The organism is Chryseobacterium sp. L12, assembly GCF_056133985.1.
This window is the reverse complement of the sequence record NZ_JBVYOF010000013.1, coordinates 1-115343: the sequence shown is the minus strand read 5'-3', so window position 1 is coordinate 115343 and position 115343 is coordinate 1. Positions and strand designations below refer to the sequence as shown.

The window sequence follows — 115343 nt, the reverse complement described above, 5'->3', positions numbered from 1 at the left end:
TACCACTTTCCATTGTAAACCTAAAGATTACAATTACACAAATCACAACTAGTGCACCAAAAACCAAAAACCACGGATGATAGAAAGACAACAGTAAAATTCCAAAGAAAATCTGGATTAGTGCTGTCGGAATTTCAAGTAAGATTTTAGAGATTCCTTTCTGGAGGTTTTGTGTATCAAAAAAACGGTTAACCAATTCGGGAAGATAATATTTTCTTGTGGCTGAAAGATTGACCTTAGGGAGCTTTTCTGCAAATGCAATGGAAAATTCAACAAAAATCTTTTGCTGAATTTTTTCTATAATCTGCATTACTTTCAGCCTGAAATGTCCTACAAGCCACGTTCCCAAAACTACAAATCCTATCAGAATATAAATGGATGTTGCCATTGTGGCTCCCATTACAAAACTCACAATTGATTGAATCCCAAGCGGAACACTAAGTTGTACCAAACCGTTCAGAATGGCATAAAAATATATATTGGTAACATCTTTCTTCTCTTTAGTAACGTATTTAAAAAGATTGTAACCGTGCTGTTTAGGAGAAGTTTCCATCGTTCAGTATTATTTTATCAAATTAAAGGTGATGAATCTCAAGTAGTTTAGAACATATTGCTTATGATCTATTCTATCAATATGATTATCGGTAAGTTTAGGAAGATGTTCGCTGAAAAACTGCTGATCATGGGCTGTTTCCAGAAGTGTGCTTGCAAAAGATTTCGGAAACTGAAAATCAGGTTTTGCCTGAATAATCACTTCAGCTAAAAAATTGCAAAGGCTTTTTAGCGGGCTGAAAACCATTTCCTGATTAATCTCATCTACTTCTTTTACAAGATAAGATTTGCTGCTTTCTGCAATCACAATGCTGTGAAGCTTATTAAGGTCATAATCTTCAATCTTATCATCGGTTTCATTATTATGAGTGATGATCTCAAGCATTTTTTCAATTCTTTGGTAAGGATCTTTTATTTCCTGCAGTTTAATATTAGAAATAAATTCTATATAAGACCAATACCAGTTGAGGATATAGGTGAGAAGTTTATGCTTAGAAGAGAAGTATCTGTAAACAGTAGCTTCTGTCGAGCTGATCTTTTGAGCCAGTTTTTTGAAGGTAAAGCTTTCAAAACCGGTTTCATAAATCAATTCGATAGAATTTTTCACAATAGCTTTCCCGATCTCACTGTTTTCGGGATCTTTTAAATATAGTTTTTCGTTGACCTTAAATTTAACCTTAAATTCCATTTTTCAATATATATTGCAAATTTATAACTATTATCAGGTGTAGCAAAACTTATACCAAAAAATATTTTATAATTACATTAAATAGTAATACTATCAATTGGCATAGTATTTGATTTTGTTTTTAAAATCTTACTATCATAAAAAAAGCAAGAGACTTAGATAAAGCACAATAAAAAATCGAAAAACATATACTAACAATTTAAATACTTACAATTATGAAAAAAGCAAAATTATTTTTAGGAAGTTTAATGGTGGCAGCTGCGGTGTATTCCTGTAATAAAGTAACGGAAAAAGCTCCAAGTCAGCCTGTCCAGACAAATGAAAAAGTGCAGAAAGTGATAGATGAACTGGGATTGGTATATGTGGAAGAAGGAGCGCAGGATATTATTACCTATGATGAGGTAAATGCGGCTCAGCAGGCTTGGTGTGATGCACTTGTGAAGATTGGTCAGATAAAAGAAGAAGGGGGCGATTATAAAAAATTTGCAGAACAGGTATTGTCTGATGCTTACAACTATGATCAGGGTAAAGTTTTCTTTAAACCTACTTTGGCGTACGGAGATCAAACTTTCAGAAACGACAAAAAAGGAGCTTTGGCTTATTTTGTAGGAGGAGATCCGGATTATCCTAATGATAAAGGTTTTGCTTTAAAACCATGGGTGAAAGCGAGATACGACAATGCCGGAAATAATAATGAGGGAATCCAGATTTACGGTTCGGTAGCAATTACCATGGGAAATGTCTGGGTAACCGATAAAGAAGGTGATGAGGTAATGGTAGACAAAACATGGGTTTTCAGAAAAGGTGAAGACGGAAAGTTGAGAATTATTGTTCACAAGTCTTCTCTTCCTTACAAACCGGAAACAAAGTAAACTTGAACTTAAAATCCGGCTGAGAAAAAAATCTCTGCCGGATTAATACACTTACAATTGTCAGTAAAATAAGAAATAAAGGCTGGTTAATTTAACAACAAAAATATCCGAAATGAAAACATCTACACTATTATTGATGTTTTTGTGTTTAAGCTTTTTCAATGTAAGCTTTTCACAAAACACGGACTTTTCTCAGGAAACAAAGACCTATACTTCAATAGAAGAAGCATTAAGAAATCCTGAAACAGTAAGAAAACTTGATCTGAGCAATCAGAAGATTGATTTTCCTGAAGGCTTTTGGTCACAATTTAAAAATTTAGAATATTTGAGCCTGAAAAACGACGGTCTCACTTTTTTACCGGAAGGAATTTCGCAGCTTCAGAATCTCAAAATATTAGATATCAGCGGAAATAATTTTAAGAATCTTCCCAAATCTTTCCGCAGTCTGCAAAATCTGGAAGAGCTGTATCTGAATGAAGAAAAAAATATGAATCTGGAACAAACAGTAGAGACACTTTCACTATTACCCAAATTAAAAATTTTACATCTTGAAAATGATCATCTGACGAAACTTCCTAAAAATTTTTCAAAAATTAAAAATTTAGAATCCTTGTATCTGAACAATAATGATTTTAAAAATGTACCAAAAGAAATCATCAATTTGAAAGATCTTAAATATATGGACTTTCAGAATAACCAGATTCGGGATCCGTTGAAAATCAATCAGATTATGAATGACTATGGTGTTGTCATTACATTTTAATACAGAATGCAGATTATAAGATTAAAAGAAAGATTTCCAGTTACAGATGAAAATTTTGGATGCTAAAATTTATATTTGTATCAAATTATAAATGATGTATAGATTTCTGCTCTTTTTTTTAGTTTCATTATTTTCTGCATTTCAGGCACAAATTCCGAAAGTTGCAAGCGGAAAAATTGAAAGGATACCCAACTTTAATTCCCGGTATGTTACCCCAAGAAATATTGATGTGTGGCTGCCGGAAAATTATTCCACGTCAAAAAAATACGCTGTGCTATATATGCACGACGGACAAATGCTTTATGATTCTGATCTTACGTGGAATAAGCAGTCTTGGAATGTAGATGATGTGATTTCTGATCTCATTAAAAGTAATAAGATACAAAATACGATTGTCGTCGGAATATGGAATGATCCGAAGCTGAGACATTCAGACTATTTTCCACAAAAACCTTTTGAAAATCTTACACCAACAGAAAAGATACTATCTGCTCACAGCTAAGAAAATCAGGACGGTCTGACCAGTCATTTCTCCAAATTCTGATCATTCTCTGCGGTTTCTGATAAAAGAATTGAAACTGATGGTTGATAAAAAATATTCAACTTATAAAGAGCAAAAGGCTTCATATTCCTGTAGAATTTTTATTTAATAAATAAAGTACTAATAAGAATTGTCCTCTTTCAAGCCTTAAAACTCTAATAAAGTTATAAATTTGCCGGACTTAATATCATTATCAATCAAGAATGGAATTATTAGTAGCTACACACAATATTCACAAGAAAGAAGAAATTCAGCAGATTCTGGGAGACAGATTTTTGGTTAAGAGCCTTAGAGATTACAATATTCATGAAGAAATTGTAGAAGACGGTGATTCTTTCCATGCCAATGCTTTAATAAAAGCAAAGTACTGCTTTGAAAAAACAGGAATTCCAAGTTTGGGAGATGATAGCGGTTTGGCTGTGGAGGCTTTAGACGGTAGACCGGGAATTTTTTCTGCCCGCTATGCAGGAGATCATGATTTTGCTAAAAATATTGAAAAAGTTTTGGGTGAAATGGAGGATATTGACAACAGGAAAGCTTTTTTCATTACCGTTCTGTGCTATTATGATGAAAATGGGGCTCAATATTTTGAAGGAAGAGTTTATGGTAATCTTTTGAATGAAAACAAAGGTTTTAAAGGATTCGGATATGATCCTATTTTTGTTCCGGAAGGATATGAAAAGACTTTTGCAGAGATGAATCCCGAAGATAAAAACAAAATTAGTCACAGAAAAAAAGCACTGGATTTGTTTCTGGAATTTTTGAATAAATAAATTTTTGTCGGACAAAGACATTTATCTGGTTGAAAAGCTGTCAGATTTTTTTCTGAAAAATTATTGATTTGAAACAGTCTTAATTTCAGGTCGATTTTCAACCTCAACCTTTTATCGTACATTTGCGTCCTATAATTTTTTGATTTGAGTACTTATTTAACGATATTGGGTTTTAATTCTGCTATTCCGACGGTGAATACATCACCGACGTCACAACTTCTGGAAATGGAAGAACGATGCTTCCTGATTGATTGTGGAGAAGGAACGCAGGTGCAGCTTAGAAAAGCCAAAGCAAGATTTTCAAAGATTAATCATATTTTTATTTCGCATCTTCATGGTGATCATTGTTTTGGTTTGCCGGGACTCATTGCGTCTTTCAGGCTTTTGGGAAGAGAAAATCCGCTTCATGTATACGGTCCGAAAGGAATAAAAAAAATGCTTGAAACAATTTTTACCATCACTGAAACCCACCGAGGCTTTGAGGTCATCTATCATGAGCTGGATAAGGATTATTCAGAAAAAATTTATGAAGATAACCGGGTAGAAGTGTACACCATACCGCTGGATCACAGGATTTACTGCAACGGATATTTATTTAGAGAAAAACCTAAAGAAAGACACATCAATATAGAAGAAGTCTCTAAATACAGTGAAATTGAAACTTGTGATTATCATCATCTGAAGGCAGGAAAAGATTTTGTATTAAGCGACGGATATGTTTTGAAAAATGAAATTCTGACAACAGATCCTGCACCGCCGGTTTCTTATGCATTTTGCAGTGATACAAGATATTTAGAGTCTGTTGTTTCTATTATTAAAAATGTAAGTGTTCTATATCATGAGTCTACTTTTCTTCATGATTTGAAAGAAATGGCAGATTATACCGGTCACGCTACGGCTTTGGAAGCGGCTACAATTGCTAAAAAAGCTGAGGTCGGAAAATTGATTTTAGGTCATTTTTCCAATCGTTATGGTGACTTAACGGTCTTTACTGATGAAGCAAGAAATATTTTCCCCAATACATATCTTCCTAAAGCGTTGGAATGTGTGAAAATTTGATATGGAAATGAATTTTTCAGAATTAAAAGATTTTCTGAACGAGAAGGCAGATTTTTATAACAATCTGGATTTTATTCAGGATGATCCTGTACAGATTCCGCATCGTTTCAGCTTGAAACAGGATATTGAAATTGCAGGTTTTCTGGCGGCAACTATAGCCTGGGGTAATAGAAAATCTATCATAAGGTCTGCGGATAAAATGCTGGACATAATGGGAAATTCGCCTTATGACTTTGTGATGAACCATACCGAAAGTGATTTGACCTCTTTACAGGATAAAAATATCCACAGAACCTTCAATGGTGAAGATTTTATTTATTTCATCAGGCAGTTTCAAAAAATTTACAGTGAAAATGAAAGTCTGGAAGATTTGTTTTTGATTAATAACGAAGAAACCAATTTCCAGCATTCTATAGAAAGGTTCAGGCAGAAGTTTTTGGGAACAGAAAAACACAGAACGCATAAACATGTAAGTTCGCCCTATAAAAATTCTTCTTCCAAACGGATCATGATGTTTCTTAGATGGATGATAAGAAAAGATAACCGGGGTGTAGATTTCGGAATCTGGCAGAAAATAGATCAACGGTTTTTATCCATTCCTTTAGATGTTCATACAGGGAATATCTCCAGGAAACTTGGTTTGATTTCCAGAACTCAAAATGACTGGAAAACGGTAGAAGAACTTGATATTATTGTGAGAAAGCTGGATGATAAAGATCCTTCAAAATATGATTTTGCACTTTTTGGATTAGGAGTAACCAAAGATTTACTGTAAACAAAAACGAACTGAACTGATGAAAAAGTCACACGAAAAAATAGAATTGCTAGAAAAAATAGCCAACGGAATTACCTGGTGGATAGGCTCAATACCTTCTTTAATTGCTCATACTCTGTTTTTTTTAATCTCATTTTTACTTCCCATTCTCAATATAGTTGAGTTTGACAAAATGCTTTTGATACTTACTACAGTAGTTTCTTTAGAAGCTATTTATCTTGCCATTTTTATCCAGATGTCGGTAAATAAAAGCCATGAAAAAATTGAAGATATCCAGGAAGATATTGAAGACATTCAGGAAGATATTGAGGAAATCAGCGAAGACATCGAAGAAATTAGTGAAGATATTGAAGAGATTAACGAGGATATTGAGGATATTCAGGAAGATATTGAAGAGATCAATGAAGAAGAAGATGAGGACGACCATAATGAACGTGCAAAAAACGTAATCCTGAAAAGCAATGTCAGCAGTAATAAAAACGAAATAAAATTTCTGAAAGATAAAATTACAGAGCTTCAGAATAAAATTGACGAGATGAAAAAAGACTAATCATCTCTGTTTCTAATATCAATTCCTTATTTAGAGATTAAAAAGAGATTAAATTTTTAAGTTAAAATTTAATTAAATTACTATCTGATTATCAATAATTAGCATATAAGAGTATTTTAAGTCATAAAAAATTGGTATTTTTGGACAAACAATTCCAAAATGTTAAATTATAGATTAAATAATTACTCTAAATTAAGTTTTTTTCTACTTTTTCTTATTGGGTTTACTTCTTATGCCCAGAAAAGGTCAGTTAATGATAAGAAAGCAAAGCCTTCTGCTGCAAAAGCAGGCGATTTAATTGATGTAAATGTTGCTTCTTATCCTCAAAGTGCTTTTACTCCTACTCAATTGGTTACCAATGTGCTTGTAGGTTCTGGTTCCACTTGTGCTGCTCCCAATATTTCAAACGTAACAGTTTCTCCTAATCAAGCTGTAACTATGAATGACAGATTTTGGGGATATTTTAATAAAACTACGTCTAATTTTCCCTTTCAGGAAGGTATTGTTCTTACAACAGGTTTTGCCAGAAAAGCGGGGAATAATCCTGAGGCAAATGTTTTGAGTGACGGGAATGGTGGAGGAAGTGATCCCGATCTGATTGCAGCTATTGGAGCTACTACCACCATTAATAATGCAGCCATTTTAGAATTTGATTTTGTTCCTTCCAGTACGCAGATGAAGTTTAATTATATTTTTGCTTCTGAGGAATATACCGGTTCATTTCCATGTCCGCCTACGCAGTATGATGATGCTTTTGCATTACTGCTGAAGCCTAATACACCAGGTTCAACCTATACCAATCTGGCTGTTTTGCCAGGAGGAGCAGGACCTGTTTCTGTAACGAATATTTTACCATCAAGTTTTTCTTGCGGACCCATTAATGGAAATTATTTCGGATCTCTTTCTCCTAATGCAACCAATTACAATGGTATTACTGCACCACTTACGGCAGAAGCAACAGTGATACCGGGTCAGTCATACCATATCAAAATGGTTGTGGCAGATGCAAGAGATTCAATATACGGTTCTGCTGTATTTCTACAAGCAGGATCTTTTGATATAGGACTAAGTATTGTAGACGGGGCAGGAAATCCTTTGCCTGAAACAATTAATGTCTGCGATAATACTCCACAGGTTTTAACGGCTCTCACCTCTGCTGTTCCTGGAACTACATATCAATGGCTGAGAAATGATGTTCCTATTCCGGGCGCAACAAATGTATCTTATACAGCGACATTACCGGGAGTCTATAAAGTTCAGGTAACACTTCCGGGATCTACATGTCCTGTAGAAGCAACGATTACCATTATCGGGGGTACTTCACCGGCTGCACAAAACGCAACATTGAAGCTTTGTGCTACTCCTGCTGTAAGCAGTTTTAATCTGAATGATGCAAAGCCGCTAATCAGTACAGCGACGGGTGCGGTATTCCGTTTTTATACCAATCAGGCAGATGCACAGCTTCAGAACAATAATTTTATTCCGGAAGCTGCTTTGTTATTATATAATGCAAACGATGGTCAGGTTCTGCATGTTGTTGTTTCTGATGGAGGTTTTTGCAGCAGGCTGGTTACTTTAACATTAAGAAAAGAAGATACTCCTGTTGCTCAGCTTGTGAGTACAAAACTCAGCATCTGTGTAGGAGAATCTGCAACACTTACTGCATCTGGGGGCGTTACTTATCAATGGGAAGGATTCTCCGGAACGGGAGCTGTAAGAAATGTTTCTCCAACGCAAACGACAACATATACTGTTTATGCAATCGGAGCTCAGGGTTGCAAATCTTTACAGCCTGCAATAGTTACAGTGGAAGTAGTCCCTGCAATTAAATCAAATTTAACAGGAGGCTACATCTGTGCAGGTGACAGGATTACTTTAGATGCAGGTGCAGGACCAGGTTATTCTTATACATGGAGTAACGGAGTAACAGGTCAGACTCTTGTTGCTGACAGTCCGGGACTGTATTTTGTAGATATCACCAACGGAGTTTGTACCAAGAGATTTACTACAGAAGTAAAATTAGCTACAATTCCGGAAATTGTAAACGTAGATTACAATCAAAACGGGACTTTAATTGTAACTGCTTCAAGTCTAGGCGGCGGAGTTTTAGAATATTCTGCAGATAATGGGGTAACATGGCAGAATTCAAATTTATTCAATAATATTCCAAGCAACACGATTGTTTATATAAGAGTTAGAGTAAAAAATACAAGCTGTGTAGGTTATCTTGAATACTTTACTTTTATGATGCAGAATGTGATTACACCTAACGGAGATAATGTGAATGATAAAATTGACTTCAGAGGAATAAGTGATTACAATAAATTTCAGGTAGTTATTTCAGACCGTTACGGAAGAGAAGTTTATAAATCTGATAAAACAAGACCTTTCTGGGACGGATATTTTCAGGGAAAAAAATTGCCAACCGCATCTTATTGGTATCAGATTACATTTGAAGATCCTGCCAGTAAACAGCTTACAGTAAAAACAGGCTGGATTTTACTTAAAAATATAGAATAGCATTTATAAAAGATTATTAAAAAGACCGAGAATATCGGTCTTTTTTGATATTATAATTTCAGATAATTTATATTGAAGCTTATAATTGCGATAATGTAATTGATTTTCAACTAAATTTTAATTAAAAAAATAGTATTTTTGTTCAAAATAGCTAAAATGTTGAATAACATATTTAAAAATATACTCTATATTTTCGTTTTTTTGCTAATTGGTAATCAGGCTTTTCTTTCACAACAGCGTTCAGTTAAGCAGTTAAGCAAAGCTTCCAGTCAAACAATGAAAGCAGGAGCATTTATTGATGTTAATACTCCTGCTTATGTGGAGTCTTCATACAGTATTACTCAGCTTGTAACAGATGTTTTAATTGCAGGTGGCTCCAATTGCTCTACAGCAAATGTTTCCAATGTTGTTGTTTCTCCCAATCTTCAGGCAAGCAGTCAAAACAGAAGTTGGGGATTTTTTAATAAAGGAACGACCAATTTTCCTTTTGCTAAAGGAATTGTTCTTACCACTGGGCATGCAAGAAAAGCAGGAAATACATTTCAGGCAGCACAGTTGGGTGACGCATTAGGAACACAGGGAGATATAGACCTTGCTACAGCATTAAATATTCCTAATAATATGCTCGAAGATGCAACTTATATAGAATTTGACTTTGTACCTACTTCCACAGAGGTAAGTTTCAGATATTTGTTTGCTTCTGAAGAGTATGACAGCAACTTTCCGTGTCAGTTTGTTGATGGTTTTGCGCTTTTATTAAAGAGAGTCGGCGATCCTACTTATACCAATCTGGCAGTTTTGCCGGGCGGTGCGGGTCCTGTGAGTGTTAGAAATATTCGTCCTGCAACACAGTTTAGTGGTGCACCTCTTTCCTGCGGAGCTTTAAATGCTGCATATTTTGGAGGGTATAATAATGCCGCCATTGAAACGAACTTCAATGGTCGTACAGTTCCATTAACTGCTACAGCAACGGTAATTCCGGGTCAGACTTATCATTTTAAAATGGTCCTTGCAGATTATGATGATTCCACTTATGACTCCGGTGTTTTCTTAGAAGCCGGATCTTTTGATATTGGTGTGAAAATTTTAGATCCTGCAGGGGTGCAGCTTCCTGATTCAATCAATGTCTGCGATAATACACCAACAACATTTACTGCTTCAACGCAGATTGCGGGAGCAACTTATCAGTGGTTTTTGGGTCCTAATCCAATTCCAGGAGCAACGAATGCTTCTTATACCGCCACTCAACCGGGAGTTTATAAAGTTGAGGTTACTATTCCTGGAAATTCGTGTCCCGGAACAGCTACTATAACAGTCATTGGAGGCACATCTCCTACAGTTCAGAACGCTACACTTACAAGCTGTTACGCAGCAGGAAATGTAAACTTTAATCTTACCGCTGCTCAGACAGCTATAAGCACAACTCCGGGAGCAACATTTTCATATTATCTGAATCAAGCTGATGCAAACCTGGGAAATACAAATACCATCAATTCTCCAACGACTTTTTCAAGCGCAGGCGGTCAGACTATTTATGTTTTGGTGAAAAGTGGATTTTGTTCACGTGTTGCTCAGCTTCAGCTGGTTAAAGCTCCTGAAATTGCGGTAAATATTGCAAATCCGGCAGTTTTAACATGTACTACTAATCAGGTTACGCTCAATGCTTCAGGATCTGTTTTTCCTGCAGGTTCTACATTTTCATGGACTGCAGCAGGGGGAGGTAATATTGTTTCCGGAGCTAATACACTAAATCCTGTAGTAAATTCTGCGGGAACTTATACATTAACAATTTCCAATACTTATCAGCCTGGAAATGTAAGCTGTACAGCTACAGGTACGGTAAATGTGGTTGGAAACAGTACTCCGCCGACTACAGGTCTTACAGCGAGTAAAATATTGATCTGTCAGGGAGAATCTGTAACACTTACTGCAACCGGAGGAGCTACCTATAATTGGGCAACACTTCCTGGAACAGGAAATATACAAACAGTAACACCTGCTACAACTACTACCTACAGTGTAACGGCCGTGGGAGCAAATGGTTGTGTTTCTACTGCACCTGCAACTATTACCATTGAAGTATCACAGCCAATTACTGTACAAAACGCAACAATTTTAAAATGTTATCAGCAGGGAAGTATTACTTATGACTTAACATCAGCACAGAGTAATATCACAACTTCTGCAACGGCAACTTTTGCATATTACATAAATCAGTCAGATGCTAATGCAGGTAATACGAATACAATCGGAAATGTGACTAATTTCCAAAGTGCAGGAAATCAAACGATCTATGTAGTGGTAAAAAATGGTGGTTGCAGTTATGTTGTAACTTTACAGCTATTAACGACAGCGCCTACCAATTTATCTATTGCAGCTCCGCAAACCATTACATGTACTCTTCCTCAGGTTACACTCAATGCATCTGGATCTACTATACCAACAGGATCTACAATTCAGTGGACTACTACAGGCGGAAATATAGTTTCCGGTGGAAATTCTCTTAATCCCGTAGTGAATGCGGGAGGTACTTATACATTAACGGTGTCTAATGTTACAGCACCTTCTGGATTAAATTGTACATTTACTGCATCAGTTACTGTGACTGAAAATAAAACCCTTCCGGTTGCAAATGTTGGTGCATCTGTTCCGCAAATCTGTCCGGGCGAATCAGTGACACTCACTGCGACTGGTGGAGTTTCTTACATTTGGTCAAATTTAACAGGAACAGGGAATACTCAGGTTGTATCACCTGCAACAACTACAACTTATACAGTTACAGCAATCGGTGCTAATGGATGTGTATCTGCAAATCCCGCTTCTGTTACAGTGATCGTAGGACCTCCTACTGCAATTGTTGCAGCATCCAAATCAAAAATATGTGCAGGTGAATCTGTTACATTAACGGCAAGCGGTGGCTTTACTTATAATTGGGTAGGACTTACGGGAACCGGTAACACACAGATTGTTTCACCAACAGTAACTACAACGTATCAGGTTTTTGCTTTGGGAGGGAATGGCTGTGTTTCCAATACTCCGGCAACAATAACTATTGAAGTTGTTCCGGCAATTGTCTCAACATTAAAAGATGTATACGTTTGTCAGGGTGACGCAGGAACTTTAGATGCAGGACCAGGACCAGGATATACTTATGTATGGAGTACAGGACAGACTACTCAGACTATTACAACCAATGTGCCTGGTTCATATTCTGTAACCATCAGCAACGGAACCTGTTCCAGACTTTTTACGGCACAGATTATTAATCCGGACTTACCTCAATTCAGCAATATCGTATATAATGATGGGGTATTGACGCTTACTACAACAAATCCTACCGGTGGAATTTTAGAATACTCAATTGACGGAGGAGTTACATGGCAGCAGTCTAATATTTTTTATAATGTAATGAAGAATATCAGTTATAATATTCAGGTAAGGGTTCAGGGGGCGCAATGTAGTACTTCAATAGAGTTTTTCACGTTTGTTATCAGCAATGCAATTACTCCGAATAGCGACGGAATAAATGATTATATTGATTTCAGCGGAATAAGTGGATACAAAAACTTTGCAGCATCTATTTTTGACAGATATGGAGCAGAATTATTTAAAGCGGATAAATCAAACACAAGATGGAATGGTTCTCTGAAAGGAATAAATCTTCCAACAGCTACCTATTGGTATCGGGTACAATGGGAAAATCCTGCAAGCAAAAAGCTTGAGCTAAAATCAGGATGGATTTTGTTAAAAAACAGAAATTAATTATAATAAAAGAGTTGTTCACTATGAATAACTCTTTTTTTTTATAAAAAATACAGTTATTAATGATGTTTTATCAAAAAATAATTAAATTTGATGAAACAATATTATTATGAGGAGAATTTTACTAATTTTTTCATTATTGCTAATAACAACGAACCATTACTATTCTCAAACTCCTGAGTCTAGAAAACCGCAGAAAAAAACGCTCTCTGCAATGTCAAAAAAAGCAGGGGCTTTTATTGATGTAAATGCACCAGGCTATCCGGAAACAGATTTTTCTCCGTTGCAGCTTGTGAAAGATGTATTAATATCATCAGGGACAAATACATGTTTAGTTCCCAATGTTTCTAATGTAACAGTAACTCCTAATTTACCTGTTACCAACAATAACCGATCTTGGGGCTATTTTCACAGAGGAACTACCAACTTTCCTTTCAAAGACGGGATCATCCTATCCACAGGCTTTGCTAGAAATGCAGGAAATACAGGCGCAACCGGAACATTAAGTGATAATAATACAGGGGGAAGCGATCCTGATCTTGCCGCAGCAATAGGAGTTTCTGGTACTCTTACGAATGCTGCTGTACTTGAATTTGATTTTGTACCTACAACTTCTCAGATTAAATTTAATTATTTACTGGCATCTGAAGAGTACACAGGTTCTTTTCCGTGTAGTTATGCAGATGCTTTTGCATTATTATTGAGACCGGTAGCCGGAGGACCGTATGTTAACATGGCTGTTCTTCCGGGTGGAGCAGGTCCGGTGAGTGTAACAAATATTCGTCCTGAAATTCCGGGATCTTGCGGAGCAGCAAACCCAGCTTATTTTGGAGGTTTTAACACAGCCAATATTGAAACTAATTTTTACGGAAGAACGATTCCGCTTACTGCAACTGCAACGGTAGTACCGGGACAGGCTTATCATTTTAAAATGGTTGTTGCTGATTTCGGACCTTTTGGTGCGGATTCCTCTTATGATACAGCAGTATTTTTAGAGGGCGGCTCATTTAATATCGGGGTAGAATTATTAGATAATACAGGGGCAACTTTACCTAATGAAATTAATGTATGTGATAAAGTTCCTACTGTCTTAACGGCTTCTGTTAATGACCCTATTATGACTTTTCAGTGGTTCTACGGAACGACTCCTATTCCTGGAGCTACTACCAATACGATTACAGCAATAGAACCGGGAGTATATACTGTTGAAGTAAGTGTTCCGGGGAATCCGTGTCCAGGAAAAGCATCTATTACGATTAACGGAGGAACTACACCTCTCGGGCAGAATGCAACGTACCTGCTTTGTAGTACACCGGATATTACCACCTTTGATTTGAACGGAGCAAAACCGCTCATGAGTCCGACGCCCAATGCTACGTTTCATTTTTACGAGAATTTAGCTGATGCTCAGGTAAAAAATAATGCTTTTATTACTAATGTAGCCAACTATAACGGAGCTGACGGACAGATTTTATATGTCGTTATTTCCGATGGAGGATTCTGTAGTGTTTTGGTTGAACTTACGCTACACCGTGAAGTTACCCCTGTTGCAGGATTATTGCCAGACAGAATAAGGGTTTGTGCAGGAGAAACAGTTACGCTTACAGCATCAGGCGGTGTTACTTATGAATGGGTAAATTTTACTGGAAGCGGAAATACACAAACCGTTCCTGTTTATCAGACCACTACATTTGAAGTTTATGCAATCGGAACAAAAGGTTGTAAATCATTACAGCCTGCCAGATTTACGGTAGAAGTAATTCCTGCAGTAAGCACTACTTTGCAGGATGTTGAGATGTGTATTGGCGACAGTTTAGTCTTAGACGCGGGTGCGGGAGATAATTATTCTTATTTATGGAGCACGGGTGCCACTACACAGACGATTACGGTTACAGAATTAGGTATCTATAAAGTTATTATAAAAAATGGAATCTGCGAAAACGAATTTACTGTTAAAGTTCACGGAGCAGCATCTCCTTATATTACCAGCCTGAATTACGAAAACAATATCCTTACTGTAACTGCAGCAAACCCTACCATAAACAATATTTCTGTAAATCTGGAATATTCTTTAGATGGAGTTTTGTGGCAGGATTCTAATGTCTTTACGGGTCTTTTAGATAATACAAACTACACAGTAAGAGTTCGTTCCAAAGGCACAAGCTGTGCCGGAAGTATTGAATTCTTCACTTTACAGATCAACAATATCATTACCCCTAATCAGGATGGTGTGAATGATGTTTTAGATTTAACGTCTTTAACGGGCTTCAAAAATTTCAATGGTTCTATTTATGACAGATATGGAGTTGAGGTTTTCAGATTTACAAAAGAAACGCCAATCTGGAACGGAACTGTTGGAGGTAAAAAATTACCTACTGCAACCTACTGGTATAAATTCAACTTTGAGTACAGCAAGTCTAAAACTCAAATGAACAGGTCAGGATGGATTATGCTGAAAAACAGAGAATAAAAATAAATTTTAACAAACAAAAAATGCCTTTCAAATCTGAGAGGCATTTTTTTGTTTTTAGATGTTGTCTTTCCAGAGTCTTGTAAACAAAATAAAGTCTGAAACACTAAGTTCTTCAGCTCTTTTATCTAAAAATTCATGAGTTTTTAAAGCATCAGGAATAGTAAGAATTTTCAGGGCATTGGAAAGTTTTTTTCTTCTTTGGTTAAAACCTGCTTTTACAATTTGTTTAAAAAGAATTTCGTTTCCGGTAAGTCCTTCTTTGGGATTTCTTGTCAGTTTAATCACCCCCGACTTTACTTTAGGAGGAGGATTGAATACATTTTCATGTACTGTAAAAAGATATTTCACATCATAATAAGCCTGAATCAAAACTGACAGAATGCCATAATCTTTCGTTCGCGGCACCGCTGCCGTTCTTTCAGCCACTTCTTTCTGAAACATCCCTACCATTTCGGGAATCAGCTCATAATGATCTATAATTTTGAATAAAATCTGAGAAGAAATATTGTATGGAAAGTTGCCGATAATTGCAGTTTGTTCCTGAGGAGAATCCAAAAAATCATACTTCAGAAAGTCACCTACAAAACTTTTTTCGGTGATTTTTGAATAATTGTTTTTAAGATATTCAATAGATTCATGATCAATCTCTGCAAGATAAAGGTGCTGTTCTTTTTCAATGAGATATTTGGTAAGAACTCCCATTCCCGGACCCACTTCAAGGATGTTGCTGTAATTATCAAAACTCAGTCCCTCAACAATTTTCCTTGCGATATTTTCGTCAGTCAAAAAGTGTTGACCGAGATGTTTTTTTGCTTTTACACTCAAAGTTTTTTATGATTTCGTTAACAATGATTTTCTTTAATTCGTCCCAAATTTCGGAAGTTTTTTTCTAATTTAGCCAAAAATTTTAATATTAATGGCTAAATCGGTAGATGACTTTAATAAGAGAAGGCTTAGATCCAGCAATATTACCGTAGTAGTAAGTATTGCTCTGGTATTGTTTTTACTGGGATTAATGGGACTTATTCTGATCAATGCACAGAAATATTCGGATTACCTTAAAGAACAGCTTGTAGTAAACGCATACTTTGATGAAAACTATGATATTAAAGATTCTGCTAAAATAGCTAAGCTGGAAGCTGATGCAGTACAGCAAATTCAGAAAATGGAATCTGTAAAGCGTACCAAGTATATTTCAAAAGCAATGGCAACCGCTGAAGCCAAAAAAAGTCTGGGAATTGATACAGAAGCATTGTTTGAAGACGATATTTACCCTGCTTCCGTAGAAATTGCACTGAAACCGGAATATAATGATTCTATTAAAATTACAGGTGTTCTCCAGCAGATAAAGGCGGTTCCGGGAATCACCGATGTAAAAAACGATTCAGATTCACAACAGATTTATGATAAGCTTAATAAAATTTTAAAGTGGATTTTAGCTTTTTGCGTACTGTTTTTAGTATTGGCAATTGTTCTGATTAATAATTCTATCCGTCTTAAAGTTTTCTCAAAAAGATTTATTATCAAAACAATGCAGCTTGTAGGAGCTAAACGCAGGTTTATTTTAACACCATTCATTAAAGAAGCTATTATTTTAGGATTATTGGGAGCTGTGATTGGATTAATGGCACTGTCAGGAATCTGGTATTACTTTACTACAACCATCAAGACGCCTTTTGTACAGGATACCAATCAGTATATCTGGCTCGTTTCGGGAGTATTTGGAGTAGGAATATTCATTACGGTTTTAAGTACAATCATTGCAACATGGAGGTTTTTGAGATCTAATGTTGATGACTTATATTATTCATAAAAAATGAGCAAAAAAACAAATAAATTCTCTGCTACAGACTTTGGAAGCGAGACGGAAGCACCGAAGGAAAATAACTTTTATTTCGGAAAAGATAATTTCAAGTGGATGCTGATCGGCATTGCATGTATTGTAGCCGGTTTTCTGCTGATGATGGGACCAGATGCCAATACTGTGGACGGTAAGTTCAATCCTGATGTCTGGAATGATGATATTTTTTCCATCAGAAGAATAAGAATAGCACCGCTGCTTATCGTCATAGGATTTGGAATAGAAGTCTACGCGATTTTGAAAAGAAAATAGAAATATAATTTTTTTATAGAGATTAAGAAGTTCAGAATTTAAGGCAAGTGTCTTAATACCTAAATTTCTTAATCTTTTAATTTAATCACCAAAAATGGATTTAGTAAAAGCAATCATTATTGCCATCATAGAAGGACTTACAGAATATTTACCAATTTCATCTACTGCTCACATGGGATTTACAGCCAGCTTATTGGGGCTGAAAGAAGATGAGTTTCTCAAAATGTTTCAGGTTTCTATACAGTTTGGTGCCATTCTGTCTGTGGTAGTAGCTTATTGGAAAAAGTTTTTTGATCTGAAAAATCTGCAGTTTTATTACAAACTTGGCTTTGCCGTAATTCCGGCTTTGGTTTTGGGATATATTTTTGATGATATGATAGAGTCTGTTCTTGGCAACCAGATTGCAATTTCTACAGTTTTGGTATTAGGAGGGGTGATCCTGTTATTTGCAGATCAATGGTTCAAAAATCCAGTTGTTCATGACGAAAAAGGAATTTCTATTAAAAAAGCAGTGACAATTGGCTTTTGGCAATGCCTTGCAATGATGCCGGGAACCAGCAGAAGTGCAGCTTCTATTATTGGTGGAATGACGCAGGGATTATCAAGAAAAGCAGCCGCCGAATTTTCTTTCTTTCTGGCAGTTCCTACCATGTTAGCGGTAACAGTTTATTCGGTTTTTGTGAAAACCTGGGGCAAAGAAACAGGAAACCCGATGAAAGGTTACGAAATGATTTTAGAATCTCAGGAACACATCACCATCTTTATTGTAGGTAATATCGTAGCATTTGTGGTGGCATTAATTGCCATCAAAGCGTTCATCGGAGTTTTAAACAAATACGGTTTCAAACCTTGGGGATGGTATCGTATTTTTGTAGGAATTGCTTTGCTGATTTATTTTTACTGGTTCAAATAATACTTCCGGAATAAATTATTAATAATGATTTGGGCAGCAATTTCCGTCTTCCACTCCCGCTTTTTTGCCTTCGTTTCTCTTCGGCAAAAAGAGCTCCGTTCAAGCCGGGCTGCAAAGTAGTGCTTATCAATATATGAACTTCAATAATAGTACAGATCTAAAGATATTAACATAGAAATGACAGCCGAAGAATTACAGTCAGGACACATATTTTTATTAGACAAGCCTTTAGATTGGACTTCTTTTCAGGCGGTCAATAAAATGAAATATAAGCTCAAAAGAGAATTTAATCTGCCGAAAAAATTCAAAATAGGTCATGCAGGGACTTTAGATCCGAGAGCAACGGGCCTTCTCATTGTATGCACAGGTAAATTCACCAAAAAAATTCCTGAAATTCAGGACGCACCTAAAGAATACTGGACAGAAATTAAAATCGGTGTACAGACTGAATCTTACGACACCGAAAAACCTGAAATTCTTCATCAGGATATTTCAAATATTACAGAAGATAATGTAAAAAGTGTTTTAGATCAGTTTTTGGGTGAAATAGACCAAAAGCCACCCATTTTTTCTGCCATTAGAATTGATGGCGCAAGAGCGTATAATCTGGCAAGAGCAGGAGAGGAAGTAGAGATGAAATCCAGGAAAACAACCATTCATTATATAAAAGATGTTGAAATCAATTTTCCTCTGGTGAGTTTTACGGTAGGCTGTTCAAAAGGTACTTATATCAGAAGTTTAGCCCACGATATTGGTCAGAAACTGGATGTTGGAGCTTACCTTACTCAATTGAGAAGGACAAAAATCGGGGATTATACCGTTGAGGATGCCACAGATCAGTTTTTAAGTAATGATTACAGATTTAGTCATGAATAAATTTTGATAAGTTTTAAATAATTATTCTACGAAACAATTTTTCTAATGGAAAAAACACGTATCAACAAATATCTTTCAGAAGTAGGTTATTGCTCAAGAAGAGCTGCGGATAAACTTTTAGAAGAAGGCAGAATAAAGATTAATGGTAAAATTCCTGAACTCGGAACAAAAATTTCAGACGAAGATCTTGTAGAAGTTGACGGGAAACCTATCCGTGAACCTCAGGAAAAGCATGTGTATATTGCATTCAACAAACCTGTGGGAATAGTTTGTACTACAGACACCAAAAGAGAAAAAAACAATATTGTAGATTATATCAATCATCCGAAAAGAATTTTCCCGATCGGAAGGTTAGATAAACCAAGTGAAGGTCTTATTCTTCTTACTTCGGATGGAGATATCGTTAATAAAATCCTTCGGGCAAGAAATAATCACGAAAAAGAATATCTTGTAAGAGTTGATAAGCCCATCAATCCTAAATTTCTGGAGAAAATGAGGAACGGAGTTCCTATTTTAGACACTGTTACCAAAAAGTGTGAAGTAGAAAAAATTGATGATATGACCTTCCGTATTGTATTGACACAGGGCTTAAACCGTCAGATCAGAAGAATGTGTGAATATCTGGGATTTGAAGTAAAAAAACTGAAGCGTATCAGAATTATGAATATCAAATTAGATTTACCTGTTGGAAAATGGAGAGATCTTTCAGATGAGGAAATGAATACGCTTAATCATCTTTTACAGGATTCCAGCAAAACTTTTAATTAAACTAAAAACGAATACGACGATTGTTCATCAATCTTCTTTCACAACTGCTTCACGTTCCCCGTCTTCTTTTTTTCCTTCTTCAATCATTTCTTCTGCTTCCTTTTTTTCTTCAGGATCGGCTGTTTCAACCTTTTCTTTCTGTTCAGTGTTTTTATAATCAATAAAGAATTCACAATAAACCGGAAGATGATCTGAACCAAAATTTTCTAAGGTTTTTAGTTCTTCAATAAAAATATCTTCGCTGTGAAACATCAGATCAATGGGAAATCTGAATAATTTATATTTTGCATGAAATGTTGATACAAAAGCACGACCAATTCTGGGATCAATCAGTTCGCTCGTTTTTCTGAATAAAATGGAAGATTTAGACCACGCTACATTATTAAAATCTCCTACAACAATTACTGGCTTGTTAATTTCTATAACTCTTTTTGCGGTACATAAAAGATCGCCGTCTCTTTCCTTAGATGTTTCTTCCTCAGTGGGACTCGGTGGTGGCGGATGAATTCCGAAAAATACGAATCTAAAACCGTCATCAGTTTTCAAGTGTGCTTCAATGCTCGGAATGTCATCTGCAACGAAAAAGTGGGTTGTAGATTCTTCAATTTTAATTCTGGAATAAAAATGCATTCCGTAGGTGTTTTCCAGCGTTACTTTATGGTGATATGGATAATCTTTTTCCAAAACCCGTAAAGCGTTTTCCCAATCGCTGTTACTTTCCATTGTTAAAAACATCTCAGGTTTACAGTTGTTGATAAGATCAATAAATCTTTGATAATCTGTATTGAACTGATAAATATTGGCAGATATAAAATGAACTTTTTTAGATGAATTTTTTCCACGCTCATGTTTTCTTACCCGGTAAAGTGGTGTGTATTTGACGAGAATCAGACCGTGATATACAATAAGCAACAGAAGAAACCCCTGAAAATACCAAAAATATGAGATTGAACTTTTGATCGCAAAGCCCATCAGAAAAACCAAAAATGTAATAATGGTTACCTGAATTTTCCCAAAATCAGGAACTCTGAAAACCCAATGCTGACTTGGGATTCTGGGAAATGCAGAAAAAAGAAACAACAGTATAACAAGAATATAATAAACAGTCGGCATGTAATTTAATAAAGAGATAAATTTAAGCTATTTTTGGCTGATTTTATAATAATCAGATTTAAACTTTATTCATTAAAACAAAAACTGTTCTCAAATTTTTTTAATTTTAGACTTTTAATGATTATTTCAAAAAATTGCTTTATTTTGAATAGTAACCTAAAAAATATCCTTGATATGAGAAAAAAAATGCTATATATATTTATTCTGATAAGCAGTTTCTGCTTTGGACAGACTTCTGATGAGCATTCTGTGAAGGAAGTCATCAATTCGTTGTTTACAGGAATGAAAAATACAGATGCTGAAACAGTAAAAGCTTTGTTTACAGATCAAGCGATACTGCAGACAATTACCAAAGATGGGAATGTAAAAACAGATGATGTGAGAGAATTTCTTTCTTCATTTTCTAAATTTTCTAAAAATGATCTGGACGAAAGAATAGTTTTTAAAAATATCAGCATTGATGGTGATTTGGCAAGTGTTTTCACGCCATATTCGTTTTACTTTAAAGGCAATTTTTCACATTGCGGAGCCAACAGCTTTCAGTTGATAAAACAAAACGGAACATGGAAAATCCATTATTTGATTGATACCAGAAGAAAAGAGAACTGCAAAGAAATTTTAAAATGAAAATCCATCATATCGCTGTTATCTGCTCAGATTACGAAGTTTCTAAAAGGTTTTATACTGAAACTTTGGGCCTAAATATTCTTCAGGAAGTTTACCGCAAAGAGAGACAGTCTTATAAATTAGATTTGGGAATAGGAGAGGAATATGTCATCGAACTTTTTTCATTTCCTAATCCTCCAGATCGACCTTCAAGACCGGAAGCCTGCGGATTGAGACATTTGGCATTTTCTGTAGAAAACATTCACAATAAAAGGGAAGAATTGATTGGTAAAGGCTTAAAATGCGATGAAATTCGTATTGATGAATTCACCGGAAAAGAATTTTTCTTTACGCAGGACCCTGATGAATTGCCACTGGAATTTTATGAATCATAGACCTGAACATACAGCGCTCAGAGATCAATCTAAGATTATTTAATATCGAATATTAAAACTTCAAAATCAAATTCTAACTTGCGTATCCTGCAAAAAAACTAATTGCCATAATTGCCAAAACAATCATGGAAATTACAACATATACATAATCTTTTTCTTTCAAATATCCAATCAGGGCAAAAATAATCCTCATTAACGGGGTAAAGATCAGCATCAGAATTCCAAGCTGAATAATTGCCATTCCCTCACCTTTCATCAAGGTTTCCCAAAAATGGCTCCAGACTTTTTCTGAAGAATTTCCCATTTCAAGCATGGTGTACTTTCTCGGCATCTTAAAGCCTTCCATAAAAAGCTTTACAAAACCGATCAAAGAAGTGGTAACCGACAAAATAACTCCTAAACGAAGAAGATTTCCTACGGAACGGTTGAGGTCTATATCTGTAAAATCTTTTCTCATGAGAAATTGCTTCTGATCCCGTTATACATCATATATACCGATAGAATCGTAATTACTATAGCGAAAAATGTTTTCAGTTTTTTTGTTTTGGAAACCATTAATGTTTTAGATCCTATAAAACTTCCTACCACTACACCCACCAAAACCGGAGCTACAATGACAGGGATGATTTCGCCTCGTTGAAAATAGATCAGTGAGCTTGCAACCGCAGTTACTCCGATCATAAAATTACTTGTTGTCGTAGAAACTTTGAAAGGAAGTCTCATCATATTGTCCATTGCCAAAACCTTCAACGCCCCGGAACCGATTCCTAGAAGTCCGGACATAGCTCCTGCAAACATCATCATAAAAAAACCGGGAATTGTATTTCTTGCAGCATAGCTTTTTATAACTCCTTTATCGGGAAAAGTTCCGTATAATTTAAGTCGGTCTTCAAGACTTCCTTTGATTAAAGGTTCCTGATGATCCGGCTTTCCTTTTAGATTCAATATCACGGTCAGCAAAAGAATGCTGGCAAAAATAATTCCGATGGTATTGGGATTCAGCATTCCGGAAACCAAAGCTCCTACGATAGCTCCTGCTGTAGTGGCTATTTCCAGAAACATTCCGATCCGCATATTGGTAAATCCTTCTTTTACAAAAGCCACCGCAGCTCCGGAAGAGGTTCCGATTACCGAAATAAGAGATGCGCCAATTGCATAATGCATCGGAACTCCGAAACCCAGTGTCAATAAAGGGATGATGATAACCCCGCCTCCTAAACCTGTAAGTGAACCTAAAAGACCTGCTGAAATAGCGCCAAGAAAAAGTATGATAATCTCCGACATGTTACAAATATAAAACTATTGAGGTTTTCAGACAAACAAACTTCAAAGTTTATTTTTTGCCGTATTTTTGCACCATGAATACTTCATTAAAACTCTTCTACGTGATTTTGGGAGCAACTCCCCAAGGCAGAAATATTGAGCAGCACGATGTTTTTTTTGGCATTGCAGAAAGCCTTAGAGAACTTGTTCCGGACATGAAAGAATTCTGGAAGGAAGCGAAAGGGAATATTCATATCGACGGTTATCAGGAAGTGCGGTTTGCGGATGGATTTGAGATTAATATTATTGAAAAGACTGATCAGGTGTCAGAAAACCAACTGTATTTTATCAATCTGGGTGGTTATAAAGCAGGCTTTTTTCAGGAGTTTCACGAGCAGCATTTAATGGTAGGAAATTCTATGGCTGAAATTGTAAAAAAAGCAAAAAAGACCCAGTTCTATAAAACGATGGGCTTTGAAGGTGCAGTAAGTCATATTGACGACAAACACGGAGTTGATATTGATGATATCTTTAAAGTAAACGATATTCTTCCTCAAAAAATGAAAGAAAAATATTCAATTGTTTTGACAAAACCTGAGGCAGAAAACCAGGAGAATATAACAAAGATCGGATATTTTAAAATTGACAAAGTATAGTTTCTTTGATCATTAAATAAACTTAATAATAAATCATAATAAAAATGAAAATAGGAATCTTAGGAGGCGGTCAGCTGGGACGAATGCTGATTCAGGAAGCGTTGAAATACGACGATGAATTTTATACATTAGATCCGGCTTATGATGCGCCTTGTCATAATATTTCATATTTTACTCAAGGAAACTTCAATGATTACGAAACTGTTCTTGAATTTGGAAAAGATAAAGATGTAGTTACCATCGAGATAGAACATGTTAACGCTGATGCTTTGGCTGAACTTGAGAATCAAGGAATAAAAGTAGTTCCCAATTCCAAAATTATTAAAACAATTCAACAGAAAATACTTCAGAAAAAATTCTATCAGGAGCATAATATTCCAAGCCCTGAATTTGAAGTGATGGATGGAAGTTCTGACGAGATAAAAATGCCGCTCCCTTTCGTACAGAAAATGAATACAGGCGGTTATGACGGAAAAGGAGTTCAGGTAATCCGTACCAATGAAGATATGAAAAACCTTTGGACTCAGGATTCCGTTCTTGAAAAACTGGTGGATATTGATAAAGAACTTTCGGTAATTGTTGCCAGAAACGAAAACGGAGAAACCCAGACTTTCCCGGTAACGGAAATGGTGGCAGATCCGAAATTAAATTTGCTTGATTTTAATATTTGTCCGGTATTGTTGAGTAAAGATGTTGAGAATCAGATTAATTCTATAACTGAGAAATTTCTTAATGCAGTCAATTCTCCGGGACTTTTTGCCATTGAATTGTTTTTGGATAAAGAAGGAAAAGTCTGGGTAAATGAAACTGCTCCGAGGCTTCATAATTCGGGACATCAAAGTCAGGAAGGAAATGCCAATTCACAGTTTGAGCAGATGTATCGTGTTGTGAAAAATTTACCTTTAGCAGATACCGATACTCTTACATTCAGCGGAATGCTTAATCTTGTAGGAGCAGAAGGATATTCCGGAAAAGTAATTTATGAAGGAATGGAAGAAGTGTTGCAATTACCCAAAACCTACGTTCATCTGTATGGAAAAACAGAAACCAAACCGGGACGAAAAATGGGACACATTAATGTTTTGGCAGATTCCAGAGAAGAACTGATGGAAAAATTGATTAAAGTAAAAGCAATGGTAAGAGTCATTGCTTAGAGAATTATAATATATTGATAGAGACTGTTTTTTGAACAGTCTTTTTTATTTATCAACTATTTTAGGATAATCTACCGACCATTTTTTTTCCTGCGAAATATAAATCAGATAAGGACCTTCGAAGCCATTGGGATAATAGAGTTCGTAATTTCCCATGTTGTCTTTCCTGTAAATTGGTCTTCCGGTCTCATCTTTCTGTAATCCTATTTTTTCTAAAGTCTGCCAGTCGTTTATTTCAGGGAGTTTACTGCTGGTTTTTTTATAGTTTTCTATATTCTGAATAATGATATTTCCATTTTCAATATCAGATTTTCTGGTGATTTCTATCGGAAGATTCCAGTAAATAGTCAAGGAAATGATAATTAAAACTATAACGGAAAGGGTGAAAATCAATGTTTTTTTCATTGCAATTGAGTTTTTATAAAGCTATTCAATTTTTTTCTTTTTAAACATTTCACGATTATAATTGATCACAAAAACTCCCAAAATAATAAAAAATGCGGCAATAATAAATTTAGCTGAAATTTGTTCACCTAAAAGAAGCCAGCTCAAAAATATGGAAATAATAGTATTCACATATGCTAAAATAGAAACCTGTACTGCAGAAACTCTCGTTAATGCATAGTGAAATGCAAAAAAAGCAGCTACTGATCCAAATATCGCCAGATAAATCATAGCCGAAATACTTTTTGCACTCCATTGGTCAAACTGATAATCATCTGTTAGCGAGAAAGCAAAGCAGAGCTGTATAATTCCTGCAAATATGAACTGGTAAAACAGATTTAGTGTAATATTTTTGCTCTGAATATTAAGTTTTTTGGTAAAAATGGTTCCGGAAGCCCATCCTCCGATGGCAATAATAAGATAAAAAATTCCCATTCTGTAGGCAGGATTTGCCATATCTGAAATTCCGTCCCAAAAGATAAACAGAATTCCAAAAAAACTTAATGCAACTCCTATTAAAGCCCGAATGCTGAATTTTTGCAATCCGAAAGCGACACTGCCGAGGAAGACAACAATTGGCGAACAGGCACTTATCAAAGATGTGAGGCTGCTGGTAACTTCTTCTTCAGCTACCGTAGTCATACCGTTGGCTACGATCAGCATTAATGTTGAAAAAATGATTTGATAGCCAAAGTTTTTCCACCCGATCCATTCTAGTTTTTTCTGATACAGTAAAATGATAAGCATGATAATTCCTGCCAAAAACTGTCTTATTCCTGCAACAAACCATGCCGGGATCGTTTCCACCGCCACTCTGATGCCCAAAAAAGTAGTTCCCCAGACAATGGCAACGGTGAAAATCGCTAAAGTGAGTTTGTAATTTTTCAAAGTAAAGCGAATCAAAGTGAAGCTGCAAAGGTATTTATTTTAAAATGAATAAAATATGATTGGCAGTTTTGTATTGGTTACCTGTATGTTAATATTGCCTAATTTTAGTTAAAATTTAGGGTAATTTATAAATCAGTCCATTTTCTTATCTTTGAACATCTAATAAATTTAAAAAAATGATAGGAATCATCATGGGAAGTCAGAGCGACTTACCGGTAATGGAACAGGCAGCAAATTTTCTGAAATCTTTAGACATTCCGTACGAACTGACCGTAGTTTCTGCACACAGAACTCCTGAAAGAATGTTTGATTATGCGAAATCAGCCAAAGAAAGAGGTCTTAAAGCAATCATCGCAGGAGCAGGCGGTGCGGCGCATCTTCCGGGAATGGTGGCAAGTTGTACTACTTTGCCTGTAATTGGGGTTCCTATTTTATCCAGCAATTCTATTGATGGATGGGACTCTGTTTTATCTATTTTACAAATGCCTGGTGGAATTCCGGTAGCAACAGTCGCTTTAAACGGAGCTTTGAATGCCGGTATTTTAGCCGCTAAAATTTTAGGAAGCGGAGATGAAAATGTAGCCGAAAAACTTCGGGTTTACCAGGATTCTTTGAAAGATAAGGTTTTAGGAACTGTGGATGACATTAAAACGAAACATCCGAATTTGTATGATCTTTAACTTCGGACTATTTTTATAATTAAGATTATTTTTTACCACAACGAACACAATATTTATTCATAAACTTATAAGTATTGTGTTTTTGGTGAAATCTTTCTTGCGGCTGGTTAATCCATAGTGTGATAAATAACGAATATTCAAAATTTTTGAAGTTAATACACAAGAAAAAAACACCGCATTTAAAATGTAGAAAGGTTTAGCTCATATTTTTCTTTAAATTCGTAATATAATAAGAAGGAGTTACGCCCGTTAATTTTTTGAAAGCAGTTACAAAAACTTTAGGCGAAGAAAAACCGCTTTCTTCTGCCAGATAATTAATTTTAAACTCCCTGTATTGCTTATTTTCATATAGCTTGTGGATAATATAATTGATTCTTAAATCATTAATGTAATTGTTGAAATTTTTATTAGTGCTTGATTTTATGACAGCTGAAAGAGATTTTGGGTTGGTCTTGAACTGACTGGAAAGATAACTTAGTGTGATGTCATTTTTAAGAAATCCAAGATTTTTTTCAAATCTATCCATTTTTTTTATTATTTTATGATAGGTTTCTTCAGGAATATTGAATGTATTTACTTTTTCGTCAGAAGCCAATTCAGTGTCTAAACTCTTAATCTCTTTTTCATTTTTAATACTTTCTATAATTGCTAAGTAATTTGAATGAATTTTTTTGTTTCTGTGTTTCCAGAGGAATAAAAAACATAAAGCAATAATAAGTATTGTTGCTCCGCTAACGTAAAGCACCAAATTATGTTTTTTGGCATTATCATCCTCTTTCTTTTTAAGAACTTTTTCAAGCGACACAGTTTTTTTATTTCTTTCAGAGATTTCTATACTATCATTTAAAGCAATATATTTATTTATATATTTTTCGTATTCTTCTTGTTTTCCTAGCTCTGAATATGATTTTGCAATGTGTTCAAAAGCAATTCGCCTAGAAAAAGGATCATTTTTTTTCTTTTGTATTTCTAACGATTTTAATCCGAAACGTATGGATTCTTTGTAGTTTTTATCATTATAATAGAATAAGCATAAATATGAAAGAATTTGTATTTCATTTCCAGGTAATAATTTGGTTTTAGAAGTTTCATATAGATTTCTGGCTTTTTCATAATAAACTCTTGATGAATTTATGTCAGAAGGTTTAGAGGTTAAGTAAGATTGACCTAAATTAAAATTTAAGCTTATAAGCCAATCATTTTTTATTCCAGTTTTTGATAATCTACTTTTATCTGATATTTTTTCTGCCTCCTGCAATGCTTTTTTAGTGTAATGAATGACAGAGTCTTCATTGGCTGTAACGCTATTGGTATGATAATTAGCAATGTAAAGATACATTGTAGATTTTTTATAATACTTTTCATCACTTTCTGGGAATTTTTCAATAGCGTTATTTGCTTTCAGATACTCATTATACCCTTCTTTTGGCAAACCTATATCTACAAGACACTGTCCTTTGGATCTATGGAATAGATAGACATCTTGATCATTTCCATATTCTAGAACATAAGATTCTATTTCATTTGCAAGTTTAATTGCGTTATCGTAATCAAATTTTCCTATGTAGGAAATTATCAGACAGCTTCCACTTCTTATTATCCCTTTATTGTATTTAATTTTTTTAGAATCTTTATAACACTCCAAAGCTATTTTGATAGATTTATCAATGGAAAGAGTTCTTCTGTGCTCTGAACTTTTTATTCTTCTGTCAATATCATCAATCGTTGGGACTTTATTAAATGAAAAAAGCATAAAAAAGAGAGCCGTTAATAAAATAATTTCAAGACATTTTTTTATAGGGAAGCGTGTAGAATTTACTTTCATATATTTAAAATTTTATCATCGTTAAAAATCTGTTTTCAGTTTTGTAAAAGTAATTATTAATCGTTATTTATCATTCTTCATTTCGCACATTCTGAAACTTGATGAAATATTACATAATACTAGTGTAAAATTCGTTAATTAGATATTAAACAAAAGTGATTTAAGGTGTTGACTATCAGTTGTGCTTAATTGTAAAATGTGATTTTTTTATTGTTGTTTTTTTAAGTAAATATAGCATACCTAAATACGGAATTATTCTCTACAACCTCTATTTTATGGCATAGGCAAATTATATATTTGTGCAATAAAACATGACTTAGTTATGATTAATTGATTTAAATTATTTTTTTTAAATGAATATGATAATTTTTAGTTAGGTCTAAATTTTAATGATAAATAAAATTACAAATGCTGTAAAAAGAACATATGAATAATTAAAAAGTGTGTGAGAACACTATAGTTTTTATTGTTCAAATTAACAGATTAAACACAATTCTATAATATAAATTCTTTTATTAACATTATTTAATTTAGGATGCTAAATCTTCATTATTTAAAAAAAAACATAATGAAGATTAGCTTTTTAAAAGAAAATATTCGATACAGTTTAACGCTATAGCATCTTATTTATAAAAAAATCAAAATGTCGAATCTTACCAATAACAGACTTAACACTACTTTAACCTCACAGCAGGTTGATGAAGTAAAAACAGCAATCCAAATCATATATTCTAATATGCCCTTTCTTTTGGGGTTAACAGTAGAAGAAAGAATAGCACTTCCAAAAATCAATGTTGCCAATAAGGCATTTGCAGAAGATGCCATTAATGCCATTACGAACAATACAGAGATGTTACCAGGCTATCTGAAGGTAGCCGATATGCAAACAGATTTACAGCTCTTTACTCAACTGGATGAGATATCCAGCTTAGTACGTCAGCTTTTAGAAAAAATAGAAGATACTCAGATTCTTGCAGGAAGCGAAGCTTATGTATCTGCACTGGTAGGTTACAAACTTTTTGGTGCTGCAGCCAGTGCGGGTATTGCAGGTTCAGATGCAGTTTATGATAGTTTAAAAGCCAGATTTGCTTCGGCATCTGTTCCCAAGAAAGAAGCAGCTTCTGAGTCTGATGATTCTGATAATTAAATATTGATAATAAGTAGTCAGGGGTACTATATAGGGTACCCCTATCTACCAAAAACCGAAAAGTGGTTACCCATATACTATATAAAAGAGGCATTAAATCGGTTCGTCTTGCTTTTTGGGTAAGTTATCCCGCCCGATAGCTTCTTGTATCTTGCTTTAGATCAAGCTTGGCGAGCTAAAAACAGATATTCCCCGGTTATTTGGGTAGACAGAATACACTCAAAGCTTCTCAACAGAAGGTTTTAACTTGATGAAACTAATTTTATAAAGAAATGAGATACTGGATATTACTATTTATAGGTGTACATTTTTTCAATGCTAACGCACAAGGTAAAAAAAGTAATGGCAAAAAAAACGCTGAAATATTGAGCGTTACAAAGCCATTAAATGATAGCCAGATACGTTGGTATGATTGGATGGAAATTCAGGCACTTCAGGAAAAAAATCCTAAACCATTCTTTGTCTGGATATATGCAGACTGGTGCAGCCACTGTAAAGATTTTAAAGACTCAACTCTGCAAGATACTGCAATCATCAAAAAACTAAACAGTGGAGATTTTTATCCTGTAAAATTAAATTTTGAAGATAAAAGAACCTTCATATTCAAAAACAAATCTTATCAATGGATTGCAGCAACCGATGAAAAAATGGCACACAACGAATTGGCTTTGGCAATGATGAATAATGTTTTTGGGCTTCCAAGCTTTGTATTCTTCGATAAAGATTCTCATGTACTTCAGGATGTAAAAGGATATAAAAACTCAACAGATTTCAAAATTATTTCAGATTACTTTTTATATGAAAAGTACAAAACGCAGGACTGGAATAATTATGTGAAAAATATTAAACAGAATAACAATATCAGTAAAGAAAGTGATGAAACAGTTTGTAAATAATTTAATTTTTTAGTAAAAATGCAATGAAAAAATTTATTCTAAATCTCAGTAGCTTATGCACACTATTGGTGTGTTTTATAAGCTTCGCGCAATCTACCCTCAAGAAAAATGCTGTGGATGCATCGGGAAATCCTATTACCACAGTACAGCAGGGAGACAACATCAAGTATGTTGTCGAAGTAACCAATACAGCCGCAGCCAGCCCGGCTTCTACCGTCAATTTAAGAGATACAGCAGATCCATTTCAGAGTTATATCACTGGGTCTGTAAAAGTTCCTAATGGCTGGACGTCAGCTAATCCGAGTGCGGGACAGCTATCAAACAAACTAATGGCAACTTGGAACCCGTCTACATTGCCGGGTTCTTATGGGGCCAATATGGCTCCTTTATATGGAGCCAATACATTTGGAGGTCAGGTTCCTGTAAGTGCAAATTCAACAATTAATGTTTCAGGATCTGGTGATGGTTTTGATCCTGTTACTTTCAGATTTCCCAATGGTAATCTAGCCGTTGCTACAATCAATCACCATGTTGGAGGTGCAAATATATTATGTGCTGAGTTCGCAACCGGAGGAAGTAACTGTCTGGGAAATTATCTGAATGATGCTGCTGTAGGCTCTTTGAATATAGGGGGAAGAGCTACAGGATTTTCATGGAGATGGGCAGTATCGGGTAACCGTATATTTTATCCTGCAACAGCTACTTCTGATGCTACTTTTAACACTCCGGGTATTGGCTGTTTAGATTTTTCTAATAACAAATTAGAAAAATGTTATACAGGTACATCTCCAAGGGTTCTAAAGGACGCTGCTTTTTTTCAGGCAACTGCTGCAGGTGGTGCAGATTATACTCAGTTTGTAGGGGTGGTAAGCAAAGCAGGGAAAGTATGTACAGTGTGGGCTAATGCCAATAATACCAATGCTTCAGCCAGACGAAATGAACTTCGCATTGGTTGTGTAGATCCCTTAACGATGGATATTGTGAGTGATGAAACCTTCGTGGTTTCTCCTGCTTCTGCATTACTTGCCAATAGTACAGTAGGGATAAGTGTTAATAATAGTTCTTTTGGTGCCGGTGAGAGTCATAATAATGTGGTAGAGCAATTACCGGGAGATAACTGGGCAGTTTCTTTCAGACAGAATTACAGGTTAGCCACAGCACCGGGAATCAACATTACTGAAAATGCTTTTATTTGTTTAAAGAGTAATCCCGGCAATGCAGCTACAACAGATTGTAATGGTAATCCCATAACACATACTGGTTCGGTAAATGTGGCCAAGAACACCAACGGAACCAATGCTACTACCAATGTACCGGGTAATTATACAGGTCAGGGTATGGGGATTTTGCCAAGTCTGGATGCTACAGGTACTGTAAACGGAGTATGTTTAGAGTTTGGTAACAGGCAATGTTATGATACCAATGGTAACATCATACCAGGTAAACTGGCTGCCACTTCGTTGGTTTTCCCGGGAAATTCATCTTCTTATGATGTGGTAGGCTTAGGAAAACCATATTTATTAACATATACCTGGAGCTGGCCAGATACTTCTTATTGTTTTGACTGGAGTACCAATGCGCCATGCGCAAATGCAACAGCCTTTAATGCAAATACGGCCTATGGAAGTAAAGCCTTTGTAGAGCAGGGGAATATGTGTCTGGTAACCTACGGGCATAATGCTGTCTGGAATTTGTTTTCGATAGACAAAACTGCTACAGGAGGGCAGTTTACCTCAGGCGGATGTATCTTAAATTACACTCCTACACAGAGATTTAAGATCACCGATCCTTCAGCCAATTTCTGTAATCCGCAAACTAATGTAACACAATGGACAACAGTAGATCTTAGAAGATTACCAATACAAAGCGGATCTGTTCTTAATTTCTATTCATCAGCAGGAACACTTATCGCAACTGCACCTGTACCAGCAACTACAACTGCGAATTCGGCTACTACCGTAACCATTCCGGCGACTGTAGATTATGCGCTATATCCTACATTAGATATAGAACTTGATTTGAATGGAGTGAATACGACCTCAGCGAGTAACGCAGAACTGTATACTAATTATATTACCAATGACGGATCTAAACCGCAGATCTGTTATGATGTAAAAATATCTAACTGTCCTACAAATAAGCAAAGTACTAATTCTGCTACTGTAAGCGGAGGCTCTACAGGAACGACTACTATAACAAATACCAATCAGTATTTGGTTTGTAATGTAATAGACTCTGACGGGGACGGGATAGGCGATGATGTTGATATTGACGATGACAATGATGGTATTTTAGATACGAATGAAAATGCAAATTGTTCTACCAATGTTGCTACTACAACTAATCCCAATCCGACAGCAAATACCACTGCTTCTGGAGTAACGATACAGTATACAGAGACTGGAACAGTGAATACAATAACAGATCCAAGTGTTGGATTTGCAGGTCTGAATCCTTCACAAGGTGCTACAATCACCTATGATTTCTCTAATCCTGTTAACAATTTAAAAATGTGGTATGCAGATTTGGATAATAGAGAATATCTAAAAATTAATTATTATGATGAGAATAATAACAGAATCAGCAATCTTGTAAGTTATATTTCTAATGATGTAGGAACAACAAAAAACATATCTTCAGATGCAAACTTTGGGTTGCTTATAGATCCCACAAACAATGCTGGTGGCGGAAGTAATGCAGCTCAGCAATATGTTGAAGTAACAACCGCTTTTAAAGTAAAGAAAGTGGAAGTTACCTTTAATGCTACAAGAGCAGATGGAACTGCTTATAATAGTACTGCACAAACTCCAGATATTTACATTAAAGGACTATGTTTTTATGGAGACACAGATGGCGATGGTATTCCAGATTATTTGGATTTAGATTCCGATGCAGACGGTTGTTCTGATGCGATAGAAGGAGGAGCTGCAATTACACCATCACAGTTGGTTACAGCCGCTGGTACAGTAAATGGAGGAAGCACGAATGTTGATCAAAACCTTTGCGCACTTACAACGTGTGTAAATGCATCTGGATTACCTCAGTTTACAATACTTCCTACAGGTTATAGTAATACAACAGGACAGACTGTTGGTAACTCAATAGATAGTTATAAAAATGATTGTATTGATAATGATTCAGATAATATCCCGGATTGGCAGGATTTGGATGATGATAATGATGGAATTTTAGATACTTCTGAATGTAATTCTCCATCTTTGAGTTTAAATGATCTAAATCTTTTGCCTGGCTCACCTGGTACAAGTACTGCCTTTGTTCCTGGAACTATGTTAATTAAGACTAATGCTCTTAATTATTTGGGTAATCAATATGATGCGATTGTAAAAGTTATATCAAAAAACACAGGAACTGGTGAGTTTGCACTTTCAACTTCGGGATCAACTTTGGCAATTTTAAATTCAAATCCAAGTACAAATCCTTACGGTGAGTTCAGTATTGAATTTGTGCCAACAGGCACTGTTTCTACCACATCAACAGTCTATACACCAGCCACCATTCCATTAGTCACAATAGAACTTGCAGATATTGATGGGAGCAGTACAGCAACACTTTCTGAAGTTATCGGTTACAAAACAGCTATTAATCCATCACTTGTAGTAGGATCTTCTCTTGAAAATTTAGGATTCTTATCCGGTGGAGGACCTTCTCCTGCATCTGCCTACAGCTATTACAGAGATAAGAATGTTTCGCTTGGTACCGCTTCGGGCAATGCTGCTACAGGTAGTGAAGCTGCAAAAGTTTATTTGAAATTTTCTTCTTATACAACCGGTACTTTTGTTTTTGGAATTACAGGAAGTGTAACAGTAGCTACTCCTGAAAGAGGTGCATCTATTTTACAAAGATCTGAATATGCTTGTGATACCGATGGTGATGGAATTACTGACTCCTTGGATTTGGACAGCGATAATGACGGTTGTCTTGATGCAATAGAAGGTGATGAGAATGTTACTACAGCACAATTGGTAACTGCCAGCGGAACAGTGACGGTTGGTACTGGTTCTACAGCAAGCAATCAAAATCTGGGAAATACAGTAAATACAAACGGTGTTCCTACCATCGTAAACTCTGGAGGAGCTGCAGATATTGGCTCAGATGAGGGACAAGGAGTGGGAAGTTCAGCAGATGCAACTGTAAACGCTTGTTTCTGCTATAAACCGGGAATTGCAGATGCAGGAAATACCTATCCTACCAAACACGGTATTACAGCTTTAGGAAGAGCAGGAGCTGACAATGGTAACTGGCCAATGGAAAGACAAAGTGCATGGACGGTTTTAGAATCCAAAGAAAAAGGATTTGTTGTTAATAGGGTGTCAACTACAGCGGGATTGGCAAATATTACCAACCCTGTAGAAGGAATGATGGTGTATGATGAAGAAGCAGACTGCCTGAAAATCTATACCCTGAAGCAAGGAGATTCTGCAATGGCATGGCATTGCTTTACAACACCTGCTTGTCCGGATTAATAATTCGGAATAAATATGAGACGGAAGCCTTTTGAGAAATTCCGTCTCATTATTAAAATTAACTTATTAAAAAACAACCAAATGAAAAAAACAGTTTTTCTAGCAATAACAATTTTTAGTTCTGCAACGGCAATGGCACAAATTGCTATTGGTAAAAGCGAAGTAAGCAAAATACAACCAGCCAATACACTAGCCAACCCAAGCATATCACTAGAATTTTATGATAATGCTGATAATACAAAAGGAATGGTTTTACCCTGGACATCAACCGTTAATAATCAGCCCGTAGCTTATAATGCAACTACAGGTGCCGGTTATAGAGGAATGCAGGGAACAATAGCAGACGGTACGCTTATCTTGGATCTTTCTGATAGAAAAATAAAATACAGAAGAAACGGAGCATGGTCAAATCTAACAGGAGATCTACCTCTTGTTGCAGGCTCAACAACATATACCACTTTCAATGCTATCGACAGTTCTTTACAGAACAATAGAAAAGAAGGAGACAATGCGAAAGCTGCTATTGGAGTCAATGCTGCAAGTGACACGACAGCAGGGATTTTAGTATTAACGGATACTGATAAGGCAATGGTGCTTCCTAAAGTGGCAAGTCCTCATCTGAACATAAAAAACCCGGCTCCGGGAATGATGGCGTATGACACGACAAAAAAACAGCTTGCTGTTTATAATGGTACCGTGTGGAGCTTTTGGAAACCATAAGATTTCTCTATTATAGATGTGCAGATATTAGATGTTTAAATATATTGTAACAGAGAATTAAAAGAAATTAATAGGAAAATTATTATAAAATTAGATGTATGAAAAAGGAATTATTTTTTTTAAACAGTAAATAATTCTATTCCGTGAATTGATTCATAAAAATTGTAAAACAAGAATGATCAAAAAAATCGTACTACTTTTTCTGTTAATTTCTTTAATTGGACTATTTTCATTTAGGAAAAAAGCTGAAACTTCTTATGAAATTCTTTATAACACAAATATCAGTCATCTTGTAGAAGAGCAAGAGAAATTAGTTCAGCTAATCAAATCAAAAAATTCAATCGATTCATTCTCCTCGGAAGATATTAATGACGAAATAAAACAATGCCGAAAAAGAATGAAAACTGTGGATTTTTGGATTCGTTATTTCGATCCTGTTAATTATAAAATGATCAATGGTCCTTTACCTGTAGAATGGGAAACGGAAGTTTTTGAAAAATTTGAAAAGCCCTACAGAAGAGATGGAGCAGGTTTTACTTTAGCTCAATTGTATTTGGAAGAAGAAAACATCAATAAAGATTCTTTGGAGTTACTTATTCAAAAATCTTTAACAGCAACAAAAATGTATCAATTTGCTGAAATTAAGGATAATTTAAAAAATCCTGAAACATTTTATTTTTGCAATCGTTTGTTTCTGTTGAATCTTGCGACCATTTATACTACAGGATTTGAATGTCCTGAAACCGAGAATGTTATTACAGAAATGCATGATATGCTGTCTCAAGTAAAAACTATTTATGAAGCATACAATGAAAGTTTTCCCAAAACATCAATTTCTGAATCATACCTGGAGTTGTACAAAAAGACAATAAAATTTGTAGAAAATCAACATAAAGATTATACAAAGTTTAATCATTTCGTTTTTGTTAGAGATTATATTAATCCTTTGTTTGCGCTTAACCAACAGCAGATTGTTCAGTACGGTTTCTATTCTAAAAATAATTTGGATTTTACATTAAGCAATGACGTAAAATCTATCTTCGACAAAAATTTATTTTTTGCCCAAAATATAAAAGGAGAATTTTCTTTTGTAAAAGATTCAGGTACTTTGAGACAAATTGATAGTTTAGGAAAGCTATTATTTTATGATCCTATACTATCCGGAAATAATGAACGAAGTTGTGTTTCTTGTCACAAATCAGAAAATTTTTTTACTGATAATTCTGTTACAACAGCTTTGCAGTACAATGGGAAAAATTTGCTGGAAAGAAACGCACCAAGTCTGGTAAATGCGCCTTATAATCATCTAATGATGCTCGACGGAAAATTTTTAGATTTAAAGCAACAAGGTGAAGCTGTAATTACCAATCCTATAGAAATGGGAAGCACAAAGAAAGAAGTTTTGGAAAAAGTATTAAGCTGTCCAGATTACAAGAAAAATTTTAAAAATATTTTAAAGAAACTGCCGGATCATCCAAAAGAAGTAAAATTCGACCATATTATTTCTGCTTTAACCACATATTTTGGGAAATACAGCCAATATTATTCTAAGTTTGATAGGGCAATGAAAAAGAATGAAATACTATCAGAAGATGAAATAAGCGGTTACAATTTATATATGGGAAAGGCACAATGCGCAACCTGTCATTTTGCTCCTACTTTTAGCGGAATAAAACCGCCATACATTGGGAATGAATTTGAGGTGATTGGAGTTCCCGCTGATAAAAATTACCGATCTCTAAGTAATGATAAAGGACGATATTATGCACACCCAGCAAAAGAAACATTACATGCCTTTAGAACGACGACACTGAGAAACGTAGAAAAAACAAAACCTTATATGCATAACGGAGCTTTTGATACATTAGAAGAAGTCATTGATTTTTATAATGCAGGAGGAGGAGTTGGTAAAAAACTGAATATACCCAACCAGACTTTATCTTCAGATTCATTAAAGTTATCAAAAAAAGAAACCAATCAACTTATCAGTTTTTTAAAATCTCTTACCGAAGAGGTAATCTTTGACAAACCACCCAAAAGTTTACCAAAATCCAAAAGAAAAGAATTTAATGCCCGAAAAGTAGGTGGTAGTTATTAATATAAATCTTTTGAATTATGAAAAAACTAAACTTAATCTATATACTCTTAATCTTATTTCTTATTGATTGCAGCGCAAATAAAATATCCGATTTTATACTGAAATTAGATGATTCTGTAAAAAATGGTGAAATTTCTGTTGAGGAAAGAGAAGTATTTATAGCACGTTATAATGAGGGGAAAATTGCATATAATTTAAATTGTGCAAGTTGTCATACTGTAAAAAAATCTCTTCCTCACTTCACAAGTCAGCAATTAGAAACATACACCATACGAACTATAAACAAGCAGCATTCTAAAAATTTAAGTGCAGAAAATTTATCAGAAGATAAGTTGTTCAAAATTTTTTATTTCTTGGAAAACAATAAGTAGTTTTTAAGAGATATATGATTACTATTCATAAAAGATAATTTTACCATATGATGAAATAACAAAAATAGAGACATCAGGCATTTAGCGAATATCAATAACCTGACTTTTGAAGATACCATAAAAATAACCCAACTTATAGAATTAATATGGTATGTTCTTAATAATCATAAGAATTATAAAAATAATACTAACTTAAAACAGACATTATGAAAAAAGCCTTTTCAATCATTGCAATTTCTGCATTGTTTTTTACTTCTTGCAGCAGCGGCGTGGAAGAAGAAACAAGCAACAGCACACCAGTACCTACGGCGCCTTCTACACCTGCACCTTCTACACCTGGTTCTACAAGCGGAAGATTTGTTAAAAACGTTCTTATTGAAGATTTTACAGGTACATGGTGTGGCTATTGTCCAAGAGTTTCTTACGCTATCCAAAGTGTCCTGAATCAAAACATTACTGCCATTCCGGTGACGGTTCACAGATCTAGTGGTACCGTTACAGATCCTTTCCATTTTCAGCCTGCAAATCCTTTGTTAAGTCAAATGAGTATCACTGCTTATCCTACAGCAATGCTTGATAGAAAAGAGAAATGGACAAACGAAGTTACTAATACTATTCAGGTGAAAAATTTAACCGGGGTAAACGCTCAATTAGGGATTGCGATAACTTCGTCAATTCAGAACAACACAATTAACATGAGTGTGAATACGAAATTTGGTGCTAATATGAGCAATCTTAAATTGGTTGTCTATGTTCTAGAGAATGATTTATTATACAGTCAGGTAAATTATACTTCATATTACGGCGGTGCATCCGTAATTCAGAACTTTGATAATGATTATGTTCTTAGAGCATCTCTTACAAATGTTTTGGGAGATGATATTGCAGGAAATACAAATGCAGGAAATGTTTTTATAAAAAACTTTTCTCTTCCTGTACCATCAAATATCAGTAATGTATCTAAAATTACTTTTGTTGCTTTTATTCTGGATTCTGCAGGAAAAGTAATCAATGTAAGATCAGCTGGGCCAAATGTTTCACAAACTTTTCAGGAGCAATAATTTGTTTAAAATAATAAAAGGCTGTTTCAAAATATTTGAAACGGCCATTTTTATTATCCAATTAATTTCTTGTTAGACTCTTAATAAAAAATTACAAAAAGATGAAAGTTAACAAAATAATTAAGCAATTAACTTTGTGCCTCTTTTTTTTAATACCCACTTGTATTATCTGTGCTCAGAACAAAGTAATGTTTGATGCAGATTTAAAAGATATACAAGGAAACTCAGTCTCTTTAAAAAAAGAAATACAGGAAAAGGATAAATTGTACGTATTATCATTTTGGGCGACATGGTGTGCTCCTTGTTTAAGTGAATTAGAATCTATAAATGATGTTTATCAGGACTGGAAAAAAGAACTGAATGTAGAAGTTGTTGCTATATCTACCGATGATTCCAGAACTATTTCAAGAGTGAAACCTTTGATTAATGGGAAAGATTGGGATTTCACCGTTTTTCTTGATACCAATAATGATTTAAAAAGAAAGTTGGGTTTTCAGTCTGTTCCTTATTTAATTATTGTGAAAAACGGAGAAATCATTTATACTCAAAACGGTTATGTACCAAACAGTGAAACATTGCTGCTGGAAAAAATGAAAAAACTGTAGCATGAGAAAAATAACACTAATTGCATTAATTATTTTTTCCAATACTACCTTTTCTCAAGAAAAAGACTCTCTGAAAAACAGAATAATCTTATCCGGAAATTTTGAAAGCAATGGGCAGTGGTATACCAATGATGTGAGAAGGGGCATAAGTCATGATTCTATACCCTTAAGATCGAATAATTATCTTGCTCTGAATGCTTCTGTAAATAAATTTTCTGGAGGTATTCAGATAGAATCTTATGAAAATGAGGCTTTACTTAATTTCAATCCTAAATATTCGAAAACTAATATTGGAACTTATTTTCTAAATTATAAAAATGATAAGCTGGATGTTACTGCAGGCTATTTTTACGAGCAATTTGGAAGTGGATTAGCATTAAGAAGCTGGGAAGATCGGTCAATAGGAATTAATAACTCAATAAGAGGCGGAAGAATTATTTACAAACCATTGGATGAGATTTCTTTAACGGTTTTGTACGGAAACCAAAGAACAGGATTTGATGTCTCAAAAGGGAAAATATTTGGTTTTAATACGGAAGTTGATTTTATTAAGCTTTTATTTCCAAATGCTAAATACAGCTTATCTTATGCAGGAAGTTTTGTAAATAGAAATGAAGAACTTCCCGAAAATATAAAGGGAATTAATCAGAATACATTTATTGTATCAAATAGAATGTCTTTTAATAAAGATAGGTTTTATGTTAATCTGGAATATGATTATAAATCGGAAGATGCAGTATTAAATAATTCAAACCTTGATTATAATTTTGTCAAACCAGGAAATGCTGCATTGATAAATTTAGGCTATGCAGAAAAAGGGTTCGGAATAGATGCAAGTTTACGAAGAATTGAAAATATGCTGTTTCTTTCTGAAAGGAAACCTGAAATTTATGGTAATGGCAATAGTCTTAATTACAATGACAAATTACTGAATTATATCCCCAGTCTTACAAAACAGCATCATTCGGCGCTTGCAAACATATATGTCTATCAGTCGCAAAATATTACGTCGATGCAATTCGATGAAAAAATAGAAAAATTCGGCGAAATAGGAGGGCAGGTAGATCTTTTTTACCAGTTTAAAAAAGGTTCTTTTTTAGGTGGAAAATACGGAACAAAACTTACAGTGAATTGGTCTGAATGGTACAATTTAAAGGCTGATTACAGTTATTTCGATTCTGATGGAAATTACGCTCCCGATTATTCTACAACCCCTTTTGGAACCAGCCAAAAGTATTTTTCGGAACAAAGTATTGAAATCTCGAAAAAAATAAGCAGTTCATTTTCTGGTATTTTATCAGTTATCAAGCAGTTTTATAATGATCAGTATATCAGAGGGATTTTTCAGGAATCTAAAATTAATTCTACTATTTTATTTGCGGAAGGTACTTTGATTCTGCCAAACTCTAAATCTTTAAAAATCTCCGCCGAACATTTGTGGACTCAATCAGACAGAAAAAACTGGATTGGTGGAAGCTTAGAATATGTTCATAACGAAAACTTTTCAATATTTGTCTCGGATATTTATAATTATGGATTCGAGGAAGACAATCACCTTATAAACCCTACCGATTTATTCGATATTCATTTTTACAATTTTGGAGCAACCTACAGAAAAAACAATTTTAGAGTTTCATTAAATTATGGAAGACAGAGAGGCGGATTGGTTTGTGCGGGCGGAATTTGCAGATTTGTTCCTCCAAGTACAGGAGTAGGTATGCAATTAAATTATGCTTTTTAGAACGTATGTAGAATTATAAAAGCTATATGATTTAATCAAATCATTTTAAATTAAAATATACGATAATGAATTTCAAAGAAATTCACATTGGGAATTTAATATCCCAAAGAGTTAAAGAAAGCGGGATAGAAATGTCCCGCATCTGTAATTTCATCAAAAGCTCCGAAGTTGAAGTATTAAAAATGTATGAGTCTCAAAGCTTAGAAACAGAATTATTGTTGAGATGGAGCAAACTTTTGGAATACGACTTTTTCAGAATATACTCGCATCACCTTATTTTATATTCGCCTCCATCCGCAAAATCAGAAACAATAAAACCATCTTCGCTACCTGTGTTTCGAAAGAATATTTACACAAAAGAAATTATAGAATTCATTTTGGAAGAAATAGATGAAGGAAAAATAACAAAAAGTGAAGTTATAGATAAATACAGAATCCCCAAGACAACGCTTTACAAATGGATAGAAAAGTACAAAACAGAGTAAGAAACATTCCTAATTATAAACAAATTTATCTGGATATGATTTCAAAGAAATATCCGGAGAAAGTAGAATTATGCCAATCACTTTTTGTTAAAGATCATTATTCTACACTTGATATTGTAAAAATTAACCGTATTCTATATGGATCATTAAACAACCCTGCGATGGATTTTAATCAAAAGCTTAAATCTTATGATAGTAATTCAATTTTAGAAATTTTAAATTATCAAAAGAAAAACAAACTTAACAATTCTCAACTTGCAAAACATTTCAAACTCAGCAGAAATACTGTGACGAAGTGGAAAAAGCTTTTTGACGATAGTGTTTACTAACTTAAACATTTTGTGGGACAGCATCATCTGTAGTCTCGTTTCAATTTTTATTCATAAAAGGCTCAGATTGTAAAATCCAAGCCCTAACTTTTTAACTTAAACACTTTGTGGGATAGTGTCCTATTTTTTTTATAAATCTTTCCATCCTTGATGATCAGAAGAAAATTCTTTTCAGGATCAGCAATCAACGATAGGTCTTTTAGAGGATTGCCATCAACCAGTAACAAATCTGCCAAAGCTTTTTCCTCCACTACACCAAGCTTACCGGGATAAGGACTTCGCAAACCCGAAAGTTGTAAAAGCTCAGCGTTATCTTGTGTAACCATCTTTAAAATTTCAGCATTTGAAAACCATTTCTGAAGTCGTAATATGTAACTGTTTTGATCAGCATTAAGTTCTGGTTCGAAAAGAAAATCTGTACCCCATGCCAATTTTACACCCAGTTTTTTTGCCAATGGCCACACTCTATCCTGACCTTCCAAAACTGGTTTGCGTTTCTCCTTTCTCTGCTCATCCATATTGTCATTATTGTCCATTAAATTTTGAAGACTTAGCCAAACCTTTTTTTCTGCAAGGAGTTTCAAAGTTTCTTCATCAAGCATCTGACCGTGCTCAATGCACTTTACACCAGCTTCCACAGCTCGTCTTACAGCTCTTGGAGTGTAAGCGTGTACCATAACATAAGTTCCCCAGTCTTCTGCCGCCTCTACGGCTGCCTTCATTTCGTCCAAAGTATATTGTGTGACATCAATAGGATCATAGGCTGAAGAAGTACCTCCGCCAGCCATTAATTTAATTTGGCTTGCACCGAAACGAAGATTCTCTCGGGTAGCAGTTAGCACATCATCGCGTCCATCAGCAATAAAAGTAGCACCTAAAAGTTCTGCACGAGAAGCTTTACCAAAAAAACGGCGGGATCGTTCATTAGAAGTTCTGAAATCACCATGACCCGCAGTCTGGCTGATTACAGCTCCTGAAGGCCAAATGCGAGGACCTACTGTTTTACCTTTATCAATAGATGCTTTTAACGGAAAGATAGGACCTCCTGCGTCTCTAACACTAGTAAATCCACGCATTAGCATTTTTTGAGAAGATAATGCAACATTGTTAAGCAGGGTTTCTTCTGATATATCAGAAGAAGTCATTTGTGCCATAGTTAAAGCTCCAAATACCATATGAACATGAGCATCTATAAGTCCTGGCATCAGTGTTTTTCCTCTACCATTAATTTTTGTCAAATTTTCACTTTTTACCTTGATATTCTGATTGCTTATTTTTTGAATTAGGCCGTCATAAATCAGAACATTCATTGGAGCAGTCAATTCAGAGTTTTGATGATCCAATAATCTAACATTCTCGATTAGAATTTGCTTCGTTTGAGCAGTTGTTATACTTGTTGCGATAAAAAATGATACAATTAATAGTTTGAATGCCATTGTGGTAAATTATTTATTACTAGTACTAATATAATTAAAATTTAATAAAAATGCCACATAAATAGAATTTAAAAAATACTAAATATCAAAACTATAGATGTCAATTTAACAATCAATAAAATTAGTATTATTGATCTTATTGAAGTAGCTTTATAATACAGTATTAAAGATTTGCTGGAAAGAAATGCGCCAAGTTTGGTAAATGTATCTAATGATACTCGACGGAAAGTTTTTAGATAAAGCAACAAGCAGAAACTGTTATTATCAATTCTATATCAAAAGAAAAGACAGCTTGCGTTTTATAAGAGTACAGTCAAGCCATTTTGAAAATTTTAAAATCCTATTTAGAAAAGTGATTTCATCATTTTTGATTCTGATTTTTATACAGAAACTGCCTCGTAATTTACGAAGCAGTTTTATAAACGGTATTCACCAATCAGATGGGTTTATATATTTAATCTTCCATCATATTATCTCTTGTATTCTTTTGTACAGCAATTGCTCCGAATAATGCCAGTAAATATGCAAAACCATAAAATCCTTTTTCGCTGGGAAGAATCGTTGCATTCCAAAGCCCTACAGCCAGCAAAACGATAGAAGAGATTGTTGCAAACCAGCAAATTCCGTAATAGATATCGGTAACTTTGATGTTTTCCATTCTGTCCCGAACGGCTTTTTGTAGAGAAACTACGGCAAACAATCCGTAAAGAAGGATAGTAAAATAATATCCTTTTTCGTTCAGCTCCATTTCTGCTCTTACCAAACCTACAATGTAGCCCACCATTCCTGCTCCCAAAGCAATCCATGAAGCTGCCACAAAAGCTCCTGAAACATTTTGTTTTTTCATAATCTGTTTTTTTTTAGTTTATACTGACCCAAATATATTATTTTTAATTGAAAGTCTGTAATTTATCTTGTTTTTGTCACTAATCTTTGAAGAATATGACAAATATATAAATCATGCTGTATTTTCCATAGCCACGATAGAAGCGGCATCCTTTTTTGCTGTTCCCGGAGCAGAGCGGAGGGAACAGCAAAAAAGATATAGCGGATAGCGTGATAAAGCTCCTAAAAAATATAATGATAAAAAAACGCTCCGAAAAATTCCGAAGCGTTCTATTTTTGCTAATTGCTAATTGCTAACTATTAATATCTGTAATATTCTGGCTTGAAAGGACCTTCAACTTTAACACCAATATAATCAGCCTGTTCAGGTGAAAGAACTTCAAGTTCAACGCTTAATTTTTTAAGGTGAAGAGCCGCTACTTTTTCATCTAAATGTTTTGGCAGCATATACACTTCGTTTCCGTACGCTTCAGAATTGTTCCAAAGTTCGATCTGAGCCAAAGTCTGGTTAGAAAAAGAGTTAGACATTACAAAAGACGGGTGACCTGTAGCACATCCAAGGTTTACCAATCTACCTTCAGCAAGAATGATAACTTCTTTGCCATCAATGTTATAGATGTCAACCTGTGGCTTCACTTCAGATTTTGTGTGACCATAGTTTTCGTTTAACCAAGCCATGTCGATTTCATTATCGAAGTGACCGATGTTACAAACGATTGCTTTGTCTTTCATTTTAAGGAAATGCTCTCCTCTTACAATATTGAAGTTGCCGGTTGTTGTAATGATAATATCTGCGTTATCAACAACAGTATCCAATCTTTTTACTTCGTAGCCGTCCATTGCAGCCTGAAGCGCACAGATAGGATCAATTTCAGTAACCGTAACGATAGAACCCGCTCCTCTGAAAGATGCAGCAGTACCTTTACCTACGTCTCCGTATCCGCAAACAACAACTCTTTTTCCGGCAAGCATTACGTCTGTAGCTCTTCTTACTGCATCTACCGCAGACTCTTTACATCCGTATTTGTTATCAAATTTAGATTTTGTAACAGAATCATTTACATTGATTGCAGGCATTACCAAAGTTCCGTTCTTCATTCTTTCGTATAATCTGTGAACTCCGGTTGTTGTTTCTTCAGAAAGACCTTTGATTCCTGCAGTCAGTTCAGGATATTTATCAAAAACCATATTGGTTAAATCTCCACCATCATCCAAAATCATGTTCAGTGGTTTTCTGTCTTCGCCAAAGAAAATAGTCTGCTCAATACACCAGTCAAATTCTTCTTCATTAAGACCTTTCCACGCATAAACAGGGATTCCGGCAGCAGCAATAGCAGCAGCAGCATGATCCTGTGTAGAGAAGATGTTACAAGACGACCAGGTAACTTCTGCACCCAAAGCAACTAAAGTTTCAATTAAAACAGCAGTTTGAATCGTCATGTGAAGACACCCGGCAATTCTGGCTCCCTTTAATGGCTGAGACGGACCGTACTCTTCACGGATCGCCATCAAACCAGGCATTTCAGCTTCTGCTAATGTAATTTCTTTTCTTCCCCATTCTGCTAAGGAGATATCCTTCACTTTGTAAGGAATGTATTGTGTTGTTGTACTCATATCTTAATGATGATTAAATTATAAATTGAGCAACAAAATTACAACATATCTTTTAGATAAAAAAACACTGCATCAAGTTCATATACATGACATTATACATGAAATTTTATTTTTAAAGAAAATAATTTTTTTTATTAATTTTATCACAAATTTACTGAATGCCTCTATACAGAGATTTTTCTGATGATAACGCTTCCATCCTTGTCTGGAAATACGATGAGAACGATAATTTGGATATCAACGCACTTCTTGAGCCTGAAAATGCTGAAAAAGTAAAAGATTATCACCCGAAAAAATTGCTGGAAGTACTAATGGTGAGGAAGCTTTTGAAAAGTCTTAAGCCAATGTCAAAGATCTTGTACAAAGAGCGTGAGCCATTTCTCTGTCCGAAAGATGCTGAAATTTCAATCACGCACTCTTTCCCCTATGCAGCCATAGCCGTTTCCAAAAATAAAATTGGAATTGATATTGAAAAATTCAATCCTAAAATTTTAAGGGTAATAGATAAATTTACTTACGAAAACGAAAGAGGTTTTATTCCGTTTGATAATGAAGTTACTTTCTATACAATTATCTGGAGTGTAAAGGAAAGTATGTATAAAATTCACCATTCTAAACACTGGTCTTTAAAAAAGCATTACGAAGTACGTCCTTTTGAGCTGAAACATCTTCATCATATTAAATGCAGAGTGCACGATGATAAAATTTCTGATGAATTGAAGGCGAGAGTAGAGTTTTTTGATGATTACTGCTTCACGATTGTGGAAGAGTAGTTTCTTCATTTCTGTATTTCTCAATCACTTTTCTTTGTTCTTTGGCTACATCATAGATGAGTTCCAACACGTCATGAATGTTTTTAAGCTCGGTTAATCTGGAAATTTTATCCGGATCACGACGGTCATAAAATTCATTTTCCATGATTTCTTTTTTTCTTTTCAGGATCAGATCTTCGAGTGAAGAATCTTCCGGCTCAATACGGCTTTCCATTTTGAGCGTTTCACTTATTTTTTCTCCGTTGAGCAATACGGAAACCTGATTCATTTCAGATTCAATTTTCTTTGTCCAGCTTTCAGCATCTATTTCGGTGTATACCTGATCTTTTTTTGCATATTGAGAAAGTGAGGCCGTGTAAGCTGTAATCAGATGTGAAGTTGTTACAAACTGATGCACAACTTCCAGTTTTTTCTGCTGATTTTTGGGATCTGAAATCATTCTCTGAAAGTTATCTGAAAGATTTGCCAAAGAAATGATTGCATTTTTTCTGCGGACTTTATATTCTTCCAGACTATATTTATCATTGAGGAATTTAGACATTACACTGTGAAAATACGTAAGGTTGGCTTGCGCAGATTTTTTCATTAAATCTAAATTCTGAGTATGTTCCCACACAGGAAGAATAGTATAAGAAACACCAAAAGCAATGATGCCTGCAATAATGGTATCAACAATCCTGTCTTTAAAAATGATATTAATGTTTCCGGGATTCAGAAAATTAAAGCTTAGAAAAATATAGATCGTCATAAAAAGTACAGCCCAGAAATATTTTGCTTTCAGGAAAGTAAAACAGAGTACCATACTGACGAGAAGAATGGTAAATAGTACAGCATTGATTTCAATGAAATAAAGAACTCCGTACGCAATGACCGCTCCTGCAACCGTTCCGTAAAATCTTAGGAGGTTTCTCTGTTTGGTAATAGAGTAGGCAGGTTTCTGGATGGCAATGATCGTAATCAGGATCCAGTAAGTATGACCAATTTGTAAAAATGGCATGAATGAAAACAAATATCCCAAGAGCAAAGCAACCGTTACCCGGACTGCATGACGAAAATGAGATGAATTGAGCGAAATATTACTTTTCAGAACTTTAAAATTAATTTTTTCCTGATTGGGAAGAAACTTTTTTAAATCTAATCCTGTGGAAAGACTTTTGGCAAGTTTTACATTCTGAGAAAAAACCTTATAAATTTCCTGTATTTCTCTGGTAATTTCATGGATTCTCATCATAATCTGACGAAGGATCATAAAATTTTCCAAAGTTTCTGAGGTCATCTGTCTGTTTCTGAGATCAAAATATTGGATGTTGAGTTCCTGAAATTCAAGGTCAATATTGTGGATAGCTCTTGCTCTTGTACTGCTTTGAAGTGCAATGCCAATATTAGAAATTTCATCCGAGAGAATGTTGAGGTAGTCATGGATTTTTACCAGAATGCCTGTTTCCTCAAAACTTTCCTGAAGTTTTTTATAATCACTTTCTGAGGTCATCAGTTTTTCGTGAAGATCCATAGAATTCAGAAACATCAGCATAAGGAGTCTGCTTATGGTAGTAGACTCGTTGACGATGGTTCTTGTTTTAAAAACAGTTTCGCGGGTCTCTTCCTGAAGGTTTTTAATTTCAATCTGTTTTGTAATAACCTGAGAGTACAGCTTGTCGAAATCCGGATTTTTCTGGTAAAAATTAGCTTTAATTTTCAGAAACTCTGCGAGCTGCAAATAATTTTCGCCAATCATCTGACTTGCCAGTTTATAAGGCTGTATTGTAGTGACGACAAGAAATATCAGCAAAAACCAAATACAACCGGCTGCAAAAATCAGCAGACTTTTGATAATATTGGCTCCTGTTAAGTGTCCGTCAACAAATATTGCCAGAACGACTAATGCTAAAGATCCAACTGCGGCTAATCTCTGTCCGTAAACGCCTATCAGCGAAAAAAACATTCCGAATGTTATGATTTCCACCAATACAAGCGGAATGATACCTTTGACCAGGCTAGCAATTGATGCCACAAAAACGAAACAGAATATAGCAAAAGCAAGTGAGTTTCTACGTCTTATAAACGGACCCGGCTGATCCGTCAACGCGACGAAACTTGTTCCTAAAGGAAAAAGAAAATATTCTTTAAGAATTCCGAAATAGGAGAGAACCAGACACGGAAGCACCGTTGCCAGTGTAATTCTGATCGCAGAATACACATATTGGCTGGTTACGATTTTTTTTAGCTCCGAAGAATAGTTCATACTGCAAAAATAAGGTGAATATGTGAATTGTCAATTTTACATTTCAAGTAAATGATAATTTATAGATAGATTAAAACTAACCATTCATTGTTAACTCTGAATTAATTTTGTTTTATTGGTCATAAAAAAAGCCTCATGAAAAATGAGGCTTTTACAAATATGTGGAATATTTTTAGTTATCTATGTTAGATGTTTCATCACCAATATTCCATGTCAAGCCAAAACGTAAGGTGTTATCCAAAGCAGTATTGATTTTAGACATGTTGATTAAGTAAGAAATATCAAGACCGAAAGAACGGTATTTCAAACCAATACCTGCAGTTGCAAACTGTCTTGCTCCCTGCTGCTCACTTTCGTGGAAATAACCTCCTCTTAGTGCAAATGCATTATCATAAGAATATTCCACTGCACCACTGTACATGATAGAATTCGGATTATTGAATGATTTTCCGATTCCGGACATTACCCCTACATTCGGTACAGCATAAATAGGCTGTCTCGTGTTAGGATCTGTTCCTACCAATTCTGATCCGGGAACCAAGATTTTAGAACCTTCTACAGAAATTCCTACTCTGTTCATATCATCAAGATACATATCATAACCTACCCCTAATCTTGCCATGGTAGGAAGATAAGATCTTGAGTTTTCATCTCCTGTATAATCTAATTTAGGACCTAAGTTCTGAATAGAAAAACCAGCATTCACTTTTCCGTCCATTCCTCCAAGACTAGAAAATCTAGGAGATGTATAGTAACCGGAAACATCTACTGCAAATGAGTTTGCAGGTTTTAGCGTAGTATCTGTGTTGAAACCTCCGGCTAAATCTGAACGGATGAATCTACCGGTTACAGCCATTGAGTAAGAATCCGATAGTTTCAAACCATAGGCAACGTCAATAGAGAATTCATTTGGTTTTGAAGTTCCCAATGAAGTTACATCATTACCCACCAAAGTAGTAAGATCTACCTCACCCATATTGAAGTAATAGATACTCGCAGAAATTGTAGATCTTTCTTCCTGACCTAAAAATTTGTGGAAAGCACCATACAATAAAAACACATCATTGGTAAGTTTTCCCATATATGGAGTGTAGTTCAAACCTACAGAAGAACTTGTTCTGCTAAAAGGATATTTTGCAGCATTCCAGAATTGTGAAAAAGCATCAGGAGAGGTTACAACCCCCTGATCTCCCATACCTCCTGATCTTGCATCAGGTGCAATTCTTAGGAAAGGTGCTCCTGTTAACACAGGTCTTACCTGACTCAAATCTTGTGCATAGCCTAGAAACCCAGCACTCAAACCAATCCCTAAAAGCAGTTTAGTAGTTAAATTCATATGTTGTCTTTTATATATTATCAGTTTTTTATTGATATTCTTAATTAATTATTTATTTACTTCAAAAGTACCATTTTTTCTACAGCTGTAGCACTTCCTTTGCATTTTTCTTGATTTTGACTTTTTGCAAATATCTTAAAAATATACGTACCTTTTGCAACTGTATCGCCAAAATCGTCTTTTCCGTCCCATTCTATTGCCTGACGTGGCGTTCTAAAGCCCTGTAGGAACGGTTCTGCGATTACAACATTGGTTAATGTTCTTACTAATTTTCCTGTAATCGTATAAATTTGAACATTTACATCCAGAATATCATCACAATTATGCTCGAAATGAATGTAGGTTTTGTTGGTAAAAGGATTTGGCCAGTTCAGTGGACGGTTGATAATCAAACGCTGATCTGTTTCATCTTTAACCTCAAAGTTTAACGTCTCGGTGGTCGAATTATTGTTTATATCCCAAACTTTAAATGTCAGCTGATGCTGTCCTACTGAAAGATTTCTGAAAGGGTAGGTTACATTACCTTTTTGATAATCTGCCAAAGATGGATTTACACAGCCGTTTCCTTCACCGGAAGAGTAAAAATCATTCAAAACAATGGTGTTGATAATTTGACCGTCCAAATATACAGTAATATCGTGACCAATACCAGAACCCGTAGAATTTATTCCTGTATCATCAGTAATACAAGCCAAAAGCATTGGGTTTTGGTCGGTAATTCCCCCATTGGCAAAATTAGTATTATTCATGTATAATTTCACTTTCGGTGGCTCGTTATCATTAATTCCGTTCGGATTGATGTCTCCAACCTGTACAAACTGATTATTGAATACATCAAAAGATCTATTATCAGCATATCCTAAGATTCTTCCTTGTCCCACAGCATAATTAATGTCTTTAGGAACATAAAATTCAACCGTAAAAACACCGTTTACAGCCGTTCCCGAAGCTTTCACGATAGCGCTTCCTTCTTCTTTGTAATTTAAGACAGGGCTTAAATCTCCTTCGTTATTTAAAGTGGTTTTATTTAATTTTTTATCAAAAATATTGATGACCACTCTTCCGTTGAATGTTGTATTTACAGTACCATTCTGATTATTAATATGTCCTGTGATTTTCACAAAATCAAGGCCTCTTATCAACCCGGGAACCGGAGTTTCTATGTTATCGATCACAAGCTGTCTCTGAGGTCTGCTCAATTTCATTGCAGGATCGCCCAATAAATTTACTTTAAGATGATCGGAATGAGCACCTGTTGTTTTTTTAGCGTTAAGATGGGCATCCCCTAATGTTTGCAAATCATCACCATTTAATTCAAAAATTTCATGAGTTAAGGTATCCGTAAAATCAATTCCGTATCCAACACCAAGCGCGCGGCTAGAAGTAATCATTGTAGCCGGGCCTCCCTGCTTTAGTTTAATAAACTGCTCACCTGCTGAAAATGTAGAAGGCTCATCCCAAAGTGTAAATTCACAGGTAATTGTAGAAACAAATGGAAATCTGCTGTACACATTTGAAAAATTATTGGAATTCTGAATTTCATCCGTAGTCAAAACTCGTTCTTGTGCCCAGCCATTGATGCCTCCGTGTCCGAAGTAGAATAAATAAAGACTGTTGCCGATATCATTGGAGATTGCCTGATTTACCTGTGGATATCTTTGTCCTCCCGCTGTACTTTGCCCCTGGAAAGCATCCATGTAAAGCTTTCTTACATTATATTCTTTAAGCGTATTGGTTCCGGCTGTCTCAAAAATATCTTTCAGAACATTGTCCATGATGTTGTGAAACGGAGCCCCACCATCGTTATCATCATCCACAACGAAATCAAGCTTCATTCGCCATTCGCCAAAAGGAGAAGACTGTCCCGGCAAAGCATTGTAATATGCCAAAGTTTTATCCACCATATTTGCCGCTTCCGTAGGGTTGGCTGCCGGAATACGGCCAACGGGAACATCAGGAAGATTATAATAAATATATTCTGTAGTCTGCGGTTTTGTCATTACAATATAATCATCGGTTACAAATGATGCTATGAAATCTGCAGAGCCCTCGCTTTGATAGCTGGAGACTACATTAGAATTATTAGGAACTCTGTTTTTAAAATCATAAGAAGCGTCTCCGAGAATAAATACATATTTAAGACTTCCAAGAGGAGTATTAAGCTTTGTAACAAAATCCCGGATAGCTGTAAGATCTCTGCTTCCGCTGCCAAATTCGTTGTAAATTTTATCAGTATCTACAATTTCTACATTAAAATTGTTTTTGGTCTCGTGATAATTGGCTATTCTCTGAGCCTGTGCCATCATAGCGGGCGTTGTGATGATAAGGTAATCTACATTTTGTAAAGCTGAAAGATTCTGATTCGCAATTCTTCCGACGAACTGAGGTGAAAAAGCGGCATCTGATCTGAAAGCAACAAATTCATTATTAAAATTAGGATCAGAAGCAGTATAACCAAAATTGAAAACTCCGCCACCGGCAGCTTTATTCACCCGTCTGTTTGCATTTGTAATGTCGGAAACATCCCAAACCTGTTCCATATTTCCGACACTGGAAATGCTGAAGCCATATGATAAATTTGATCCGCTGTCAATAGAGAAATCTCGGAAACTCATCTGAGAACCATTAAAGACTAAATCCTGTTTATATTGAACTTCTACATAGTCAAGATAAAAAACTCCATTAGGATTGGTAGTGATATTAGGTGTATAGTTAAATGTAATTGTATTTCCAGACAAATTTGAAATAGTACCGGAATATCTTAAAGGAAAATAATCAAAAGCATAACCCGGCTGACTGGCAGGAACACTAGAAGAAGCAGGATTTTGGTTATTGATATTAAATTCTACGCTGTTTTGTTGTGATCTCCAGCCGATAACCTGCGTTCTGTATCTTATGACATCTCCGTTTTGTATTGGTGAATTTAAGGTGAATGTCACCGCTTTGTCAGTAGTGAAATTCTGTTCTTCCACCCAGATTCTTCCTACTTTCAACAGGTTTTTCTGGTCATTATTGATGACCTGATAATTATCATATCTCGAAATAAGATTTGCCGGAAGGTTCAGATCTGCATTTTGGACTCTTTTTCCAGTCCCCTTATCGAAATTTATAAAATAATAGGAAAAATCCTCGTAAATATTTTTGAGGTTTTCACTCCTGTCGTTTCTGCCGTCGGTTCTTTTAATGCCGCTTCCGTTTGCGTTGTTGTAAAGATTATATCCATCTGGTCCCTGAGCATAAAATAATGCATAATCACCGTCATTCCACACACCGTCATCTTCACCTACAACCTGAATTGCGTTTTCCTGCAGCGCACTGTATTTGATGTCCTGATTAAACTCAGGAAGCATCACTCCGCCATTTCCGTAAATTCTGAAATTTCTCGGATTAATACCGGAAGGATTTATGCCATTGTCTCTTAAAAACTGGGAAGTTATTTTGAAAATTCCGGATTTATCAACCTTGATTTTATAAAATGTTCCACTTGATAGGGGATTCTGCGTAGTTCCAACTTTACTCGCATTTAAGATCCGTGAAGAATTGTTTTCCGTAACATTAAAAGATGAAAGTCTTTGAATCTGTCCTTTCACATTTTTAAATAATCCTACACTTATGCTTGCAAACCGCTCACCTTTATAATAAAAATAATCGATTGCCGTTATATTATAATCCTGGATAAGCGACGGTTTCAGATCGTAAAGATCTTTTAAAGACACAGGTTCCCATGCAAGATCTGTGATCTGCAGCTGCCCTTCTCCGGTTTTTTGTTTGTTTGTAATAAAGATATTGTCTTGGCTGTAAGAAAAACCTTCGTTTTTGAAGTTTGGAAGATTTTTTTTAGTATCACCATAATCTTGGATTTTGGCTCCGTCCCAGTTGATTGTAACTCGCTGAGCGCAAACAATTGATACAAAAGCAAATACAAATAAAAGAGTGATTTTAAGTCTCATGTCTATTTTTGAAATTTCTGAATTACAAAATAAATGAAAATTTTATAATTAATGTATTATACCATAAAATTAATTTGTTAAGATTTTTCAAAAAAATCAAATCTTTATTTGATTTATTGAATAATTTATTTTTTCTTTGTACTTTGAATAATATTTATATCGACTATGAAAAAACTAAAGTTGTTTTCATTAATAGCATTAAGTTCTACACTTGCATTAACCAGTTGTGGTGGTTCGGGCGTTTCCGGAGGGGGCGGTACTAAAAAGTTTGTCAGCAAGACAGGTTGGAAACCAAACGAGAAACAGGGTTGGTTTTTTGCAGGAAAGCAACAAAAACAAAAAGGTTGGCCGGGAATGGTTTATGTAGAAGGTGGAACTTTTACAATGGGATTAGTGAAAGATGATGTAATGCACGATTGGAACAACACACCTCGCAGAATGCAGGTAAGTTCGTTCTTTATTGGTGAAACTGAAATTACTAACTACGAATACCGCGAATACCTTACATGGTTGAAGTATGTATTCCCGCCAAGTGATCCTAGTTACAAAGAAATTTATAACGGTGCTCTACCGGATACCCTTCTTTGGGATAACAAATTATCCAGAAATGACTACAACGAAACTTATTTCCGTTCTGCGGAGTATGATTATTATCCGGTTGTAGGTGTTTCCTGGACACAAGCTAACAGATACTGCGAATGGCTGACTGACAGAGCAAATGAAAAAGCTTTGATGCAGGCAGGAGTAATTTCAAAAGATTTATATATTAACGAATCTAATAATCAGGGAGGTACAGCATTTAATATGGATAAATTCAAATCGAATGATCCTGAAATGCAAGGGTACATCAATGAGAAAAGAATGCAGCAGAAAAACGGTATTAAGACTACCAATCAAAGATTGCTTGCCGCCAACAGATCTCCTTCTTCTGCAATGGTTACCAAATTCAGACTTCCTACAGAGGTTGAATGGGAATTTGCAGCATTGGGTATGGAGAAAAACAGAGAATACAATAACTATCTTGAGAAAAAACCTCAGATAGAAATGTTGAGAGATAAAAGAGGAGAAATTCTTGCCAACTTCAAACAGGGTAGAGGAGATTATTCAGGTCCTGCAGGATGGAAAAACGATGGAGCTGCTAATACTTCAGATGTAAGACAGTTCCCTTCAAACAGCTTAGGGATCTACGGTATGTTTGGTAACGTAGCAGAATGGACTGCAGATGTATACAGACCAATCATTGATACAGAAGCAAGTGACTTCAACTATTACAGAGGAAATGTGCCTCAGGCAATTGTAAGAAACGGTGACGGAACATATAAAATGGTTGAGGAAGGTTCTATTCAGTATGATACTTTGGCAGACGGACGTTTAGTTTACAAAAAGCTACCAGGTCAGTTTGAAAGAGAGACTATTGCAGATTACAGAAATTATAGAGACGGAGACAGAATGTCTTCTCTGGATTATAGAAATGCAAGTGATTCTGCTTCTTCTTATGATATGTATAACTCACCAAAGACAAGATTTATTGTTGATGGTAACGGTAGAGTAGTAATGCAGAAAGATACTAAAGACAGAACTTCTGCTATATCTAATGATGTAAGAGTTGTAAAAGGTGGTTCTTGGCAGGATTCAGCTTATTGGCTAGATCCGGGTCAGAGAAGATTCAAAAACCAGAATACAGCTTATGGATGGATTGGTTTCCGTGTTGCTCAGGATGCAAGAGTAAGCGACAAATCTAGAACTAGAAGATAAAATATTTATCAAAATACTTTCAAAAAACCTCCCATATATTCGGGAGGTTTTTTATTTTTGAACATAATTTAAGCTTGAGATTCACAACTCAAATAGTATTAGGCTTTCACCCATAACCAATGATAATTTTATGAATCCTGAACAGTTTTATCCTATATATTTAAATGCAGAAAAGGTAACAATAGACAGCAGAAAAGTTTCTCAAAATGATGTTTTTTTTGCTTTTTCCGGTGAAAATTTTGATGCAGCGACTGTTGCTGAAAAAGCTGTTGAAAACGGAGCTTTAGCTGTAATTGTTGAGAATAAAGAGTTTGAGAATAAAGATAAAAACATATTTTATGTTCATTCTACTTTAGATTTTCTGCAGAGTCTTGCAGTTTATCACCGCGATCAGATCCATATTCCCATTATAGGTCTTACGGGAAGTAATGGCAAAACCACGAGTAAGGAATTAATTCATGCTGTTCTTTCTCAAAAATATCATGTACAGTACACTCAGGGAAATCTAAATAACCATATTGGTGTTCCGCTTACCTTACTTTCAATAAAACCAGAACATGAAATGGCAGTGATTGAGATGGGAGCTAATCACCAGAAAGAAATTGAATTCTTGTGCAGTCTCGCTAAACCGAATATAGGTTACATTACCAACTTCGGTAAAGCGCATCTTGAAGGATTTGGAGGATTTGAAGGAGTTATTAAAGGAAAATCTGAATTATACGATTACATCAAAAATCATAATCAGGTAGTTTTAGTCAACGAAAAAGATCCTATTCAGACAGAGAAAACGTTAAATTACCCTTCTAAAATCACTTTTGGAAACAAAGAATCAGATTATTATTTTGATTTTTTCTCGGAAGAACATTTTGTGGGTTTGGAATATAAAGGCATAAAAATTATTACCCAATTAACAGGCGATTATAATTTTACCAATCTATGTGCAGCTGCAAGTTTAGGACTTCACTTCGGAGTTGATATTTCTAAAATAAAATCTGCATTAGAAAATTACACTCCAAATAACATGCGGTCACAAATCGTTAAGAAAGGCAATAAAACATTGGTTCTGGATACTTACAATGCTAATCCCAGTTCTATGACTGCGTCTTTACTCAATTTTAATACGTTTGAAGGGTCAAAAACCATTATCATAGGAGATATGCTTGAGCTGGGCGATCAAAGTGAGACAGAGCATCTAAATATTCTTAATCTTGCAAAAAAATTAGATTTTGATCAGGTAATAACAGTTGGTCATCAGTTTGAAAAAATAAATGATTTTTCGTTTTCTTTTTTAACGACAAATGATCTTGTTAGTTATTTAGAGAGTAATCCAATAGTATCAGATAATATTTTATTAAAAGGATCACGAGGAATTGCTTTGGAAAAATCAATTGATTTTATATAAATTAAATTCGTTGCTGACATACTGTTGTCATACACGCAAATTATATTTGTGAAATATTAAAATCTTTCTAAAAATGAGCTACTGTTCTGCTATTGAAAATATGCAGCCTGAAAGCAGGAAAATGCTGCATAAAAAGTATCATGACCACCATTACGGGTTTCCTATTCATGATGATGATGAATTATTCGGAAGGCTTGTAATGGAGATCAATCAGGCAGGACTGAGCTGGGAAACTATTTTGAAAAAAGAAGAAGGCTTTAGAGCGGCTTACGATAATTTCGATATAAAAAAAGTTGCGTCTTATACGGAAGAAGATCGGGAGCGTCTTTTAAATGATAGTGGAATTATCAGGAATAAGCTCAAAGTAAATGCAGCTATTGAAAATGCCAAAACCATTCTGGAACTTCAGAAAGAATTTGGATCTTTTGAAAAATGGCTTGAGCATCATCATCCAAAAACTTTACAGGAATGGATGAAGATTTTCAAAAAAACATTAAAGTTTACAGGGGGAGAAATCGTTAACGAGTTTTTAATGAGTATCGGCTTTCTAAAAGGAGCTCATGAAGAAAGTTGCTGGGTAAATCGTGAAATTATGCAGCATAAACCAATGTGGAAAAAAGAATAGTTCTATTCTACAATCTGGCTTTTCAGTCTTTCAGTAATCATGTTAATGATTCTTTTATTAAACATTTTATTTTCTGTGTAATATATCTGCAGTTCTTCGACATTCATCATCCCGATAACCATTCCGATATATGTATTTTTTAATATATTGTCTTTCTGAAAACTATTTTCGATAAATGTATTCCGCTTTTCGCTGGAAAATGATTCCCAGTTTATCTTCGTATTTTTCAGATAATGAAAAAAGTGTGTCAGCAAAATATCATTTTGTAATTTGATAATAGGACGAAGTACAGTGTTTTGAAACAATTCTTCTGCAGTCACAGATTCAGAAATCTCTATATTCAGATTTTCTCTAAGTTCTATTTTTGATGCCATTTTTTATTATTGAAGCTAATTAAAATTCAGATAGAAAGATAACTATAAAAGATTGATAAAACAAAAAAGCTTTCTCCTGTTGAGAAAGCTTTTGAGGTGCCTAGCGGATTCGAACCGCTGTAGATGGTGTTGCAGACCACTGCCTAGCCGCTCGGCCAAAGCACCGTTTTAATTGGTGCAAATATAGCAAAAATTACATTTGATACAAATTTTTCAAGCAATTTCTTTGCTGCCGATTTCATCAATTTCTCTTTTGTGCTGTAATTCAGCGTTATATTTTTTAAGGTTAATTACTCTTGTGTCACTCCACGAATCATGCCACCCGTTTACGCCAAAAAATGAAAGAGCGTCAAAGGGCACAATTCTGGAAAGTGTTCTAATCAGATACTGATAAAATCTTGGGCTTGACCCATCAAGACTCATTACTTTTGTACCGGTAATATATTTTCCTAATGTTCTTCCTTTTGTAAAATATTCCATAATAAAAATATATACAAGATACGTTGTCAACATTATCAGAATGTCTTCAAATTTACTTAAAGATGCTAATTGATAAGTAATATCAATAAAAAATTCTACACCGAAAAATTCAAATAATCCTGCAGAAAATAATCCAAACAAAAAAAATAATATATAAATTACAATTCTGTCAATTACGAAATTTATAAATCTGATTCCTATCGACGCTTTATGATGTTCTATAATTTTAAGATGTTTTATCATGTTATTAGTTATTATTGTATCAGAATGCTTTTAAAGTTAGTTTTAAATTAGCTTTGGTATCTATGACAGCGGTGATGCCATTATCATTCAGTAGAATTGGGTTAGGTTTTAAATTAAAGACTTTTCCGTTCAATTGTAAACCTTTATAATATTCTTTATTAAAGGCTTCTTCAATGCTTTTTTTAGATGAATTTTCAATATCATCTGTCGGGATTCCATATTCATCTTCAATCATCTTTACAATTTTCCCTCTGAATAAAAGTGTGGCGGTTTTTTGAAGAATATTGTTTGTTTTAAGTTTAAATTTTGTTTCTGAAAGTACAATTTTTTTCTTTGACTCATCATAAACAGGAATTCCGGATATATACGATGTACCGTTTACATAACCTTCTGTCTCTGCCTCTATCATAATTCTGTTTTCGTCTTTATAGACCTTAATGTCGGTGATTTTAACTTTAGAATTACGAACATCATATTCTTTATTCTGAAACATTCTTCTTGCAATATTCGTAGCTTCAGAAAACGGAATATTGGCGGTCGTCTGCAAAAGAAATTCGTTGGCAAGTAAAGGAATAGAATTGAAATTCATCACCGCTTTTACCGGTTGTGAAGATTCTGGTTTTGTTCCGGTAAAAGTTTCAGAAAAAATATCAATTCCAATATTGCTGTCAATCTGATTTCCATAAAATTTTAGTGGAGTGATATTGACGTTTACAGGCGTAATTTTGAGCCAGGTATTATATTCTTCAGAAATATTAAATGGTTGTGAAAAAGCATTCCATGCTAAGACAGCATACTCCTGGAAATTGAGCTGCGAAGCCATTTGCTGATCCATAGTTTTACAAAAATTATACTGCTGTTCTTTAAGGCTGGTTTCCACCAAAGAAGTAATCGGTATTTTTATTTTCCCGAAATCCAGAACAGGTTTTGTTACCCATTTAAAGCCTATTGGCTGGGTAAATGTACTTACCAACCAGTTATTTCTTAAACTGACTGCGGTTTTAAAATACATCACGGTTTCAAAAGTTGTCTGCTGGTAAGAGTATATTCCGAGTGTGCCGATGCCTTTTTCAGCCCATATTTTCAAAGGAACTTCAATCATGATGTTTCCGTTGGTATCACCAACCAGTCTGATAGGACGGGTTTTCCATACTTTTACTTTAAACTGATCATTATTGTTGTCAGTATAAGAATCATCCTGAAAGATAAGATCTTTCACAGAGGCATTTACCATATTGCTGATTTCCGAAAGCGGAATCGTTACCGGCATGGTAATGCTTGATTTTATTTTTGGAAAATTATAGGCAGCCGAAATATTGCTGTTTTGACCTAATAATCTAATGCAGAAAAATAATGCAACAAAAAAATAACTAATTTTCACCCAAAGAGTTTTTTATTGATATGAAATTAACTATTTTCTGCAATTCCGCCTAATAAAAAACTCTTTTCTAGCTCAATGCTTGCTCCTTTCATTTCACCTTTCATTGGCGGGCTTGTTTTGGTTATTTTAAGTTTAATATAGGAAACCTGATCAAATTTTTCACGGATTTTTGTGATAATTCTTCCCGCAACGTGTTCCAGAAGTTTAGAATTGATTTTCATTTCTTCATGTATAATTTCATTGATTTCTGCATAGCTTATCGTGTCATTCAGATCATCAGATTCTGCGGCAATCCATAAATCGGTATGAATTTCCAGATTCAGAATATAATAAGTTCCGATAATATTTTCTTCTGGTAAAACGCCGTGGTAAGCGTAGATTTTTACATCTTCAAGATATATTTTGCTCATGATTAGGTATTTAATGTAATTAAGTTGTACAACATAAACTGTTCGTTCTAAAAAATATGCATTTTATTTCACAAAAGACATTTAAAAAAGCGAGCCAAAACCCGCTTTTAAAATTTATTTTATACTTTTTGAAAGATCAAGCATTGCTTCAATCGGTTTCAGGGCTTTCAGCCGGAGCTCTTCATCAATCAGAATTTCCGGAAGCTCATATTTCATGCACAAATAGAGCTTTTCCATAGTATTACGTTTCATATAGAAACATTCTGAGCAATTGCAGCTTTCATCAAACACAAGAGCAGGAACAAGCTCTTTATGCGGAGCCCTTTTTCTCATTTCGTGCAAGATTCCTTCTTCTGTTGCGATAATGAATTTCTGACAATCATCTTTTTCAACAAAATTCAGAAGGGCAGAAGTCGAACCAATGAAGTGAGCCAGCTTTAAAACAGCTTCTTCACTTTCCGGGTGCGCAATCAGCTTGGCATCGGGATTGTCTGCTAATTGTTTTGCAATTCTTTCCATGGAGAACGCTTCATGTACGATGCAGCTTCCGTCCCAAAGAATCATATCCCGACCCGTTTTTTGAGATAAATATCTTCCTAAATTTTTATCAGGAGCAAAAATAATAGGTCTGTCTTTTGGCAGAGCTTCTATAACTGTTTCTGCATTGGAGCTTGTAACAATAATATCACTTTCTGCTTTTGTTTCTGCATTACAATTAATGTATGTGGCAATTAAAGCATTTGGATGCTGTTCACGCATCTTTCTTAAACCTTCACCGGAACATCCGTCTGCCAGAGAACATCCTGCCATTGTATCCGGAAGAACAACTTTCTTTGTAGGATTCAGAATTTTTGCAGCTTCTGCCATAAAATGAACGCCACAGAAAACAATCATATCGGCGTTGGTTTCTTTTGCCTGTCTTGCCAGCTGCAGAGAATCCCCCAGAAAATCAGCAATATCCTGAATCTCTCCTGGCTGATAATAATGTGCTAAAATAACTGCATTTTTTTCTTCTTTCAGCTTCAAGATAGCTTTCACCAATTCTTCTCCCTGCGGAATCTGAATTTCCTTGATGTCTAAAAATCCTTTTACAGGTAGATTTGCTTTGGCTTTATCTAATGTTTCTGTGCTCATATAAGTCAGTGTTTTTTTAATGCAGGAATCGGCAATTAGTATTAAATTTCCGGGTTTCCTCATTAGGATTTTACTTTTTTATAAAATTTTCTATTAAAGTTTTTATTTCCTTTTTCGCCTGATCCAGATTTTCATTAATCACAATTACATCAAAATCCTTGGCATACAGCATCTCTTCTCCGGCTTTTGCCACTCTTGTTCTGATGGTTTCTGCATCATCTGTATTTCTGCTGATCAGTCTTCGTTCCAATTCTTCAATGGAAGGCGGTTCTATAAAAATAGACAAAGCTTTTTCTTTAAAATATTTTTTTAATGAAATTCCGCCTTTTACATCTACATCAAAAATAACAACTTTTTGGTTATTCCAGATTTTTTCAACCTCAGATTTTAAAGTTCCGTAATATTTGTCAGTATAAACTTCTTCATATTCCACAAAAGCATCGTCTGAAATTTTTTGTCTGAATTCATCAGGAGAAATGAAATGATAATCTACGGCGTGAATTTCGCTTCCTCGCGGCTGTCTCGTAGTGCAGGAAATTGAAAATTCCAGCTCGGGAAACTGTTCCAAAGCATATTTTACCAATGTGGTTTTTCCGCTTCCGGATGGCGCTGAAAATATGATGACCTTATTCATTTTGTTGTTTCGGGTTTCGAGTTTTAAGTTTCGAGTTTCAAATTCCATCTTTTAATGATGAATCAAGAAACACATATCATCAATTTCGTAACTATAATACGTTTAATGTCTGTTCTTTAATTTTTTCCAAATCGTCTTTCATCATCACCACCAGTTTCTGAATTTCTGCGTGATTAGCTTTAGAACCCAATGTATTGATCTCTCTTCCGATTTCCTGAGAAATAAATCCTAATTTTTTTCCGTTGAAATCTTCGTTGTCCATCACTTCTTTATAATATTTCAGATGCTGTGCAAGCCTTACTTTTTCCTCTGAAATATCCAGTTTTTCTGTAAAGTAAGCCATTTCCTGATAGAAACGGGTTTCGTCCACATTTTCAAATTCTTTTAAAGTCTTTTCGTAGCGCTCTTTTACTGAATTGATTCTTACTTCTTCAAAAGGCAAAACTCTGGAAAGATAAAGATCAATATTCTGAATATTTCTTTCAAGTTCCTCATGCAGGATTTTCCCTTCTGTTTTTCTGAATTCCTGAAACTTATCAACAGCAGTGTTCACGATTTTTGACAGAGCTTCCCATTCTCCTTCATTCAATTCATCGGGTCTTGATGTTACCGCATCAGGAAGTCTTACAGCCATTTTCAGATATTCAAAATCCGGTCCGTCATCTGCAATTTTGCGGAGTTCAGAAATATAGGAGTCAATAAGATTTTTATTGATTTTCACATCGCTGCTTTCTTCCAGATTCTCCAGATTGATATAGCAGTCTACTTTCCCGCGGATAATTCTGTCGTTTAGAATTTTTCGGATTTCAAATTCTTTCTCTTTATAACGCAAAGGAACTTTGATGTTGAGGTCAAAACTCTTGGAGTTGAGCGATTTAATATCTATTGAAATTTTTTTTCCTTCAAAAACGTCTTCGGCTCTACCAAAGCCGGTCATTGATAAAATCATACTTTTTTATTGTTGTACAAAGATAAACATTTCAGTCTATAGTTTGGCTAAAGACATTGGCTGGAAGCTGGAGTAGAAAGAAGGAATATTGTTTTGAAAATAAATTAATCACAATATTTCATTTCGGTCTTAGAATTCCATTCTTCAGATAAAATAGAAAAGAAACTTCATTCATTTTCGTAAATTAGCGGTGTGAAAAAGAAAAGCTTGATCTCTGTAGTCGGTCCTACGGGAATCGGAAAAACCAAACTGGCAATAGAACTTGCAAAACATTTTAAGACGGAAATTATTTCGTGCGATTCGCGTCAGTTTTTTAAAGAAATGAAAATTGGCACAGCGTCTCCTTCTAAGCAGGAATTGGCTGAAGCACAACATCATTTTATCGGAAATCTCTCGGTAGAAGAATATTATTCTATCGGACAATATGAAACAGATGCCCTGAAAAAGCTTGATGAGCTTTTTGAAAAGCATGATTTTGTAATTCTCGTTGGCGGAAGTATGATGTATGAAAAAGCAGTAATTGAAGGGTTGAATGATCTGCCTGAAGCGAGCGAAGAAAATCAGAAAAAACTGCAGGAAATTTTGCAGACAGAGGGCATTGAGAAACTTCAGGAAATTTTAAAAAATCTTGATCCTGAATATTTTGAGATCGTTGATTTTCATAATTACAGAAGACTTCTGCGTGCGATTGATATCATTTGGCAAACCGGAAAAAAATATTCTGAGCAGATTGCTGTTTCTCAGGATTCCAGAAACTTTAATGTCATCCGAATCGGAATTGAAGCTCCCAGAGAAGAATTGTATAACAGAATTAACCGCAGAGTAGATCTTATGATTGAAAACGGACTTTTGGAAGAAGTAAAAAGTCTTGATAGATTTAAAGATTTAACTGCTTTGAAGACTGTTGGTTATACAGAGCTTTTTAAATATCTTGACGGCGAATGGGATTTGGATTTTGCAGTTTCTGAAATTAAAAAAAACAGCCGCAGATATGCAAAACGCCAGCTGACTTGGTATAGGAAAGCCGATGATATTTATTATTTGTCTTTGGGCTATTCTGATAGTGATTTCATGAACCTGTTAGAATATATTCATCAGAAAATTAATGAATAATGCATAAAAAAGTCCTCAAATAGAGGACTTTTATAATGTGTTGAAATCAGCAATTAAGCTAAAATTCTTTTTACTGCTTCTTTTACGGCTGCTGCGTCGATTTTATATTTTTTCATTAATTCAGCAGGCGTTGCAGATTCTCCGAATGTATCGTTTACCGCAACAAACTCTTGTCTTGTAGGTCTTTTTCTTGCCAGCATTCCGGCAACTGATTCACCTAAACCACCCAAGTAATTGTGTTCTTCGGCAGTGACAATTTTACCGGTTTTTTCAACGGATTTCAAAATGATTTCTTCGTCTAATGGCTTAATGGTGTGAATATTAATCACTTCACAAGAGATACCTTCTTTTTCAAGTTCATCTGCTGCAACCAAAGATTCCCAAACGAGGTGACCTGTTGCAACAATGGTTACATCGGTTCCTTCCTGAAGCATAATTCCTTTTCCGATTTCGAAAGGCATATCTTCCGGAATAAATACAGGAACAGTTGGTCTTCCGAATCTTAAATAAACAGGACCTTTGTGATCTGCAATAGCAAGTGTTGCCGCCTTGGTCTGGTTGTAATCACAAGGATTGATTACCGTCATTCCCGGAAGCATTTTCATCATTCCAATATCTTCTAAAACCTGATGTGTTGCCCCGTCTTCACCCAAAGTAAGACCTGCGTGAGAAGCACATATTTTTACATTTTTATCAGAATATGCAATCGACTGACGAATCTGATCGTATACTCTTGAAGTAGAAAAGTTGGCGAAAGTTCCTGTGAAAGGAATTTTTCCTGTTATGCTTAATCCTGCTGCAATACCCATCATATTGGCTTCTGCGATACCTACCTGATAAAATCTTTCAGGAGCTTTTTCGATGAATTTTTCCATCTTTAAAGAACCGATAAGGTCTGCGCAAAGTGCAACAACATTTGGGTTTTTATCTGCTAATTCAGCTAAACCAGCCCCGAAACCAGAACGTGTATCTTTTTTTTCTGTATATGTATATTTCATGAGAATTCTAAATTTATAATTGTTTGATGATGTAAATAATTGATTCTTAAAAAATATCGTTTATCAATTATCATTAATCATTCATATTAATAATCTGTCGGAGCTTCTAAGTATAATTGTTTGAAAGCAGTATCCAATTGTTCGTCATTAGGAGCTTTTCCGTGCCAAGCGTGAGTTCCCATCATATAGTCTACACCAAATCCCATTTGAGTATAAAGGATGATTGCTACAGGTTTTCCTTTTCCTGTTTCTGTTTTTGCTTTTTCTAAAATAGCGATCACGGCTTCCATATCGTTTCCGTTTTTCTCTTCAAGAACAGTCCATCCGAAAGCTTCCAGCTTTGCATGAAGATTTCCTAGGGAAAGTACGTTGTCTGTGCTTCCGTCAATCTGCTGTCCGTTATAATCTATGGTGGAAATAATATTGTCAACTTTTTTAGCTGCAGCATACATCAAAGCTTCCCAGATTTGTCCTTCCTGCAATTCCCCATCTCCGTGAAGCGAGTAAACTAAAGAATTGTCGCCATCTAATTTTTTTCCTTCAGCAACTCCCAGAGCAACAGAAAGTCCCTGTCCTAAAGATCCTGAAGCGATTCTTACTCCAGGTAAACCTTCATGAGTAGTAGGGTGTCCCTGTAATCTCGAATCTAATTTTCTGAAAGTTCTCAATTCATCCACAGGAAAGAAGTTGAATCTTGCCAAAGTAGAATAGAAAACCGGAGAGATATGTCCGTTGGAAAGATAGAAGTGGTCTTCATTTTTTCCTTCCATAGTAAATGGAAGATTATAGTTCATTACTTTACCGTAAAGTGCTGTGAAATACTCTGTACAGCCTAAACTTCCACCCGGGTGACCAGAATTTACAGCATGAACCATTCTTAAAATGTCTCTTCTGATTTGCGTAGTAAGAGATTTCAGCTCTTCAATACTTTTACTCATTTTGATAGATTTATTTGCGTGCGAATTTACGATTTTTTGACGGTTTACGGAAATGTAAAAAATCCGGTTATTGAAGCCGGATTTATGTTAATAAATTAGTATTTTATTATTTTCAAATTAATAAATTAGTTTCTAAACTCTTAAGAATTCTACCGTCAGAAGTTTTCCATTCTGTCAAACCATTAGCATTTCTTCCCATCACTATAGCTGCAGCATAAGATGGACTTGAAAAAATAAAGTCTTCAGTGAATTGATTATTAACAATTATCTCTTTTTTTAATAACTCTTCCCTGAAGTTTTTAAAAGAATTTGATAATGATGGTGTAACTGAATCGGCTACTTTTGATCCTTTTAAAACAAGAAAGCCTTCAGATGTTTGTTCTCCTGTAGCCTCACAACCTCTTGCAGATGTAATATAGAAAATTTCTTTGTTTTTTGAAGATTGAGAATTTTCTCTCTTATCTTCAAAAACTTTGTGACCAAGGGTATTAACCATTAGAAATATATAATTTAGAAATTCTTCCATTTCAGCTCGGTCAGATTCTGAAATTGAAGATTGGGTAGGTATACATCCGTTTTCTAAAATATATCTGTTAGTTTTTGTTGCAGTTTCATGAAGTCTATTTTCGAGGTATTTAATATGTGCTTTATTCAGATTCTCGTCTTTACTTGTAAATACAATTGCTTCATTCCAAAAGTCTTTACTGGAAAGGTGTTGATTTAATCTTGCAAATACATTTTCTGCTTCCCCAATGTAAACTAAATCTTTATTGCTGTCATTTTTTCCTAATAACAAATAAACGCCTGTAGACATTAAATCTTTTCGATCAACGCAATCTTTAATTTTTATTCTAGGGATTTTATATGCTTTACCTGTCCAGTTTGATAATTCGCAAGACATTCTTCCATTTGGATCACCATCTATTAGAAATATTTTAATTGTTTTACCAAAAGCCATTATTCAATTTTTTTTAAATATAAAGTTTGCTTTAGCAATAATATTTTATGAAGTAACTTAAAAAGTTCTTTGATAATGATAATTAAACCACCTTCAGATAATTCTTGTTCTTCACTAACCATAAACCAATAAACGTCAGTAATCCATTGAGGATAATCAATTCTACACCAATTCTGTAATTGGTAGTTTCGGTTACGGTATAATTAATCAAATACGTTAAAACAGGAGCAAGAAGTGTTACCGCAAGAATTGAATATTTTCTCGAAATTTTAAATTTGGTAAAAATTCCGAAAGCAAAAAGTCCCAGAAGTGGTCCGTACGTATAACCGGCAACTTCCATGATTAAATAGACAATAGATTTATCATTTAATGCTTTAAAAACCATAATTAGAAGAAAGAAAACTGCTGTAAAAGTTAAGTGGACCTTCATCCTCAGACGTTTTTTCTGCTTTTCTGTTTTCTTTTTGTCTTCGTTCAGGTTGAGAAGATCCACACAGTATGAACTTGTCACTGCGGTTAAAGCTCCGTCTGCCGAAGGGAAAAGAGCAGAAATAAGCCCGATGATGAAAATTACAGAAATTGCCATTGGAAAATATCCGTTTAAAGATAATGCAGGAAATAAATCGTCTCCCATAATATTGGTAATATTTCCCGAAGCATCTTTGAACCCGAAAATATTAGAAACAACTTCTTTTCCGTCTACAATATTGGTGATTTGAGCATAGCCCGCTCCATTTTGCAAGGCAAAAAGATAGAGTAACCCACCTAGAAACAGGAAAGCAAGATTTACAATAAGTAAAGTTCCTGCAAAAGTGAGCATATTTTTCTTGGAATTCTGAAGATTGTCAACCGAAATATTTTTTTGCATCATTTCCTGATCCAGTCCGGTCATGGCTATCGTAATGAAGATTCCGCCTAAAATGGTTTTCAGAAAAAATGTTTTTGAATTTGGATCTAAATTGATGAAATGAGTGTAATTTTTCTGCTCTAGAATGGTATAAGCTTCTCCAAAAGATAGATTTAGATTAGATAAAATATAAACGATACAGGCAATTAAACTGATAATCATAAAAGAAGTCTGCAACGTATCTGTAATGACGATGGTTTTTACTCCGCCTTCAAAAGTATATAAAAGCACCATCAGTAAAAGCACCAACGCAGTTACCCAAAAAGGAACTCCCAAAGCTCCAAGTAAAAATATCTGTAAAACATTCACAACAAGATAAAGTCTCGCAGTTGCCCCGATTGCTCTTGAAACAATGAAAAATACCGAACCGATTTTGTGCGCCTCAACATTGAATCTCTTCCCTAAATAAGTGTAAATTGAGGTAAGATTCATCTTATAATAAAGCGGAAGAAGAATAGCAGCAACAATGAAGTATCCGATGAAAAACCCGATAACCATCATATAATACTCGAAACCACCGAAAATGTATTCACTTCCGGTCATTTTTCCGACAGTTCCCGGAACGGAAATAAAGGTAACACCGCTTAAGCTGGTTCCGATCATTCCAAACGCTACAAGCCACCATTTACTTTTTTTATTTCCGATGAAAAAGGACTGATTATCAGAGTTTCGGCTTGTGAAATACGAGATGACCAAAAGCCCGATGAAGTATATAAAAACAAATAGCAAAAGGATTGTTCCTGAATTCATGCTTATAAATAATTTTCAGCAAATATAGTTTTTTTTCAAATGCAGCTGGATGTTGAATGTTTGTTGATGGAAGTTTGGAAATTTAAAACAGATTGCGATGCTTCACACAGATTTATTATATCTAAGAAAATAGCCGCGAATGCACGAATTTGTTTAAGAAATTAGAAAAAACAAATTCGTGCATTTGTGGCAATGATAACAGATTTTCATAAATTATCCGTGGAAATCTTTATTATTTGTGGGAACCGACGTCAAGCGTCCAGCTTCCATTATCCAAAATTACAGAACATCCTGTAAGTCTTCGTTTTTCTGGAAAGTAGCTTTCGCAAACGGGCAAAGAGGGATGATTTTTTTGTTGTTTTCTCTTGCAAATTCTACTGCTTTAATCAGCATTTCTTTTCCGACTCCTTTTCCGTTGTAGGCTTCTTCCACTTCGGTGTGATCTATGATAAACCTGTCTTCACCTGCCCATGTGTAGGTCATAAGTCCGGCTTTGTTTCCGTCGATTGAAGCTTCAAAGCTTCCGTGTTTTTTGTCGTCGTTTTGTTTTACTTCTATCATTTTAAGAAAATTTTGTTTGAATTTCTATTTCGTTAGTCAGAATTTTATGTATCGGACAGGCATCTGCAATAGCATGAAGTCTTTTCAGTTGTTCTTCGATAAGATGGCTTCCGTCAAAACTGATGTTTCTTTTAAAAACAGCGAGTTTGGTGAGAGGGAAATTTTCCAGTTCTACTTCCACATCTATTTTCTCTACTTCCCATTCTTTTCTGTCGATATACATTCGCAGTGTAGCTGCAGTGCAGCTTGCCAAAGATGTTGCGAGTATTTCAAAAGGATTGAAACCTTTGTTTTGTCCGCCTTTGTCAAGAGGTTCATCGGTAATCAGGTGATTGTCACCTGCTACAACTTCTGTATAATATTTTGTAGTTCCTAAGCTTGCTTTTACAGTTACTGCCATTTTTTAGTAAAGATTTTATTTCAATAAAAACAATTTTATGAAAAAAATTAGAAATCTGAATAATTTGGTTTATCTCTATCAGACAATAAATTATCAGATTCCTAAAATACGTAATAATTTCGATTTTACAATTTTAATAGAAATTCAAAAATTATTTTAGAGGAATATTGGCCAAAATATCTTTGGTAAATTCCCAGAATTTCTGTGTCGAAGAAATGCTTGCTTTTTCATCAGGTGAATGTGCTCCTCTGATTGTAGGACCAAAGCTTACCATTTCCATCTCCGGATAATTGGCTCCGATGATTCCGCACTCCAGACCTGCGTGACAGGCAACAACATGAGGCTTTTCGTTAAACTTTTCCGTATAAATTTTCTCCATGAGCTGAACGATTGCAGAGCCGGGTTTAGGCTTCCATCCGGGATACGAACCGCTAAATTCTACATTCATTCCTGCTAATTCTGCTACTGATTTCAGCTGTTCTGCTACGGAGTTTTTTGAAGATTCTACCGAAGATCTCGATAAGTTTAAAATTTTCAAATCACCATTTTTAAGATCAACTCTTGCGACATTGTTGGATGCTTCAACCAGATCAGCAACATCCGGGCTCATTCTGTATACACCGTTATGCAATGATTTAAGCGTTAAAATTATCTTTTTAGAGTCTGCTTCAGATAATGCTTTTTCTGTATTGCTTGTGTGTTCTATATTGATTTGAAGTCCCGGCTCAACAGAAGCGAATTCTTCAAGGATTTCTTTTTTTAAGCCATTAGTTGTATTTTCTATAAACTCATTGGCATTTCTTACAGAAATTACAGCAAAAGCTTCTCTTGGAATGGCATTTCTAAGGCTACCGCCGTCAATAGATATCAGTTGGATTTTTTGATTATTCAATCCTTCATATAAAAATCTTCCTAAAATGATGTTTGAATTTCCAAATCCTTTATGAATATCCATTCCGGAGTGACCTCCCTGTAAACCTTTTATTTCAATTCTTATAAGCTGCCATTTTGCTTCTTCTACTTGATAAGACTGCGTAATCGTCACATCAATTCCTCCGGCACAGCCTATGTCAATCTCATCATCTTCTTCAGTATCAAGATTGAGCAGAATTTGTCCGGTTAACTGTCCTGGTTTTAATCCTAAAGCACCTGTCATGCCTGTTTCTTCATCAATGGTAAACAAAGCTTCGAGATCAGGGTGAGGAATATCCGTACTTTCTAAAACCGACATAATGGTTGCCACGCCTAAGCCATTGTCTGCACCTAATGTAGTTCCTTTTGCTTTTACCCAATCCCCGTCAATTTCCATTTGAATTCCCTGATTTTCAAAATCAAAGTTTACATCATTATTCTTTTGGCAGACCATATCCAGATGCGACTGCATGACGATAGATTGGCGGTTTTCCATTCCGGGAGTTGCCGGTTTTCTGATGATGACGTTTCCTGTTTCGTCTACAATGGTTTCAAGTCCGAGATTTTCACCAAATTCTTTGATAAATGCAATTACTTTTTCTTCTTTTTTTGAAGGTCTTGGAACAGCATTCAGCTTAGAAAAATTTTTCCAGATAATCTGAGGTTCTATGTTGGATAATTCCATAAAAATTTTATTTTTCTCAAATTTACGGATAAAAAAAATGCTCCAGAAATTCAGGAGCTGTATTTTTACTAATTACTAATTACTAATTACTAATTACTAATTACTTAACATCCGCATTCGCCATAAATTGGAATCACGCTTTTTGTTCCGTCCGGCTTTTCTATCGTTAGAGTGCCTTCAAACAATAAGGCTTCTTCGTTTTTTATCTTTTTTCCTTTTACGGATATTTTATAATTTTCGTTTTCAATTTCTTTGCTAAGCTCATCATTGGCTTCCATATCACTGGATGAGATCAGGTTTAATGCCATTCTTTTTCCGTCCAGCATCATATAAGCCGTTTTTCCGGCATCATCTGCATAAATATATTTTTCGTTAAGAAAATCCTCTCTGTTTTTAGAGAAAAAGCAGGAGCATTCTTTTATTTCTTTAGGAAAAGGAAAGGAATCAACAGTGATATCCGTATTCTGAATAGCTGTTTTTGCTGAATCCTGAATGTTTTTTATGGAGTCTGTTTTTACTGATTCCGAAATGCTTTCTTTATCTTTTTTACAGGCAATCAACATAAAAGCTGAAACTAAAATGATTAAATATTTCATCGATAAATTTTAAAAAAAATACAGTTTCAAATTATAAGCCATAAGCTTATTTATCCTCTTGATCTTTCCAGAAGAACCATCATCAATAAGGACAGAATAACAAGACTTTCATCTTCATCGTCTATATCAATCAATCTTTCCAGCTGAAACCTTCTTCCAAACATAGAAGGCATCTTTTTGAGTCTGAAATAATCTTTACCGTCAATTCCTTTTACGGTGTATGAAGGATTAAGAAAATATCCTGTAAACATACTGATAACCGGAATTTCTCCTACCATATTGTCGAAAATTTTCACCCACGGATTGTCTTCTGTAACGGTGAATCTGTTTTGATCAGTCTGATCCAAGATATTATAAGTAGATTTCCATATAGAACGCATCCCTTTTCTGGCAAGTCTCCCGAAGTTTTTTCCATCCAAAATACTTTTGATAGAATAAGAAGCGTTAAAATCAATCCATTGGTTTGCCTGAATTCTAAACAGCTCCTTGGTTTTGCTTTCATCGTTAAAAACGATTACATCTTCTTTCAGTTTAAACATTTTCTGACGTACATACGCCACATAGTTTCCATTTTTATCTGTAATATTGAAATCACTGGCAAGAGTGGTAATTTTAAATTTAAAATCAAGCGGATAGTTCAGGTTGTTTAAAGTCATTCTGATTTTTTTATCATTTCAAAGATAGTGGTTTTTTATGTAAATTTCTCTTCTGGTCTAAGATAGATTTTAGCCTTATTTAGCTTCTGGTTATCAAGTATAATTGTTATTTTTGCAGATATGGATTATCCGAGTAAAGTATTGGCAAAAGCAGTTGACGAAATTTCAGGACTTCCCGGAATAGGAAAGAAAACCGCTTTACGCTTAGCTCTTCATCTTCTTAAGCAGCCGAGTTCCAGAGCAGCGGGACTGGGAAATTCTATCATAAGTCTTGTTAATGAAATAAAATACTGTAAAGAATGTCACAATTTTTCGGATTTTGAAATCTGTGAGATCTGCAGCAGCCATAAAAGAAGTGATGAGGTTATCTGTATCGTAGAGGATGTACGAGACGTGATTGCGATTGAAAATACAGGGAAATATACAGGAAAATATCTTATTTTAGGCGGTAAAATTTCCCCAATGGAAGGAGTAGGTCCGAATCAGCTTAATATTCCGAGTATTGAAAAAAAGCTAAGTACAGGAAATGTAAAAGAATTTATTTTTGCTTTGAGCGCAACAATGGAGGGAGATACAACGGCATATTATATTTACAAAAAATTCAAAAATTCGGATGTTAAATTTTCCAGTATCGCAAGAGGAATTTCTGTAGGTGATGAATTGGAATATGCAGACGAAATTTCTTTGGGAAGATCTATTGTCAACAGGTTGCCATATAACGAAAAAGATTAAATGATGGTGAAACTTTCGTTTATAATCGTTAACTACAATGTTACGCAGTTATTGAGAAATTGCCTTCTTTCAATTCAAAAATACGGAACTGGGGTAGAGTATGAGGTGATTGTTATTGATAATAATTCTTCAGATGTGTCATGGAAAAATCTTATCAGCGAGTTTCCTGATTTTCACTTTATTGCTTCTGTCACCAATGACGGTTTTTCTAAGGCGAATAACAAAGCAATACAGTCGGCGAAAGGGGAGTACCTTCTTATTCTGAATCCCGATACGGAGCTTGAAGGATTTTACTTAAAAGAAATTTTAGATTTTGCAGATTCTAAACCTAAATTTGGCTGTCTCGGTGTAAGAATGCATGATGCGGAAGGTAATTTTCTTCCTGAAAGTAAAAGATCCGTTCCTGATATGTTCAATTCGTTTGAAAAACTTTTTGCAGGATTTAAGAAGAATAATTCAAAATCATATTACCGAAATGACATTGGAGAATATGACATTGCAGAAACGGAAGTCATTACCGGAGCTTTTTTTCTGATAAAAAAAGAAGTGTATCATGCTGTTGGCGGATTGGATGAGAAATACTTTATGTACGGAGAAGATATTGATATTTGCTATACTTTGCTGAATCACGGATTTAGGAATTACTATTACGGTAAAGTTTCTATTCTTCATCATAAAGGAGAAAGCACCATAAAAGATGAGGTATATCTGCAACGGTTTTACGGAGCAATGCAGGTTTTTATTGATAAATATTATAAAACTCAAAATCCTGTTCAATACTCTTTTCTTAAAGCTGGTTTAAAGCTCAGACATAAAATTGAAAAAATAAAGCTTAAATAAAAAATGCAACTCAGGATTGAGCTGCATTTTTTTATTATTAGTTAATTTAAATTTTATTTAGCCGGTGCGTTTGTCGGAGCAGGATTATTTTCAGAAGCCGGAGCATTCTTTGCCGGAGCTTCAGTTTTAGCTGGTGCTGCCGGAATCGGAGCTGCCGTTTTCTTTGGTTTACCTGTTACTACTACACTGATCAAAATTAAAACGATAATCACAGTTCCTAAAGTCCATGTAGATTTTTCCATAAAATCGTTGGTTCTCTGTACGCCAAACTGTGCGGAAGATGCTCCCCCGAATGTGCTTGAAAGACCTCCACCTTTAGGGTTTTGAGCCATAACAACGATTACCAGAAGTACGCAGGCAATCATAATAAGAACCATCAATAGTGTAAATATTGTATCCATTAATTTTGATATCTTTTTGAATGGGCAAATTTAATGTTTTTTTGCCGAACAGCAAAATAAGATTGATATAAAAATAAAAACGGCAGCTGAATGCCGCCGTTTCATTAAAAATATATTGATTCTTATTTGAAGTCTGTATCTTTAGCCTGATTTACTTCATAAGATTTTACCTTCATGGTCATATCCATTCCCATTTGGTTCACCGTCATTGTGTAAGGCATTTTTACACCGGAAACATCTTTGTAGTCAGAGAAAGTTGTAGGGATGGTAAATGTTTGTCCCTGCGCTGACATTGTTTTTGTTTCTCCTGTTTTAAGACCAGTTTTTACGCTATAGTAATAAGTAGTATCGTTGCTCTTAATTGCGTAAGAATCTTCACCGTTGATTTTTTCAATTCCTGCCAATTTGTAATCTCCGGATTTAGCAAAACCAACCTCAGGGAAAAGTTCAGTGTTTTTCAATCTGTCTGCAATTTCCTCTTTAGTCATTTCTGCTTTTTGACCCATTTGCTCAGAAAAACCGGTTTTACCGTCAAATACCTGCTTCTGGAAAGTCATTCCGTTGGCTGTTACAAGCATTAATTCTTTTCCTCCTTTAGCTTTGATGTTTTTAATATCAATGTTTTGTCCCTGCATAGACATTGATGCGTTTACAGTATAAGAATTAACTTTAGCAATGTTTTCCTTGCCTCCGATAGCTGCAATATATTTATCGGCAACAGAAGCAACAGTTACACCGGCATCAACTTTTTGTACAGTAGGTTTAGCTACAGGATTTGCATTGCTGTCATAATACTTTACAGGATATCCTAATTTTTCCAGACTTTCAGAAATATCAGATGCTTTACCGGCAACAAAAATTCTGCTTTGATTTGGATTAATAGTAGATTTTACCGCATTAGAAACATCAGCTGCAGTTACTTTATCAATTGATTTTAAATAGTTGGTGTAGAAATCTTCCGGCAGATTCTGTACTTTTTGGTTTACTGCAAATCTTGCGATAGTTGCAGGCTGCTCCAATGACATGATGAAACTTCCTTTAAGCTTTGCCTTTGCATTTTCAAGCTCATCAGGTTTTACTGTTGAGATAGCATTAAGCTCATTCATAAACTCTTTTATCGCCTTGTCAGTCACTTCATTTCTTACACTTGCCTGCGCAGAAAAAGAAGGAGAATACTTGCTTGCACTCATGCTTGAGTAAGCTCCGTAAGTAAAGCCGTTTTTCTCACGAAGATTCATGAAAAGTCTTGCTTCACCACCACCTCCAAGAATGTAGTTGGCAATTGTTGCCGGGAAATAGTTCGGATCTTTCATTTTCAATGTAGTAAGGTTTTCCACCGAAACTACTGACTGTACTGCAGTAGGAACGTCTACAACATTGATCTCTGTTTTGGCAACATTATTAGCCGGCTCAAGAGGCGGATATGTTGTTCCTGCTTTTTTCCAGTTAGCAAAAGCTTTCTCAACCATCGGTTTTACCTTGTCAAACTTTACATCACCCACAATTACCAGATAAGCATTGTCTGGTGCATAATGTTTTTTGTATATATTCTGTACGTCTGATAATTGAATTTTGCTGATAGATTGTTCTGTCTCAAATTCACCTCTTGAAGTGTTTTTTCCGTAGGCTAATGCGTTGGAAACTTTTGATGCAATAGCATCGGCACTTTTTTCTGAAGCTTTTAAGCCCTCAATTGATCTTTCTTTTGATTTTTGAATTTCGTCAGCAGAAAATTTAGGATTGATGATCGCATCAGCCATTAAATTTAAAACTTCCGGAAAGTATTTTGAAAGGGAATTGGAAGCTGCACCTCCTGAGCTGAAGTTTAAATTAGCTCCTAAGAAGTCTACTTTTTTATTAAATTCGTCTTTGCTTAAAGTAGTGGTTCCGTTACCCAGCTGATCTGCCATGATTTCGCTTACTCCGGCAATATCTCCTTCATAATAAGGAGGTCTGTCCATTGAAAGGCTCATGTTTACTCTTGGTAACTTGTTGTTTTCCACAACCATTACGGTCATCCCGTTTTTAAGCTGAAAAGTTTTTGGTTTGGCAATGTTGATCACAGGAGTTGGTCCCGGTTTTGGCATTGCATTCAAATCAATTTTTTGTGCAGAAAGCATTCCTGAAAATAAAAATGCTACGGCTATATATGTTAATTGCTTTTTCATTTGTAAAAATTTTAATGGATAATCTTTATAAAACTTAAGTTTTCTCTAGATTATTTTTTTTCAGGTAAGTAATTAAGGATGATTCTCTGGTTAGAATTTAAATACTTTTTAGCCGCATTTTGAAGATCTTGCTTAGTGATAGATCTGTAAATGTCAATTTCTTTGTTGATTAAATTGGTGTCACCCATCAAAACATTATAAGTAGCAAGCGATGAAGCTATTCCTTCTATGCTTGAATTGGCATTTACAAACTGATTTTCGTATTGGTTTTGAAGCTTTTGATAATCTTCATCAGAAATGAGAGTAGTCTGGAGCTTTTTGATCTCAGCATCAATGTCGGTCTGAAGTGTCTGCTTCGTAGTCGCTCCCATAGGAATAGCAAAAAAAGCAAAAATACCGTAATCTTCAAGACCCTGGTTGAATGCAGCAACCTGAAGTGCTTTTTTCTCCTGATCTACCAGTTTTTTATAAAGTACAGAAGATTTTCCGCTGCTGAGGTAAGAAGAAAGCATATCTAATATATAGGCATCTTTTTCTTTATTCCCCGGAGTTCTGTAAGCGAAAACGTAAGCAGGAAGCTGGATATTCGGATCATAAGCGGTAACTTCTTTCTCTTTTGTTATTGGCTCGTCCTTAGGGAAATTTTTAGGATAAACTGTTCCTTTCGGAATGCTTCCGTAATATTCCTGAATCCATTTTTTTGTCTGTTCCGGTTTAATGTCACCTGCTACAACCAAAGTTGCATTATTCGGAACATAGTATTTCTTGTAAAATGCCTGAAACTCTTCCAGTTTAGCAGCATTCAGATCTTCCATAGAGCCAATGGTTGACCAATGGTAAGGGTGCTTTGTGAAAAGGTTTTTCTGCACATTCGTGAAAAGATTTCCATAAGGCTGGTTATCCATTCTCAATCTCTTTTCTTCTTTTACAACCTCTCTCTGAGTGTCTACACCAACCTGATTGATTTGTGCGTGGCGAAGTCTTTCTGCCTCCATCCAAAGACCCAGCTGCTCATTATTGGAAGGAAAAGTTTCGTAATAATAAGTTCTGTCGTTGGTTGTATTTGCATTATTCTGCCCACCGTTAGACGAAACAATCTTAAACCATTCTCCTCTTTTGATGTTAGGAGTTCCTTCAAATAACAGGTGTTCAAAGAAATGTGCAAAACCTGTTCTTCCCACTACTTCATCTTTCGCTCCTACATGATACATGACACCTGTTGTTACTACAGGTGCAGAATTGTCCTGATGAAGAATAACGTGAAGACCATTTGGTAAATCATATTCTTCAAACTTGATTTGCTGTGCGTTCAGCATTGCTCCGAAAAAGGCAGCTGCTGCAGCACTAAGAAGTCGTTTTTTCATAAATAGAAATTGTTTTGTCAATAAGTCTCAAAAATACATTATTTGTTACAATTTTGGAAAAACTTTTGCATAAGGTTGTGATAAAATTATTTTTTAAACTTTTGTGGTATCTGTTTCTAAAATTAAATTTTATTAAATTGATAAATAACAACTAATTTTGATTTCCAAATCTGATAATGAAAAATACTTTACCTTCCGATATATCCTACGATTCACTTATCACTCTATTCAGCCAGGCACCGGTAGCGATGTCTCTTCTGATGGGAGATGATTATGTCATTCATACTGCGAATCCTAAAATTCTTGAACTTTGGGGTAAAGATAAATCATGCATAGGTAAAGCATTGTTTGATGTTTTGCCTGAAATAAAATCGCAGGGTTTTATAGAAATCTTTGATAATGTCTACCATAAAGGTGAAATTTTCAAAGGTGATAAACTTTCGGTATATCTGGAAAAGTATGGTTTGTATGACGAGCATTTTTTCGACTTTATTTATTCTCCGGTTTATGATAAAAATCACGAGCAGATTATTGGGGTAAGTGTTGTTGCAACAGAAGTTACGGATCAGGTTTTATCCGAAAAAAGATTAAAAGAAAGTGAATACAGATTTGAAGATCTGATACAAAAATCAGATTATTCGATTGCGATTTACAGATCAGGGGATTTGTTTATAGAATTGGCCAATGAGCCGATGCTGAAAACATGGGGCAAAGAGAAATCTGTCATCGGAATGAAACTGGAAGATGCACTTCCTGAACTGGAAGGTCAGCCATTTATAGGTTTGCTAAAAGATATTTTTATTACTGGTAAAACATATACCGCAAAAGAAGACAGAGTAGATCTTGTGGTAGACGGTAAACTTCAGACATTTTACTATAATTTTTCTTATAAACCTTTAAAGAACTCGGACGGTCAGGTTTATGCCATTTATAATGTTGCAGTAGATGTAACTCATTCTGTGAATGCCCGAAAAGAAATTCAGAAAAACGAAGAGAAGCTGCGGGAAATGGCAAATTCAATGCCTCAGATTGTATGGACTACCGATCCTAACGGAAGATTGCAGTACATGAATGAAAAATGGTTTGATTTTGCTGATGCCAATTCGGAAATGAATCTCACAGAGTCGGTAAAAAACATGATAAAGCCAGAGGTTTTTGAAAGAGTTGATGAAATTTGGAAAGAATGTGTGAAAACAGGAAAGCCTTTTGAAGTAGAGCACGAATTTCGCAATCCGTCTAATGAGGAAGAATATCGCTGGTTTCTCGCAAGAGCTGTACCTATCGTTAATGAAAAGAATGAAATCAAAGAATGGATAGGAACTTTCACCGATATTGATGATTTTAAAAAACTACAGACTCAAAAAGATAATTTTCTCGGTATTGCAAGCCATGAGCTGAAAACTCCTCTTACAAGTTTGAAACTCTACACACAGGTTATAGAAAGGAATCTTTTGCTCAACGGAGATCAAAGAAATGCAGAAATTGCTTCAAAGATGGACTCTCAGATTGAGCTTCTTAACGGTCTCGTAAGAGATTTGCTGGATGTTACAAAGATTCAGAATGGACAGATTCAGCTTAATGAGTCTTATTTTGATTTTGATACACTGATTGATGAGGTAGTAGCAGAACAGCAAATGGCATCCAGGCATAAAATTGTTGTTCAGAAGGGTAATATTGGTGAGATCTTTGCAGACCGGCACAGAATTGCACAGGTAATGAGCAATTTGATCTGTAATGCAACAAAATATTCTCCGGAAGCAGATGAGGTTCATGTAAAAGCTTCATTATTGAATGATAGTATTCAGTTTAGTGTAAAAGATTTTGGAATTGGTATTCCACCGGAAAAGCAGTCAAAAGTTTTTGAACAGTATTACCGCGTCAGCGGATCCAAAGAACATACGTTTCCGGGATTAGGTTTAGGACTTTATATTTCATCTGAAATCATTAAAAGGTCGGGAGGTAAAATTTTTGTCAACTCAATTGAAGGAAAAGGGTCTGATTTTTGCTTCCAGATTCCAGCATGCAAAAAATAATAACGTACAAAAAAATAAAAGATGTCTGATTCGCTGAAGGTATTGGTAGTGGATGATAGTCCTGCAATAGTAGATTCAATAGGGATGATGCTGGATTTTGAAGGTTTCCGGGTAGAAAAATTTTATAAAGGATCTGATATGTTCAAAACGCTGAGTCCGGAAACTAAGCCCAACGTAATTCTGATGGATATGTGGCTTTCCGGAGAAGACGGAAGAGATATCTGCAAAATGGTAAAAGCTGATGAAAACCTGAAAAGCATCCCGGTTTTAATCATGTCTGCAAGCCGTGAATTAGAGCAGTCAGCCTTAGATGCGGGCGCAGATGCATTTATTGCAAAACCTTTTGACATCAATGATATGATTGAAAAAATAAGGCTTTATTCTAAGTAAGAATTAATTGTTAGGACTGCGTTATAATTTGATTTTCAACGTATGATAACATTAATAAACGCAATCAGCCAAACAAGGCTGATTTTTATTTTTATCTCAAATGATGATTCATCTTTCGACGATCTAATTTGAATTCTCCTTATAAAACACTATTTTTGTTTTCCAAATTTTTTTGCAGTATGGATTATCTGAATGGACTGAATGAATCACAATATGAAGCTGTTACAACACTGGAAGGGCCTTTGATGGTGCTTGCAGGAGCTGGTTCCGGGAAAACGCGTGTTCTCACCATGCGGATTGCACATTTAATTACCAATGGGATAGATCCTTTCAATATTCTGGCGCTTACCTTTACCAATAAGGCAGCCAAAGAAATGAAAGAACGTATTGCAAAAGTTGTAGGACAAAGCAACGCAAGAAGTCTGTGGATGGGAACTTTTCACTCTGTTTTTGCAAGAATTCTGAGAAGTGAAGCACATTATCTGGGATATCCATCCAATTTCACTATTTACGATCAGCAGGATGCGCTGAATGTGATTAAAAAAGTGATTAAAGACCTGAATATTGATGCGGATTTATACAAACCCAAGAAAGTTCAGGCAAGAATTTCATCCTACAAAAACAACCTTATTACCGTAAAGGCTTATTATAATAACCCTGAATTGCTGGAAGCTGACGAAAAAGCCAATATGAAGTTTCTGGGTAAAATTTATGAAAAATATGTTGAAGCCTGCTTCCGAAACGGGTCGATGGATTTTGATGATTTATTGTTAAAAACCAATGAATTGCTGACTAGATTCCCTGAAGTTTTGGCTAAATATCAGGACAGATTCAGATATATTCTCGTGGATGAGTATCAGGATACCAATCATTCACAATACCTTATTGTAAAAGCTTTAGCCTCAAAATTTGAAAATATTTGTGTAGTAGGAGACGATGCACAATCGATCTATTCTTTCCGTGGAGCGAATATTTATAATATTTTAAATTTCAAAAAAGATTATCCCGATGCAGTAACGGTTTCACTGGAGCAGAATTACCGTTCGACTCAGAATATCGTGAATGCTGCCAATGTAGTGATTGCGAAGAACCTTCAGCAGTTTAAGAAAAATGTTTTCAGTGAAAACGAAGAAGGGGAGAAAATAAAAGTGTACCGCTCACTTTCCGACGCTGATGAAGCCAATTTTGTTGCCGGAAATATCTGGGAAATTCACAACAGGGATCAGAGAAAATTTGGTGAATTTGCAATTTTGTACCGTACAAATTCTCAGACAAGAGCATTTGAAGATGCTTTAAGAAGAAAAAATATTCCGTATAAAGTATATGGAGGTCTCTCTTTTTATCAAAGAAAAGAAGTAAAAGATTTAATTGCCTATCTAAGGCTTTTAGTCAATGAAAATGACTCGGAAGCTTTGATGAGAGTCATCAATTATCCTGTAAGAGGAATTGGCGAAACTACTCAAAATAAATTAATCGTTTTTGCAGATTCTCAGAATGTTTCGGTGTCAAAAGTTCTAAGTAATCTGCCGATGTATGCACCGCATATGGGGTTTAATAACGGAGTAATTACCAAGCTGAATGATTTCTGGTCAATGATCAAAGCCTTTCAGGTTTTACTTAAAACAGAAACGGCGTACAATGTTGCCATGGAAGTGGCAAAAAGAAGCGGTCTGATTAAATTTTTAAAAGACGATCAGACTCCTGAAGGAATTTCCAGAGTAGAAAACGTACAGGAATTGATGAACTCTATGCAGGGGTTCATTGAGGAGCAAATGCAGCTGGAAGACGGGGATCCGAGTTTACCCAACTTCCTGGAAAATATTGCGCTTTCGGCAGATACACAAAAGAAGGATGATGCAGATGATGCCGTTTCTTTAATGACGATTCACCTTTCCAAAGGTCTGGAATTTCCGGTTGTGCATCTGGTAGGTTTAGAGGAAAATCTTTTTCCGAGCTTTATGAGTTCTGCCACAAGAGAGGATCTGGAAGAAGAAAGAAGATTGTTTTATGTAGCCTTAACCAGAGCTGAAAAGCAGGCGTTTTTCTCCTATGCTGTGTCAAGATTTCAATGGGGGAAAATTACCGATGCAGAGCCATCAAGATTTTTAAGTGAAGTTGATGAAGAATATATCGAATTTTTAAATCCGGCGATGCAGGGCAGGTTTATCAATAATTCCGGTATTACCTCCAATATTTTTGACGAGCATCCTTCGGAAATCCGCAGCTTTAAAAAAGTTGAGAAAAAAACTATTACTAAAGCGGATAAAGACAAACCTGTTGCCGAACCAAGAAAGCTAAAACCTGTAAGTACAGCCAAAATTATCAACCCAAGCGGAGCTTCTTCTCAGGATATTGAGGTAGGAGATAAAGTAAGGCATGATCGTTTCGGAGTTGGTGAAGTAGCATTTTTAGACGGTACAGATCCACAAAATATTAAAGCGAAAGTAATTTTCCTTCACGAAGGCGAAAAGAATCTGATTCTTAAATATGCAAAACTGACGAAGATTTAAAAAAATCAACATATTTTAGAAGTATTGTACAGAAAGCTGTAAAGTATACATATTGTCTTAGTTAAAAAGAAACCAAGTAAGGAATATCAAATTTGTATCTTTACACTCCAAAATATTTAAAAATGAAAAAGCTTTTTTTTATTTTCTTTCTCAGTTTAGTTTCATTCCAAACTTTTGCGCAGGATTATAAAACGGTCAATAATATTCATTATTATGACGAAAAAACAAACAAGTCTGATGCATACATCAATGAAAGATGTGTTTTAGATATTTATATTCCGCAGAATATCAAAGATTTTCCGACAGTAATTTGGTTTCACGGCGGAGGAATTACCGGAGGTGAAAAGTTTATTCCTGAAGAACTAAAAAATCAGGGCATTGCTGTAATCGCTGTAAATTACAGATTGTCGCCAAAAGTAAAAGCGCCTAAATATATTGAAGATGCAGCAGCTGCAACAGCCTGGGTTTTTAATAATATTAAAAAATACGGAGGAAATGATGAGAAGATTTTCATTACAGGGCATTCTGCAGGAGGTTATCTTGCAATAATGGTCGGTCTAAACAAATCTTATCTGAATAAATATCAGATTGACGCCAATAAATTAGCCGGAATTATACCTTTCAGCGGACAGATGATTTCGCACTTTACTACCAGAAAAGAAAAAGGCATTGGTGAACTTGATGCAAGAATAGATGATATGGCTCCTCTGTATTTTATACGTGCAGATGCTTCTCCTTTACTTTTGATTACCGGAGACAGAGAAAAAGAGCTGATGGGAAGATACGAAGAAAATGCTTATATGTGGAGAATGATGAAACTGAAAGGTCATAAAGAAACTACTTTGTACGAGTTGCAGGGTTTTGATCACGGAGGAATGGCACACCCTGCTTTTCCTTTGCTTTTGAACGAAATCAAAAGAGTGGAAAAAAGTAAGAAATAATTACATAATGCAGTGACTATTTGATCACTGCATTTATTTTTTGCCATAAAACATCATCAAAATCAGAAAGTGCGGGATTTATGCTGTCTGCCGCATCTCCCATTCTGATTACTACTAATTTTTTGCTAGGGACAACATAAATTTTCTGATCGTTTTTTCCTAAAGCGCAAAAAAGATCATCCGGAGCATTAGGAATAATCTTTCCGCTAAACTGAAATTGCGTTTGGGGCAGATGATAGCTTGTTTTTCCGTTGAGCCACCACAGATATCCGTAAGCCAGATTAATGTTTTGTGAAGTGGTAACAGCATTCTGAAAATAATTGGAATTAATCACTTGAGTTCCGTTCCAGTTTCCCCGGTTTAAAGCCAATAATCCGAATCTTGCCATACTTTTTGTTGTACTCCAGTATACACTGTTGTTGCCATTTTGAATCCAGCTTCCGGTCATTCCTATTTTGTCTCTTAGTCTGGAATTAAAATACTGTGACCAGGTTTGACCTGTAGCAGAAGCAACCACATCCTGCAACTTTACATAAACATTATGATATGCCCATCTGGTACCGGCATCCGCTTTATACAGAAGGTTGGCAGGAGATACATCATCTCCGAGGCTGTCATCAAGACCTGATGTCATGGTGAGTAAGTTTTTGCACGTGATAAGATTTTCTTTGACCAACGGAGCACTTGTCCAACCTGTTCCAATATACGTGGAAACTGTATTGCTGATATTTAAAAAACCTTCCTGCTCAGCAATTCCCGCAACGGCTGAGGTTAGAGTTTTACCGGCGCTTGCCCAATACCATGGTGTTACTGATGTGTGTCCCGAAAAATAATTTTCCATGACTATTCTTCCGTTTTGAAGGATAATAAAGCTTTTAGTGTTTCTGGTTTCAAGATAAGTCAAAAGATCCTGTACTTTTGTCTGGTTCCAGCCAAGAGATGAGATCGTTTTTGTTTCCCACAGATCACTATTGTTTGGTGGGAAATACATAGGTTCTTCAGATGGAGAATTTTCAGATTTAGCAGGTACTTCTTCAGAGGAATCAGTACTGCATGCAAAAAATAATAATAAAAAGATCCAAACAGAGAATAGATTTTTTGTTTTCATAGATTAGTTTTAAATCAGATTTTAGATTTATAAAAAATCTTATAGTTAAAAAATGATTTTAAAAAAATTGACTGGCTCTTAGTAAAGAACCAGTCAATGATAAAAATTTATTAAAAAAATTGACTACCTGAAATTTTCAATAGCTTTATTAATCACATCAATTTGAGGATTGATGCTTGACGCTTTCTGAGGATTCTGCTTAAGCAGCTCCATTTTTTTGTTCAGACCATCTTTCAGCATTTGGCTGATCATCATTTTTACCTGAGGATTTTCGCCCATCTGGCTTTTTGCCTGCCCAAGAATTTTGGTAATACTTTGTGTAGCCTTCATGTTATCGGATGACATGATCCAGTTGTAGCCTTCTTCGGCAACTTTCCCCAAATCAGGATTCTGGAATTTTATGAAAGGATAAAACGCTGCAAGCGGAGCAATATTTGCCATTTGAGAGGTTACCTTATTTTTTACAACAATAGGCAAAAGCTGGGTAAGCATTTCTTCTGATGCGCCTTCCAGATCAATTTTATCAGCTAAGGAATTTACTTTTGAAGGATCTACCGCCACAATTGCAGCTAAAGAATTTCCTTTTACCGAGTTAGAAACAGCATTAACTCCTTTTTCAAAGATTGAAACGTATTTTTTGTCTTTTGTTTTGGCTAATGCAGCAATTGCCGCACCTTGTACCAGTGTTTTAGGATCATTTACTGCTAATTTTTCAACCTCGCTTCCAAGAGCTTTCATTATCTCTGCATTGGTGAGATCAATAAGTTCTAAAGCCTTTATTCTGGTTCTGAAAAACGGATCCTTTAATGCTGCCGCCAATAATTTTGTAGTTGCAGGGTTTTTACCGACCTGATCTTTAATTCCGTTTAATGCAGTGTATTTACTTTTAAACTCTTTAGAACCAAGAAACTGCATCAGGTACTGTTCAGGAGTTTTAGATTCGGTGATGTCGGCAAGCAGGATTCCGTCTGCATTGATGTTGATTAAGTCGGGGTTTTTTGAAACATCAAATGTAAAGGTGTTTTTTGCTTCAGCATTTATCCAGACTTGGTGTCTTTTAGGCTTACCGTTCTCATAAACATCAATTGCTAAAGGAAACTGAAAAGGCTCTTCCTGAGACTGATTGATCGTTACCGTAACCTGCTTTTTCACAGGCTCGAAGTTGTAATAATAATTCAGCTTAGGATTTCCGCTTCCGAAATACCATTGGTTGAAAAACCAGTTCAGATCTTTTCCTGAAACTTTCTCAAAAGATAATCTCACCTGATGCGCTTCTGCTGCCTGATATTCATTGATTTTCAGATAATCGGTCATTCCTGCAAAAAATGCATCATCACCAAGATAATTTCTCAGCATGTGCAGGATTCCGCCTCCTTTTTGATACGTAACCAGATCAAAAACATCTTCTCTTGATTTGTAGTCGAATCTTACCAAATCTTTTTTGAAATCTGAAGGATTATGAATGTAGTTATTCACATCTTCCATTTGATGATAATCTGCCTGATCTTTCCCGTATTTGAATTCATTCCAAAGATATTCGGAATAGTTGGCAAAAGATTCATTCACGGTAAGATTGCTCCAGCTTTCTGCCGTCACAAGATCACCAAACCAATGATGGAAAAGCTCATGAGCAATAGTATCTTCCCATTTGTTTTCGTCAATTAACTGACCGGGTTTTTGCAGAATGTCACTTCCGTGAAGCGTTGCTGTAGTATTTTCCATTGCTCCGCTTACGTAATCTCTTCCCGAAATCTGTGCATATTTTGCCCATGGATAATCATAGCCCAGCTTTTTAGAAAAGAAATCCATCATTTCCGGAGTGTTTCCGTAAATCTGTTTTGCGTAGGGTTCATATTCCTTCTCAATATAATAATCTACAGGAATATTTTTCCATTTATCTTTTACTACAGCATATTCTCCAATGCCCATGAAGAATAGGTAAGTAGAATGTCTTTTATCCATTACCCAATGATCGGTTCGCAATCCGTTGGCTTCTTTTTGTGAAGATTTTAAAACTCCGTTAGAAAGCGTTACATACTTATCAGGAACTGTCATGAAGATTTCCTGGGTTGTTTTTTGATTCGGTTTATCAATGGTCGGAAACCAGGCAGATGAAGATTCAGTTTCTCCCTGAGTCCAGATTTGAGTCGGCTTATCAGTATCTTTACCTTGTGCGTTGATAAAATAAAGACCTTTAGCATCATTGATGGCTGCGCTTCCTTCCTGTGTTACTTCGTTTGGACGTGAAGTATATTTGATGTAAACAGTATAATCCTGATTTCTAGTATAAGTTTTGTCTAAATTAATTTTTAAAATATCATTTTTATACTCGTATTTCAGAGGTGTTTTTTTACCATTATTATCCAGAGCCACTTCGTGGATGAGCATTGCTTTTGCATCAAGGATCAATTCGCTGGCAGGATAGAAGTAAGGAGCGGCAGTAAGCCATTCTTCTCCGTTCATCTGTTCCTTTTCATAGTCAAAATTTACCTTCAGTTTGGTGTGTTTAAGCTCGGTAAGTTTGGTGTGCGTTGCTCTGTATACTTTTTCTCTTCCAGATGTTTCGGTTTGGGCAAAAGTTACATTTGAATTAAAAAATGCACCTAAAAATAACGATGCAATGAATATTTTTTTCATTCTGACGAATTTTGTATCGTGGTTATATTTTAAAGATTGATGAGTATTGTATTCTATGAAATTGTTACAAAAAAAGTGGGAATTCCCACTTTCTATTATATCGCAACGGGAGCTTTAATTCCCGGATGCGGATCATAATTTTCCAGAGTGAAATCTTCGAAATCAAAATCAAAAATATTTTTAATTTCAGGATTTAACTTCATGGAAGGAAGAGGTCTGGGATCTCTCGAAAGTTGTTTTTTCACCTGCTCGAAATGATTGTTATAAATATGTACATCTCCGAAACTGTGAACATAATCTCCAGCTTTAAGTCCGGTCACCTGAGCAACCATCAAAAGAAGAAGTGCATAACTTGCAATATTGAAAGGAACTCCCAGAAAAACATCTGCGCTTCTTTGGTACAATTGAAGCGACAGTTTACCGTCTGCTACATAAAACTGAAATAAAGCATGACAGGGAGCAAGTGCCATATTCGGGATTTCTGCGGCGTTCCATGCGGAAACAATTAATCTTCTGGAATCCGGATTTTTTTTAATTTGCTCAATAACTTCAGAAAACTGATCTACCACTTTCCCGTCTGCTCCGTTCCAGCTTCTCCATTGTGCACCATAAACAGGACCTAAATCTCCATTTTCGTCTGCCCATTCGTCCCAGATAGAAACGCCATTGTCTTTCAGGTATTTGATGTTTGTATCCCCTTTTATGAACCATAATAATTCATAAATAATAGATTTCAGATGAACTTTTTTGGTTGTTACCAAAGGAAATCCTTCAGACAAGTCATACCTCAGCTGATAGCCAAAAATACTTCGGGTTCCGGTTCCCGTTCTGTCGGTTTTATCGTTTCCGTTCTCTAGTATATGCTTCAGTAAATCAAGATAATTTTGCATCGGGAAAAATTTATGCCTCAAATTTAAGAAAATGAATTTTTTTTAAGCCCTTTTAATAGTGAAAGTTTTAATTACTTACATACTTTTTTGGAACTATTTTACTGTCTTAATTTTCGATTATATAAGTAAAAAAAATAGAATTTGTTATTGTTTGAAGCTGGAGTAAGGAATAATTGGCTAGAAGCGAATTAAAACAAAAAGGCTGCCGATTGAGGCAACCTTTTTTGTAACCAAAGAAACTTTACAGCAACTCCAGAATCTCCTGCACCGCATCTTTGCCTCTGTTTTTGGCATAATACACCTGCAGATCGTTGTAAAATAGATCTTTGGTGTAATTTTCGGGATCAGCTTTGTATTTCAGAAGAAGCTCATGCCCGAATTTCGGACGTGGTCCCCACGAATTTTTAACGTTAAAATCTTTATCCAGAATGATCACTTTCGGGATAGATTCGGTTCCGTTGGTCAGAAACTGACTAATCAGACTTTTGTCATTATCCCGGAGGAAAATTTTCACTTCGTTTCTGCCTTCAAAAAACTTAACCAAAGCAGGAACTGTGGCACTTGCATCACCGCACCAGACTTCGGAAATGATCAGGATTTTTCCGTCAAAGTTTTTAGACTGAAGCTCAGTAAGCTGCTCTTCATTGGGAATATACTTTTTTAAAGTTCTGTCGATTCTCTGAAGTCCGAGTTCATAATAATGTTTGAAATCAGCCTCTTGCTGATTGGCAGGATTTTCCAGCCTGGATTTTCCTGTCTGTACATATTCCTCGAAAGAAATAGCTTTGTCCCAGTAATTTTTCATTACTTAAAAGATTATTTTAAAATTGATTTATATTTCTTGTTTTATTGATCAGAAATAAATCTGCCAACACAAAAGCGGCAAGATTTTCTACGATAGGCACAGCTCTGGGAACCACACACGGATCATGTCTTCCTTTTCCTTCAACCGTAACAGCATTTCCGTATTGGTCTACACTTTCCTGCGGTCTGAGAATAGTTGCGACAGGTTTAAAGGCTACCCGGAAATAAATATCCATTCCGTTGGAAATTCCGCCCTGAATTCCACCCGAAAGATTTGATTTTGTAGTGAAATCGGGATTAAATTTGTCGTTATGCTCAGAGCCGGTCATTCTTGCTCCGCAAAATCCGCTTCCGTATTCAAAACCTTTACAGGCATTAATGTTGAGCATTGCTTTTGCCAGTTCTGCCTGTAATTTAGAAAAGACAGGTTCACCAATTCCGACAGGAACATTTTTGATAACACAGGTAATCGTTCCGCCGATGGTATTGCCTTGCTTTTTAATCTCTTTAATTTTAGAAATCATTTTTTCGGCTGTTTCCGTATCGGGACAGCGTACTTCATTGCTTTCGGTTTTAGAAAAATCTAAGGCCTGATAAGGTTTTTCGCAAAAAATTTCTCCTACAGAAGAAACATAGGCGTTGATCTCAATTTTAGGCAAAAGCTGTCTCGCCAAAGCTCCCGCAACCACCCAATTGATGGTTTCCCGTGCAGAAGATTTGCCACCACCGCGATAATCACGAATGCCGAATTTCTGATCATAAGTAAAATCTGCATGACTCGGGCGGTATGATGCTGCAATATGATCGTAATCTTTGGACTTCTGATTTTCATTTTCAATTAAAAATCCAATAGGAGTTCCGGTTGTTTTTCCTTCAAAAATTCCGGATAGAAACTGTACGGTGTCACTTTCTTTTCTTTGGGTAACTATTGCCGACTGACCGGGCTTTCTGCGGTCTAATTCGTGTTGAATCTTATCTAAATTGATTTCCAGACCGGCGGGAAAATTATTGATGATTCCGCCGTAAGCTTTGCCGTGACTCTCACCAAATGTGGTAAGACTAAGAAAATTGCCTAATGAATTGAACATATTGCAAAATTATTGCTTTTTATTTAGAAAACGGCTGTGTTTGTTTCTGGCTTTAGCGATAATCGTTTTTAATGATGTCTATCGTTTTATTAACTTCTTTTTCTTCTGTGGAATCAAGTTTTTTCCAGATAAAGCCTTTTCTGAGATTATTTTTGTCTATTAGCTGCGGAAATATTTTTGCCTTTTGATAATCTAAAACATAACTTGTTGAAATAGCAGGAATAGGCGTTTCAAAGTTAAAAGGATATTGTTTTGAAACATTAAAATTCAAATTTCCGACTTTACAACGGTTGAAGTTTTTGTATTCGTAATTGGTTGGTTCGAAAAGTTGTTTCAGATCTTTTTTTACCATAAATTTTCCCACATTAAAACTTGGAATATAATTCTGGATAAAAGCCGGAAATGTGAATATTCCTGAAAAAATGACCACTAATAATATTGAAAAAGCAATCACAGCTTTTCTCTGCAGTGTCTGGAAACCTATTACAAAAAATATAACGAAGAATACATCCAGAAAAAATCTGTATTGTGCTGAAAAAAGCAGTACGAGAATACTTTTAGCCAATACAGAAATGACGAGAAGTGAAATGATTTTTTCTTTCTTAATAAAAGCATAAATAATAAATCCCGTCAAACCGAGAATAAAAGCAATGTTGATAAAAGATTTTATTCCTGAAAGCAGAAACCAGTTTTTGATATAATCGAACCATGAAAAATGTAAGATTTCTTCATAAGTATACTGTCCGTCATACGTTTTTAAAATGGCATACTCCGAAGAGGACTGCAAAAGCTGGGGATTCGGTTTCCAGGGTATTCCGAGATCTAATACTGCTACTGGAAATATAGGATATCCGAATGTCCAGATATTTTTAAATATAAATAAAGAAAAAATAAAACTGCCAAAAACTAATTTCTGAATACTCATTTTCATGCTAAAAGCGGAGTAGAGCAGCACAAATAAGGGCAGCCAGATCACTGTAGGTTTTACTGCAAAAGCAAAAACCGCTAAACCAAATAAAAAGGGAATGTTTTTACTGCCTGAGAAGATTTCATTCACAATAATCAAAGAAAAAATGACAACTGGCAAATCCGGACTTGGAGATTGTGCAAAAAACAGTAAAAAAGGTATAAAAATTAGGTGAATCCATGTTTTATTTTCAATGATATAAAAAATGTAAATGATTAATAATACACTGTTTAGCTTAAAAAAAGGATCGCAGAAGTTGCTGAAGCCGGCCTGCAGAATATGCCAGACAGACATTTGTCCCAAAATAAGATCAAGATTTGAGATTCCTTTTACAATTCCTACTTCTGTAAGCCATTTTATAGTAGGAATATAGTATCCGAAATGATCTAAAATAAATGGATATGAGGAACCGCAATAGAGAATGATCAGGATGAAAAACACCAGAATACTAAGGTTTTTCTTCTGAATTTTATAAAAATATTCATAAAGTTTTTCTTTAAAGAAAATTGCAAGTCCGATAATTACGGCAGGGATTTCCACCATCAGATTGAGAGGAACAAAAAATGAGACTATTGCGAAAATGAGCCCTAAGGCTAAAATTCCGCTCAGAGATTTACCGGCTATTCCGCAAATATCAACCGGAATTATCTTTTCCAGCAATTTACCCCACCCCATAAGAGTAGGAATGATAAAAACCGATGAAAAAAATAGTAAAAGCATAAAAAAAGATTGCCTAAAAATAAGCAATCTCTCTGAAAGTATATGTATGTAAATTATTTTGGCTGTACTCTGCCGCTTTTTCTATCCTGCGCTCTACCTAAAGTATATCCGGTAGCTCCTCCGATAATACCTCCTACAACTGCACCACCACCACGGTTTTTCTTATTAACAATTGCTCCCAGCGCGGCACCACTTACTACACCTATGGCAGTACCTTTTGCTGCTTCACTTATCCCTTGTTTCTGAGCAGTTGTTCCTTGTGAAGCACTGCTGCCTGAACTTGTTCCGCCTGAAGAGGCTCTTGGCGCATCACGATAAACTGTTTTAGTTTCCCTGATTACCTGAGGTTTAGACGCTGCGGCTGTTTTTGCCTGTTGAGCTGTAGCAATGCTGTCTGCTCTTTTTTGCGTTTCGTATTCAAATCTTTCTCTTTCGATCGCCAATTTTTGTTTTTCTATTTCAAGCTGTCTTACCTGAAATTCCATTTTTTGCTGTTCCAATGTTTTTTCAGCGACCTTATCTTCACTTTTCTTACAGGCTGTAACTGCAAATATTGAGATTACTCCTGCTAAAACTATATTTTTCATAACTCAAATTTTAAATTAAATATTAAGCAGATAATTGCTTATAGCTATCTTATTTTCAATTATGAAGCCAAGTTTTAGTTAAGAAAATGTTAAAATAATTAAATTTTGTGAAATTTTATTTATATAGTGAATAAGTACCTGTATTAATTACTGAAAACTTTTTTATTTACCTTTTTTTCTTTCACTTTAATGACGAAACTAGGAATTTCAGAAATTTCCCCGGCATTAATTTCCACTTCCATAGAATTTTTTTCAGAATACGTATTGGAAGGTAGTGTGGATTCATTCAAAGTAATAATATATTTTCCGGTAGGTAAAAAAGAGGTGAAATGTCCCTCGTCATCACTGGAAAGTCTTTGAACGACTTCATTATTCTTAATAATACTGAAAGATACAGAAGAAGCACGGCGCTCAAACTCAACGGCTGTTTTCGTATTGTAGTCAAAAATAATTTTTCCCTGTAAAGTTCCGTTTTGGTGAAGCGGAACCAGGAGCGGATAGGTGTAACGGTTAACTTCAAAATCAGTTTCATCATAATACCATCCCTGCTGTATATGCTGTTTAAGATTATATTTTCCGAAAGGAACATTTTTATACGTTGCTGTACCTTCTGAGGTGGTTTTCAGAGCAATATCATTAATGTTGATGAGGTAGCCTTCAGCTGGTTTTTCATCAGGATCAAAAACATTATTGTTGTTTTCGTCGTAGAAAGCAAATATCTGAACTTTACCTTTCTTGTCCGGATTTAAAAGAGTTTTTTTGAGATTAAGAGTAAGTCCCAGCTCAACAGTAAGAATGTTGCTGGCTAATGTTCCTACCGCATAATTATACCAGGTAGAATTGAGAAAAATACTGAAATTTTTGCTGTTGTATCTTGTGTTGAGAAATGCTGATGGTGATTTTCCGTAAATAACATCATCTACATAGGAAACTCCTGTACTGAGATTGAGCTTATCTTTATAAAAATTGTTGTTATAAAACAGAGATAAACTGAGTTTTTTATAATCTACTTTTTCTTCCGTAAGCTGAGAAAAGGCATATTCTGATAAGTAATAACTTCCGGATTGGTAAATGGTATTAAAATTAAAATTTTTGAAACTGTAATTTGCATTCAGTCTTATCTGAAACTTCCGGGAATCTGAAGAAGGATACTTTGCAAAACCGGTTTCAACAGACAGGAGTGCAGATTGTTTTGATTTAATGTGATTCCATGAAAGCTGTTCTATGATTCTGTGAGCCGATATTTTCCTGATCAGGTTATCTTCCCAGCTTCCGAAATAATTGTTGTAACTGTTTGAGTTTTCGTTCTGAAACTGATAGATTATACCTGCATTAAAGTTGCCCATTTTAGGGAATTTGCTTCCAAATTCGATTCTGGTGTTTTCGGAAATCTGCGGTCTGGTAAAAAAATAGAATTTAGGAGAAAAATTAGAATAAATAATATTGGTAAAGTAAGTATGGTTTTTAAAAGTAGCAGAAATATTTTGTTGAAGCTGTATGCTTCCACGGCGGTTTCCGGGATAGTAATCTGAACTGTAAAAATAATTTCCGGTTACCAAATAATTTTTAATGACCCCGGAATAATTGCTTTCAGCAGAAAATGAAGGCTTCATGGTTTTCAGATCTTCGTATGAAGTAAGACCTGCGTTTAGTTTTCCATTTGCTGTCCAGAATTCATTAAAGGTGTAATTTCCTTCACCTCCGAATATGTGATTGTTGCTTTTCTCAAAGGGATCGTTTCTGTAAATATAAGCTGCAGAAACATTTCTGGAATTGTTTTTGGCATTTAATGTTCCTTTTGTAAAAAAACCGTAGCCGTTTTTCAAAAAGCTGTTTCTTTCGATAAGATTAAAGTTTTGATCTACAAGACCTATTTCTATTTTTTTGTTGTCTCTGAAGGTATGGCTGTATTCAGCACCTCTTCCAACAAGAGTCATCTCCAGTAATTTATTAATGCTTCCTGCGCTGTAATGATTATTTCCCTGTCTCAGCTGAATATTGGTATTAGTGACCAAAGGTTGCTGCTGGTTGTTGAGCAGTGCAATATTTCCTCGCATAAAAAGATAGCCGGAAGGAAGGTTTATGCCTCCGGAACCCAATAGCTGATACATGTTTATATTTTCTCCCACTCTTCTGTAGCTGGTTGTAATTTCGTTTCTGGCTTCTTCCGAAAAGTTGAAAAATTCAGGATTCTGATATTTTTGTACACTGGAAATATTCTGTACTAAAACATTAGAAGTACTGAAAATTTCTTTTTCAGGATTTCTGAAAGCAGATAAACTCACCATCAGATTAGATACCCTTGATAAGTTCTTGGTATCATTATATCTGAAAACCAAAATGGAATCTTTTTTTACAGCAATTTCTGCATGTTGTTCCATGAAAATATTTCCATTGGAAGGATCAGGTATTTTGCAGACAACGGTAATATTCTGATCTATATTTCCTGAATTCACAATTCTTACTTTTATTTCTAATGGTTCGTCCGATGAAGACCTGTAAATGTTAGAATTTAAAACTGTCATTGTCAATTCATTGCTGATTTCTACAATGTGGTTTTCAGTTTGTTCGGTGATAAGTGTTTCAAATTGATTAAATAGCTGTACCTGAATAGGGGAGATTCCGGCCTGTGCATCTGATTCTATAATAATTCTTACCGGAACAAAAATCTTTTCATTAGCTTTCAGTTCTATTGGGGTTTCATCACCGGAAATTACTTTAAAACCTTTTGGAGCTTTATATCTTAGTTTTCCTGAAAAAGATATAGGATTGAAATTTTGAACAGCAATAATCAGACTCAGTATTCTTGAGTTGGATGTAGAGCTGTTTTTTTCGATTTGTAATGAAATATTGGAAGAGGTGTTTTGCCCGCTGATCCATACGAATACAATTGATAAAAAGAAGCTTAGTAAAAATTTTCTGCCCTGTAGAGGTATCATTTAGACTTTTATTGAGGGGTGATCTCGTACTGTAAGGTTGTAGAATAATTTTGAGGCTTTGCATTAATGAGAAGTGCATCCTGTGGCAACGTAAAATATTTTATGTCATAAGAATACGTCGTGGTTTGTGAAGTGTTTCCTTGCGCTATAATTTGATTGGCAACACTTAGACTGATAGGGAAAACAGCCTGATTAGCAAGGTTTGAAGACTGCAAAACCAGACGAATAGCATTTATAGGAATTGTATCTCCTGTATTGGAAATCAGATTGCTCTGTAATGATTTAACCTTAATCTGAAAATTAGTATTGGAGGTTACCTGCATTCCATTGATATATGTCACGCTTTTCCCTTCATTATAATCCTGCATGCTTTTAAATTCTAAAAGTCCATTCGCCGCATTGGTATTGATTTTTAGCGAAAATTCCTGCTGTACAGGCGGAGTTCCCGATAAAGTTCCTATTTGAATCTGAAAAGTATGATTCATTCTTCCAATAATATTATTGTGCTGATCGTAAGCTGTAAACTCAACTGGAGCATTAAAACGTGTCCATGCAGGATAGCTGCCCAGATAAGCACCACCAATAAGGGTTAAGCCATATTTTATCTGAAGATTATAATATCCGTTTGGCTTTGAGGGCATATTGTAAAACGGAGCGTTGGATTGCGGAACCAGAAATACTTCGGTATTTTCCTGCAGAAAAACATTAAGAGGTGCTCCTATTTGTGATATTGTAGGAATTGGATTTGGCTCAGCCTGTCCTGAAGTGGAGATTGGCTGAAAAGAGAGCTTGTTTCCCGGGATAGTATATTGTCCGTTTTGTGAGGTGATATTTTGTTTTAATTTTGCAGAAAGTTTCCAATAAGGCATATTCAGGTTTCCATTGGCTGCAAAGGTTACGGTAAGTGCGTCAGGATTATTATTACCATTGTAAGAGTTAATCTGCATATAGCTGTTAATCCACGAAGTAAAAGATACCTGTGCATTGCAAAAAAAACTTAAAGCTAAAAGAAGAAAAACAAAAAGTTTATTCATATTTAAAGTTTAGTTCTGCCATTTCCAATGTTTCATTATCTCCATAATCAATGATGACAGATGCGTTGTAAGAACCTTTTTCTTCCAGATTATTTACAGGAAGGCTTACTTTTCTTATATTTCCTGGAAGGGTATAAAATACAAGAGGTTCTATAGTTATTTTTTTACCCGTATTGGTATTAATAATGTCAGTGATTATTTTACCGTCTGTCCATATTTGAGACTGATTCTCAAATGTTAAGTTCAGCATTTTTTTGGAAGCATCAAATTTAAGGTCTTTTATTTCTACCTTTCTTTTGATGATGTCGGTGTATTTATGGAAAATTTTAATTCCTGATCGTATACTTACTTTGATTTTTGAACCTTGCGCATCCACATCATCAACAGGATTCATCTGGCTGACAAATAAAACTGCGGTGTGAGCAGGAAGCTGATCTTTGGTATTAACCGGTGGAGTGATGGTGACATCCAAATCTTTTCTTTCTCCGGGTGCAAGACTGAAATAGTTGTCTTCCTTTTTTATACTGATCCAGCTTGCGCATGAATTTTTGAGCGTATTTGCAGGATGCATCATGTTTTCACCTTTTTCATCATATTCCCAGTCACCCAGACTCACCGCAAGATCTAATGAATTTTTTGCACTTACATTGGTAACAGTAATTTTCTGCGTGCTGCTGCTTCCTGAAGCCGACTCAAAATAAACTCTTGGCGGAGAAACAGAAATTCCTGTCTGTGCACTGATCTGAATAATCAGAAAACAAAATAACCATGCAAAATTTTTCATCTTAGAATTTTTATTTATATGAAAAGAGTGTCACAATAGATTTGTGACACTTTTTATATCTATATATAGCTTATACTATTACTGACTTACAATAGTGTAAGTTAATTCAGTTGTATAAACAGTTGGGTTTTGATTTGCAATATAGTTGTTGATGTATTCGTTTGCACCTGCTCCTTTATACTGAACGCTGATTTTTTTGTTTACACCACCATTCGTAGATGACACTAAAGTTGTTTCGTTAGCAGAAAGTGTTACGTTCTGAGCATACTGAGCTCCGTTTACAGCATCAGATCCCGGAGTAGCTTTTACCTGAATACTATTTGCCTGAATTTGCTTTCCGCCATTTTGCAATACTGCATTTCCACTTTTTACTTTTACCTGAAATCCTCCTGTGCTGTAGATATTAAGGTGATCCGTATTATCAGATTCAACTCCATTAGCATAATGATCTGTAGTTGAGTACTCTAAGTTTACAATCTTTTGTTGGTTATTTACTACAAGGGTTTGGATTGGTTTTAACACCACATTCAAAGTCACGTTTTGTGCGCTTGCTGTTGCAAAACCTAGCAAAGCTGCAGCTGTCAATAAAATTTGTTTCATTGTCAATCAGTTTTAATGTATTAATATCTATTCTTTTCGGATGCAAAGATATGCTGTATTTAGAGATTGGGATTTGCAAAAAAAGGTTTATTTTTTGTGAATTTTTACAAAAAATCTATTATTTACTGTAGTTTCAATTAAATAATAGATTATTATTATCAATAACATAATGTTGGAAAGCGTTCTGATGCGGATTTGCATGAATTTAGAAAAAAAAAATAAGGCAACAGGACTTATTGTTTAATTACAAGAAATCCTGTTGCCTTTCTGAAAACTGAATGATGAAAAGTTTATTAATATACTGAATGCGTAGTTGAAAAGAATAGATTATCAATACTAATAAAACTTTGTGATTTGGTGTGGTGTTTTATTCTTATAGTTTATAATTTTTATTTGCTGTTGTTTATATTACAAATGTATCTACATTATCAAGGGAAAGCAAACTATATAGGGTTTGATTTAATAATTTTTACGTAAAAATTTATAAATATTTACGTAAAAATATTTTTTAATTATCTGTAAATTAAATACTTGTATTTTATTTAATTTATATTCAGATCTATAAACTAATAAAAGAATTTAGGGTAAATTAATTATAAAAAAGTTAGAAAAAAAGGCAAATTATCCTGCTGTTTCACGCATTTCGGATGGTTTTTTGCCGAGATGTTTTTTAATGAAATTAGTAAAGTTTCCTTCATCATTGAATCCCAGGTCAAACGCAATTTCAGAAAGTGAGCGCGTTGAAAACCTGATTGCTTTTTCGCACTCAAAACTTACTTTTTCTATAATCATTTGTTTGGCAGATTTTCCATATACTGATTCTGTAGTCTCTGTAAGTTTTCTGCTGGAAACTCTTAGCTGGTCGGCGTAATAAGATACTTTTTTGTGAACCTTATGGTTCTTTTGAAGAAGCAAAGTGAATCTATTGACTAAGTTTGAAGATTCCAAATGTTCGGGGCTGATGCTTTCAATATAATTTTCATTTAGATACGCGTCAAGGATGAGGCTTTCAATTGCATTATGAGCAGCAGATAAATAAATTTTCTCATCATTAAGCTTGGAAAATTTTTGCAGTCTTTCTACCAATAGAACATTATTGTATTCATTAGTACCGTAATAAGGAGAAATGAATATTTCAGACTTGAAATTGAAAAACAGATGGGAATTTAGATAAAAACTGTCTTTAGATGTTTTATCAAAGAAATCTTTTGTGAATGCAATAACGTAAATGTTTCTGTCGTAAACGTCGCCAAGTTCAATTTTTTTTTGTGGTCCTACAAAAACTGCATTGCCGCCTGAAATGTTGTAGTTTTTTTCTTCTACCAATATTTCTAGGTCTTCAGCAACAAGAAAAATGCAAAAATATTCTTGTGTATTGAATATTTTTGAAAAATTCTTGCGTTCTATTATTTTTGAGACAAGATTGATACTAAAGCCATTTTTACGTAATTCCTCTGTTATTTTGTACATGGTGTGTGAAAACGTGTTTTCTTTGAGATATTATTAGTCAAAAATAAGGTATTTAATTAATAATATTCATGTCAAAAATCATTTTTATTTAAATAATTATTAACACATAATGGAATATAGTTGATTATACTGTAAATTATGAGAGTGAATTATTTAAGTCTGAGAAAATGCTGTATTATTGTGTGGTTAGTATGCGGAGTATTTTGTTAAAAAAGCGCATTTTCACTTTTAATAATGAAAAATCCACTTCTTTCAGAAGTGGATTTTATGCGATCCGGACGGGACTCGAACCCGCGACCTCCGCCGTGACAGGGCGGCATTCTAACCAGCTGAACTACCGGATCAATTTTTTTGAGCTAAAAATTGTAAAAGCTTGCGATCCGGACGGGACTCGAACCCGCGACCTCCGCCGTGACAGGGCGGCATTCTAACCAGCTGAACTACCGGATCTTTTTTATAATCTTAGATTGTTACCCTTGATTATTGTGGTTGCAAATATATAGCTTTTTTCATTATCTGCAAATTTTAATTATTAAATTTTTTAGAATTGATGTTAAATTACAGAGAATCAAAATGATTATTTCGCTATATGATTAGTTTTGATCTCTATTATATTACAGTTGTTGTTATCAGGATTATATTTATTGGAGTTTTTTGATGAGTTACAAGCAAAAGTCTGCAACTATACATTGAATACTTTGAGCATTTTTCTGTGAAATTGAGATAGTATAAGCCAGAATTAAGCTTACTTAGAATGTAGTATTGTGGTATCTGAAAATTTCTACATCAAAAATCATGCTAAAAATATTTAAATTCAAAAAAAATTAGTAAATTCGTCCTAAATTATGTTAACAGACACAAAGTAGAATATGCTAAAACAAAATTTACAACTTAAGTTAGGACAGAAACTTGCGCCGCAGCAGATTCAGCTGATGAAGTTGATTCAGCTTCATACTTTGGAGTTTGAAGAGGAGCTGGAAAGAGAGCTGGAAGAAAACCCTGCACTTGAAATTGCTAAAGAAGAGACTGCAGATGATGAATATTCTTCACTCGATGATTCTTACGAATCTGAAGGTACGGAAAGTATTGAAACAGATTTCGATGTAAATGAATATCTTTATGATGATGAGCCAAGTTATAAAACAGCATCAAGTAATTATTCGGCAGATGATGAAGATTTTGATAATGAAAGTCTCCTTACAGAAGGTCAGTCACTTTTTGATTATTTGATGGAGCAAATTAATCTTATCAATATTGCAGATGAAGATTTAAAAATTGCAGAATACATCATCGGTAATCTTGATACAGACGGTTATCTGAGAAGAGAAATTAAATCTATTGTAGATGATCTTGCTTTTTCCCAAGGAATTTATACAACACAGGAAAAGGTAGAAGATATATTAGAGAATTATATTCAGAAACTGGATCCGCCCGGAGTAGGAGCGAGAGGTCTGCAGGAATGCCTTTTGCTGCAGATTGAGAAAAAAGTAAGCTCGGATAAAGCAGTGTCTCTTGCTGCAAATATTTTGCGTTTTCAGTTTGATGCTTTAACTAACAAGCACTACAATAAGATTATTCAGAAATATGATATTGAGGAAGAAGATCTGAAAGATGCGTTAGAAGAAATCTCAAAATTATCTCCGAAAGTTGGTGGGAATTTTGATACTCAGACCATTACAATCAATCAGGAAATTATTCCGGATTTTGTTATTCAGGTAAAAGACGGACAGGTTATTCCTTTATTGAATAGTAAGAATGCTCCGACATTAAGAGTTTCTGAAGAATATAAAGATATTTTAACAACCTATTCTCACGATAAAAATTCATCTGAACACAAACAGGCTGCTCTGTTTATCAAGCAGAAACTGGATGCCGCAAAATGGTATATTGATGCCATTAACCAAAGACAGAATACTTTGCTGCAGACCATTAATGCTATTGTGAAATTTCAATACAATTACTTTATTACGGGAGATGAGAAATCTTTAAAACCAATGATTCTGAAAGATATTGCAGATATTACAGGTTTTGACATCTCTACCATCTCCAGAGTAGTAAAAAGCAAATATGCAGATACACCCAACGGAATTATTTATCTGAAAGATCTGTTTTCAGACAGTCTTACGAATGACGACGGTGAGGAGGTTTCCACAAAAGAGATCAAAAATCATCTTCAGGAAGTCATCAGCAAAGAAAATAAAAGAAAACCACTTACGGATGATGCTCTTGTAGTGATCCTAAAAGAACAGGGATATAATATCGCAAGAAGAACGATTGCTAAATATCGTGAACAGCTCAATATTCCGGTAGCAAGATTAAGAAAAGAACTTTAAAATAAAAAGGCTTGAAATATTATATTTAAGCCTTTTTTAATTGAATCAGTCTTTGTAAATAATATATCTGTTTCTGATTTTAGAAAACTTTTCAAGTTCAGGTTTCCAAGAGGATTTAATTTCTTTTACAGATTTTCCCGCAATAATCTGCTTGCGAAGCTCATCTGAACCTGCAAGTTTATCAAAGAATAAATTTTTAAGAAAAAAATCCTGCTGTGGATTCTTATAATTTTTATACGCTTTTATGAGCCATTCCAAATTTAGTTCCTGCAGCTTTTTCGGATAATCCGAAAGATTTTCACCATAGCACATTTGTCCGTTAAGAAACGGGTCTTTTGCTCCGTAATTAGGTTTAGGAGTAAACTGAAAGGGAAGTTCTTTTGTCCAGGGAGAACCATATACCTGAAACGGAAGATCTGTACCGCGGCCTACAGAAACCTGAGTTCCTTCAAAAAAGCATAAACTAGGATAAAGATTAATAGATTGGTCATTAGGTAAGTTAGGGGAGGGTTTTTCAGAAATAGGATAGCGTTTTTTCTTATGATAATTTTTCATCGGAATCAAAGTATATTTAGCCTGAATTCCGTTTTTGAGCCATTTTTCCCCATTCACCATTTTTCCATATTCTCCGATGGTTAATCCATATATAACAGGAACTTCGTGCACTCCGACAAAACTTTCCCATTTTTTCTTTAAAACTGGTCCGTCAATATATCCGTCATGTGGATTTGGTCGGTCCAAAACCATAACTTCCACGTTATTTTCAGCAGCGGCTTCCATCAAATAAGTTAAAGTTGAGATATAAGTATAAAATCTCACGCCAACATCCTGAATATCAAAAACAATGACATCAATTCCTTTTAACTGTTCCGATTTTGGTTTTTTATTAGATCCATAAAGAGAAATAATGGGAATTCCTGTTTTCAGATCTATTCCGTTTTTTACTTTTTCTCCCGCATCTGCATCACCTCTGAAACCGTGTTCAGGTGCAAAAATAGATTTAATCTGGACATTGTTTTTTAGTAAAAAATCGACTAGATGGCTTTTGTCGCTTAACAAGCCTGTCTGATTGGTCACAATACCTATCGTTTTATTTTTCAATTGTGGTAAATAAAGTTCCGGCTGATCCGCCCCGGTTTTGAAATCTTTATCTGATGTTTGAGAATAATATATATTGAATACACCCAAAAAAATTAGGCAAATAAGAAGTAATGTTTTAATTTTGAAATTTAAATTCATAAGCTTGAAATTTCCATTATATTTCTCCAGAAAAATAGCGTTTTCCAAAGATAACAAAAATAACCTTTCACGGGTGATTATCTTCATTGGCAGGCTGTCTGTAGCTTTAGGAATTATTGTTTCGCTCATCACAGTCTCTACAGGATTGGGTTCTAAAAAAGCAATTAAAGAAAGACTTGCAGATTTCAGCGGACATGTAACGGTAAAATCTACCAAATCAAATTCTTCCTATAATACCTCTGTTTTAGATAATGAAGGATTGAATATTAAGCAGATTCTGTCTCTTCCGGATGTTGCAGCTGTTCAGAAATATGCGATGGTTACAGGAATCATGCGAAACGAGCACAGTTTTGCAGGAATCATTTTCAAAGGAGTAGCGAAAGATTTTGACAGTTTACGTTTCAGAAAATTTATAGTTGAGGGTAAAACACCTTTCTTTAATGAAGACGGATACAACAATGGTGTGGCTATTTCGCAAAAATTGGCAGGAGATTTACACCTGAAAGTAAATGACAGTATTGTAACAGTATTCTCAAAGGCTGACCAGAAGCCAATTTACAGAAAATTTGAAGTTACCGGAATTTATAAAACAGATATTAAAATGATTGATGACCAGTTCGTTATTGGTGATATCAACCATGTGAAGAGAATTCTTGATATGAAGGATAATGAAATCGGCGGACTTGATGTTTTTTTCAAAAATGTAAACAATATTGACGAAGATTTTCCTGCGGTTGAAAAATTTATTGGTTATAAAAACTATGCTGAAAAAGCTACAGATAAATATCCTCAGATCAACGACTGGATCGGTCTTTTTGATACCAATATAGGGATCATTATTTCGATTATGCTTTTGGTGGTGATCATTAACATTATTATGGTTTTGCTGATTCTCATTATAGAGCGAACCAATTCTATCGGGCTTCTTAAGACTTTAGGGGCAACCAATGGGCAAATTCGTGCAACATTTATCAATTATACTCTGATTATTATGATTCCCGGGCTTTTATATGGTAATGTCATTGGTCTTGGTCTTCTGATTCTGCAAAAATTCTTTGGAATTATTACACTTAACCCTGAAAACTATTATGTAAGTGTAGTTCCTGTAGATCTTAATCCTTTGGTAATTGTTTCTATTTCATTGGGAATTTTAATTATTTCCGGATTAGCATTAGTGATTCCAAGTTATCTGATCAGTAAAATTTCTCCTGTAAAATCAATTAAATATAATTAATTACTACAAATTGTTCCGTTAAGTTGTCTTTTTTTGCTGATTTTTTCATGGGATGGCAAACTACTAGCCCCGATTGTAGAGGAAATCCTTTTTTGCAAAAAAAGATTGGAACGGAAAGCGGGAATTGCTCCTAAAAACAATCTTTGCAGTTAAAATCTCCAAAATCTATCAAATATGAAGAATTGTTAAGTGATTTGTATCATTAATCAGCCTCATAGAATTTAGTATTGCCCTAATTATTTTGAAAGCCTTATCTTTGTGCCGCTTATAAAAGATTTATGAAATACGCAGAAAATATACTCGAAACCATTGGAAATACTCCACTTGTAAAACTGAATAAAGTTTTGGGAGAAGATTTTCCGGCTTTGGTTTTGGCAAAAGTTGAGACATTCAATCCCGGTAACTCGGTAAAGGACAGAATGGCTCTGAAAATGATTGAAGATGCCGAAAAAGACGGTAGATTAAAGCCTGGAGGCACCATCATCGAAGGGACTTCAGGTAATACAGGAATGGGATTGGCTTTGGCAGCAATCATCAAAGGATACAAATGTATTTTTGTTACCAATTCCAAACAGTCTAAGGAAAAGTGTGATATTCTTCGTGCAGTAGGCGCAGAAGTTATTGTTTGTCCTACGGATGTAAAGCCTACAGATCCTCGTTCTTATTATTCGGTATCGAAAAGACTGGCAACAGAAACAGAAAACGGATGGTATGTGAACCAATATGATAATTTGTCTAACAGAACTGCTCATTACGAATCTACAGCTCCTGAAATCTGGGAACAGACAGAAGGAAAGCTTACTCACTTTTTGGTAGGAGCGGGAACTGGAGGTACCATTACAGGTTGCGGAATGTATTTCAAAGAAAAAAATCCTAATATCAAAGTTATTGGAGTTGATACTTATGGATCTATTCTTAAAGAAATCCACGAAACAGGTGAGATTCATCTTGAAAATGCTTACTCATACATTACAGAGGGTATTGGTGAAGATATTTTACCCGAAAACTATGATATGTCTGTAATTGATCATTTTGAGAAAGTTACAGATAAAGACGGAGCTGTATATGCAAGAAAACTTGCAAAAGAAGAAGGGATTTTCTGTGGATATTCTGCAGGAAGTGCTATTGCATCGCTGGTACAGATGAAGGAACAGTTTACGAAAGATGATGTAATTGTTGTACTGTTTCACGATCACGGCTCCAGATATGTAGGTAAAATCTACAATGATGAATGGATGAAGGAAATGGGATGGTTAGATTAATTCCACTTTATAGCATGCTAAAAAACTCAGAGTACGGCTCTGAGTTTTTTTTATTTAAAAATTTGACTGTTCTAATTGAAAATATTGTTCTCTAGTGCATATTTTACAACTCCGACAGAGTTTTTTACATTGAGTTTCATCAGAATTCTTTTTCTGTGAGTTTCTACGGTGTTAATACTGATAAATAATTTTTCGCTGATATCTTTGCTGCTTAATCCGTTGCAGATGTGTTTTAAGATTTCTAATTCTCTTTTGGTTAAAGATTCCCTGATGTTCGGATCATGTTTTTCTTCTTCGTGGCTGATGTAATTGATCATCATCTCTTTTACATGGTCACAGACATAGGTGTCATCATTCATTAATGTGGAAATAGATTTTACCAGTTCTTCGTAAGGGCTGTTTTTGTCTAGGTAACATTTGATTCCTTTATTAAAGAGCTTTCTGATACTTGAAATATCAAATGAATGTCCAATTACAATAATCTTGGTACATCTATATTGAAGTAAAGTTTCCTGAATTAAAGAATGTATATCAGTAAGAAGCATGGTATTGGTTCCTATCATCAGAAATTCCGGAGGCTCTTTCTTCAGATGCTCGGTAAACTTTTCGTAACAATTAAAATTTCAACGGAACTAAAAATCTTGTTTTGAACAAGAAGTTTTGACAAGCCTTCTGCATACAGCAGTGACTCGTCAAAGATAATTAACTTTGGCTTCATCATGGAATAGTTTTCAGTTTTTAAATATATGAATATTATTTAATTATTTGCCATATTTTTTGATTTGTTTTAATTATTTATTTAATCTATGGTATTTATTTTATCAAATTCGCAAAAGCATCTGTTTATATCAAATTTTAGGGATATATTTTGAATATTGTTTATTTAATTATTCTTTGCCATTGCCTTCTGGTGAAGCGTTTCAAATTTTCTAATAGTGAGTAATTTATCCAAGTGGGGAATTGGATGTAGATGATTAAGAAAAGAAAACACAGATTTTTGTTCAATTAATTTTAGATAAATAAATAAACGGGCAAAATATTTATTTAAATTTTAAACAATAAAAAAGCCTCCTGATCGGAGGCTTAAATAAGCTGTTAATTAGAATAACCGCTCAATTCTTCTTTTTTAGAATTGTAAATTTTGTATTCCAGATACCTGAAAGAATCTCTCGGGATGATGGTTACCCATTTTTTGTATTTCAAAAACCATTTCATCTGTATGCTTTTCATGCCTTTTGTAAGATAAGCTTCTACGAAAGGATGCACGTGTAAGAAAAGTTTACCTTTTTCTTTTTGCATAATATTTCTGATGGTTTCACCCATTTTTTCCACAATAACGATAGGAGCTACAATTTCTCCATCTTTATTAGGATTTTCTTCTTTGGTATCAATTTGTTTTTCGGGACGGTTTCTTTGTCTTGTAATTTGTATCAGCCCAAACTTACTTGGCGGTAAAATTTTGTGACGTGCTTTGTCCCGGCTCATTTCTGTTCTGAAATGCTCATAAAGATCTTTTCTGTGATCAGGATTGGTCATATCGATAAAATCTACAACGATAATGCCGCCCATATCACGAAGACGAAGTTGTCTTGCTATTTCTGTGGCTGCCATTTTATTCACGTTAAGTGCGTGTTCTTTATTGGCAGTATTTCCGGCTGTGATGTTATTACCGGAATTCACGTCGATCACGTGAAGCGCTTCTGTGTGTTCTATGACAAGATAAGCACCCTTGGAACTGGGAATATTTACATGTTTTCCGAAACTCTGTTTCAGTTGTTTTTCAACATTGTAATATTCTAATAGAGGAATGTGTGAGTCATAAAACTGAACAATATTTTTACGTTCAGGGGCAATGACTTCAAGATAGTTTTTCATTTCGCTTACCATTTGCTCATCATCGCAAATGATGTTTACAAAATCCTGATTAAAGTTGTCTCTAAGAATAGAAGATGCTTTATCATCTTCGCTCAAAACTTTTGACGGAACTTTATTTTTCTGAATATTTTTAAAAGTATTTTCCCATTTCTGAATCAGCTGATTCATGTCATTATGGAGATCTGCTACTTTTTTGCCTTCTGCAACTGTTCTGATAATAACGCCGAAACCTTCAGGTTTTATACTGTTAATCAGGGTGCGGAGTCTCACTTTTTCTTCAGAGCTGCCTATTTTTTTTGAGATAGATACTTTATTGTCGAAAGGTATCAGAACCAAAAAACGTCCCGTTAAGGATATTTGTGTAGAAATTCTCGGTCCTTTGGTTGAAATAGGCTCTTTGGTAATTTGTAATAAAACGATATCATCTTTAGCGATGATTTTGTCGACAGTTCCGTTTTTATCAATCTCAGGCTGAATTTCGAAGTTCTTCAGGCTGGAGCTGGTCTGTTTTTTTGAGACGGAATCTTTCAGAAATTTCCGGTAGGTAAGATATTGCGGTCCCAAATCCTGGTAATGCAGAAAAGCGTCTTTATCGTATCCGATATTTACAAACGCTGCATTAAGATTCGGAGCCAGTTTTTTTACTTTTCCGATAAATAAATCTCCTACAACAAAATCATTTTTGTCTTCTTCCTCATGAAGTTCACATAGTCTTCCGTCCTCCAGCAAAGCAATCTTTGTAAGATCATCTTCATACGAAACTATTAGTTCTTTCTTCATTGTTAAAATTAAAGATAAAAAGATTGATGATGAAATGAGATCTGTTGTCAGATCGTCATTTCCATTTGTTTACATAATAAAATATAGTCGGTGAATAATAAAATTAAAATTGCACCAACTATATTATTATATTAAAAACCTCGCGTGAGATTATTTTTTCTTATGTCTGTTTGCTCTTCTTCTTTTCTTTCTTTTGTGAGTTGCAACCTTGTGTCTTTTTCTTTTCTTTCCGCTTGGCATAATGTTAATTTTTTTAGTAAATCGTTAATATTAAATTTTTTATTTTACTGCAACTTTGGTCTTTACTTTTTCCACAAAAGATTTTGATGGTTTGAAAGCCGGAATATTGTGTGCAGGAATTTCTATTGCAGTGTTTTTTGAGATGTTTCTTCCTGTTTTAGCTGCTCTTGTTTTCACGATGAATGATCCAAAACCTCTTAAGTAAACATTGTCTCCATTGTACATAGAAGTTCTGATCTCCTGCATAAAAGCTTCTACAACTTTCTGTGTTTCATTCTTTTCGGTCCCCAATTTATTTGAGATGGTGTTTACCAATTCTGCCTTTGTCATTTCCTTTGTAAATTTTAAATTTTAGGTGTGCAAATTTAGTTAAAAAAATTGAATAGTCACAAATTAACAGCGAAAATATTTCACATAAATCCCTGACAATTTTATGTTTAGTATGGTTTTTAACTTATAAAATGAAATTTCACAGGCTAAATTAACTGGATTATTGTGAAATAATTCCGTAACTAACTCTTCAATTCAAATAAAAAGCCGAAACATTTCTGTAACGGCCTTCAAATGTAGTAATAATTTACTTATTTTTTCATTCCCGGAGGGTAATTTGCCATAATTTCTGACATAATCTGAGGAATTTGTTTTTGCTTTGACTTTGGACGGTCAACTGCAATCCCGCTTCCTATACCTTGCCAAACGAGTTTCTGGCTCTGTGCATCAATCATATCTACGATAATAGCGCCTTCATTATAATTGCTTGTCCAGGTTCTGTTCATCCCGATTCCCCAGCCGAAACCGCCGCCCCAGCCCCACATTCCCCCTGGATTGGTAGTGTTGATGTCAGTAATTTTTTTATGATTTGCTTTTACATTAATAATCAGATCTGGTGTATTTGATGATGAAAGACCTTTCATCTGAAGTTGTTTAGAGAGTTCGTTCAAGACTCTGTCTTTATCAATATCATTCAGTTTAAGATCATCAATTCTGAGCTTATATGTTTTATACGTTGAAAAATTGGCAGTCTGCGCATAATCTGAACGTACCTTAAAAGGGCTGCATGAGCTTAAAGTTAAACCTGCGGCAAGTAAAATAAAAATATATTTTTTCATTGTATTGATTTTTTAATGTTTTTATTGAATGTGTCTGTCTTTTTATCGTATCCGTACGGACAATGTTTGCATCCGCTCTTACAGCAATATCCCCGTTTGAGATGAAATTTTTCCGTGAAAACTTTGTATCCCTGCTCATTGTAGTAAAAGTCTTCATGCTCTTTGATGTCAAAATTTGCCATAAGTTAAATCAAAACTTTTATATTTGTTATCATGATAATTGTGTGCCAATTCCTGCTCAAAAATACAAAAATAAACGGCATTACGCTTTTTCCTTTTATTTTAATTAAAAAACCTGAGGATAAGCACAATAAAGTTTTGATCAACCATGAGAAAATTCATCTCAGGCAACAGCTCGAACTGCTTATTATCTTTTTCTATATATGGTATATTGCCGAATATTATTACCATTTTTTCAGATTGAAAAACGCTTATCTTGCGTACCTTTCAATTTCTTTTGAAAGAGAAGCTTACGCAATGGAACACAATTTTAATTATCTTAAAAAAAGAAAGTTCTGGTCATTCTGTAAATATTTGTCTTAATTTAACAATTTATAAAGGTTTTTAGATTTGTTTAACTTCGGCTTAAGTGTTCAATTGAAATAAATTCAGGAAATTTGCCTCAATGAAAATTCCAGAGATTCATATTCCGATTACAGAAATTCCTGTTGAGAAAAATATAAAACTCTATATTAAAAGAGAAGACCTTATTCATCCTCAAATTTCAGGTAATAAGTATTGGAAGCTTTTCTACAACGTCAATCAATATTTAGAAAAAAAGCCGAAAAATCTTTTAATCATAACATTTGGCGGAGCTTTTTCCAATCACATTGCGGCGGTAGCAGCCTTTGGAAATATTTCAGGTATTAAAACACTGGGAATAATAAGAGGAGAGGAACTTGAGCAAAAATGGCGGGAAAATCCCACTTTACTGGCTGCCAAGAGAAACGGAATGAACCTCAGATTTGTAACCCGTGAAGAATACCGTTATAAAGAAAAACTTACTGAATTTTTGCAGCAGGAATTCCCGGATGCTTTAATTATCCCAGAAGGCGGTACCAATCATAATGCTGTACAGGGCATTAAAATGATGCTGAACGAGCAAACAAAAGATTTTGACTATCTTTGCACGGCAGTAGGAACCGGTGGAACTATTGCAGGAATTGCCGAATTTTGTGAAGACAGTCAGAAAGTTATAGGCTTCAAGGCGGTAAAGGATAGTTCTTTAGAAAAAAAGATTTCTGAACTTACGCAAAAGAAAAATTATATATTAACGGATTCTTCTTTAGGCGGTTATGGTAAAATAAATGATGATAACATTCGTTTTATTAATGATTTTAAATTAAAACACAATATTTCCTTAGATCCGGTGTATACAGGAAAAATGATGCAAAAAATTTTTGAGATGACAGACGAGGGATATTTCCCTGAAGGAAGCAGTATTCTGTGCTTTCATACAGGAGGCTTGCAGGGAATTGAAGGAACCAATTTATTTTTGGAAAAACAGAACAGAAATTTAATTATAATCTAAATAGAGAAACAGGAAATATTAAGTTCCATTTTTTATTTTAAAACAATAAATAAATAAAATGAAAAGACTTTTTTTACTCATTAGCCTTCTAGTTTTATCAAAATTTTCAGCTCAGACCTGGGCTACAGAAGATCAGTACATTCAAAAGTTTGCGCAATATGCGGTAGAGGAGATGGAGAAGTATAAAATTCCGGCTTCTATTACTCTCGCACAGGGACTTTTGGAAACCGGGGGCGGACAAAGCCGTCTCGCTCAGGAAGGAAAAAATCATTTCGGAATAAAATGTAAAGAAGACTGGACGGGAAAAACTATGAAGCACACTGATGATGCTCCCAACGAATGTTTTCGCGTGTACGACGATCCGAAACAGTCTTATGAAGATCACTCCGTATTTTTAGCGACCCGAAAGTATTACACCAAACTTTTTGAGCTGGATATGAAAGATTATAAAGCCTGGGCTCATGGTTTGAAGAAAGCAGGGTATGCTACAAACCCACGATATGCATCTATTCTCATCGGAAAAATTGAAAAATATAAACTGTACGAATTTGATGAGGTCAATTCCAAGGAAGTTACTTACGCTTTGCTCAAAAAATACCCCGATCTGAAAGACGACAGAACCTTCATGGCAAGTTTAGAGCCTGCAAAACAGGTGAAAGAAATCAAAAAAGCTTCACAGCCTGTTACTGTAACGGTTCCTTACAAAGCAACATCTTATGCAGAGCAGAAAAAAAGGGTAGAAAGGATTAAAAAAGAAGAAACTTTAAACACTATTTTAATCAAAAGTCACCCGAATGATGGCTTAAAATATATTGTTATTCCTGAAGACACCAATGTGAAATACATTGCGGATAAATTTAAAATCAGCGAAAGTAAAATTTTAAAATGGAACGAACTGGAATCTGATGTCCTGAAAAAGAATGCTATTGTTTTTCTGGAATCTAAAAATTCTGACGGAAATACTCCTACCTATAAAGCTGCTTCTGGAGAAGACATGTACGACATTGCACAAAAATTCGGAATAAAACTTAATAAACTTTACGCAAAAAACAGAATGAATGAAGGGCAGAAACCTTCTGCCGGACAGCTGATCTATTTAATCGACAAAAAACCTAAAAACTAAAATTGGTTGTTGGTTTTTAGTTGATGGTTGTCGGTTTTTAGCTTACAGGTATACTATCAACCAAAAATCAAAAACCATCAACTATTTAATATCAATGAAATATCAAAGAAGTTCAGCTTTATTTAATGAAGCTAACCAATACATTCCCGGAGGTGTAAATTCTCCTGTTCGCGCTTTTAAATCAGTAGGCGGAGTACCTGTTTTTATGAAATCTGCAAAAGGGGCATATCTTACCGATGCTGATGATAATACGTATATTGATTACATCAATTCCTGGGGACCGGCAATTTTAGGGCATACACATCCTGAAGTTTTGGAAGAGCTTAAAATCCAAGCAGAGAAAGGTTTTTCTTTTGGCGCTCCCACAGAACTTGAAACCGAAATCGCAAAATTCATTATATCAAATGTTCCGAATATAGACCAGATCAGAATGGTGTCTTCCGGAACCGAAGCCTGTATGAGTGCCATTAGACTGGCAAGAGGTTTTACGGGAAGAGATAAGATCGTAAAATTTGAGGGCTGCTATCACGGTCATTCAGATTCATTTCTCATAAAAGCGGGAAGTGGTGCGGCAACTTTTGGAAATCCGAATTCTCCGGGAGTTACTTCGGGAACAGCAAAAGATACCTTGCTGGCAAGATACAATGATCTGGAACAGGTGAAAGATCTTTTCGCCAATAATCCGGAGGAAATTGCTGCGATTATCATTGAACCGGTAGCCGGAAATATGGGATGTGTACTTCCTGAAAATAATTTTCTTCAGGAACTGAGAAAAATCTGTGATGAAAATGGAGCTTTGCTTATTTTCGATGAAGTAATGACGGGTTTCAGACTGGCTTTTGGAGGAGCGCAGGAACTTTATGGCGTAAAAGCAGATTTGGTAACGTACGGAAAGGTAATCGGAGGCGGGCTTCCGGTAGGAGCTTTTGCCGCAAGAAATGAAATTATGGATCATCTGGCTCCGAAAGGTGCGGTTTATCAGGCAGGAACATTAAGCGGAAATCCTCTGGCGATGAGAGCCGGTTTAAAAACTTTGCAGATCATTAAAAACGATGCAGGATTTTTCAGCAGACTGGAAAAAACTACCGAAATTTTAGATACCGAAATCGGAAAAATTTTAACCGAGAAAGGGATCGCCCATACCATCAACAGACAAGGGTCGATGATGTCTGTTTTCTTCGACAGCGAAAATGTTTCGGATTTTGATGAAGCGCAGAAAGCTAACCACAATACCTTTAACCGTTTCTTTCATCACATGCTCACTAACGGAATTTATCTTCCGCCAAGCGGCTACGAAACCTATTTCATCAGTGATGCCATCAAAGAAAACGAAATTGAGATGACACTGGAAGCGGTAAGGAAATTTGAAAGCTTGTAGAGCTGTTTCTAACCACAATAAAAAAACGTCCGCATCTTTTACTGAAAAGATACGGACGTTTTCATTAAAACCTACGGACGTTTTGAATGAAAGATGCGGACGTTTTTAGAAAGCGGCTTAGTAGCTGTAAAAACTCATGCGTACTAATCTCTAAATTGATGCGGATAAACTGATCAATTCATACGCATCATTTAATAAAATAACGTGAGTTCGAT

102 protein-coding genes and 3 tRNA genes (1 of these 105 running past the window's edge) are annotated in these 115343 nt (G+C 35.1%); 50 read left to right on the top strand and 55 right to left on the bottom strand.

Annotated elements, in window-relative coordinates:
- Together AC0NBN_RS08520 and AC0NBN_RS08515 are read right to left on the bottom strand one after the other, a co-directional pair.
- On the bottom strand, nt 1–553 hold the 5' portion of the coding sequence (locus AC0NBN_RS08520) for an ABC transporter ATP-binding protein (RefSeq protein ID WP_160812183.1). The gene continues 1121 nt to the left of window position 1, outside the view; only the first 553 of its 1674 coding nucleotides appear in the window; the start codon lies at nt 551–553; its stop codon lies beyond the left edge, outside the window.
- 9 nt (nt 554–562) lie between these two features.
- The gene (locus tag AC0NBN_RS08515) at nt 563–1240 is read right to left on the bottom strand and encodes a TetR/AcrR family transcriptional regulator (protein ID WP_160812184.1); all 678 of its coding nucleotides are present in this window, start codon (nt 1238–1240) and stop codon (nt 563–565) included.
- 215 nt (nt 1241–1455) lie between these two features.
- Here AC0NBN_RS08515 and AC0NBN_RS08510 point away from each other — a divergent pair, with 215 nt between their 5' ends.
- The 10 genes from AC0NBN_RS08510 (at nt 1456) to AC0NBN_RS08465 (ending at nt 15325) form a co-directional block, all read left to right on the top strand.
- On the top strand, nt 1456–2112 hold the full coding sequence (locus AC0NBN_RS08510; RefSeq protein WP_228430150.1) for a hypothetical protein: 657 nt from the start codon (nt 1456–1458) through the stop codon (nt 2110–2112).
- Nucleotides 2113–2224: 112 nt separating this feature from the next.
- Nucleotides 2225–2875, top strand: coding sequence for a leucine-rich repeat domain-containing protein (locus tag AC0NBN_RS08505; RefSeq protein ID WP_143885374.1), 651 nt, complete (start codon nt 2225–2227; stop codon nt 2873–2875).
- A 91-nt stretch (nt 2876–2966) separates the two neighbouring features.
- Complete coding sequence (locus tag AC0NBN_RS08500) at nt 2967–3377, top strand: alpha/beta hydrolase-fold protein (RefSeq protein ID WP_160812185.1); 411 nt, start codon at nt 2967–2969, stop codon at nt 3375–3377.
- A gap of 242 nt (nt 3378–3619) precedes the next feature.
- Entirely contained in the window at nt 3620–4189 is a 570-nt protein-coding gene (gene rdgB / locus AC0NBN_RS08495) for an RdgB/HAM1 family non-canonical purine NTP pyrophosphatase (RefSeq protein WP_143885373.1), read from the top strand.
- 144 nt (nt 4190–4333) lie between these two features.
- Nucleotides 4334–5248, top strand: a complete 915-nt coding sequence (locus AC0NBN_RS08490; protein WP_143885372.1) for a ribonuclease Z — start codon at nt 4334–4336, stop codon at nt 5246–5248.
- Between the two features lie 7 nt (nt 5249–5255).
- Nucleotides 5256–6023: a TIGR02757 family protein gene (locus AC0NBN_RS08485; RefSeq protein ID WP_160812186.1), complete on the top strand. Its 768-nt coding sequence runs from the start codon at nt 5256–5258 to the stop codon at nt 6021–6023.
- Between the two features lie 19 nt (nt 6024–6042).
- Entirely contained in the window at nt 6043–6573 is a 531-nt protein-coding gene (locus AC0NBN_RS08480; protein WP_143885370.1) for a DUF1003 domain-containing protein, read from the top strand.
- 159 nt (nt 6574–6732) lie between these two features.
- Entirely contained in the window at nt 6733–9093 is a 2361-nt protein-coding gene (locus AC0NBN_RS08475; protein ID WP_160812187.1) for a choice-of-anchor L domain-containing protein, read from the top strand.
- A gap of 156 nt (nt 9094–9249) precedes the next feature.
- Nucleotides 9250–12855 carry a choice-of-anchor L domain-containing protein gene (locus AC0NBN_RS08470; RefSeq protein WP_160812188.1) on the top strand — a complete coding sequence of 1202 codons (3606 nt, stop codon included), beginning with the start codon at nt 9250–9252 and terminating at the stop codon, nt 12853–12855.
- Nucleotides 12856–13069: 214 nt separating this feature from the next.
- Nucleotides 13070–15325, top strand: a complete 2256-nt coding sequence (locus tag AC0NBN_RS08465) for a choice-of-anchor L domain-containing protein (protein ID WP_228430147.1) — start codon at nt 13070–13072, stop codon at nt 15323–15325.
- Nucleotides 15326–15382: 57 nt separating this feature from the next.
- Here the strand turns inward: AC0NBN_RS08465 and rsmA are convergent, their stop codons facing one another.
- Complete coding sequence (rsmA, locus tag AC0NBN_RS08460; RefSeq protein ID WP_160812190.1) at nt 15383–16153, bottom strand: 16S rRNA (adenine(1518)-N(6)/adenine(1519)-N(6))-dimethyltransferase RsmA; 771 nt, start codon at nt 16151–16153, stop codon at nt 15383–15385.
- A gap of 91 nt (nt 16154–16244) precedes the next feature.
- Here rsmA and AC0NBN_RS08455 point away from each other — a divergent pair, with 91 nt between their 5' ends.
- From AC0NBN_RS08455 to rluF, 5 genes are all read left to right on the top strand, one after another.
- Entirely contained in the window at nt 16245–17141 is an 897-nt protein-coding gene (locus AC0NBN_RS08455; RefSeq protein WP_160812191.1) for a permease-like cell division protein FtsX, read from the top strand.
- A gap of 3 nt (nt 17142–17144) precedes the next feature.
- On the top strand, nt 17145–17441 hold the full coding sequence (locus AC0NBN_RS08450) for a DUF3098 domain-containing protein (RefSeq protein WP_143885364.1): 297 nt from the start codon (nt 17145–17147) through the stop codon (nt 17439–17441).
- 94 nt (nt 17442–17535) lie between these two features.
- Nucleotides 17536–18354, top strand: a complete 819-nt coding sequence (locus AC0NBN_RS08445) for an undecaprenyl-diphosphate phosphatase (protein WP_160812192.1) — start codon at nt 17536–17538, stop codon at nt 18352–18354.
- Nucleotides 18355–18531: 177 nt separating this feature from the next.
- The gene (gene truB / locus AC0NBN_RS08440; RefSeq protein ID WP_143885362.1) at nt 18532–19230 is read left to right on the top strand and encodes a tRNA pseudouridine(55) synthase TruB; all 699 of its coding nucleotides are present in this window, start codon (nt 18532–18534) and stop codon (nt 19228–19230) included.
- 45 nt (nt 19231–19275) lie between these two features.
- A complete protein-coding gene (rluF, locus tag AC0NBN_RS08435) occupies nt 19276–19998 on the top strand; it encodes a 23S rRNA pseudouridine(2604) synthase RluF (protein WP_160812193.1) in 723 nt (240 codons plus the stop codon).
- Nucleotides 19999–20025: 27 nt separating this feature from the next.
- On the opposite strand, the gene AC0NBN_RS08430 is transcribed toward rluF, so the two are convergent.
- Nucleotides 20026–21111 carry an endonuclease/exonuclease/phosphatase family protein gene (locus AC0NBN_RS08430; RefSeq protein ID WP_160812194.1) on the bottom strand — a complete coding sequence of 362 codons (1086 nt, stop codon included), beginning with the start codon at nt 21109–21111 and terminating at the stop codon, nt 20026–20028.
- A gap of 174 nt (nt 21112–21285) precedes the next feature.
- Between AC0NBN_RS08430 and AC0NBN_RS08425 the strand changes: the two genes are divergently transcribed.
- Nucleotides 21286–21738, top strand: a complete 453-nt coding sequence (locus tag AC0NBN_RS08425) for a nuclear transport factor 2 family protein (RefSeq protein ID WP_160812195.1) — start codon at nt 21286–21288, stop codon at nt 21736–21738.
- On the top strand, nt 21735–22112 hold the full coding sequence (gene gloA2, locus AC0NBN_RS08420) for an SMU1112c/YaeR family gloxylase I-like metalloprotein (protein WP_160812196.1): 378 nt from the start codon (nt 21735–21737) through the stop codon (nt 22110–22112). Before AC0NBN_RS08425 ends, gloA2 begins: the two co-directional genes overlap by 4 nt.
- A gap of 73 nt (nt 22113–22185) precedes the next feature.
- On the opposite strand, the gene AC0NBN_RS08415 is transcribed toward gloA2, so the two are convergent.
- Both AC0NBN_RS08415 and AC0NBN_RS08410 read right to left on the bottom strand, forming a co-directional pair.
- Nucleotides 22186–22569: a DUF1634 domain-containing protein gene (locus tag AC0NBN_RS08415; protein ID WP_160812197.1), complete on the bottom strand. Its 384-nt coding sequence runs from the start codon at nt 22567–22569 to the stop codon at nt 22186–22188.
- A complete protein-coding gene (locus tag AC0NBN_RS08410) occupies nt 22566–23396 on the bottom strand; it encodes a sulfite exporter TauE/SafE family protein (protein ID WP_130915219.1) in 831 nt (276 codons plus the stop codon). Before AC0NBN_RS08410 ends, AC0NBN_RS08415 begins: the two co-directional genes overlap by 4 nt.
- A gap of 74 nt (nt 23397–23470) precedes the next feature.
- On the opposite strand from AC0NBN_RS08410, the gene AC0NBN_RS08405 reads away from it, so the two are divergent.
- Together AC0NBN_RS08405 and AC0NBN_RS08400 are read left to right on the top strand one after the other, a co-directional pair.
- Nucleotides 23471–24031, top strand: a complete 561-nt coding sequence (locus AC0NBN_RS08405) for a DUF1543 domain-containing protein (RefSeq protein WP_143885356.1) — start codon at nt 23471–23473, stop codon at nt 24029–24031.
- Between the two features lie 44 nt (nt 24032–24075).
- Nucleotides 24076–25185 carry a 5-(carboxyamino)imidazole ribonucleotide synthase gene (locus AC0NBN_RS08400; RefSeq protein ID WP_143885355.1) on the top strand — a complete coding sequence of 370 codons (1110 nt, stop codon included), beginning with the start codon at nt 24076–24078 and terminating at the stop codon, nt 25183–25185.
- A 45-nt stretch (nt 25186–25230) separates the two neighbouring features.
- Here AC0NBN_RS08400 and AC0NBN_RS08395 read toward each other — a convergent pair whose 3' ends face one another.
- A complete protein-coding gene (locus AC0NBN_RS08395) occupies nt 25231–25590 on the bottom strand; it encodes a hypothetical protein (protein WP_160812198.1) in 360 nt (119 codons plus the stop codon).
- A 21-nt stretch (nt 25591–25611) separates the two neighbouring features.
- Nucleotides 25612–26517 carry an EamA family transporter gene (locus AC0NBN_RS08390; protein ID WP_160812199.1) on the bottom strand — a complete coding sequence of 302 codons (906 nt, stop codon included), beginning with the start codon at nt 26515–26517 and terminating at the stop codon, nt 25612–25614.
- A 176-nt stretch (nt 26518–26693) separates the two neighbouring features.
- Here AC0NBN_RS08390 and purE point away from each other — a divergent pair, with 176 nt between their 5' ends.
- Entirely contained in the window at nt 26694–27197 is a 504-nt protein-coding gene (purE, locus tag AC0NBN_RS08385; protein ID WP_160812200.1) for a 5-(carboxyamino)imidazole ribonucleotide mutase, read from the top strand.
- Nucleotides 27198–27393: 196 nt separating this feature from the next.
- Here purE and AC0NBN_RS08380 read toward each other — a convergent pair whose 3' ends face one another.
- Nucleotides 27394–29022 (bottom strand): AraC family transcriptional regulator, encoded by a 1629-nt coding sequence (locus AC0NBN_RS08380; protein ID WP_160812201.1) that lies wholly within the window; start codon nt 29020–29022, stop codon nt 27394–27396.
- Nucleotides 29023–29665: 643 nt separating this feature from the next.
- On the opposite strand from AC0NBN_RS08380, the gene AC0NBN_RS08375 reads away from it, so the two are divergent.
- The 11 genes from AC0NBN_RS08375 (at nt 29666) to AC0NBN_RS08325 (ending at nt 42959) form a co-directional block, all read left to right on the top strand.
- On the top strand, nt 29666–30169 hold the full coding sequence (locus tag AC0NBN_RS08375) for a hypothetical protein (RefSeq protein ID WP_160812202.1): 504 nt from the start codon (nt 29666–29668) through the stop codon (nt 30167–30169).
- Between the two features lie 272 nt (nt 30170–30441).
- Nucleotides 30442–31065 (top strand): thioredoxin family protein, encoded by a 624-nt coding sequence (locus AC0NBN_RS08370; protein WP_160812203.1) that lies wholly within the window; start codon nt 30442–30444, stop codon nt 31063–31065.
- A gap of 23 nt (nt 31066–31088) precedes the next feature.
- On the top strand, nt 31089–35549 hold the full coding sequence (locus AC0NBN_RS08365; RefSeq protein WP_474468080.1) for a hypothetical protein: 4461 nt from the start codon (nt 31089–31091) through the stop codon (nt 35547–35549).
- A gap of 81 nt (nt 35550–35630) precedes the next feature.
- Complete coding sequence (locus AC0NBN_RS08360) at nt 35631–36269, top strand: hypothetical protein (RefSeq protein ID WP_160812204.1); 639 nt, start codon at nt 35631–35633, stop codon at nt 36267–36269.
- 397 nt (nt 36270–36666) lie between these two features.
- Nucleotides 36667–38367 (top strand): cytochrome-c peroxidase, encoded by a 1701-nt coding sequence (locus AC0NBN_RS08355; protein WP_474468075.1) that lies wholly within the window; start codon nt 36667–36669, stop codon nt 38365–38367.
- A 17-nt stretch (nt 38368–38384) separates the two neighbouring features.
- The gene (locus tag AC0NBN_RS08350; protein ID WP_160812206.1) at nt 38385–38738 is read left to right on the top strand and encodes a hypothetical protein; all 354 of its coding nucleotides are present in this window, start codon (nt 38385–38387) and stop codon (nt 38736–38738) included.
- Between the two features lie 206 nt (nt 38739–38944).
- Nucleotides 38945–39799, top strand: a complete 855-nt coding sequence (locus AC0NBN_RS08345; RefSeq protein WP_160812207.1) for an Omp28-related outer membrane protein — start codon at nt 38945–38947, stop codon at nt 39797–39799.
- Nucleotides 39800–39987: 188 nt separating this feature from the next.
- Nucleotides 39988–40404, top strand: a complete 417-nt coding sequence (locus tag AC0NBN_RS08340) for a TlpA disulfide reductase family protein (RefSeq protein WP_160812208.1) — start codon at nt 39988–39990, stop codon at nt 40402–40404.
- A 1-nt stretch (nt 40405) separates the two neighbouring features.
- Nucleotides 40406–42145 carry a DUF6029 family protein gene (locus tag AC0NBN_RS08335; protein ID WP_160812209.1) on the top strand — a complete coding sequence of 580 codons (1740 nt, stop codon included), beginning with the start codon at nt 40406–40408 and terminating at the stop codon, nt 42143–42145.
- A 65-nt stretch (nt 42146–42210) separates the two neighbouring features.
- Entirely contained in the window at nt 42211–42630 is a 420-nt protein-coding gene (locus AC0NBN_RS08330) for a transposase (protein ID WP_160812210.1), read from the top strand.
- Nucleotides 42603–42959: a helix-turn-helix domain-containing protein gene (locus AC0NBN_RS08325; RefSeq protein WP_160812211.1), complete on the top strand. Its 357-nt coding sequence runs from the start codon at nt 42603–42605 to the stop codon at nt 42957–42959. Before AC0NBN_RS08330 ends, AC0NBN_RS08325 begins: the two co-directional genes overlap by 28 nt.
- An 83-nt stretch (nt 42960–43042) precedes the next feature.
- Here the strand turns inward: AC0NBN_RS08325 and AC0NBN_RS08320 are convergent, their stop codons facing one another.
- A complete protein-coding gene (locus AC0NBN_RS08320) occupies nt 43043–44395 on the bottom strand; it encodes an amidohydrolase family protein (RefSeq protein WP_160812212.1) in 1353 nt (450 codons plus the stop codon).
- A 454-nt stretch (nt 44396–44849) separates the two neighbouring features.
- The gene (gene yiaA / locus AC0NBN_RS08315) at nt 44850–45242 is read right to left on the bottom strand and encodes an inner membrane protein YiaA (RefSeq protein WP_143885349.1); all 393 of its coding nucleotides are present in this window, start codon (nt 45240–45242) and stop codon (nt 44850–44852) included.
- 73 nt (nt 45243–45315) lie between these two features.
- Here yiaA and AC0NBN_RS08310 point away from each other — a divergent pair, with 73 nt between their 5' ends.
- Nucleotides 45316–45450: a hypothetical protein gene (locus tag AC0NBN_RS08310; protein ID WP_474468051.1), complete on the top strand. Its 135-nt coding sequence runs from the start codon at nt 45316–45318 to the stop codon at nt 45448–45450.
- A 91-nt stretch (nt 45451–45541) separates the two neighbouring features.
- Here the strand turns inward: AC0NBN_RS08310 and ahcY are convergent, their stop codons facing one another.
- Nucleotides 45542–46855: an adenosylhomocysteinase gene (gene ahcY, locus AC0NBN_RS08305; RefSeq protein WP_143885348.1), complete on the bottom strand. Its 1314-nt coding sequence runs from the start codon at nt 46853–46855 to the stop codon at nt 45542–45544.
- Between the two features lie 158 nt (nt 46856–47013).
- Here ahcY and AC0NBN_RS08300 point away from each other — a divergent pair, with 158 nt between their 5' ends.
- Entirely contained in the window at nt 47014–47628 is a 615-nt protein-coding gene (locus AC0NBN_RS08300) for a 4'-phosphopantetheinyl transferase superfamily protein (protein ID WP_160812213.1), read from the top strand.
- Here the strand turns inward: AC0NBN_RS08300 and AC0NBN_RS08295 are convergent.
- The 3 genes from AC0NBN_RS08295 to porU form a co-directional block, all read right to left on the bottom strand.
- Nucleotides 47609–49870, bottom strand: a complete 2262-nt coding sequence (locus tag AC0NBN_RS08295) for an FUSC family membrane protein (RefSeq protein ID WP_160812214.1) — start codon at nt 49868–49870, stop codon at nt 47609–47611. The two genes, AC0NBN_RS08300 and AC0NBN_RS08295, sit on opposite strands and share 20 nt — an antisense overlap.
- 172 nt (nt 49871–50042) lie before the next feature.
- The gene (gene porV / locus AC0NBN_RS08290; protein ID WP_143885345.1) at nt 50043–51206 is read right to left on the bottom strand and encodes a type IX secretion system outer membrane channel protein PorV; all 1164 of its coding nucleotides are present in this window, start codon (nt 51204–51206) and stop codon (nt 50043–50045) included.
- A 56-nt stretch (nt 51207–51262) separates the two neighbouring features.
- Nucleotides 51263–55156, bottom strand: a complete 3894-nt coding sequence (gene porU / locus AC0NBN_RS08285) for a type IX secretion system sortase PorU (RefSeq protein ID WP_160812215.1) — start codon at nt 55154–55156, stop codon at nt 51263–51265.
- 165 nt (nt 55157–55321) lie between these two features.
- Here porU and gldJ point away from each other — a divergent pair, with 165 nt between their 5' ends.
- The 3 genes from gldJ (at nt 55322) to AC0NBN_RS08270 (ending at nt 58938) form a co-directional block, all read left to right on the top strand.
- Complete coding sequence (gene gldJ / locus AC0NBN_RS08280) at nt 55322–56911, top strand: gliding motility lipoprotein GldJ (RefSeq protein WP_160812216.1); 1590 nt, start codon at nt 55322–55324, stop codon at nt 56909–56911.
- A 130-nt stretch (nt 56912–57041) separates the two neighbouring features.
- Nucleotides 57042–58313 carry a UDP-N-acetylmuramoyl-tripeptide--D-alanyl-D-alanine ligase gene (locus AC0NBN_RS08275; protein ID WP_160812217.1) on the top strand — a complete coding sequence of 424 codons (1272 nt, stop codon included), beginning with the start codon at nt 57042–57044 and terminating at the stop codon, nt 58311–58313.
- 73 nt (nt 58314–58386) lie between these two features.
- Nucleotides 58387–58938 carry a DNA-3-methyladenine glycosylase I gene (locus AC0NBN_RS08270; RefSeq protein WP_160812218.1) on the top strand — a complete coding sequence of 184 codons (552 nt, stop codon included), beginning with the start codon at nt 58387–58389 and terminating at the stop codon, nt 58936–58938.
- Nucleotides 58939–58940: 2 nt separating this feature from the next.
- On the opposite strand, the gene AC0NBN_RS08265 is transcribed toward AC0NBN_RS08270, so the two are convergent.
- The 8 genes from AC0NBN_RS08265 to AC0NBN_RS08230 form a co-directional block, all read right to left on the bottom strand.
- Nucleotides 58941–59312 carry a glyoxalase gene (locus tag AC0NBN_RS08265; protein ID WP_160812219.1) on the bottom strand — a complete coding sequence of 124 codons (372 nt, stop codon included), beginning with the start codon at nt 59310–59312 and terminating at the stop codon, nt 58941–58943.
- Nucleotides 59313–59406: 94 nt separating this feature from the next.
- Nucleotides 59407–59477, bottom strand: a tRNA-Cys gene (locus AC0NBN_RS08260).
- A 48-nt stretch (nt 59478–59525) separates the two neighbouring features.
- A complete protein-coding gene (locus tag AC0NBN_RS08255) occupies nt 59526–60035 on the bottom strand; it encodes an RDD family protein (protein WP_160812220.1) in 510 nt (169 codons plus the stop codon).
- Between the two features lie 19 nt (nt 60036–60054).
- Nucleotides 60055–61416: a DUF4403 family protein gene (locus AC0NBN_RS08250; RefSeq protein WP_474468027.1), complete on the bottom strand. Its 1362-nt coding sequence runs from the start codon at nt 61414–61416 to the stop codon at nt 60055–60057.
- A gap of 26 nt (nt 61417–61442) precedes the next feature.
- Complete coding sequence (gene folB, locus AC0NBN_RS08245) at nt 61443–61829, bottom strand: dihydroneopterin aldolase (protein ID WP_160812253.1); 387 nt, start codon at nt 61827–61829, stop codon at nt 61443–61445.
- A 111-nt stretch (nt 61830–61940) separates the two neighbouring features.
- Nucleotides 61941–62960: a quinolinate synthase NadA gene (gene nadA, locus AC0NBN_RS08240; RefSeq protein WP_160812221.1), complete on the bottom strand. Its 1020-nt coding sequence runs from the start codon at nt 62958–62960 to the stop codon at nt 61941–61943.
- A gap of 70 nt (nt 62961–63030) precedes the next feature.
- A complete protein-coding gene (gene gmk, locus AC0NBN_RS08235) occupies nt 63031–63594 on the bottom strand; it encodes a guanylate kinase (protein WP_160812254.1) in 564 nt (187 codons plus the stop codon).
- 91 nt (nt 63595–63685) lie between these two features.
- Nucleotides 63686–64543 carry a YicC family protein gene (locus tag AC0NBN_RS08230; RefSeq protein ID WP_160812222.1) on the bottom strand — a complete coding sequence of 286 codons (858 nt, stop codon included), beginning with the start codon at nt 64541–64543 and terminating at the stop codon, nt 63686–63688.
- 192 nt (nt 64544–64735) lie between these two features.
- Between AC0NBN_RS08230 and miaA the strand changes: the two genes are divergently transcribed.
- The gene (miaA, locus tag AC0NBN_RS08225) at nt 64736–65656 is read left to right on the top strand and encodes a tRNA (adenosine(37)-N6)-dimethylallyltransferase MiaA (RefSeq protein WP_160812223.1); all 921 of its coding nucleotides are present in this window, start codon (nt 64736–64738) and stop codon (nt 65654–65656) included.
- A 53-nt stretch (nt 65657–65709) separates the two neighbouring features.
- Here the strand turns inward: miaA and AC0NBN_RS08220 are convergent, their stop codons facing one another.
- From AC0NBN_RS08220 to AC0NBN_RS08180, 9 genes are all read right to left on the bottom strand, one after another.
- Nucleotides 65710–66654 (bottom strand): transketolase family protein, encoded by a 945-nt coding sequence (locus tag AC0NBN_RS08220; RefSeq protein ID WP_143885333.1) that lies wholly within the window; start codon nt 66652–66654, stop codon nt 65710–65712.
- An 86-nt stretch (nt 66655–66740) separates the two neighbouring features.
- Nucleotides 66741–67592, bottom strand: a complete 852-nt coding sequence (locus AC0NBN_RS08215; RefSeq protein WP_143885332.1) for a transketolase — start codon at nt 67590–67592, stop codon at nt 66741–66743.
- Nucleotides 67593–67704: 112 nt separating this feature from the next.
- On the bottom strand, nt 67705–68550 hold the full coding sequence (locus tag AC0NBN_RS08210) for a GIY-YIG nuclease family protein (RefSeq protein WP_143885331.1): 846 nt from the start codon (nt 68548–68550) through the stop codon (nt 67705–67707).
- A gap of 82 nt (nt 68551–68632) precedes the next feature.
- Nucleotides 68633–70207: a sodium:solute symporter gene (locus AC0NBN_RS08205; RefSeq protein WP_160812224.1), complete on the bottom strand. Its 1575-nt coding sequence runs from the start codon at nt 70205–70207 to the stop codon at nt 68633–68635.
- Nucleotides 70208–70486: 279 nt separating this feature from the next.
- Nucleotides 70487–70768, bottom strand: coding sequence for a GNAT family N-acetyltransferase (locus AC0NBN_RS08200; RefSeq protein ID WP_176764867.1), 282 nt, complete (start codon nt 70766–70768; stop codon nt 70487–70489).
- 1 nt (nt 70769) lies between these two features.
- The gene (locus tag AC0NBN_RS08195) at nt 70770–71168 is read right to left on the bottom strand and encodes an OsmC family protein (protein WP_160812225.1); all 399 of its coding nucleotides are present in this window, start codon (nt 71166–71168) and stop codon (nt 70770–70772) included.
- Between the two features lie 151 nt (nt 71169–71319).
- Nucleotides 71320–72765 carry an aminoacyl-histidine dipeptidase gene (locus AC0NBN_RS08190; RefSeq protein ID WP_160812226.1) on the bottom strand — a complete coding sequence of 482 codons (1446 nt, stop codon included), beginning with the start codon at nt 72763–72765 and terminating at the stop codon, nt 71320–71322.
- Between the two features lie 104 nt (nt 72766–72869).
- A complete protein-coding gene (locus AC0NBN_RS08185) occupies nt 72870–73361 on the bottom strand; it encodes a hypothetical protein (protein WP_160812227.1) in 492 nt (163 codons plus the stop codon).
- A 50-nt stretch (nt 73362–73411) separates the two neighbouring features.
- Complete coding sequence (locus AC0NBN_RS08180; protein WP_143885326.1) at nt 73412–74017, bottom strand: LURP-one-related family protein; 606 nt, start codon at nt 74015–74017, stop codon at nt 73412–73414.
- A 120-nt stretch (nt 74018–74137) separates the two neighbouring features.
- Between AC0NBN_RS08180 and recR the strand changes: the two genes are divergently transcribed.
- Both recR and AC0NBN_RS08170 read left to right on the top strand, forming a co-directional pair.
- Complete coding sequence (recR, locus tag AC0NBN_RS08175) at nt 74138–74749, top strand: recombination mediator RecR (RefSeq protein WP_130915243.1); 612 nt, start codon at nt 74138–74140, stop codon at nt 74747–74749.
- Nucleotides 74750–75589, top strand: a complete 840-nt coding sequence (locus AC0NBN_RS08170; protein ID WP_160812228.1) for a glycosyltransferase family 2 protein — start codon at nt 74750–74752, stop codon at nt 75587–75589.
- Nucleotides 75590–75642: 53 nt separating this feature from the next.
- Here the strand turns inward: AC0NBN_RS08170 and secG are convergent, their stop codons facing one another.
- The 3 genes from secG to AC0NBN_RS08155 all read right to left on the bottom strand — a co-directional run bounded on the left by secG (nt 75643) and on the right by AC0NBN_RS08155 (nt 79522).
- Entirely contained in the window at nt 75643–75990 is a 348-nt protein-coding gene (gene secG, locus AC0NBN_RS08165; protein ID WP_160812229.1) for a preprotein translocase subunit SecG, read from the bottom strand.
- Nucleotides 75991–76112: 122 nt separating this feature from the next.
- Nucleotides 76113–78158 carry a M16 family metallopeptidase gene (locus AC0NBN_RS08160; protein WP_160812230.1) on the bottom strand — a complete coding sequence of 682 codons (2046 nt, stop codon included), beginning with the start codon at nt 78156–78158 and terminating at the stop codon, nt 76113–76115.
- Between the two features lie 50 nt (nt 78159–78208).
- Nucleotides 78209–79522 (bottom strand): M16 family metallopeptidase, encoded by a 1314-nt coding sequence (locus AC0NBN_RS08155; RefSeq protein ID WP_160812231.1) that lies wholly within the window; start codon nt 79520–79522, stop codon nt 78209–78211.
- A 176-nt stretch (nt 79523–79698) separates the two neighbouring features.
- Here AC0NBN_RS08155 and AC0NBN_RS08150 point away from each other — a divergent pair, with 176 nt between their 5' ends.
- The 4 genes from AC0NBN_RS08150 (at nt 79699) to AC0NBN_RS08135 (ending at nt 85396) form a co-directional block, all read left to right on the top strand.
- Complete coding sequence (locus AC0NBN_RS08150) at nt 79699–81555, top strand: PAS domain-containing sensor histidine kinase (RefSeq protein WP_160812232.1); 1857 nt, start codon at nt 79699–79701, stop codon at nt 81553–81555.
- Nucleotides 81556–81576: 21 nt separating this feature from the next.
- A complete protein-coding gene (locus tag AC0NBN_RS08145) occupies nt 81577–81945 on the top strand; it encodes a response regulator (protein ID WP_160812233.1) in 369 nt (122 codons plus the stop codon).
- Nucleotides 81946–82124: 179 nt separating this feature from the next.
- A complete protein-coding gene (locus tag AC0NBN_RS08140) occupies nt 82125–84455 on the top strand; it encodes a UvrD-helicase domain-containing protein (protein ID WP_160812234.1) in 2331 nt (776 codons plus the stop codon).
- Nucleotides 84456–84577: 122 nt separating this feature from the next.
- Nucleotides 84578–85396 carry an alpha/beta hydrolase gene (locus tag AC0NBN_RS08135; RefSeq protein WP_160812235.1) on the top strand — a complete coding sequence of 273 codons (819 nt, stop codon included), beginning with the start codon at nt 84578–84580 and terminating at the stop codon, nt 85394–85396.
- A 16-nt stretch (nt 85397–85412) separates the two neighbouring features.
- Here AC0NBN_RS08135 and AC0NBN_RS08130 read toward each other — a convergent pair whose 3' ends face one another.
- From AC0NBN_RS08130 to AC0NBN_RS08065, 14 genes are all read right to left on the bottom strand, one after another.
- Nucleotides 85413–86504 carry a serine hydrolase domain-containing protein gene (locus AC0NBN_RS08130; RefSeq protein WP_160812236.1) on the bottom strand — a complete coding sequence of 364 codons (1092 nt, stop codon included), beginning with the start codon at nt 86502–86504 and terminating at the stop codon, nt 85413–85415.
- Nucleotides 86505–86627: 123 nt separating this feature from the next.
- Entirely contained in the window at nt 86628–89141 is a 2514-nt protein-coding gene (locus AC0NBN_RS08125) for a M1 family metallopeptidase (protein WP_160812237.1), read from the bottom strand.
- Between the two features lie 95 nt (nt 89142–89236).
- A complete protein-coding gene (locus AC0NBN_RS08120; protein WP_160812238.1) occupies nt 89237–90031 on the bottom strand; it encodes a thymidylate synthase in 795 nt (264 codons plus the stop codon).
- Nucleotides 90032–90272: 241 nt separating this feature from the next.
- On the bottom strand, nt 90273–90836 hold the full coding sequence (locus tag AC0NBN_RS08115; protein ID WP_160812239.1) for a thioredoxin family protein: 564 nt from the start codon (nt 90834–90836) through the stop codon (nt 90273–90275).
- A gap of 16 nt (nt 90837–90852) precedes the next feature.
- Nucleotides 90853–91923 carry a chorismate synthase gene (gene aroC, locus AC0NBN_RS08110; protein WP_160812240.1) on the bottom strand — a complete coding sequence of 357 codons (1071 nt, stop codon included), beginning with the start codon at nt 91921–91923 and terminating at the stop codon, nt 90853–90855.
- Nucleotides 91924–91975: 52 nt separating this feature from the next.
- Nucleotides 91976–93610, bottom strand: a complete 1635-nt coding sequence (locus tag AC0NBN_RS08105) for an LIC_10190 family membrane protein (protein WP_474467967.1) — start codon at nt 93608–93610, stop codon at nt 91976–91978.
- Between the two features lie 53 nt (nt 93611–93663).
- Nucleotides 93664–94197: a glycine zipper family protein gene (locus tag AC0NBN_RS08100; RefSeq protein ID WP_143885311.1), complete on the bottom strand. Its 534-nt coding sequence runs from the start codon at nt 94195–94197 to the stop codon at nt 93664–93666.
- A 143-nt stretch (nt 94198–94340) separates the two neighbouring features.
- Nucleotides 94341–97136 (bottom strand): hypothetical protein, encoded by a 2796-nt coding sequence (locus AC0NBN_RS08095; RefSeq protein WP_160812241.1) that lies wholly within the window; start codon nt 97134–97136, stop codon nt 94341–94343.
- 8 nt (nt 97137–97144) lie between these two features.
- Complete coding sequence (locus AC0NBN_RS08090) at nt 97145–98170, bottom strand: hypothetical protein (RefSeq protein WP_160812242.1); 1026 nt, start codon at nt 98168–98170, stop codon at nt 97145–97147.
- A complete protein-coding gene (locus AC0NBN_RS08085; RefSeq protein ID WP_143885308.1) occupies nt 98163–98954 on the bottom strand; it encodes a fimbrial biogenesis chaperone in 792 nt (263 codons plus the stop codon). Before AC0NBN_RS08085 ends, AC0NBN_RS08090 begins: the two co-directional genes overlap by 8 nt.
- Before the next feature lie 78 nt (nt 98955–99032).
- The gene (locus AC0NBN_RS08080) at nt 99033–99554 is read right to left on the bottom strand and encodes a hypothetical protein (protein ID WP_143885307.1); all 522 of its coding nucleotides are present in this window, start codon (nt 99552–99554) and stop codon (nt 99033–99035) included.
- Nucleotides 99555–100175: 621 nt separating this feature from the next.
- Nucleotides 100176–101024, bottom strand: coding sequence for a helix-turn-helix domain-containing protein (locus AC0NBN_RS08075; RefSeq protein ID WP_160812243.1), 849 nt, complete (start codon nt 101022–101024; stop codon nt 100176–100178).
- Between the two features lie 270 nt (nt 101025–101294).
- Nucleotides 101295–101368: transfer RNA gene (locus tag AC0NBN_RS08070), tRNA-Asp, on the bottom strand.
- 32 nt (nt 101369–101400) lie between these two features.
- Nucleotides 101401–101474, bottom strand: a tRNA-Asp gene (locus AC0NBN_RS08065).
- A 419-nt stretch (nt 101475–101893) separates the two neighbouring features.
- On the opposite strand from AC0NBN_RS08065, the gene rpoN reads away from it, so the two are divergent.
- Entirely contained in the window at nt 101894–103357 is a 1464-nt protein-coding gene (rpoN, locus tag AC0NBN_RS08060) for an RNA polymerase factor sigma-54 (RefSeq protein ID WP_160812244.1), read from the top strand.
- A gap of 45 nt (nt 103358–103402) precedes the next feature.
- On the opposite strand, the gene AC0NBN_RS08055 is transcribed toward rpoN, so the two are convergent.
- Nucleotides 103403–104596 (bottom strand): DUF1343 domain-containing protein, encoded by a 1194-nt coding sequence (locus AC0NBN_RS08055; RefSeq protein ID WP_160812245.1) that lies wholly within the window; start codon nt 104594–104596, stop codon nt 103403–103405.
- 4 nt (nt 104597–104600) lie between these two features.
- Here AC0NBN_RS08055 and AC0NBN_RS08050 point away from each other — a divergent pair, with 4 nt between their 5' ends.
- Together AC0NBN_RS08050 and AC0NBN_RS08045 are read left to right on the top strand one after the other, a co-directional pair.
- Nucleotides 104601–105830 carry an FtsX-like permease family protein gene (locus AC0NBN_RS08050; protein WP_160812246.1) on the top strand — a complete coding sequence of 410 codons (1230 nt, stop codon included), beginning with the start codon at nt 104601–104603 and terminating at the stop codon, nt 105828–105830.
- A 278-nt stretch (nt 105831–106108) separates the two neighbouring features.
- A complete protein-coding gene (locus AC0NBN_RS08045; RefSeq protein WP_160812247.1) occupies nt 106109–107092 on the top strand; it encodes a pyridoxal-phosphate dependent enzyme in 984 nt (327 codons plus the stop codon).
- A gap of 71 nt (nt 107093–107163) precedes the next feature.
- Here AC0NBN_RS08045 and AC0NBN_RS08040 read toward each other — a convergent pair whose 3' ends face one another.
- The 5 genes from AC0NBN_RS08040 to AC0NBN_RS08020 all read right to left on the bottom strand — a co-directional run bounded on the left by AC0NBN_RS08040 (nt 107164) and on the right by AC0NBN_RS08020 (nt 111278).
- Nucleotides 107164–107655 carry a response regulator transcription factor gene (locus tag AC0NBN_RS08040; protein ID WP_160812248.1) on the bottom strand — a complete coding sequence of 164 codons (492 nt, stop codon included), beginning with the start codon at nt 107653–107655 and terminating at the stop codon, nt 107164–107166.
- A 532-nt stretch (nt 107656–108187) separates the two neighbouring features.
- Nucleotides 108188–109747: an Rne/Rng family ribonuclease gene (locus tag AC0NBN_RS08035; protein ID WP_143885301.1), complete on the bottom strand. Its 1560-nt coding sequence runs from the start codon at nt 109745–109747 to the stop codon at nt 108188–108190.
- 279 nt (nt 109748–110026) lie between these two features.
- The gene (locus tag AC0NBN_RS08030) at nt 110027–110317 is read right to left on the bottom strand and encodes an HU family DNA-binding protein (protein ID WP_034674127.1); all 291 of its coding nucleotides are present in this window, start codon (nt 110315–110317) and stop codon (nt 110027–110029) included.
- A gap of 251 nt (nt 110318–110568) precedes the next feature.
- A complete protein-coding gene (locus tag AC0NBN_RS08025; protein ID WP_130915261.1) occupies nt 110569–111096 on the bottom strand; it encodes a DUF4136 domain-containing protein in 528 nt (175 codons plus the stop codon).
- On the bottom strand, nt 111093–111278 hold the full coding sequence (locus AC0NBN_RS08020) for a DUF5522 domain-containing protein (RefSeq protein WP_089742553.1): 186 nt from the start codon (nt 111276–111278) through the stop codon (nt 111093–111095). The genes AC0NBN_RS08025 and AC0NBN_RS08020 overlap by 4 nt, the downstream gene beginning before the upstream one ends.
- 31 nt (nt 111279–111309) lie before the next feature.
- Here AC0NBN_RS08020 and AC0NBN_RS08015 point away from each other — a divergent pair, with 31 nt between their 5' ends.
- The 4 genes from AC0NBN_RS08015 to hemL all read left to right on the top strand — a co-directional run bounded on the left by AC0NBN_RS08015 (nt 111310) and on the right by hemL (nt 115128).
- A complete protein-coding gene (locus AC0NBN_RS08015; protein WP_160812249.1) occupies nt 111310–111639 on the top strand; it encodes a hypothetical protein in 330 nt (109 codons plus the stop codon).
- Between the two features lie 82 nt (nt 111640–111721).
- Entirely contained in the window at nt 111722–112627 is a 906-nt protein-coding gene (locus tag AC0NBN_RS08010) for a 1-aminocyclopropane-1-carboxylate deaminase/D-cysteine desulfhydrase (protein ID WP_474467934.1), read from the top strand.
- Between the two features lie 58 nt (nt 112628–112685).
- The gene (locus AC0NBN_RS08005) at nt 112686–113750 is read left to right on the top strand and encodes a glucosaminidase domain-containing protein (RefSeq protein WP_160812250.1); all 1065 of its coding nucleotides are present in this window, start codon (nt 112686–112688) and stop codon (nt 113748–113750) included.
- A gap of 94 nt (nt 113751–113844) precedes the next feature.
- Entirely contained in the window at nt 113845–115128 is a 1284-nt protein-coding gene (gene hemL, locus AC0NBN_RS08000; protein ID WP_160812251.1) for a glutamate-1-semialdehyde 2,1-aminomutase, read from the top strand.
- Nucleotides 115129–115343 lie beyond the last annotated feature (215 nt).

Coding starts and splice junctions, on each gene's coding strand:
- AC0NBN_RS08515 (WP_160812184.1), bottom strand. CDS start 1,240: ATGGAATTTAAGGTTAAATTTAAGGTCAACGAAAAACTATATTTAAAA.
- AC0NBN_RS08510 (WP_228430150.1), top strand. CDS start 1,456: ATGAAAAAAGCAAAATTATTTTTAGGAAGTTTAATGGTGGCAGCTGCG.
- AC0NBN_RS08505 (WP_143885374.1), top strand. CDS start 2,225: ATGAAAACATCTACACTATTATTGATGTTTTTGTGTTTAAGCTTTTTC.
- AC0NBN_RS08500 (WP_160812185.1), top strand. CDS start 2,967: ATGATGTATAGATTTCTGCTCTTTTTTTTAGTTTCATTATTTTCTGCA.
- rdgB (WP_143885373.1), top strand. CDS start 3,620: ATGGAATTATTAGTAGCTACACACAATATTCACAAGAAAGAAGAAATT.
- AC0NBN_RS08485 (WP_160812186.1), top strand. CDS start 5,256: ATGAATTTTTCAGAATTAAAAGATTTTCTGAACGAGAAGGCAGATTTT.
- AC0NBN_RS08480 (WP_143885370.1), top strand. CDS start 6,043: ATGAAAAAGTCACACGAAAAAATAGAATTGCTAGAAAAAATAGCCAAC.
- AC0NBN_RS08475 (WP_160812187.1), top strand. CDS start 6,733: ATGTTAAATTATAGATTAAATAATTACTCTAAATTAAGTTTTTTTCTA.
- AC0NBN_RS08470 (WP_160812188.1), top strand. CDS start 9,250: ATGTTGAATAACATATTTAAAAATATACTCTATATTTTCGTTTTTTTG.
- AC0NBN_RS08465 (WP_228430147.1), top strand. CDS start 13,070: ATGTCAAAAAAAGCAGGGGCTTTTATTGATGTAAATGCACCAGGCTAT.
- AC0NBN_RS08455 (WP_160812191.1), top strand. CDS start 16,245: ATGGCTAAATCGGTAGATGACTTTAATAAGAGAAGGCTTAGATCCAGC.
- AC0NBN_RS08450 (WP_143885364.1), top strand. CDS start 17,145: ATGAGCAAAAAAACAAATAAATTCTCTGCTACAGACTTTGGAAGCGAG.
- AC0NBN_RS08445 (WP_160812192.1), top strand. CDS start 17,536: ATGGATTTAGTAAAAGCAATCATTATTGCCATCATAGAAGGACTTACA.
- truB (WP_143885362.1), top strand. CDS start 18,532: ATGACAGCCGAAGAATTACAGTCAGGACACATATTTTTATTAGACAAG.
- rluF (WP_160812193.1), top strand. CDS start 19,276: ATGGAAAAAACACGTATCAACAAATATCTTTCAGAAGTAGGTTATTGC.
- AC0NBN_RS08430 (WP_160812194.1), bottom strand. CDS start 21,111: ATGCCGACTGTTTATTATATTCTTGTTATACTGTTGTTTCTTTTTTCT.
- AC0NBN_RS08425 (WP_160812195.1), top strand. CDS start 21,286: ATGAGAAAAAAAATGCTATATATATTTATTCTGATAAGCAGTTTCTGC.
- gloA2 (WP_160812196.1), top strand. CDS start 21,735: ATGAAAATCCATCATATCGCTGTTATCTGCTCAGATTACGAAGTTTCT.
- AC0NBN_RS08415 (WP_160812197.1), bottom strand. CDS start 22,569: ATGAGAAAAGATTTTACAGATATAGACCTCAACCGTTCCGTAGGAAAT.
- AC0NBN_RS08410 (WP_130915219.1), bottom strand. CDS start 23,396: ATGTCGGAGATTATCATACTTTTTCTTGGCGCTATTTCAGCAGGTCTT.
- AC0NBN_RS08405 (WP_143885356.1), top strand. CDS start 23,471: ATGAATACTTCATTAAAACTCTTCTACGTGATTTTGGGAGCAACTCCC.
- AC0NBN_RS08400 (WP_143885355.1), top strand. CDS start 24,076: ATGAAAATAGGAATCTTAGGAGGCGGTCAGCTGGGACGAATGCTGATT.
- AC0NBN_RS08395 (WP_160812198.1), bottom strand. CDS start 25,590: ATGAAAAAAACATTGATTTTCACCCTTTCCGTTATAGTTTTAATTATC.
- purE (WP_160812200.1), top strand. CDS start 26,694: ATGATAGGAATCATCATGGGAAGTCAGAGCGACTTACCGGTAATGGAA.
- AC0NBN_RS08380 (WP_160812201.1), bottom strand. CDS start 29,022: ATGAAAGTAAATTCTACACGCTTCCCTATAAAAAAATGTCTTGAAATT.
- AC0NBN_RS08375 (WP_160812202.1), top strand. CDS start 29,666: ATGTCGAATCTTACCAATAACAGACTTAACACTACTTTAACCTCACAG.
- AC0NBN_RS08370 (WP_160812203.1), top strand. CDS start 30,442: ATGAGATACTGGATATTACTATTTATAGGTGTACATTTTTTCAATGCT.
- AC0NBN_RS08365 (WP_474468080.1), top strand. CDS start 31,089: ATGAAAAAATTTATTCTAAATCTCAGTAGCTTATGCACACTATTGGTG.
- AC0NBN_RS08360 (WP_160812204.1), top strand. CDS start 35,631: ATGAAAAAAACAGTTTTTCTAGCAATAACAATTTTTAGTTCTGCAACG.
- AC0NBN_RS08355 (WP_474468075.1), top strand. CDS start 36,667: ATGAAAACTGTGGATTTTTGGATTCGTTATTTCGATCCTGTTAATTAT.
- AC0NBN_RS08350 (WP_160812206.1), top strand. CDS start 38,385: ATGAAAAAACTAAACTTAATCTATATACTCTTAATCTTATTTCTTATT.
- AC0NBN_RS08345 (WP_160812207.1), top strand. CDS start 38,945: ATGAAAAAAGCCTTTTCAATCATTGCAATTTCTGCATTGTTTTTTACT.
- AC0NBN_RS08340 (WP_160812208.1), top strand. CDS start 39,988: ATGTTTGATGCAGATTTAAAAGATATACAAGGAAACTCAGTCTCTTTA.
- AC0NBN_RS08335 (WP_160812209.1), top strand. CDS start 40,406: ATGAGAAAAATAACACTAATTGCATTAATTATTTTTTCCAATACTACC.
- AC0NBN_RS08330 (WP_160812210.1), top strand. CDS start 42,211: ATGAATTTCAAAGAAATTCACATTGGGAATTTAATATCCCAAAGAGTT.
- AC0NBN_RS08325 (WP_160812211.1), top strand. CDS start 42,603: ATGGATAGAAAAGTACAAAACAGAGTAAGAAACATTCCTAATTATAAA.
- AC0NBN_RS08320 (WP_160812212.1), bottom strand. CDS start 44,395: ATGGCATTCAAACTATTAATTGTATCATTTTTTATCGCAACAAGTATA.
- yiaA (WP_143885349.1), bottom strand. CDS start 45,242: ATGAAAAAACAAAATGTTTCAGGAGCTTTTGTGGCAGCTTCATGGATT.
- ahcY (WP_143885348.1), bottom strand. CDS start 46,855: ATGAGTACAACAACACAATACATTCCTTACAAAGTGAAGGATATCTCC.
- AC0NBN_RS08300 (WP_160812213.1), top strand. CDS start 47,014: ATGCCTCTATACAGAGATTTTTCTGATGATAACGCTTCCATCCTTGTC.
- AC0NBN_RS08295 (WP_160812214.1), bottom strand. CDS start 49,870: ATGAACTATTCTTCGGAGCTAAAAAAAATCGTAACCAGCCAATATGTG.
- porV (WP_143885345.1), bottom strand. CDS start 51,206: ATGAATTTAACTACTAAACTGCTTTTAGGGATTGGTTTGAGTGCTGGG.
- porU (WP_160812215.1), bottom strand. CDS start 55,156: ATGAGACTTAAAATCACTCTTTTATTTGTATTTGCTTTTGTATCAATT.
- gldJ (WP_160812216.1), top strand. CDS start 55,322: ATGAAAAAACTAAAGTTGTTTTCATTAATAGCATTAAGTTCTACACTT.
- AC0NBN_RS08275 (WP_160812217.1), top strand. CDS start 57,042: ATGAATCCTGAACAGTTTTATCCTATATATTTAAATGCAGAAAAGGTA.
- AC0NBN_RS08270 (WP_160812218.1), top strand. CDS start 58,387: ATGAGCTACTGTTCTGCTATTGAAAATATGCAGCCTGAAAGCAGGAAA.
- AC0NBN_RS08265 (WP_160812219.1), bottom strand. CDS start 59,312: ATGGCATCAAAAATAGAACTTAGAGAAAATCTGAATATAGAGATTTCT.
- AC0NBN_RS08255 (WP_160812220.1), bottom strand. CDS start 60,035: ATGATAAAACATCTTAAAATTATAGAACATCATAAAGCGTCGATAGGA.
- nadA (WP_160812221.1), bottom strand. CDS start 62,960: ATGAGCACAGAAACATTAGATAAAGCCAAAGCAAATCTACCTGTAAAA.
- gmk (WP_160812254.1), bottom strand. CDS start 63,594: ATGAATAAGGTCATCATATTTTCAGCGCCATCCGGAAGCGGAAAAACC.
- AC0NBN_RS08230 (WP_160812222.1), bottom strand. CDS start 64,543: ATGATTTTATCAATGACCGGCTTTGGTAGAGCCGAAGACGTTTTTGAA.
- AC0NBN_RS08220 (WP_143885333.1), bottom strand. CDS start 66,654: ATGAAATATACATATACAGAAAAAAAAGATACACGTTCTGGTTTCGGG.
- AC0NBN_RS08215 (WP_143885332.1), bottom strand. CDS start 67,592: ATGAGTAAAAGTATTGAAGAGCTGAAATCTCTTACTACGCAAATCAGA.
- AC0NBN_RS08210 (WP_143885331.1), bottom strand. CDS start 68,550: ATGGCTTTTGGTAAAACAATTAAAATATTTCTAATAGATGGTGATCCA.
- AC0NBN_RS08205 (WP_160812224.1), bottom strand. CDS start 70,207: ATGAATTCAGGAACAATCCTTTTGCTATTTGTTTTTATATACTTCATC.
- AC0NBN_RS08200 (WP_176764867.1), bottom strand. CDS start 70,768: ATGATAGAAGTAAAACAAAACGACGACAAAAAACACGGAAGCTTTGAA.
- AC0NBN_RS08195 (WP_160812225.1), bottom strand. CDS start 71,168: ATGGCAGTAACTGTAAAAGCAAGCTTAGGAACTACAAAATATTATACA.
- AC0NBN_RS08190 (WP_160812226.1), bottom strand. CDS start 72,765: ATGGAATTATCCAACATAGAACCTCAGATTATCTGGAAAAATTTTTCT.
- AC0NBN_RS08185 (WP_160812227.1), bottom strand. CDS start 73,361: ATGAAATATTTAATCATTTTAGTTTCAGCTTTTATGTTGATTGCCTGT.
- AC0NBN_RS08180 (WP_143885326.1), bottom strand. CDS start 74,017: ATGACTTTAAACAACCTGAACTATCCGCTTGATTTTAAATTTAAAATT.
- recR (WP_130915243.1), top strand. CDS start 74,138: ATGGATTATCCGAGTAAAGTATTGGCAAAAGCAGTTGACGAAATTTCA.
- AC0NBN_RS08170 (WP_160812228.1), top strand. CDS start 74,750: ATGATGGTGAAACTTTCGTTTATAATCGTTAACTACAATGTTACGCAG.
- secG (WP_160812229.1), bottom strand. CDS start 75,990: ATGGATACAATATTTACACTATTGATGGTTCTTATTATGATTGCCTGC.
- AC0NBN_RS08160 (WP_160812230.1), bottom strand. CDS start 78,158: ATGAAAAAGCAATTAACATATATAGCCGTAGCATTTTTATTTTCAGGA.
- AC0NBN_RS08155 (WP_160812231.1), bottom strand. CDS start 79,522: ATGAAAAAACGACTTCTTAGTGCTGCAGCAGCTGCCTTTTTCGGAGCA.
- AC0NBN_RS08150 (WP_160812232.1), top strand. CDS start 79,699: ATGAAAAATACTTTACCTTCCGATATATCCTACGATTCACTTATCACT.
- AC0NBN_RS08145 (WP_160812233.1), top strand. CDS start 81,577: ATGTCTGATTCGCTGAAGGTATTGGTAGTGGATGATAGTCCTGCAATA.
- AC0NBN_RS08140 (WP_160812234.1), top strand. CDS start 82,125: ATGGATTATCTGAATGGACTGAATGAATCACAATATGAAGCTGTTACA.
- AC0NBN_RS08135 (WP_160812235.1), top strand. CDS start 84,578: ATGAAAAAGCTTTTTTTTATTTTCTTTCTCAGTTTAGTTTCATTCCAA.
- AC0NBN_RS08130 (WP_160812236.1), bottom strand. CDS start 86,504: ATGAAAACAAAAAATCTATTCTCTGTTTGGATCTTTTTATTATTATTT.
- AC0NBN_RS08125 (WP_160812237.1), bottom strand. CDS start 89,141: ATGAAAAAAATATTCATTGCATCGTTATTTTTAGGTGCATTTTTTAAT.
- AC0NBN_RS08120 (WP_160812238.1), bottom strand. CDS start 90,031: ATGCAAAATTATCTTGATTTACTGAAGCATATACTAGAGAACGGAAAC.
- AC0NBN_RS08115 (WP_160812239.1), bottom strand. CDS start 90,836: ATGAAAAATTACTGGGACAAAGCTATTTCTTTCGAGGAATATGTACAG.
- aroC (WP_160812240.1), bottom strand. CDS start 91,923: ATGTTCAATTCATTAGGCAATTTTCTTAGTCTTACCACATTTGGTGAG.
- AC0NBN_RS08105 (WP_474467967.1), bottom strand. CDS start 93,610: ATGCTTTTACTATTTTTTTCATCGGTTTTTATCATTCCTACTCTTATG.
- AC0NBN_RS08100 (WP_143885311.1), bottom strand. CDS start 94,197: ATGAAAAATATAGTTTTAGCAGGAGTAATCTCAATATTTGCAGTTACA.
- AC0NBN_RS08095 (WP_160812241.1), bottom strand. CDS start 97,136: ATGATACCTCTACAGGGCAGAAAATTTTTACTAAGCTTCTTTTTATCA.
- AC0NBN_RS08090 (WP_160812242.1), bottom strand. CDS start 98,170: ATGAATAAACTTTTTGTTTTTCTTCTTTTAGCTTTAAGTTTTTTTTGC.
- AC0NBN_RS08085 (WP_143885308.1), bottom strand. CDS start 98,954: ATGAAAAATTTTGCATGGTTATTTTGTTTTCTGATTATTCAGATCAGT.
- AC0NBN_RS08080 (WP_143885307.1), bottom strand. CDS start 99,554: ATGAAACAAATTTTATTGACAGCTGCAGCTTTGCTAGGTTTTGCAACA.
- AC0NBN_RS08075 (WP_160812243.1), bottom strand. CDS start 101,024: ATGTACAAAATAACAGAGGAATTACGTAAAAATGGCTTTAGTATCAAT.
- rpoN (WP_160812244.1), top strand. CDS start 101,894: ATGCTAAAACAAAATTTACAACTTAAGTTAGGACAGAAACTTGCGCCG.
- AC0NBN_RS08055 (WP_160812245.1), bottom strand. CDS start 104,596: ATGAATTTAAATTTCAAAATTAAAACATTACTTCTTATTTGCCTAATT.
- AC0NBN_RS08045 (WP_160812247.1), top strand. CDS start 106,109: ATGAAATACGCAGAAAATATACTCGAAACCATTGGAAATACTCCACTT.
- AC0NBN_RS08040 (WP_160812248.1), bottom strand. CDS start 107,655: ATGATAGGAACCAATACCATGCTTCTTACTGATATACATTCTTTAATT.
- AC0NBN_RS08035 (WP_143885301.1), bottom strand. CDS start 109,747: ATGAAGAAAGAACTAATAGTTTCGTATGAAGATGATCTTACAAAGATT.
- AC0NBN_RS08030 (WP_034674127.1), bottom strand. CDS start 110,317: ATGACAAAGGCAGAATTGGTAAACACCATCTCAAATAAATTGGGGACC.
- AC0NBN_RS08025 (WP_130915261.1), bottom strand. CDS start 111,096: ATGAAAAAATATATTTTTATTTTACTTGCCGCAGGTTTAACTTTAAGC.
- AC0NBN_RS08020 (WP_089742553.1), bottom strand. CDS start 111,278: ATGGCAAATTTTGACATCAAAGAGCATGAAGACTTTTACTACAATGAG.
- AC0NBN_RS08015 (WP_160812249.1), top strand. CDS start 111,310: ATGATAATTGTGTGCCAATTCCTGCTCAAAAATACAAAAATAAACGGC.
- AC0NBN_RS08010 (WP_474467934.1), top strand. CDS start 111,722: ATGAAAATTCCAGAGATTCATATTCCGATTACAGAAATTCCTGTTGAG.
- AC0NBN_RS08005 (WP_160812250.1), top strand. CDS start 112,686: ATGAAAAGACTTTTTTTACTCATTAGCCTTCTAGTTTTATCAAAATTT.
- hemL (WP_160812251.1), top strand. CDS start 113,845: ATGAAATATCAAAGAAGTTCAGCTTTATTTAATGAAGCTAACCAATAC.